At 55.2% G+C, this 81,883-nt stretch carries 81 protein-coding genes and 1 other RNA gene; 42 read left to right on the top strand and 40 right to left on the bottom strand.

Annotated features, from left to right (window positions below; genetic code table 11):
- The first annotated feature begins 378 nt into the window (after positions 1-378).
- Positions 379-1,404 carry an aspartate carbamoyltransferase gene (gene pyrB / locus DU506_RS07960; protein ID WP_114486405.1) on the top strand — a complete coding sequence of 342 codons (1,026 nt, stop codon included), beginning with the start codon at positions 379-381 and terminating at the stop codon, positions 1,402-1,404.
- Here the strand turns inward: pyrB and ruvX are convergent.
- From ruvX to DU506_RS07925, 7 genes are all read right to left on the bottom strand, one after another.
- A complete protein-coding gene (ruvX, locus tag DU506_RS07955) occupies positions 1,401-1,856 on the bottom strand; it encodes a Holliday junction resolvase RuvX (RefSeq protein WP_114486404.1) in 456 nt (151 codons plus the stop codon). The genes pyrB and ruvX overlap by 4 nt on opposite strands.
- A complete protein-coding gene (locus tag DU506_RS07950; RefSeq protein ID WP_114486403.1) occupies positions 1,856-2,413 on the bottom strand; it encodes a YqgE/AlgH family protein in 558 nt (185 codons plus the stop codon). Before DU506_RS07950 ends, ruvX begins: the two co-directional genes overlap by 1 nt.
- A gap of 121 nt (positions 2,414-2,534) precedes the next feature.
- Positions 2,535-3,491 (bottom strand): glutathione synthase, encoded by a 957-nt coding sequence (gene gshB, locus DU506_RS07945; RefSeq protein WP_114486402.1) that lies wholly within the window; start codon positions 3,489-3,491, stop codon positions 2,535-2,537.
- 80 nt (positions 3,492-3,571) lie between these two features.
- Positions 3,572-4,267 carry a CvfB family protein gene (locus DU506_RS07940; RefSeq protein ID WP_114486401.1) on the bottom strand — a complete coding sequence of 232 codons (696 nt, stop codon included), beginning with the start codon at positions 4,265-4,267 and terminating at the stop codon, positions 3,572-3,574.
- A gap of 86 nt (positions 4,268-4,353) precedes the next feature.
- Positions 4,354-5,112, bottom strand: a complete 759-nt coding sequence (locus DU506_RS07935) for a 16S rRNA (uracil(1498)-N(3))-methyltransferase (RefSeq protein WP_235825481.1) — start codon at positions 5,110-5,112, stop codon at positions 4,354-4,356.
- 4 nt (positions 5,113-5,116) lie between these two features.
- Positions 5,117-5,620, bottom strand: a complete 504-nt coding sequence (gene secB / locus DU506_RS07930; RefSeq protein ID WP_114486400.1) for a protein-export chaperone SecB — start codon at positions 5,618-5,620, stop codon at positions 5,117-5,119.
- A 64-nt stretch (positions 5,621-5,684) separates the two neighbouring features.
- Positions 5,685-6,107 carry a rhodanese-like domain-containing protein gene (locus tag DU506_RS07925; RefSeq protein WP_114486399.1) on the bottom strand — a complete coding sequence of 141 codons (423 nt, stop codon included), beginning with the start codon at positions 6,105-6,107 and terminating at the stop codon, positions 5,685-5,687.
- Between the two features lie 219 nt (positions 6,108-6,326).
- On the opposite strand from DU506_RS07925, the gene gpmI reads away from it, so the two are divergent.
- From gpmI to DU506_RS07910, 3 genes are all read left to right on the top strand, one after another.
- Entirely contained in the window at positions 6,327-7,892 is a 1,566-nt protein-coding gene (gene gpmI, locus DU506_RS07920; RefSeq protein ID WP_114486410.1) for a 2,3-bisphosphoglycerate-independent phosphoglycerate mutase, read from the top strand.
- Between the two features lie 5 nt (positions 7,893-7,897).
- Positions 7,898-9,043 (top strand): murein hydrolase activator EnvC family protein, encoded by a 1,146-nt coding sequence (locus DU506_RS07915; protein ID WP_235825480.1) that lies wholly within the window; start codon positions 7,898-7,900, stop codon positions 9,041-9,043.
- Between the two features lie 130 nt (positions 9,044-9,173).
- Positions 9,174-10,469, top strand: a complete 1,296-nt coding sequence (locus DU506_RS07910) for a S41 family peptidase (RefSeq protein WP_114486397.1) — start codon at positions 9,174-9,176, stop codon at positions 10,467-10,469.
- A gap of 22 nt (positions 10,470-10,491) precedes the next feature.
- On the opposite strand, the gene DU506_RS07905 is transcribed toward DU506_RS07910, so the two are convergent.
- The 4 genes from DU506_RS07905 to DU506_RS07890 are packed head-to-tail and all read right to left on the bottom strand — an operon-like array spanning position 10,492 to position 15,025.
- Entirely contained in the window at positions 10,492-11,742 is a 1,251-nt protein-coding gene (locus DU506_RS07905) for a UbiH/UbiF/VisC/COQ6 family ubiquinone biosynthesis hydroxylase (RefSeq protein ID WP_114486396.1), read from the bottom strand.
- Between the two features lie 56 nt (positions 11,743-11,798).
- Entirely contained in the window at positions 11,799-13,019 is a 1,221-nt protein-coding gene (gene ubiH, locus DU506_RS07900) for a 2-octaprenyl-6-methoxyphenyl hydroxylase (protein WP_114486395.1), read from the bottom strand.
- Positions 13,020-13,076: 57 nt separating this feature from the next.
- A complete protein-coding gene (pepP, locus tag DU506_RS07895) occupies positions 13,077-14,426 on the bottom strand; it encodes a Xaa-Pro aminopeptidase (protein WP_114486394.1) in 1,350 nt (449 codons plus the stop codon).
- A gap of 23 nt (positions 14,427-14,449) precedes the next feature.
- The gene (locus DU506_RS07890; protein WP_114486393.1) at positions 14,450-15,025 is read right to left on the bottom strand and encodes a UPF0149 family protein; all 576 of its coding nucleotides are present in this window, start codon (positions 15,023-15,025) and stop codon (positions 14,450-14,452) included.
- A 162-nt stretch (positions 15,026-15,187) separates the two neighbouring features.
- Between DU506_RS07890 and DU506_RS07885 the strand changes: the two genes are divergently transcribed.
- The 3 genes from DU506_RS07885 to DU506_RS07875 all read left to right on the top strand — a co-directional run bounded on the left by DU506_RS07885 (position 15,188) and on the right by DU506_RS07875 (position 16,359).
- On the top strand, positions 15,188-15,487 hold the full coding sequence (locus DU506_RS07885) for a cell division protein ZapA (RefSeq protein ID WP_114486392.1): 300 nt from the start codon (positions 15,188-15,190) through the stop codon (positions 15,485-15,487).
- Positions 15,488-15,529: 42 nt separating this feature from the next.
- Positions 15,530-15,713: non-coding RNA, 6S RNA (gene ssrS / locus DU506_RS07880), on the top strand.
- 1 nt (position 15,714) lies between these two features.
- Positions 15,715-16,359: a 5-formyltetrahydrofolate cyclo-ligase gene (locus DU506_RS07875; protein ID WP_114486391.1), complete on the top strand. Its 645-nt coding sequence runs from the start codon at positions 15,715-15,717 to the stop codon at positions 16,357-16,359.
- A 362-nt stretch (positions 16,360-16,721) separates the two neighbouring features.
- On the opposite strand, the gene ilvA is transcribed toward DU506_RS07875, so the two are convergent.
- Positions 16,722-18,236 carry a threonine ammonia-lyase, biosynthetic gene (ilvA, locus tag DU506_RS07870; RefSeq protein WP_114486390.1) on the bottom strand — a complete coding sequence of 505 codons (1,515 nt, stop codon included), beginning with the start codon at positions 18,234-18,236 and terminating at the stop codon, positions 16,722-16,724.
- 170 nt (positions 18,237-18,406) lie between these two features.
- Between ilvA and rpiA the strand changes: the two genes are divergently transcribed.
- On the top strand, positions 18,407-19,081 hold the full coding sequence (rpiA, locus tag DU506_RS07865; protein ID WP_114486389.1) for a ribose-5-phosphate isomerase RpiA: 675 nt from the start codon (positions 18,407-18,409) through the stop codon (positions 19,079-19,081).
- Here rpiA and waaA read toward each other — a convergent pair.
- The 3 genes from waaA to DU506_RS07850 are packed head-to-tail and all read right to left on the bottom strand — an operon-like array spanning position 19,078 to position 22,929.
- On the bottom strand, positions 19,078-20,397 hold the full coding sequence (gene waaA, locus DU506_RS07860; protein ID WP_114486388.1) for a lipid IV(A) 3-deoxy-D-manno-octulosonic acid transferase: 1,320 nt from the start codon (positions 20,395-20,397) through the stop codon (positions 19,078-19,080). The two genes, rpiA and waaA, sit on opposite strands and share 4 nt — an antisense overlap.
- A complete protein-coding gene (hldE, locus tag DU506_RS07855; RefSeq protein ID WP_114486387.1) occupies positions 20,397-21,827 on the bottom strand; it encodes a bifunctional D-glycero-beta-D-manno-heptose-7-phosphate kinase/D-glycero-beta-D-manno-heptose 1-phosphate adenylyltransferase HldE in 1,431 nt (476 codons plus the stop codon). The genes waaA and hldE overlap by 1 nt, the downstream gene beginning before the upstream one ends.
- A complete protein-coding gene (locus tag DU506_RS07850; protein WP_114486386.1) occupies positions 21,817-22,929 on the bottom strand; it encodes a glycosyltransferase family 9 protein in 1,113 nt (370 codons plus the stop codon). Before DU506_RS07850 ends, hldE begins: the two co-directional genes overlap by 11 nt.
- On the opposite strand from DU506_RS07850, the gene DU506_RS07845 reads away from it, so the two are divergent.
- The gene (locus tag DU506_RS07845; RefSeq protein WP_114486385.1) at positions 22,928-23,644 is read left to right on the top strand and encodes a 3-deoxy-D-manno-octulosonic acid kinase; all 717 of its coding nucleotides are present in this window, start codon (positions 22,928-22,930) and stop codon (positions 23,642-23,644) included. The two genes, DU506_RS07850 and DU506_RS07845, sit on opposite strands and share 2 nt — an antisense overlap.
- Before the next feature lie 205 nt (positions 23,645-23,849).
- On the opposite strand, the gene DU506_RS07840 is transcribed toward DU506_RS07845, so the two are convergent.
- The 4 genes from DU506_RS07840 to DU506_RS07825 form a co-directional block, all read right to left on the bottom strand.
- Positions 23,850-24,440 carry a YrbL family protein gene (locus tag DU506_RS07840; RefSeq protein ID WP_181870714.1) on the bottom strand — a complete coding sequence of 197 codons (591 nt, stop codon included), beginning with the start codon at positions 24,438-24,440 and terminating at the stop codon, positions 23,850-23,852.
- Between the two features lie 167 nt (positions 24,441-24,607).
- Positions 24,608-25,195 carry a YrbL family protein gene (locus DU506_RS07835; protein ID WP_147273740.1) on the bottom strand — a complete coding sequence of 196 codons (588 nt, stop codon included), beginning with the start codon at positions 25,193-25,195 and terminating at the stop codon, positions 24,608-24,610.
- 72 nt (positions 25,196-25,267) lie between these two features.
- Positions 25,268-26,299, bottom strand: coding sequence for a glycosyltransferase family 4 protein (locus DU506_RS07830; protein ID WP_114486382.1), 1,032 nt, complete (start codon positions 26,297-26,299; stop codon positions 25,268-25,270).
- Between the two features lie 19 nt (positions 26,300-26,318).
- On the bottom strand, positions 26,319-27,101 hold the full coding sequence (locus DU506_RS07825; RefSeq protein ID WP_114486381.1) for a glycosyltransferase family 2 protein: 783 nt from the start codon (positions 27,099-27,101) through the stop codon (positions 26,319-26,321).
- 122 nt (positions 27,102-27,223) lie between these two features.
- Here DU506_RS07825 and DU506_RS07820 point away from each other — a divergent pair, with 122 nt between their 5' ends.
- Positions 27,224-28,888 carry a sulfatase-like hydrolase/transferase gene (locus tag DU506_RS07820; RefSeq protein WP_114486380.1) on the top strand — a complete coding sequence of 555 codons (1,665 nt, stop codon included), beginning with the start codon at positions 27,224-27,226 and terminating at the stop codon, positions 28,886-28,888.
- 9 nt (positions 28,889-28,897) lie between these two features.
- Here the strand turns inward: DU506_RS07820 and waaF are convergent, their stop codons facing one another.
- Both waaF and rfaD read right to left on the bottom strand, forming a co-directional pair.
- Positions 28,898-29,950, bottom strand: coding sequence for a lipopolysaccharide heptosyltransferase II (gene waaF, locus DU506_RS07815; protein ID WP_114486379.1), 1,053 nt, complete (start codon positions 29,948-29,950; stop codon positions 28,898-28,900).
- Positions 29,940-30,899, bottom strand: coding sequence for an ADP-glyceromanno-heptose 6-epimerase (gene rfaD / locus DU506_RS07810; protein ID WP_114486378.1), 960 nt, complete (start codon positions 30,897-30,899; stop codon positions 29,940-29,942). Before rfaD ends, waaF begins: the two co-directional genes overlap by 11 nt.
- Before the next feature lie 109 nt (positions 30,900-31,008).
- Here rfaD and glyQ point away from each other — a divergent pair, with 109 nt between their 5' ends.
- The 3 genes from glyQ (at position 31,009) to gmhB (ending at position 34,711) form a co-directional block, all read left to right on the top strand.
- On the top strand, positions 31,009-31,980 hold the full coding sequence (glyQ, locus tag DU506_RS07805; protein WP_114486377.1) for a glycine--tRNA ligase subunit alpha: 972 nt from the start codon (positions 31,009-31,011) through the stop codon (positions 31,978-31,980).
- On the top strand, positions 31,981-34,047 hold the full coding sequence (gene glyS / locus DU506_RS07800; protein ID WP_114486376.1) for a glycine--tRNA ligase subunit beta: 2,067 nt from the start codon (positions 31,981-31,983) through the stop codon (positions 34,045-34,047).
- Between the two features lie 112 nt (positions 34,048-34,159).
- Positions 34,160-34,711 (top strand): D-glycero-beta-D-manno-heptose 1,7-bisphosphate 7-phosphatase, encoded by a 552-nt coding sequence (gene gmhB, locus DU506_RS07795; protein WP_114486375.1) that lies wholly within the window; start codon positions 34,160-34,162, stop codon positions 34,709-34,711.
- Positions 34,712-34,786: 75 nt separating this feature from the next.
- Here the strand turns inward: gmhB and gyrB are convergent, their stop codons facing one another.
- The 4 genes from gyrB to dnaA form a co-directional block, all read right to left on the bottom strand.
- Positions 34,787-37,207 carry a DNA topoisomerase (ATP-hydrolyzing) subunit B gene (gyrB, locus tag DU506_RS07790; protein WP_114486374.1) on the bottom strand — a complete coding sequence of 807 codons (2,421 nt, stop codon included), beginning with the start codon at positions 37,205-37,207 and terminating at the stop codon, positions 34,787-34,789.
- 38 nt (positions 37,208-37,245) lie between these two features.
- The gene (recF, locus tag DU506_RS07785) at positions 37,246-38,349 is read right to left on the bottom strand and encodes a DNA replication/repair protein RecF (RefSeq protein ID WP_114486373.1); all 1,104 of its coding nucleotides are present in this window, start codon (positions 38,347-38,349) and stop codon (positions 37,246-37,248) included.
- 144 nt (positions 38,350-38,493) lie between these two features.
- Entirely contained in the window at positions 38,494-39,597 is a 1,104-nt protein-coding gene (dnaN, locus tag DU506_RS07780; RefSeq protein ID WP_114486372.1) for a DNA polymerase III subunit beta, read from the bottom strand.
- Between the two features lie 70 nt (positions 39,598-39,667).
- Positions 39,668-41,140, bottom strand: a complete 1,473-nt coding sequence (dnaA, locus tag DU506_RS07775; protein ID WP_114486371.1) for a chromosomal replication initiator protein DnaA — start codon at positions 41,138-41,140, stop codon at positions 39,668-39,670.
- 543 nt (positions 41,141-41,683) lie between these two features.
- Here dnaA and rpmH point away from each other — a divergent pair.
- The 4 genes from rpmH (at position 41,684) to mnmE (ending at position 45,529) form a co-directional block, all read left to right on the top strand.
- Positions 41,684-41,818 carry a 50S ribosomal protein L34 gene (rpmH, locus tag DU506_RS07770; RefSeq protein WP_088698236.1) on the top strand — a complete coding sequence of 45 codons (135 nt, stop codon included), beginning with the start codon at positions 41,684-41,686 and terminating at the stop codon, positions 41,816-41,818.
- Positions 41,819-41,825: 7 nt separating this feature from the next.
- On the top strand, positions 41,826-42,230 hold the full coding sequence (rnpA, locus tag DU506_RS07765; protein WP_114486370.1) for a ribonuclease P protein component: 405 nt from the start codon (positions 41,826-41,828) through the stop codon (positions 42,228-42,230).
- 118 nt (positions 42,231-42,348) lie between these two features.
- Positions 42,349-44,043, top strand: a complete 1,695-nt coding sequence (gene yidC / locus DU506_RS07760; RefSeq protein WP_114486369.1) for a membrane protein insertase YidC — start codon at positions 42,349-42,351, stop codon at positions 44,041-44,043.
- 115 nt (positions 44,044-44,158) lie between these two features.
- Positions 44,159-45,529, top strand: coding sequence for a tRNA uridine-5-carboxymethylaminomethyl(34) synthesis GTPase MnmE (gene mnmE / locus DU506_RS07755; protein ID WP_114486368.1), 1,371 nt, complete (start codon positions 44,159-44,161; stop codon positions 45,527-45,529).
- 16 nt (positions 45,530-45,545) lie between these two features.
- On the opposite strand, the gene DU506_RS07750 is transcribed toward mnmE, so the two are convergent.
- From DU506_RS07750 to rdgB, 4 genes are all read right to left on the bottom strand, one after another.
- Entirely contained in the window at positions 45,546-46,397 is an 852-nt protein-coding gene (locus DU506_RS07750; protein WP_114486367.1) for a 23S rRNA (adenine(2030)-N(6))-methyltransferase RlmJ, read from the bottom strand.
- Positions 46,398-46,548: 151 nt separating this feature from the next.
- Positions 46,549-47,223: a YiaD family glycine zipper/OmpA-like lipoprotein gene (locus tag DU506_RS07745; protein WP_114486366.1), complete on the bottom strand. Its 675-nt coding sequence runs from the start codon at positions 47,221-47,223 to the stop codon at positions 46,549-46,551.
- Between the two features lie 30 nt (positions 47,224-47,253).
- Positions 47,254-48,423, bottom strand: a complete 1,170-nt coding sequence (gene hemW, locus DU506_RS07740; RefSeq protein WP_114486365.1) for a radical SAM family heme chaperone HemW — start codon at positions 48,421-48,423, stop codon at positions 47,254-47,256.
- A complete protein-coding gene (rdgB, locus tag DU506_RS07735; protein ID WP_114486364.1) occupies positions 48,416-49,024 on the bottom strand; it encodes an RdgB/HAM1 family non-canonical purine NTP pyrophosphatase in 609 nt (202 codons plus the stop codon). The genes hemW and rdgB overlap by 8 nt, the downstream gene beginning before the upstream one ends.
- A 420-nt stretch (positions 49,025-49,444) precedes the next feature.
- Between rdgB and DU506_RS07730 the strand changes: the two genes are divergently transcribed.
- The 6 genes from DU506_RS07730 (at position 49,445) to DU506_RS07705 (ending at position 53,658) form a co-directional block, all read left to right on the top strand.
- On the top strand, positions 49,445-49,987 hold the full coding sequence (locus DU506_RS07730; RefSeq protein WP_479715038.1) for a response regulator transcription factor: 543 nt from the start codon (positions 49,445-49,447) through the stop codon (positions 49,985-49,987).
- Positions 49,988-50,010: 23 nt separating this feature from the next.
- Entirely contained in the window at positions 50,011-50,550 is a 540-nt protein-coding gene (locus DU506_RS07725; RefSeq protein WP_114486362.1) for a CsgE family curli-type amyloid fiber assembly protein, read from the top strand.
- Positions 50,550-50,987 (top strand): curli assembly protein CsgF, encoded by a 438-nt coding sequence (locus DU506_RS07720; RefSeq protein WP_235825479.1) that lies wholly within the window; start codon positions 50,550-50,552, stop codon positions 50,985-50,987. The genes DU506_RS07725 and DU506_RS07720 overlap by 1 nt, the downstream gene beginning before the upstream one ends.
- Before the next feature lie 59 nt (positions 50,988-51,046).
- Positions 51,047-51,877 (top strand): CsgG/HfaB family protein, encoded by an 831-nt coding sequence (locus DU506_RS07715; RefSeq protein WP_114486361.1) that lies wholly within the window; start codon positions 51,047-51,049, stop codon positions 51,875-51,877.
- Between the two features lie 182 nt (positions 51,878-52,059).
- Positions 52,060-52,800: a hypothetical protein gene (locus DU506_RS07710; protein WP_114486360.1), complete on the top strand. Its 741-nt coding sequence runs from the start codon at positions 52,060-52,062 to the stop codon at positions 52,798-52,800.
- Positions 52,801-52,878: 78 nt separating this feature from the next.
- Entirely contained in the window at positions 52,879-53,658 is a 780-nt protein-coding gene (locus DU506_RS07705; protein WP_114486359.1) for a curlin subunit CsgB, read from the top strand.
- A 112-nt stretch (positions 53,659-53,770) separates the two neighbouring features.
- On the opposite strand, the gene DU506_RS07700 is transcribed toward DU506_RS07705, so the two are convergent.
- The 5 genes from DU506_RS07700 to DU506_RS07680 form a co-directional block, all read right to left on the bottom strand.
- Positions 53,771-54,145 (bottom strand): hypothetical protein, encoded by a 375-nt coding sequence (locus DU506_RS07700; RefSeq protein ID WP_235825478.1) that lies wholly within the window; start codon positions 54,143-54,145, stop codon positions 53,771-53,773.
- Positions 54,146-54,286: 141 nt separating this feature from the next.
- Positions 54,287-55,567 carry a glutamate-1-semialdehyde 2,1-aminomutase gene (hemL, locus tag DU506_RS07695; protein WP_114486358.1) on the bottom strand — a complete coding sequence of 427 codons (1,281 nt, stop codon included), beginning with the start codon at positions 55,565-55,567 and terminating at the stop codon, positions 54,287-54,289.
- A gap of 27 nt (positions 55,568-55,594) precedes the next feature.
- The gene (thiD, locus tag DU506_RS07690; RefSeq protein WP_114486357.1) at positions 55,595-56,401 is read right to left on the bottom strand and encodes a bifunctional hydroxymethylpyrimidine kinase/phosphomethylpyrimidine kinase; all 807 of its coding nucleotides are present in this window, start codon (positions 56,399-56,401) and stop codon (positions 55,595-55,597) included.
- Complete coding sequence (gene hemJ / locus DU506_RS07685; protein ID WP_114486356.1) at positions 56,401-56,832, bottom strand: protoporphyrinogen oxidase HemJ; 432 nt, start codon at positions 56,830-56,832, stop codon at positions 56,401-56,403. Before hemJ ends, thiD begins: the two co-directional genes overlap by 1 nt.
- A 19-nt stretch (positions 56,833-56,851) precedes the next feature.
- Complete coding sequence (locus tag DU506_RS07680; protein ID WP_114486355.1) at positions 56,852-58,636, bottom strand: chloride channel protein; 1,785 nt, start codon at positions 58,634-58,636, stop codon at positions 56,852-56,854.
- A gap of 209 nt (positions 58,637-58,845) precedes the next feature.
- Between DU506_RS07680 and argC the strand changes: the two genes are divergently transcribed.
- The 19 genes from argC to mgtE all read left to right on the top strand — a co-directional run bounded on the left by argC (position 58,846) and on the right by mgtE (position 76,663).
- Positions 58,846-59,880 carry an N-acetyl-gamma-glutamyl-phosphate reductase gene (argC, locus tag DU506_RS07675; RefSeq protein WP_114486354.1) on the top strand — a complete coding sequence of 345 codons (1,035 nt, stop codon included), beginning with the start codon at positions 58,846-58,848 and terminating at the stop codon, positions 59,878-59,880.
- Positions 59,881-59,996: 116 nt separating this feature from the next.
- The gene (gene erpA / locus DU506_RS07670) at positions 59,997-60,350 is read left to right on the top strand and encodes an iron-sulfur cluster insertion protein ErpA (RefSeq protein ID WP_114486353.1); all 354 of its coding nucleotides are present in this window, start codon (positions 59,997-59,999) and stop codon (positions 60,348-60,350) included.
- A gap of 217 nt (positions 60,351-60,567) precedes the next feature.
- Positions 60,568-61,341, top strand: a complete 774-nt coding sequence (locus tag DU506_RS07665; RefSeq protein WP_114486407.1) for a transporter substrate-binding domain-containing protein — start codon at positions 60,568-60,570, stop codon at positions 61,339-61,341.
- A 143-nt stretch (positions 61,342-61,484) separates the two neighbouring features.
- The gene (locus DU506_RS07660; RefSeq protein ID WP_114486352.1) at positions 61,485-62,156 is read left to right on the top strand and encodes an amino acid ABC transporter permease; all 672 of its coding nucleotides are present in this window, start codon (positions 61,485-61,487) and stop codon (positions 62,154-62,156) included.
- Between the two features lie 11 nt (positions 62,157-62,167).
- Positions 62,168-62,929, top strand: coding sequence for an amino acid ABC transporter ATP-binding protein (locus DU506_RS07655; protein ID WP_114486351.1), 762 nt, complete (start codon positions 62,168-62,170; stop codon positions 62,927-62,929).
- 566 nt (positions 62,930-63,495) lie between these two features.
- Positions 63,496-65,394: a tRNA uridine-5-carboxymethylaminomethyl(34) synthesis enzyme MnmG gene (gene mnmG, locus DU506_RS07650; RefSeq protein ID WP_114486350.1), complete on the top strand. Its 1,899-nt coding sequence runs from the start codon at positions 63,496-63,498 to the stop codon at positions 65,392-65,394.
- A complete protein-coding gene (rsmG, locus tag DU506_RS07645; protein ID WP_114486349.1) occupies positions 65,391-66,074 on the top strand; it encodes a 16S rRNA (guanine(527)-N(7))-methyltransferase RsmG in 684 nt (227 codons plus the stop codon). Before mnmG ends, rsmG begins: the two co-directional genes overlap by 4 nt.
- Positions 66,075-66,842, top strand: coding sequence for a ParA family protein (locus DU506_RS07640; RefSeq protein ID WP_114486348.1), 768 nt, complete (start codon positions 66,075-66,077; stop codon positions 66,840-66,842). It begins immediately after the preceding gene.
- Between the two features lie 78 nt (positions 66,843-66,920).
- Positions 66,921-67,886: a ParB/RepB/Spo0J family partition protein gene (locus DU506_RS07635; RefSeq protein ID WP_114486347.1), complete on the top strand. Its 966-nt coding sequence runs from the start codon at positions 66,921-66,923 to the stop codon at positions 67,884-67,886.
- 201 nt (positions 67,887-68,087) lie between these two features.
- On the top strand, positions 68,088-68,495 hold the full coding sequence (locus tag DU506_RS07630; protein WP_114486346.1) for an ATP synthase subunit I: 408 nt from the start codon (positions 68,088-68,090) through the stop codon (positions 68,493-68,495).
- A gap of 7 nt (positions 68,496-68,502) precedes the next feature.
- Complete coding sequence (gene atpB / locus DU506_RS07625) at positions 68,503-69,330, top strand: F0F1 ATP synthase subunit A (protein WP_114486345.1); 828 nt, start codon at positions 68,503-68,505, stop codon at positions 69,328-69,330.
- A gap of 82 nt (positions 69,331-69,412) precedes the next feature.
- A complete protein-coding gene (gene atpE, locus DU506_RS07620; RefSeq protein ID WP_018918432.1) occupies positions 69,413-69,640 on the top strand; it encodes a F0F1 ATP synthase subunit C in 228 nt (75 codons plus the stop codon).
- 75 nt (positions 69,641-69,715) lie between these two features.
- The gene (locus DU506_RS07615) at positions 69,716-70,186 is read left to right on the top strand and encodes a F0F1 ATP synthase subunit B (protein ID WP_114486344.1); all 471 of its coding nucleotides are present in this window, start codon (positions 69,716-69,718) and stop codon (positions 70,184-70,186) included.
- 11 nt (positions 70,187-70,197) lie between these two features.
- On the top strand, positions 70,198-70,734 hold the full coding sequence (locus DU506_RS07610; protein WP_114486343.1) for a F0F1 ATP synthase subunit delta: 537 nt from the start codon (positions 70,198-70,200) through the stop codon (positions 70,732-70,734).
- Between the two features lie 16 nt (positions 70,735-70,750).
- Positions 70,751-72,295: a F0F1 ATP synthase subunit alpha gene (gene atpA, locus DU506_RS07605; RefSeq protein ID WP_114486342.1), complete on the top strand. Its 1,545-nt coding sequence runs from the start codon at positions 70,751-70,753 to the stop codon at positions 72,293-72,295.
- Positions 72,296-72,366: 71 nt separating this feature from the next.
- The gene (gene atpG, locus DU506_RS07600; RefSeq protein WP_114486341.1) at positions 72,367-73,257 is read left to right on the top strand and encodes a F0F1 ATP synthase subunit gamma; all 891 of its coding nucleotides are present in this window, start codon (positions 72,367-72,369) and stop codon (positions 73,255-73,257) included.
- Between the two features lie 65 nt (positions 73,258-73,322).
- Positions 73,323-74,702, top strand: a complete 1,380-nt coding sequence (gene atpD / locus DU506_RS07595; protein WP_114486340.1) for a F0F1 ATP synthase subunit beta — start codon at positions 73,323-73,325, stop codon at positions 74,700-74,702.
- Positions 74,703-74,726: 24 nt separating this feature from the next.
- Positions 74,727-75,155, top strand: a complete 429-nt coding sequence (locus DU506_RS07590) for a F0F1 ATP synthase subunit epsilon (RefSeq protein WP_114486339.1) — start codon at positions 74,727-74,729, stop codon at positions 75,153-75,155.
- Between the two features lie 134 nt (positions 75,156-75,289).
- Positions 75,290-76,663, top strand: a complete 1,374-nt coding sequence (mgtE, locus tag DU506_RS07585; RefSeq protein WP_114486338.1) for a magnesium transporter — start codon at positions 75,290-75,292, stop codon at positions 76,661-76,663.
- A gap of 43 nt (positions 76,664-76,706) precedes the next feature.
- Here mgtE and DU506_RS07580 read toward each other — a convergent pair whose 3' ends face one another.
- The 6 genes from DU506_RS07580 to DU506_RS07555 all read right to left on the bottom strand — a co-directional run bounded on the left by DU506_RS07580 (position 76,707) and on the right by DU506_RS07555 (position 81,756).
- On the bottom strand, positions 76,707-79,550 hold the full coding sequence (locus DU506_RS07580) for a proton-conducting transporter transmembrane domain-containing protein (protein ID WP_114486337.1): 2,844 nt from the start codon (positions 79,548-79,550) through the stop codon (positions 76,707-76,709).
- The gene (locus DU506_RS07575) at positions 79,544-79,849 is read right to left on the bottom strand and encodes an NADH-quinone oxidoreductase subunit K (RefSeq protein ID WP_114486336.1); all 306 of its coding nucleotides are present in this window, start codon (positions 79,847-79,849) and stop codon (positions 79,544-79,546) included. The genes DU506_RS07580 and DU506_RS07575 overlap by 7 nt, the downstream gene beginning before the upstream one ends.
- Positions 79,846-80,769, bottom strand: a complete 924-nt coding sequence (locus tag DU506_RS07570; protein ID WP_114486335.1) for an MnhB domain-containing protein — start codon at positions 80,767-80,769, stop codon at positions 79,846-79,848. The genes DU506_RS07575 and DU506_RS07570 overlap by 4 nt, the downstream gene beginning before the upstream one ends.
- Positions 80,756-81,076 carry a cation:proton antiporter gene (locus DU506_RS07565; protein WP_114486334.1) on the bottom strand — a complete coding sequence of 107 codons (321 nt, stop codon included), beginning with the start codon at positions 81,074-81,076 and terminating at the stop codon, positions 80,756-80,758. The genes DU506_RS07570 and DU506_RS07565 overlap by 14 nt, the downstream gene beginning before the upstream one ends.
- Positions 81,069-81,254: a monovalent cation/H+ antiporter complex subunit F gene (locus tag DU506_RS07560; protein ID WP_235825482.1), complete on the bottom strand. Its 186-nt coding sequence runs from the start codon at positions 81,252-81,254 to the stop codon at positions 81,069-81,071. The genes DU506_RS07565 and DU506_RS07560 overlap by 8 nt, the downstream gene beginning before the upstream one ends.
- Before the next feature lie 103 nt (positions 81,255-81,357).
- A complete protein-coding gene (locus DU506_RS07555) occupies positions 81,358-81,756 on the bottom strand; it encodes a Na+/H+ antiporter subunit E (protein WP_235825477.1) in 399 nt (132 codons plus the stop codon).
- Positions 81,757-81,883 lie beyond the last annotated feature (127 nt).

Raw genomic sequence — 81,883 nt, 5'->3', positions numbered from 1 at the left:
CCTCATCGGCAAGCGCCCACATGAATTACCTGATCAATTGTTAAAGAGCTGTCGCGAGACCGTAACCGTTTGGCCTCAGCGAGGAAGCGTATTCTACGCCTTCCTGGGTGGTTGTCAATGGGTGATTTTCGATGCCGTCTGGCCTGACCTCGAAACTGCTAACTCTCTGACAAACCGAGGTTTTTCAACCTCATTCACCGCTGGAAACGCCTGGCGTTCCCGGCAGCGGATGCGTACTCTACCGCCTGACCGGGAGACTGGCAAGCCCCCGGTGTAAAAAAACTCCAAACAAGCCGTAAACCCTCTGTAAAAGCCCTTCGGTGTAGCCAGGCCACACGGTTACACTAGAGGCTACTTCCCTAATCGCCGAGGTTCGAGATGAGTTCCCACCTGCTTTCCGTCGACTCCCTGGAACGCGAAAACGTTGATCATCTATTGCGCGTTGCCGCACGCATGGAACCGATCGCTCAACGCCGACAGATTACCCGTGTGCTTGAAGGTGCGGTTCTGGGCAATTTATTTTTTGAAGCCAGCACCCGAACCCGCGTGAGTTTCAATGCCGCCTTCTGCCGCCTAGGGGGCAGCGTATGCGACACCACCGGGTTCACGTTTTCCTCAATGGCGAAAGGGGAATCGCTTTATGACACCAGTCGCGTCATGAGCGGATACTGCGATGCTATCGTGATGCGTCATCCAGACCAGGGGTCGGTAGCAGAATTTGCCGCTGCAACGAATGTGCCGGTCATCAATGGGGGAGACGGCCCCGGCGAACACCCAAGCCAGGCATTGCTGGACCTTTATACCATCGACAAGGAATTTGCTCGGCTAGGCAAAAAACTGGCTGGAGCTCACATTCTGCTTACTGGTGACCTGAAGTATGGCCGAACAGTGCATTCATTGATCAAACTGTTGTCGCTCTACGATCCCTTGCGCATCACCCTGGTTTCCCCACCGGGACTGGAAATGCCTGGGCATCTGATCGATCTCGTGGCATCCCGCGGGCATCAGATTGAACAGCGCGAAACCTTGTCGTGCGATTTTTCTGATTTGGATGTGGTGTATACCACCCGCATCCAGAAAGAGCGTTTCACCACGGAAATGAATGAAAGTTTTAGTGGTGTCTCGCAGGACTTCATCGTCGACCGTGCCTTTCTTGACCAGCACTGCTCGCCTACCACTATCGTGATGCATCCGTTGCCACGCGACAGCCGGCCCGGCGCTAACGATCTCAACGTGAATTTGAACGGCGACCCACGCCTGGCTATCTTTCGCCAGACTGATAACGGCATCCCCATGCGTATGGCGATTTTCGCTACCTTGTTGCAGGTGGAGAACTTGATTGAAGAGAATATGCGACCGGTACGCTGGTTCGTACCCAAGCAGATCGGCGTCCTGGATCGCTAGAGCGCGCTTCGCCCACCCGGCAACCCTTCCCGGTGGGCGAACCAGCCTTCGAGTATCAACACCGCAGCGATACCGTCCACACTTTGCTCGCGATAGTTGCCACGATGCCCGCTTTCGCGAGCAATCGACTTGGCTTCACGAGTGGAGCCGCGCTCGTCGATCATTTCGCAAGGCTTACCGTAACGGCCGTGAAGTCGGTTGCCGAATTTACGCGCGCGCGTACTCATCGCAGATTCACTGCCATCCATATTGATCGGCAGACCCACCACGAAAACATCCGGCTGCCATTCATCGATAAGCCGGGTGACGACATTCCAATCGGGGATGCCGTCGCGGGCCGGCAGCGCAGAAAGCTCCCGTGCGCTATGCAGCATTTCATTACCGACGGCTACGCCGATGCGTCGCGTACCGTAATCGAATGCCAACACCAGGCGCTGTCCTACCTCGGCCATCAGGCGTGCCCCGCGTCTCGCGTCATCAGGTTGAGGTCAATGCCCAACACCCCTGCCGCTGCCGACAGGCGCTCGGCGGGAGGCACGTTGAACAAGATATTGCTCGGCCCTTCCACCGTCAGCCAGGCGTTATCCTTGAGTTCCTCTTCCATTTGCCCGGCGTCCCAGCCCGCACAGCCAAGGCACACCAGAAAATGCTCGGGACCTCGGCCAACTGCCAGGGCCTGCAGGATATCCATGGAAGTGGTCAGCGCAATTCCGTCTTCGACTTGAATGCTGGAGTCCCAATCGTCACTGTCACCGCGATGCAGGATAAAGCCACGATCCTTGTGCATCGGTCCTCCGAAATATACCGGCGTCTCACGATGCGGACTTTCCTCGCCTCCCAGTTCCAGCTGATCGAAGAGAGCATCCAGCGTAACGTCCAAAGGATGGTTGACGATCACTCCCATGCTGCCGTTTTCATCATGATCACAGAGATAGATCAGGCTACCGGAAAAGTTGGGGTCTTCCTGATGCGGCATGGCAAGAAGGAAATGATGTTTCAAGCTTTGCATGAGGCTCCCGGGCGTTCAGGCAAGTGCCGACGCTCCATCTGATCGGTGTCTGGCCGGAACGTAAAGCACAGCGCCACAGGCACCTTGTTCCGGCTGGCTAAACAATAAAAAAGCGGACGCATCACGCTAGACGACGCTCGATGGCATCCAGCAGCAGGCCGGCAATATCGGTGCCCCGCTGGTCGTCGATTTCACGCACACAAGTAGGGCTGGTGACGTTGATTTCAGTAATGTAATCACCTATCACATCCAGCCCCACGAACATCAGGTTCTTTTCACGAATCATGGGCTGTATCTGTTGAATCAGCCAGTGATCTCGTGCGGTCAATTCGCGGGAGACGCCCCGACCGCCTGCCGCGAGGTTACCGCGCGTCTCACCGGCTGAAGGTATGCGTGCCAAGCCATAGGGGACGGGCTCACCATCAACCAGCAGAATTCGGGTATCCCCGTCCTTGATTGCCGGCAAATAGCGCTGCGCCATGATCTGCCGGCGACCTTGCAGGGTGAGTTGTTCGAGCACTGCACCCAGATTGCGGCCATCAGGGGTAATGTGGAAGATGCCCGTGCCGCCCATGCCATCCAGCGGCTTGAAGATCACATCCCCATGCTCGGCATGAAAGGCGCGCAGCACATCGACATTGCTGGCCACCAGCGACGGCGGGCAACACTGGGGAAATTGCTGGGCAAATAGCTTTTCATTACATTCAAGCAACGCCCGGGTGGGGTTGACCACCAATACACCCTCACGTTCAGCAAAACCCAAGAGGTGAATGGCGTTGGTGAACTCGAGATCCACCGGCGGGTCCTTGCGCATGAGGATCGCATCCAGCTCGGCCAGCGGCCGTGCATCTGCTTCACCCAATGTGAACCAGCGGACCGGGTCACGATGTACCGTCAAGGGGCGGATGCGGGCATAAGCCTGGCCTGCATTCAGAAACAGATCCTGCTGTTCCATATAATGCAATGAGTAACCGCGATCCTGTGCGGCCCATAACATGGCCAAGGTCGAATCTTTCTTGTAGGCGAGATCGGCAATGGTATCCATTACCACACCGAGCTTGAGGCTATTTTGGCTCATCTAGGCAATATTCCGGCAAGAACAATAAGCTGGCAGTATGCCGCACGGCTGGCTCACGTCCAACCATCCTTGAAATGCACTCATTCTTCCAAAGCTCCCGGAAGCAGGCGAATGGCATTCGGTTCAAGAGAGATCAGGCGCTGTTTGTAAAGCCGTCCGATAGCCTGCTTATAGGCACTTTTGCTGACACCGAGGCGCGCCTTGATTTCATTGGCGGCGCTCTTGTCGCCCAACGCTAGATAGCCCCCGCTCAAACGCAGAGCTTCGAGAATTTTGTCACCCACCACATCCAGACGAGCGGCGCCCGGCGGCAACAACGAAATATCCAGCCGTCCGTCGTCACGGCGCTGTTTGACATAGCCAGTGAGTGCTTGGCCGCGCCGCAACGGCTGGGTAATGTCATCCTGAAAGATCAACCCCCAGTAGCGGTGATTGACCACCACTTTCATCCCCAGGTCCGTGGCATCCGCAACGACCAAGTTCACCGCTTCGCCTTCTTCCAGAACCCAGGCGTCGTCGGTCAGGAAGCGATCCAGACGCATCGTGGCAACCGGTCTGCCGCGCTCGTCCTCATATACCTTCACCAGCACGCGCTTGCCCGGGTCAGGACGAAAGCGCTGTTCGCTGTAGGGTAGCAACAAATCCTTGGGCTGGCCCCAGTCGAGAAAAGCCCCGGTATCGTTCACCGTAACTACCTTCAGATAGACCACATCCCCGGGTTGAGCCTTACCTGAAACGATCAGCCCGGCAGCAGGCACTTGGGGTTCATGAGCCATTGGTGTCTTCCTGGAAAAGAATGCCGAAGAAAAAATAGTGGTGCAGACAGAAACTGATGCAAAAAAATAGCTGGGGAAAAATAAACTCAAAGATCCCCAAAGCGATCCTGCAGGAGAGACAGGGCCACCACCGGCGCGGTTTCGGTGCGCAGGATACGCGGCCCCAACGTCAGCGAAGAAAAACCGACGGCCAGTGCTGCCTCGACCTCCTGGGAGGAGAGCCCCCCTTCAGGGCCGATCAGCAGCGCCACCTTCTCGGGGGAAACCACCTTTTCAAGCGCTCCCTGAGTGGCAGGATGCAGAACCAGACATAAGCTTTCATCACGCCGGGCAAGCCAGTCGGCCAATGCGAGGGGTGGATGCACCGGCGGCACCGTGGCGCGGCCACATTGCTCACAAGCGCTCACTGCCACCGCCTGCCAATGTGCGAGCTTTTTCGCTTCTCGCTCGCCTTTCAAGCGCACATCACCGTGCTCGGTATAAAGGGGGGTAATGGCGGCAACGCCCAGCTCCACTGCTTTCTGGATAGCGTAGTCCATGCGATCCCCCTTGGAAATCGCCTGGCCTAGATGCACGGCAAGCGGGGATTCCGCCTGTCCCGGCCAGCAAGCCTCTATCTCAACCACGGCTTGCTTGCGATTCACCTCGCTCAACCGAGCACCAGCTTCACGCCCCTGGCCATCGAAGATTACCAACGGTGCGCCCACGCCCATGCGCAGCACTCGCGTCAGGTGGCGTGCCGGACCTTCCGGCAACACCACCTGAGCCCCCGGCGTAAACGCCACGGGCACGTACAGACGCGGCATCTTGCCGTGTTGGGCATACCACTCAGAAGAAGTCAGCATTTAGTTACTGGGTCTGCTCAGCCTGCTGGGCTTCACGCTGTTTCTTCTGGGCGTACATCGCTTCGAAATTGACCGGCGCCAGCATCAACGGCGGGAACCCCCCGCGGTTTACCAGGTTGTCCACACATTCACGCGCATACGGGAACAGAAGGTTGGGACAGAACGCACCCAGGGTTTGATCCAGCTGCGCGCCTTCAATGCCGGAAATGCGGAACAGGCCGGCCTGTTCGATCTCCGCCAGAAAGGAGGTCATTTCAGTTTCGTTATCCTTGACCTGAGCGGTGACCTTGACCACCACTTCATAGAGGTTGTCGTCCACTTTCTGGCTACTGGTATTCAAGTCAAGGCTGACCTTGGGTTTGAAAGCCTGCTGAAACACCGCCGGCGAATTGGGCGATTCAAAGGAAATGTCCTTGACGTAAATGCGCTGCAACGAGAATTTCAGCTGCGGTTTTTCGCCTTCGGCGGCTGCCTGCGCGCCGGCACTCTGATTGTTGTCTTCCGCCATGGGAAACTCCTTGTCATGTAACAGTAAAAAGTAAAGTAGTAAGCGTCAGCCTGGTCAACCGAGCTTACTTTCTAACCACCGGCAGGCCATCGGCTTGCCATTGCGCCATGCCACCCTTGAGCTTATGAACATGCTCAAAACCCGCCTTGGTGAGCTTAGCCTGCGCGGCACCGGCGCTCTGGCCATGCTTGCAAACCAGAATGATCGGCTGGCTCTTGAGCTTCTCCAGCTCTGACATCCGGCTTTCCAGCTTACTCTGCGGGAGATGGCGTGCACCGGCGATATGGCCGGCCTTGAAGTCCTTTTCCTCGCGGATATCCACCACTACCGCGTCTTCGCGGTTGATAAGCTGGGTCGCTTGAGCCGACGTCACTGCATTGGTCGCAGCGCTACGTGCCTCGTAGACAAGCCAGGTGATCAATACCAGCAGGAAAGCCCCGACAAGCAGGGGATGGTTTTGCACGAATTCGAACAGCTGATCGATCATCGCGTACACAATCTCTTGGTCTATGCGGAAAAAAACGGCCGAGCCGAGGATGAAACGCGACAAGTATACACGCCACACCCTTTAGTGCGCAGGCATCTGCCATGACGCCCAAGGGCTGCCTGCGTTATGATGCCCCAAGCCGACGCCCGTCGCGACCTTGATCCGCTCAATAGCTCGTATCGCTTGCCAACCCCGACGTGCCAGAACAACGAGGTTTTCATGGACATTTCAGCAACTCCGCGCCCGGTGGCGTTGATTATTCTCGATGGCTACGGCCACAACCCGGACTCCGCTCATAATGCCGTGGCGGCGGCCCATACCCCGACCATGGATCAGCTGTGGGCGCAACGCCCCCATGCGCTGGTGCATACCGACGGGCGCCATGTCGGCCTGCCGGATGGCCAGATGGGCAATTCCGAGGTGGGCCACATGAACCTGGGGGCCGGGCGTATCGTCTACCAGGACTTCACCCGGATCACTAAGGCGGTTGAAGATGGCGAGCTGGATGCAAATACCACCCTGACCGCGCCCATAGACGCGGCAGTGGCCCAAGGGCGCGCCGTTCATCTTCTGGGCCTGCTTTCGCCCGGCGGCGTTCACAGCCACGAAGACCACTTTCTTGCCATGGCCGAGCTTGCCGCGCGCCGTGGGGCACAACGCATTTATTTCCAGGCCTTTCTCGATGGCCGTGATATGCCTCCGCAGAGCGCCCTGCCCTCGCTTGAGCGTGCCGATCGGCGCCTGGCCGAACTGGTCGGTGCGGAAAACGGCTTCGTCGCCTCCATCATCGGACGTTTTTACGCCCTGGATCGTGACAATCGCTGGGAACGGGTGGAGCAGGCCTACCGCTTGCTGACCGAAGGTGAAAGCGAGTATCAGGCAAGCAGCGCCGAAAGCGCCCTGGATGCCGCCTATGCCCGCAACGAAACCGATGAATTCGTTCACGCCACCAGCATTCGCCCCGATGGCCAGGCCGTTGTTATCGAAGACGGCGATGCGGCGATTTTCATGAACTTCCGGGCCGACCGTGCCCGAGAATTGACGCGCGCCTTTGTCGATCCTGACTTCAACGGCTTTGCGCGGCGTGTCCACCCCGCCCTGGCTGCCGACGGCCTGGTGATGCTGACCCAATACGCTGCCGATATCCCTGCGCCGGCCGCCTTTCCTCCTGCGGATCTGGCCGATACGCTGGGCGAAGTCATGGAAAATCGCGGCCTGACCCAGCTGCGCATCGCCGAAACCGAGAAATACGCCCATGTGACGTTTTTCTTCTCCGGGGGTCGTGAGACGGAGTTTGATGGAGAAACGCGCATCCTGGTGCCTTCCCCCCAGGACGTTAAAACCTACGACGAAAAACCCGAAATGAGCGCCGTCGAGGTCACCGACAAGCTGGTCGAAGCGATTGATAGCCAAGCCTTCGACCTGATCGTGTGCAACTACGCCAACGGCGACATGGTGGGTCACAGCGGCGACTTCGATGCAGCGGTCAAAGCGATTGAAACGGTGGATCAATGTGTTGCCCGTGTGGTGGAAGCCATTGAACGTGTCGGTGGCGCCTGCCTGATCACTGCCGATCACGGCAATGCCGAACAAATGGTCAACCCGGAAACCGGCGTTACTCAAACGTCTCACACCACCTTTGAAGTGCCGCTCATTTATGTTGGCAAGCGTTCGGCACACCTCGAAGACGGACGCCTATGCGACCTTGCTCCCACCTTGCTGACCCTGATGAACCAGCCTGTTCCCGCTGCCATGACGGGGAAACCGTTGATTCGCCTCGAGTGAGTTCCATGCGCAAACGCCACCTCGGGCACTTGGCGGTGTTGCTTCTGGCGCTGGGAATAGTCACCGGCGGGCATGCCAGCGTGGATGAAGAGGCGGCCCGCCAACAGCTCGATGCGGTCGGTGAACAGATCCAGGCGCTCTCCCGGCGCCTGGGCGACACCCGCGAAGCCCGCGACAAGGCCGGAAGCGAATTGCGTGACGTGGAAACCCAGCTGGCCGACACCCACCAACGCCTGGACCATCTTCAGGCGCAGCGTCGCCAGTTGAATGCCGAAACCGAGCAACTCAACGCCCACCGTGAAACTCTGGAAAACGAGCGTGACACCCAACAGCAGGCACTGGGCGCGCAGCTTGACGCTCTTTATCGTCTTGGCGCCACCCCTCAGCTGAAACTATTGCTCAACCAGGACGACCCGGCGGAGCTGGACCGCATGCAAGCCTATCTCAACCATCTGACCGAGGCTCGCGCACAGCGCTTGACCACTATCGCCCGACTCGACGCAGCCCTATTGGACACTCAACGCGAACTGGCCACCCGCAGCGAACGCCTGCACAAGCTCTCGGAGCAGCTGGAGACCCAAGGTGCCCAGCTAGCCCGGCAAACGGCTGAACGACGCCAGTTGCTTAGTGGCCTGGACGCCCGCTACGCCACGGAAGAAGCCCGCCTGGAAAGCCTCAACCAGGATCGCGACCAGGCTGAACGCACCCTGCGCGAAATACAGGCGGAGCTTGCACGCCTGGCACAACCAACGCCCAGCACCCAGATGGCGCGCACCCAAGGCGACTTGCCCTGGCCGGTGCAAGGCACGATCACCTCGCGCTTTCAAAATAGTGAGGGCGTGCATCATAACGGTATCGTGATACAAGCCAATGCCGGCACAGCGGTGACCGCCGTGCACACCGGCCGTGTGGTATTTGCCGACTGGATGCGTGGCTTCGGTAATTTACTGATCGTTGATCACGGCGACCAGATCATGACCCTGCATGCCCATCTGCAACATTTCAGTGTTCGTCCGGGTCAGAAGATTGCACGTGGTGATGAACTGGGCCGCGTGGGTGACAGCGGTGGCAGGTCCGAGGCGGCGCTGTATTTTGAAGTTCGCCAAGGGGGGGAGCCGATCAATCCCCAACGCTGGATCGCTAACCGTTAAGCGTGAAGCTACGCTTTCCTCTCACGCCACGGAAGGGATAAGCTGACAGCCATCCTGACTATCAAACCTTGACCACAAAAATCCTGACCATATAAAGCGCAGTGTACTGCCCCTGCCTTGCGGAGTTTGCATGACGCTAACTGTTAATCACCTTCCGGTTCCCGCCAAGCGCTTTTTGCTGAGCTTGCTTCCGGTTGTGCTGCTGGCGGCCCCGCTGCCCGGTATCGCCCAGCAAAGCCCCGCTATCGATGAGCTTCCGCTGGAAGACATTCAAACCTTTGCCGAAGTGTTCGAACGTATCAAGCGTGCCTACGTGGAAGAAGTCGATGACCGCACCTTATTGCGCAACGCCATGCGCGGCATGCTTAGCGAGCTCGATCCGCATTCCGCCTATCTCGATAGCGAGGAATATCAAAGCCTGCGTGAGTCAACGCAAGGGGAGTTTGGCGGCATCGGTATTGAAGTGGGCATGGAGAACGGTCAATTGACCGTGGTCACACCGATTGATGACACCCCGGCGTCACGTGCGGGGCTCCAACCACGCGACCTTATCATCAGTATCGAAGGTACCCCGACCGAAGGCATGTCACTGCAGGAGGCCGTCAACCTGATGCGCGGCGAGCCCGGCACCGATATAAAGCTGATGCTGTTACGCAGCGGTGACGACGCACCTCGTGAAGTGACCCTGACCCGTGAAATCGTGCGCACCGAAAGTGTCAAACACGACCTGCTCGAGCCGGGCTATGGTTACTTGCGCATCAGCCAGTTTCAGGCGCGCACCGCGCAACAGACCCAGGAAGCACTGGAAAGAATGTCACGCGACCACCCCCTCGAAGGACTGGTGCTGGATCTGCGCAACAACCCCGGCGGTGTGCTTCAGGCCGCGGTGGATGTGGCTGACATCTTTCTTGATGAAGGCTTGATCGTCTACACCGAAGGGCGGCTCTCCGATAGCCAGATGGAATTTTCCGCCACTCCCTCCACCCCTGCCGCCGATGTGCCACTGGTGATATTGATCAACAGCGGTAGCGCCTCGGCAGCGGAAATCGTCGCCGGCGCCTTGCAGGATCAGCGTCGTGGCGTGGTGATGGGTACCGACAGCTTCGGCAAGGGCTCGGTGCAACAAGTCATGCCCTTGGGTAACGGGGAAGGCCTGAAACTGACCACCGCGCTGTATTTCACGCCCAACGGGCGTTCGATTCAGGCCCAGGGCATCGAGCCCGATGTGGAAGTGGTGCGTGGCCGCCTGGAAGTCGCCGAATCTCGCCGTGAGATCCGCGAAACTGACCTGGAAGGCCACTTGCGTTCTCTCGAGGCGCCGCGCGATCGCCAAGAGGTCGCTCAGCGGCTACGCGACGATTACCAGCTGGGAGAAGCATTGAACCTGCTCAAGGCGCTTAATGTCGTCGACCGACGCCGACGTTAAGGCCTTATACCGGTGAGCCGGTTCAGCGACAGCTGGCCGGCAACTGCCCGCGTTCGCCGGTTGCCTGGCGCATTAACAACCGTTTGATCAGAGAAACCCGATTAACACTGTTCAAGCCCAGATTTCGCATTAGGGTAACCGCCGGATGGCGCGCACCGAATAACTGCTTGAACCCCATCATCAGCGCCAACATGCTGGTGTTATCCCAGCGCCGCCGACGCTCGTAACGCGCGAGAATACGGGAATCTCCCCAGGGGGCGCCCCGCCGCCAGGCAGTGACCACTTCTTCCGCCAATACGGCAGCGTCCATAAACCCCAGGTTCACCCCTTGTCCGGCCAGTGGATGGATACTGTGGGCGGCATCGCCGACCAGGGCCAGGCCGTCCAGGACGTAATGGTGGGCATGCCGCTGTATCAGTGGAAAACAGCGGGCGTCATCACAGACCTGAACCTCACCTGAGTGCTCACCAAATGCCGCGCTCAAGGCATCACCGAGCTCTGCGCGCGACATCGCACATAATGCTTCGGCATGCTCGGCTGAGGTCGACCATACGATGGAGCAATAATGCTCGTCACCGTCGACCGTCAAGGGCAAGAAAGCCAGCGGCGAACCGGCCAGGAATGCCTGGCGTGCGTTACCCCCATGCGGCTCGGCACAGCGTACGGTGGTCACCACGGCCTGCTGGCCGGTATCTTCTTGACTCACACTGATGCCTGCCATGTGGCGCAAAGAGGAATGCGCGCCATCCGCCGCCACTATCAAGGGTGCCTCCAGCTCACGACCATCGTCCAGCACCAGCCGGCGCGCCCCGGCGGGAGAAGAATGTAATGCGCTCACTTTGGCGGCGTAATACAGGCGGGCCTGGGAGTGCTGCGCAAGCCGGGTTTCCAGTGACGCCTGGGTGACATCGTTCTCGACAATATGCCCTAGCACCGTGACTCCGGCTTGCTCGGCAGAAAATTTCACTTCCCCGCTACCCTCCGCATCCCATACCTGCATATAGCGATAGGGTGTCACGCGCTTGGCCTGCATCAATGGCCATGCACCTAGATGGGTCAACAATCGCTGCGATACCGGCGTCAAGGCACTTACCCGCGGAGTAGGCAACCCCGTGCCCACATTTTCAAGCTTCAAAGGGGCCTGCCTGGCTTCCACCATGGCCACCTGCATGCCGGCCTCCGCTAGCAGAGCGGTCAGGGCTGCGCCCACCATGCCTCCACCCACCACGATGACATCAAAGTACGCGGCCTCGGCATTAGCTTCTTCGGTCATAACCACTCCCTTGTTTGATGGCGTTCATCTCAAAACCGAACTGGGTATTCATGCACTTAACGCTCCAGCCCCATAGCGCGCCGTGCCAGGCTTTTGCGCAAGGGACCGAGCAGATTCAGCCCGACCAGCCCGGCGGCCCGGGCGTGAGACAGCAAGGGATGATTGACACCGAACAGGCGCACCAACCCATCACTGAAACGTATCACGTTGTGGCGATCGTGGGCGCGGCGCTGCTCGAAATCCAGCAGTGTTTCCATCGACCCAAGCCGATGGCCGTGCTGCTTTCCTGCCTCCAGCGCCTCGACCAGATCCATGACCCCGCGCAAGGCCAGATTGAAGCCTTGCCCTGCCACTGGATGCAGCGCATGGGCGGCATTGCCCAATACGGCCAACCCCGGACGTACCGTTTCCTGGGCCGTTACCAACGAGAGGGGGTAGGCATGGCGGCTGCCCACACGGGTAAAACGCCCGGCACGATCACCGAAAGCCTGCTGCAACTGCTCCAGGAAAGCACCGTCGGAAAGCGCCATACGGCTTTTTTCTCTCCCATGTTGATGGGTCCACACCAGCTCCATAGCCTGCCCCGGGAGCGGCAACAAGGCAATCGGCCCGTCCTGAGTGAAACGCTCGTAGGCTATTCCTTGATGGGGCTTGCTTACCGCCACATTGGTTATCAGCGCCGTCTGGTCATAGGGCACCTTCTCGCTACTGATTCCCAATTGCTCTTTCAGCCCGGAGCGCCCGCCATCAGCCAGTACGGTCAAGGCAGGGGTTAACTCGCTGCCATCAGACAGACGTAACCGATGCCCTCCCGCCTCGGAGGTAATCGTTTCCACGCGAGCCGGACAATGCCATTCCAGAGGTAGTTCCGCCAACCGCCGATGCAATACCTGTCCCATCCAGGCATTGGGAATCACGTGCCCCAGCGCTTTTACGCCCAGCTCATCGGCGCTCAATCGCGTAGCCCCCATGCGGCCACGCTCACTGATATGTATGCGGGCAATCGTGGCCGCCTGCTCGGCCATCGCAGGCCACAACCCCAGTTGGCGAAAGCGCTGTGCCGACCCCTCGGCAATCGCACTGGCGCGCGCATCGAAACTCGGCTGCCAGCTTATCTCGGAAACTTTCGGCAAGGCGGTGGCTTCGATGACCGCCACACGCCAATTATAGCGTTCGACCAATGGTGCCAGCGCACAGCCCAGGCTGGCACCCACCAGACCGCCGCCAATAATCGCAATATCCACAGGGGATGAAGACGCCTTTACAGGGTTATTCATGGCTACCGGGCACCTCATTTCGTAACGTACATTACATAATGATGAAAAAGACCATTATTAAACTGGTTGTTTTTTAGCCATTAGTGCTTCGATATCAGCAAGCTGCTTGGGCACGCCAGCGGTCAATACCTCATGGCTTTCGGCCGTTACCAGCACATCGTCTTCGATACGGATACCAATGCCACGCAACTCCAGCGGAATGTCCTCGTCAGCCGGTATATAAAGCCCTGGCTCGACAGTCAGTACCATGCCGGGAGCCAAGGGGCGGGGCGTTTCAGGGTCCAGGCGAGTCATTCCCACGTCATGCACATCCAGTCCCAGCCAATGCGAGGTCGAATGCAGGTAAAAACGCCGATAATGTTGCTCATCGATACATGCCTGGATATCGCCTTGCAAAAGCCCCAGGGCGACCAACCCTTCCGTCAGGTCACGCACCACCCCCGCATGAATATCCACCAGGGTGGCACCGGGGCGTACCGCCGCTACAGCATTTTCCTGTGCCTTGAGCACCACCTGATACAGCGCACGCTGCGCATCACTGAAACGGCCGTTGACTGGAAAGGTACGGGTAATATCACCAGCATATAGATCGAATTCCGCACCGGCATCGATCAGCACCAGATCGCCGTCATTGAGGGGCGCGCTATTTTCAATGTAGTGAAGCACGCAAGCATTGGCGCCACCGCCCACAATCGTGCTGTAAGCCGGGCCGCTGCCGCCTTGCCAGACAAACTCATGCTCCAACTCCGCCTGAAGGTGGTATTCGAAAAGCCCTGGCCGTGCCCCTTGCATGACCCGTTGATGGGCCCGCGCGGAAATGGCGGCGGCATGACGCATCAGGGCAAGCTCGGCGTCGCTCTTGATCAGACGCTGCTCATGGATAAAAGGCGCTACATCGATAAAGCCTTGTACGCCCAAGCCTCCCCGCCGCTGGCGGGCTAGCGCTTGCTGGAAGGTCTCCTCGGCCAATTCCAGTGCAGAGGTATCGTCCAGAGGCAAGTAAAGCAATTCCCGCCCCTCGAAAAGCCCCGGCAAGCAGTCGTCACGCTCGGCATTCTCGAAGGCTTGATCGACCCCATGGGTTGCCACTGCGCCTTCCGCGCCCAGGCGAAGGCCATTCCAGGCCTCCATCGTCGGATCACGGTCCTGGCAGAACACTACGCTTTCGCCTTCAGTGCGTCCTGGCAACAACACCAACAACGCCTCCGGCTCTACGCAACCGGTCAAGTAATAAAAATCACTGTTCTGACGAAACGGATAATCACTATCGCGAGAGCGTGTCGCCAAGCAGGCGCCAGGCACCAACACGGCTGCCTTGGGAGGCAAGCGTGCCATCAGTGTTTCGCGGCGGCTGCGATATTCCGCGGAGGAAATGGGGGCCGGGCGTGGCAAAATCTCGGGAAGCATGGGTACTCCTGGGAAAGGGGGAATCAATGGACGGGAGCATCGACCTGTTCGACCTGCGGCTTGCCGGGATGCTGTTCGGTATAAAGCAACATCGCGGCCATGCGCGCATGTTCCGTCAAGGCAAAAAGGTCGTTTTCATTTTCTGGGCTGTCATCGATATCGGTTTCGATCTGCTCCAGGCCATGCAGGTCGGCCAACACCTCTTTAAGGGTATCCGACCACTGCTTGCGCTGAGCTTCGTCGGCCTCCTCCACCAGTTCCAGAAAGCCCTGCGCCCACTCCTTGAGCCCGGTGGCTTGCTCAGCCAGTGAATACAGTTCATCCGGCAGGATCGGTTCGTAATTCATCTCACTGGCGGCCAACGCCTCCAACGTTTGCCGCCGCCAACCCAGCAGTCGCTCGGCGCTGGCCGGATCACGCGGTTGCTCGATACCCAGCCCCAGGCAGACTTCTTCCAACCAGGCTTGGGGGGTGACCTCATGCAGCGCCAGCAGCGCGCACAGGCGTCCGTCAAGGAATGCCGGCGATTGCATGCTGCCATGCAACAAGAAGACATCGGCGATGTCAGAAAAATCCTGACGCTCGTTGAGCAGGGACATAACAAAACTCCGTTGAATTAGCTGGTCGAACCGACGTATCGCGTTGACCGCCCGCAAGCGGCTCTCTTATAGTGAGCGTGGATACATCCATCACTTGAACATCCATCACTTGATGTGATGTTAACGCATCGGGCCACTCACTGGCCCGCGCTGGAGCCTTTCATGAGCGACGCCAAGCGGCCGACAACCGAAATCACCCTACTCGGGCGCCATTACAAGATTGCCTGCGACCCCGGCGAGGAAGCCAAGCTCGAACGTGCCGCTCGCTATCTTGACCGCGCCATGCACGGCATTCATGGCCAAGGCAATGTTCTCGGCAACGAGCGCATTGCGGTGATGGCCGCCCTCAATATTACCCATGAATTACTTGAAACCCTGGATGAGCGGCGTGCCGGGGAAGTCACCATCACTCGCTTGAACGAGCGTCTCGAGAAAGCATTGCCCGATTCAAAAGGTAATTGATACGGGTCTTTGGCATTACGCCAGCCTCTGTTAGGATGAAGAGGTTCCCTGGGGTGTTTGCCAGTCGTTTATCGTCCTTGAGCCTATGCGCAATACCCAGGGGGCCAATTGCTAGCCAAGCCCGTGTGCATGTCCGTGCTACGGAAAGCCTGACGGCTTGGCTGCGGCCACCCACCTTGAACCAATGGGTTCAGGGCCAGAATGACAGCGGCACTCTGGGGAACACCATGCCACCTTCCGCCGACATCGCTCTTTCCACCCCCTTGCCCATCTCCTCCCCGATCGATAAACCTTCGCTACGCCGTGAATTACGCCGACGCAGGCGCACGCTCTCGCGTCGTCAACAACGTGATGCCTCACGACGACTCTGCCAACGACTAAAGAAATTGCCGGAAGTACGCCGTGCCCGACGCATCAGCCTGTATTTGCCGGTCGGAGGAGAAATTGATCCTACACCACTTATCGGTTGGCTACGCCGACGCAACGTAAGCGTCTACCTGCCGGTTTTACGTCCGTTTGCCGATAATCATTTGTGGCTAGTCGAATACCGACCCGATACGCCGATGATAAAAAATCGCTTCGGCATTCTTGAGCCTGCGCCCCGTTACAGCGCCCAGCGCCACAACCGCCTGCCTGCCTGGGGGCTGGATGTAATGATCGTTCCGCTAGTCGGGTTTGACGCCCAAGGTAATCGCATGGGGATGGGGGGCGGATTCTATGATCGCACCCTGGCCTTCACGCGAAGGCGTGGGCCGCGTCCTTGGTTGGTCGGCGTAGCACACAGCTGTCAGGAGGTGACACATTTGCCGCCCGAGCCTTGGGATATTTCTCTGCAGGCCATTGTCAGTGACCGGCGAATCATACGGTCTTGAGGATAATTCGAATAAAAAATGCGGGTCAGCCACCCGATAACGCCTGGGCGTATCCAGTGACCAACACACCCAAGGCGAATACCATCATCAAAGCCATTACCAGGTCAGGCTTTCTACGCCGCATGTTTCTTCTCCAATGGTTTGCGATGATAACGGCACCGGCTTCCGGCGCCGTCAAAATAGAGGTTTACTTAAAGTAAAAGCATTAGCGTGGCTTTGCCGATAGTCGCTCGACTATAGGGCCACAAGTGGCCCTATGACAACTGTTGTCAGCGTTATTTTACTACCCTGCGCCGCGATTGAATCATTCAGGGAACCCTTTCAGTGCCTACTCCCAAGAGCGAGTGATTACTTACTTTTTTTCACGCCATGAACAGTCGGTAGGCTGGGTTATCACTTTCCTTCCAGTAACGATAACCAATGGTATCCAGATAGTCTTCTACATGCACCCGGTCACCGTTGGGCACCTGCATTCCCACCAGGACGCGGCCGTAGGCCGCTCCATGGTTACGATAATGGAACAGGGAGATATTCCAGTTATGGGGAAGCCGAGTCAGGAAATTCATCAAGGCACCTGGGCGCTCGGGAAACTCGAAGCGATAAAGCTCTTCGGTAAATTCCTCGCAAGGACGCCCGCCGGCAAGATGACGGATATGCAGCTTGGCCAGTTCATTGTCGGTCAGGTCCTCGACGTCGTAGCCGGCTTCTCGCAGCTTGGACAACACCGCCTGGCGATCCTCACCGCCAGGCTTTACCTGGATACCCACAAAAATATGCGCTTCGTCAGTGTCTGCATATCGGTAGCTGAATTCAGTCACCATACGTTTGCCTAGAGTACGGCAGAATTTCTTGAAACTGCCCGGCTTTTCGGCAATGGTCACTGCCAGAATGGCTTCGCGCTGTTCGCCAAGCTCGGTACGTTCAGCAATATGCTGCAAACGATCGAAATTGGTATTGGCACCCGAGTTAATGCATACCAGCGTTTGCCCTTTTACCCCGGTTTGCTGAACGTATTTCTTGAGGCCCGCCAAGGACAAGGCACCCGAGGTTTCCGAAACCGCCCGGGTGTCCTCGAAGATATCCTTGACCGCCGCACAGATTTCATCAGTAGTGACGGTGATCACGCCATCAATCAGGTCACGCATGATCGAAAATGGAATTTCCCCGATCTGTGCCACCGCGACGCCTTCAGCGAAGACGCCGACCTGGTCCAGCACCACCCGTTCACCGGCGTCCATTGCCGCCTTGAGACAAGCGCTGTCCTCGGCTTCCACACCGATCACCTTGATGTCCGGGCGCAGGTATTTCACGTACGCCGCCACACCGGCAATGAGACCACCACCGCCCACCGGGACGAAGATCGCATCCAAGGGGCCACTATGCTGACGCAAGATTTCCATGGCCACGGTGCCTTGGCCGGCGATTACATCGATATCGTCAAAGGGGGGAATGTAGGTGTACCCATGTTCCTTGATAAGCTCCTGAGCATGCTCTGCCGCTTCGGCAAAAGCATCGCCCTTGAGAATCACTTTCGCTCCCCGGGCACGTACCGCAGCCACCTTGATATCCGGGGTGATCCGCGGCATCACAATGACTGCTTTTACCCCCATCAACTTGGCCGCCATGGCCAGACCTTGGGCATGATTTCCGGCGGATGCCGCGATCACACCCTTGGCCTTTTGCTCCTCGCTGAGCTGCGCCATCTTGTTGTAGGCGCCGCGAATCTTGAACGAGTACACTGGTTGCAGATCTTCGCGTTTAATCAGAATCTGGTTATCGAAGCGACGCGACAAAAAGGGGGCTGGTGACATCGGGGTTTCCCAAGCGGCTTCATACACCCGTGACTGGAGAATTTTCTTGACGGTAGCTTCGAGCATTCTGTTATCCCAAAAACTTGGCAAAGCGCCATGTCGGCGCGAATAAAGCCCTTATTCGTAGCAGATCGCTAGCCGTGGCGTCCAGCACTCATCCTCGGCAGGCTCACATTTGAGCGATATAATGGTCAGCGTTACCACTATCTTTCCCGACCTTGCAAAGGCAGTCCCTCATGACCCAAGACGAACTCAAATCCGCCGTCGCCGACGCCGCTCTCCGTGAAATCGAACCCTGGCTGGATAAAGACACGGTGTTAGGGATCGGTACGGGCTCCACGGCCAACCTGTTTATCGACCGACTGGCAAAGCACAAAGGCGACTTCAAGGGTGCCGTGGCCAGCTCCAAAGCCAGTGCCGAACGCCTGGAACGCCATGGCATCGAAGTGTTTCCGCTCAATAGTGTGGGCACCGTGCCTTTTTACATCGACGGTGCCGACGAAGTAACCGCTCGCTTGCATATGATCAAGGGTGGCGGTGCCGCCCTCACTCAGGAAAAGGTTGTAGCCGCCTGCGCCGAACGCTTCATCTGCATCGCCGACGGCTCCAAGTACGTCGCTCAACTGGGCGCATTTCCGCTGCCGATTGAAGTGATTCCCATGGCGCGCTCCTATGTGGCCCGCGAATTGGTCAAGCTGGGCGCGGATCCGGTTTATCGCGAAGGCGTGATCACCGATAACGGTAACCAGATCATCGATTGTTTTGATTTCATGATCGAAGACCCTCTCGCCATGGAAGTCCAGCTCAACAATATCGTGGGAGTGGTAACCAACGGCTTGTTTGCCGCTCGGGGCGCCGATGTGCTGCTGCTGGGCAAGGAGGACGGCGTGGAGCGTACAGCGCTGCGCTAAGTCGGCTCACTTGAGCCAAGAGGCGAAACCGTCGCTGGCAACAACCTCTCAAGCCCATCGAGCGTGCGCTGCAGCGCCCCTTGATGGGCTTTCACCACGTTTTGTGCAGCGTCACCCTGCTGTTGACGTAGCGCTGGCTGACAAGCCAACTGATAAAGTGCCTCGCTGAGCGACTGGCTGTTCTCGACGCGGGTCAAGGCGCCAGCCTGATGCAACAGCGGGGCGACATCCTCGAAATTCTCCCATGAGGGCCCGCTAATCACCGGTAGGCCCAAGGCTGCCGGTTCTAGCACATTATGCCCGCCCAACGGCACCAAGCTACCGCCGACAAACGCCATGTCGCCCGCCGCGTAAAGCATGGCAAGCTCGCCCAACGTATCGCCGAGATACACCGCCGTATACGGCTGCACGGCTTGATTTCGTCTGCGTCTCACCGTGGCCAGCCCAAAGCTCTCACATAATCTGGCGACGTCCTCGAAGCGTTGGGGATGGCGCGGCACGAGGATCAGCAATGCCTCGGGCAGCTTTTGGCGTAATTGCCGATGGGCTTCCAGCAGCAATTTTTCTTCGCCATCACGGGTTGACCCGGCCACCCACACAGGCCGTTTTCCGAAACTGTGACGTAAGTGCTCACCTTCTTTTAGCGCCTTATCCTGAGAGGGCATATCGAATTTCAGCGACCCTATCACCGCGGTTTTATCCCGGGTCATGCCCAGTGCTTGAAAGCGCTCGGCATCCGCCTCGGACTTGGCCGCCAACCAGGTGACTTGCTGCAAAGCGGCGTTCAATAACGGCCGAATGCGCTGATAGCGGCTAAAAGCACCGGGCGATAACCGCCCATTCACGACGGCTAGCGGTACCTTGCGGCGATGACAGGCGTCAAGAAGGTTAGGCCAAAGTTCCGTTTCGAACATCAGCGCCAGCACCGGGCGAACGCGGCGTACAAATCGTCGGGCGACACCGGGAAAGTCCAGGGGCAAGAACCCGTGGACAAGGCGCGAACTCCCTTTTTCAGCCATGAGCGCCTGGGCCTGCTGGGCACCGGTCGCCGTCATGGTGGTGAGTAGCACCGTGTGGACGGGATAGCGCGCCAGGAGCGCCTCAAGCAACGGCCTGGCCGCACGAACTTCACCTACCGAGGCACAATGCAGCCAGATCACAGGTGCATCGGCGGGTAAGTCAGGAGAGAAACCCAATCGTTCCCAGCGTGAGTTAGTGGGTACTTGCTCTCGATGTATTCGCCACCAGATAAGGGGGGAAAGCGCATAGAGCGCGGCACTGTAAAGATAGCGTGGAAGCTTTTTCGAGAATCCCATCAGCGCTCACGATCAACGATCGTCGCGATCATGGCCGTGGTGGAAACGCCGTCTTCGAACCCCAGCACCTTGACCTCGCCGCCATTGGCCCGCACGGCGGTACCGCCGGCGATGTCATCGGGATGATAGTCCCCGCCCTTCACCAGGACGTCAGGCAATACCACCTCAATCAGCGCTTGCGGTGTGTCCTCGGCAAACGGCACCACCCAGTCGACGGCGCCCAAGCCTGCCAATACCTGCATGCGCCTAGCCAGCGGATTGATTGGCCGCTGAGGCCCTTTCAGGCGTGCGATCGAGGCATCGTCATTGACCGCCACGATCAGTCGCTCGCCTAACCGCTTGGCCTGCTCGAGATAGGCCACGTGTCCGGCGTGCAGAATATCGAAGCAGCCATTGGTCATCACCACGCGCTCACCACGAGCCTGGGCGGCGCGTACCGCTTCCACCAGCAGCGTTGGGTCTATCACGCCGAATTCGGCCAGTTTGTCACCGTGCAAGGCGGTATACAGCTCGGCAACCGAGAGCGTGGCGGTGCCCGGCTTGGCCACGACCAAGCCCGCTGCCAGATTGGCCAGCATCATCGCTTCAGGCAGGCCATGCCCCGCCGCCAATGCCAGCCCCAGCACCCCGATTACCGTATCGCCGGCACCGGTGACATCGAACACTTCCTGGGCACGGGTGGGCAAGTGCAAGGGGGCGTGCCCTTCACGAATCAAGGTCATGCCCTTTTCACTGCGAGTGATCAGCAACGCTTCCAGTGCGAGTTCCGCACGCAGGGCTTCACCCCGCTGGGCAAGCTCTGCATCCGTACGGCAAGGCCCGGCAATGGCTTCGAATTCTGCCAGATTGGGCGTTATCACACTGGCGCCACGGTAACGTGAAAAATCCCGGCCTTTGGGGTCGACCAAGACACGCTTGCCATGGGCACGTGCCAAGTCGATCAAACGCTCGATCTGATCAAGGGTTCCCTTGCCATAATCGGAAAGTACCACCACGTCACAGGCGGGCAGGGCTCGTTCCACCGATACCAGCAACTCATCGGTATTCACCGCTTCAAGGGGGTCTTCGAAATCCAGGCGCAGTAACTGCTGGTTGCGACTCATCACCCGCAGCTTGGTAATGGTCGGCACCTCGCTGCTGTGCTGAAAGTAAGTATTTACTTCGGCGGATACTAGCCGTTCTTGCAATAGCCGAGCATTTTCATCGCAGCCGACCACACCGGCCAAAGCAGCATGCCCACCCAATGCCGCTACGTTCAATGCCACGTTGGCGGCGCCACCGGGGCGGTCCTCAGCGTTTTCCACTCGCACCACCGGTACCGGCGCCTCGGGAGAAATACGCGAAGTGCCACCATGCCAATAGCGATCCAGCATGACGTCACCGACGATCAGTACCCGAGCTTGCTCGAAGGCGGTGAGATCAACTTTCATGGGCGCTTCCTGTCTCGGATGAATGATCGGGTGGTTGCGGCACGCTATCGGCCAAAAGACTATCCAGCTTGGCGATCACATGCTCGGCACTAATGAGCTCCATGGCATCGGGATGACGTACACGTTGTCCCCAACTCACTTCTTCAACCCTTTTGTGCAAGTAGGCACGCACCGCATCCGGGTAGGCATTGACGACAAAGTCACGCCATAAATAGGGGCCGGTGCGGTTCGGGTCATTTGAAGCGTATAACCCTAGGGTGGGAGTCCTCATGGCATTCGCCATATGCACGGGGCCTGTATCAGGTGCAATGACGGCGCGCGCTTGGTCAATAAGTGCTAATACACCTTTAAGCGACGTGCCGCCGATCGCATTAATCACACTACCTGGCTGACACAGGGCTTCAATTTGATCGCCCATCTCACGCTCTCGAGGGTTTCCACCTCCGGTTAACACACTTTTGAGGCCGTGATGTATCCAGGCGTGTTCCACCACGCTAGCGTACCCTTCCACAGACCAATTACGTTTATTGCCAATTCGCGCACTGCTGCAGGGATTGATCACAAGATAAGGAGCTTCGCCACTCAGTGACAAGGCCTCTTCATAGGCAATGCCGGGCACCGGCATGTTCCACTCCAGGGTGTCATCTTCCACTCCCAGCAGCCGAGCGAAATCCATGAACGACTCCAGCACATGGGCACGGGGATGCGGAGCCAGCTGGTACTGAGTGAACCAATGCTGGGCATCCTTGGCACGCGCCTTGTCGTAACCGATACGCACCTCGGCTTTCAGGCCCAGCGACAGGATGCTTGCGCGAATGGCTTGCTGCATATGCAGCAACACATCGAAACGCGTCGCGGAAAGCTCCCGCCACAGCGCCCGCATGCCGGCAAGCCCTGTCGCCTTGTCGTAAACGATGAACTCGACCCCGGAAAGCCCGGCCAGTAAACTGTATTCTCCCTTGCCGATGATCCAGGTGATGCGTGCATTCGGCCATTGGCGCTGCAAGGCACGCACCGTCGGCACCAGATTGCACACATCGCCCAGCGCGGAAAGGCGAAGAATGGCGATATGTTCGGGATTAACAGGCAAAGGGGACTTCATGCGCTTGGCGACACTCCTGCAGGGAAAGAGTCTCATTTTACATGAGGTGGACAGTTTATGTGACGCCGGCCTTTCCCACCAAATCGGTAGCGCCTGGTTCGAGCCTGATCACTGGCGTCGCCAAGGCAAGGTGGTAGGAGAAGCACCGGGCCGAGGTTCGAGTCTTTTTCTGGATGCAGGCAATGCTCAGTGGGTACTTAGGCCCTACCGCCGTGGCGGCTTGATCGCCAGGCTCAGCGCTTCTCGCTACCTCTGGACAGGCCTTGAAAAAACGCGCGCCTTTCGCGAACTGCGTCTTACCGCTGAGCTTTTCGAGCGAGGCCTGCCAGTACCCAGGCCGGTTGCCGCAAGTGTGACGCGCCATGGTCTCACCTATGAAGCCGCGCTGATCACCGTGCGCATCCCCGGCGCCCGCGCCCTGGCGGACCGTTTGCTGGAGGGCAGCGCCGATAGCGCCTTACTCAGGCAGGTGGGAGAAACAGTCCGACGTTTTCACGAGGCGGGCCTGGACCATGTCGACCTTAATGCCCGCAACCTGCTCGTGGATGACCAAGATCAGGTATGGTTGATTGACCTGGATCGCTGTCGGTTGCGCCGACCGGGTAAATGGCAGGAGTCTAACCTGGGCAGGCTTGAGAGATCTGTGAAGAAATTTACCGCCCCCTCGCTCATGCAGATGATTCATCAGGGATATTACAATAATGGGGGTAACTGACCCGATTTTTCAAAATATTTACGCATAACCAGTAGCCCTATCAGCCTCTCACGCTTCTCATCCATGAATTGCGCTACATAAGCGTTGGCGTGGCCAATGATTCGCTTGGCTTCTTCGGGGTGGTCTCGATAATAAGTAATCTTTGCATGGCAATAGACTTAAATGGCTTACAATACGGCCATTATCGAAAAACACAAGGAATTAATCAGCTCTTCTTTAGCCTTTCTAAACGTATCACAAACCTTTTCCAGTGACGTTTTATTTTTTTTCTGCCTATTATTTTAAAATCTGACGATAACTTCAAAAACCCCCTATCTCCTATTCCATCGACAATCCAAAGAAATACTTCATCATTACCCCCACATTGGTACAAAACATTTTTTTCTTTAAGATCACAAACAATAATATTATTTTTTATCAAGTAATTTTTAAGCGTTGACAGTCCACTTTCTAAGCTCTCATCAACGCCTTTATCTAAAACATAATCTTCTAAATTTTTAGCTGGATTACCATTTGAATCCATAACAAAATCAAAAACCAAACCTGTACCTTTGTTAGTCTCGACCCACCCATAGCATTTAGGCATATGAAAAAAACTCTTTCTATTTCGAGCCAAATAATCATAGTAGTCTGCCTCTTTCTCATTTTGCTTTTTATTTCTATCTCTTCCATGCGAAATTTTTACACAAAAAGATTTACCTTTAAACTTATATAAATAGCAATCCCTTTCCGAGCCTGACGAAAACAAAGAATCTTCGTTCAACTCCAATTTATTGTTAAGATAAAAATCATTCATCTCTATATCGAACATCCAATAATTATTAAAAATACCCGCTCTTTACTATAAAATACTTCTAAGTAGCCGCTATTATTTACAATAACTCAACCGACTTTAATTAATTAAAATTAAATACCATTAAACATAAAAAATATTTAATTTTACTATATTCTTTATTCATTAAATTAGCCTCTATCAAACCATATCTTTATTTTTTTTTCAAATCGGAAAAATTGTTTCTTAGTTTTTCTACGTGCGTAGAAAGAAAAAATAATATATAAAATATTTTTTATGCTTACCCCTTCTCTCCCCCCAATCCCATCAATAAGAACAAATTTGCAACCTGATGCTTCTTTTCTTACCATAATATTATTCTCATTCGGCTCAGTTACTGCAATACTATATCCTAAACAGTGCTTCTTGAGCTCTTCGGCCATTTCCAATACAGTTTCGCAAGACAACTTTTCATACTCTTCTTTTATAAATTTTTTTAAAGTCAAAGAATCTGAGCCATCTTCGTCTACCACCTTATCAAAGACAACGCCATAGCCAATATTTGTTGAAACCCATCCATAACATTTAACCAAACAAGGCACTTCATATTTTTTGAAACTCAATGATCTTAAATAAAACCACTCAATCAAATTTTCTTCCCAGCCATCTCTCCTCTTTTTAACCTTTATACATTTCCTAAAATCATTAGGATGCTGAAAACAAAACCTTTTATTACCTTCCGCGAGCAGCATCTCTTTTTCAAGATAAAAATATTCCACAAGCTAAAACCTCATAAAATAAAATTTATTTTGAATGCCGCACACTCAAAATATTACACCTTGATTATAATTTTAAACTAAAACCGACAAGTAAACATCATAATATTTTTTAGCGGCAACTTCAGCACTGTAATGCTTTAAAATTACCCTAGCTTCTTTCTTTAATTTATTTCGCATAGATAAGGAAAAATATAATTTTTCCAACTCATTAATTAGAGAGCTAACATTTTCTTTATCAAAGAGAAGTCCTGTTTCCCCATGTTTCACTATGTCTGGAATTCCGCCTACATTCGATGCAATGATGGGGACTCCTGCATCCATAACATCGAGCAAAACAGACCCCAGTCCTTCATTACGCGAAGGAAAGGCAAACACATCCAGTCCAGCCAAATAATCACCGATATTTTCTTTGAAACCCATCCATGTAACATTTTTTTGATCAACTGACTCCTTTTGAAGAATAGCGGCATCTTTTCCTTCACCAAAAAAAACAAAATGAATGTCCGGATACTCTGTTTCTACTAACCGAGCTGCTTCCAATAAAATTCGCTGGCCTTTTGTTCTATCTACCAACGCTCCGGCATGACCAACCAAGAATTTACCAGAAAATTCATTTCTAAAAGACTGACTAATTTTTTTTGAAAAACTGAAACCTGAATAAGCATCAGCAATTAAATCTACCTCCCCCCACTTCCGAGCACTAAGCCCCTTCTTAATGGAATAGGAAATAGCAACTCGTCGTGCAGCGTGACAATAACACCATTGATTGCTTGCTTTTTTGCGCACCGGTGAGTTCACCCTCCGGGTTATTATATAGGGTGTTCTCTTGGTAAAATAATGCCAACAAGCCCAATGCACACCTTTTGCATCATGCGCATGTACAATATCAGCATCTTTTATCAAGGAGTGGCCTGACAATTGATGATTCGCCTTAATAAACTCTAGTCCAATCACCTCTGCTAGAAGCTTACGCAAAGGAGAATCTTTTCGACATACCAATATCTGTTGTAATTCATTATAATTGGAAAGTGCCTTAATCAATAAGGCAGTCTGCCGTTCGCCACCTCCAAAACCTTTTGCCAAATTCACATGGACTAGTTTCAAATTTTTCTCCTTTCAAAAACTACCATATTTTATTAAAATCTTCTTTTTCACGCACAAAAGAGTCGCGATAATACTCAAGAAGTTTGGCATATTTTAAATAACTACTAATTGCAGCACTTATTGAAACCGTCATCCCATCTACTCCCTCCAGAAAGCCACGTTGTAAAAAGTATTTTTTTAAAAAAGCGCTACTTCCATGAAGAAACGGAGAAAAAGCATTTACCTTCTTTCCTTTTTTATACAAAATTTTTGCTGCTCGCCCACTAAAATTCCTTCCAGGCTTGGCAAATAATTCACCTATATTTGAGAATGAATAATGGATCAAGTCGGCATCAAGAAATTTTACTTTATCCGTCTCAATGCTAGAGTGCTGCTCTACTTTCTTAAACTGGCATTTATCTTTGTTATAAAGACGCACACAAAAATCTGGATACCACCCACATTGACGAATCCATCTGGAACCAATCATGTTTCGGCGACGAAAAGCATAAGCATTGAAAGAAGCATTTTCAAAATCTATTTCGTTTACGCTTTTTACCGCCTCCGGCGTTAACCTTTCATCGGCATCAATGCTTAAGATCCATTTATTTTTTACATATTCATTAGCAATATTCTTTTGAAAACCATCGCCTAAATATTTTTGAAAAACTACCTTTGCACCCTTTGATTCAGCTATCTCCACGGTTTTATCAACACTCCCCGAGTCCACCACGATAACTTCATCACATACCTGAAGTACAGAATCTATACATGGGCCAATGTTTGATTCTTCATTCAATGTTATAATATTGGCACTAATCATTTTAAAAACCTAGCTTTATCAGTTTTGTACTTAAATATCTGTAAAAATAATTTCACTCTACGACTCATCCGTTAGTATAATTTACGATCCCATTAAATTCGAATCTAACAGAAAATTTTATCATGTTGAGAAGATTTTTTCGCACGTCATCCTTCAAGACACACCAATGGGCTCTACTCATCATCGGCCTATGCCTTGGCTACACCGTTGCTGTATTGACCCGTTTACCCCTCTGGACGCTACTGCCCATTGCAGCGTTGTGGGTAGCGGCCGGTCTCAAGTGGAAATGGGCCGACCCTGCCGCTCTGCTACGTTACCGCAAGGTATGGCCTTGGTCGTTGGTACCCCTCGTGCTGGGTGGGCTCTACGTCTACCTGGCCGCCAGTTTCGGTAACGTTGATTTGGGCGCTGTGTTCTTTCATCTTCAGGCGGGGATGAGCGAGCATGGTGGCTCGGGTCGAACTGTGGCAGCTGTGCTCTATACACTCAGCATGGTGGCCTTGTTATTTTCGGTCACCTGGCTGGTACGCCGCGACCAGCGCTGGCGACGGGCGGAAAGGTTTCTCGCTCTGGTGCTGCTGGCCGCCAACCCCCTGCTTTATGGTCTCGGCCAACGCAGTGCATCCATCGTTACCGATGACGGTGCCTGGCTGGAACGCCGTTACACGCCCCCCGTACTCTCGGAGCAGGAAAACCCACCCAACCTGTTGCTGATGTATCTGGAGAGCATCGAGCGTACCTATGCTGATGAGCGATTCGGTGAGGCCTATACCAGCCTCGATAAATTGGGCGAAACAGGCGTGGTATTCGAGAGAGTACGCCAGATGGACAATACCGGCTGGACCATGGCGGGCATGATTGCCAGTCAATGCGGTGTTCCGCTGATGCCTGCAGGACTTTTACATGACCGTCAATTTGAACCGCTTTCCAAGGTGGTGCCGGGTGTGGATTGTCTCGGGGATATCCTGGCCGAACGGGGTTATCAATTAAGTTATCTGGGGGGAGCCAGTGCGCAATTTGCTGGTAAGGGGCTGTTCTATCGTGGTCACGGCTTCGATCGGGTACAGGGCCGGGAAGAGCTCGAACCCCAACTCGATGACCCGGATTACACCAACAGCTGGGGCATCTATGACGATTCCCTGTATGACATCACCGTGGAAGAAATTCGGCGGTTGGCGGCAGAAGATGGCCCTTGGGGGCTAGTCAACCTGAGCATCACCGGCCACGCACCAAGCGGTTATCCAACACGCGCCTGTCGTGAACGTCAGGGGGAATTCGATGGGCAGGATATTCTTTATTCCGTGGAATGCTCCACTTGGCTGGCGCGCAATCTCATCGAACGGCTCCAAGCGGAGGGATTACTCGATAACACCCTGGTAGTGCTTATGAGTGACCATCTCACCATGCGGGTATCCGTATGGGATGAATTGATCACGATGGATCGCGACAATACCCTTATCATGCTCAGTGATGACCTTGAACCGGCGCGCATCCAGCGTGAATCCTCCATGCTGGATGTCTTTCCTACGTTACTCGATGCCCTGGGTTTCACTCCCGAGGAAGGACGTGCCGGATTAGGCGTTTCTCTCCTGCGTGACTCCCCCGCCACCCTGGTGGAGAAGCATGGGTTGGAAGTGATCAACGAACATCTGCAAGAAGAAACGGCCCTGCAACAACGCTTATGGGAAGGCCTGGCACCCAAAAGCCGTTCTTCTGAGGAATTCCCTTTCGATCAGATGCTGGAAACACCGGCTGACCAAGCCGATGAAATCATTATCTCGCATTGATTGCTCTTCTCACTCCTGTCTGGTGTGTATCAGGTTGGATGGTGCCTTTGTGTCACGGGTAATCGCCTGATACAGCCGCTGCACTTCCAACTGCTTCAAACAATTGGTATGACCCAGCGGGCAAGTGCGCTTGAAGCAAGGCGAGCAGGAAAGCTCAAGACTGTGGATGACGGCATTATCGCTCAACGGCGGCGTGTAGAGAGGCGATGACGAGCCATAAATGGCTTGCACCCGGGTGCCCACGGCCGCTGCCACATGCATCAGGCCTGAATCATTGGTGACCACTTGCTGGCAATCCGCCAGCAAATCAACCGCATCGGCAAGCTGCGTCTTGCCACACAGGTTATGCGCATGCGCCAACCCCGCGACAATGCTATCGCCAGCAACGGCATCCTTGGGGCCGCCTAGCACACGAATCTCGAAACCATCCTCGACCAGCTGTTCGGCTAGGGCGTGAAAATGTGCCAATGGCCACTGCTTGGCCGGGCCGTATTCCGCCCCCGGCATCATGCCGATCGCCGGACGTGAGGAGAGCCCATGCGCCAGGCGCAGATTGACCAGATTATCGCAGTCAATGTCTAGGCGCGGCGCAGGCACAGCGAACGTTCCCGAGATGGCTTGATCCTGCGAAAGGCCGAGCGAGACAAAGCGCTTGACGGTTTGGTTCAGCACGCTTTTATCCAGCTTGCGTCGTTCATTGAGCAGGCCGTAACGCTGCTCACCCAAGAATCCGATACGCCGGGGAATGCGCGCCATAAACGGCACCAAGGCCGCCTTCCAGGAACGCGGCAGCACGATCGCCTGGTCAAAGCACCCTTCCAGGCGTTTGGCCAATTCACGGCGTGCCGAAAAGCCGAATTCGCCATGTCCCACCGTCAGAGGTATCACCTCGTCGACTTCGGGCATACGACCAAGAATCGGCTGTGACCAGGCCGGAGCGACCACCCCGAGGTGGCTTCCCGGATAGCGTCTTTTCAAGATGATAAAAAGGCTCTGGGTCATGACCATGTCGCCGACCCAGGAAGGACCCACCACCAGAATGCGAGGTGCGTTATCCACCATTCAGGCGCTCCATATAGGCTTGCACACCTTGAGCGACGGTCTTGAATTCAATATCGCAACCCGCCTCACGCAAGCGACTGATATCCGCCCGGGTATAACTCTGATAACGCCCCTTGAGCTCTTCGGGAAAGGGAATAAAGTCGATTTTCCCTTGGCGATAATAGTCGATCACCGCTTCCCCAATGGCCTTGAACGGTTCCGCTCGACCGGTACCCAGGTTGAAAATGCCGGACTTTTGCGGATGGTCGAGAAACCACAAGTTCACATCCACCACATCGCCGACATAGATGAAATCGCGACTTTGCATGCCGGCCTCATAACCATCCCAGGCACCGAATAACTTGAGGGTTTCCCCGTTGCGTACCTGTATATGGTGATGATAGGCCACGCTTGCCATCTTGCCCTTGTGCTGTTCACGGGGTCCATACACATTGAAATAACGAAACCCCACCACTTGGGTGGTCAGCTCGCTCCAGCGTGAGCGCACGTATTGATCGAACAACAACTTGGAGTAGCCGTAGACATTCAGCGGCTTCTCGCATTCCGGTGTTTCTTGAAATACCTCACTGCCCCCATAGGTGGCGGCTGAAGAAGCGTACAAAAAGGGAATACCGCGCTGCTGGCAGAAATTCAACAATACCTTGGAGTATTCAAAGTTGTTCTCCAGCATGAAATGCCCATCCCATTCGGTAGTATCCGAACAGGCGCCCTCATGGAAGATGGCTTCGATTTCAGGCAGGTCACTTTTTTCACCGTGCAAAGCCGACTTTATGCGTGCCAGGAAATCATCCTTATCCAGATAGTCGCCCAGCGTTGCATCCGCTAGATTGACGAACTTGGTACCGTCGCGCAGATCATCCACCACCAGGATATCGCTGCGCCCACGGTCGTTGAGTGCCTTGACCAGATTCGAGCCGATAAACCCGGCGCCGCCTGTGACTACTATCATGCTGCTTTCTCCCTCATGTTAAGAGTCTTGGCCTGCGTGCCTATAACCCCTGTCTCTGGGATTGTATACTTGACCTCTTCTGAATTCATGGCCAACGGTGCTTTCCGCGATGACTGTCTCGACAAACAGCTCGACAACCGGGCCGACACCAGACGTGTCGACCTTTCAAGGTTTGATTCTCGCCTTGCAACAATATTGGGCGGAAAAAGGCTGTGTGATCCTCCAGCCCCTAGACATGGAAGTGGGTGCAGGTACCTTTCATCCCGCAACCTTTCTTCGCGCCATCGGCCCTGAAACTTGGAATGCGGCCTATGTACAGCCTTCGCGCCGCCCGACCGATGGCCGTTACGGGGAAAACCCCAACCGCCTGCAACATTACTATCAGTTTCAGGTGGTGATGAAGCCTTCACCCAGCGAGATCCAGGAGCTTTATCTGGGATCACTCAAATACCTGGGCCTCGACCCCTTGGTTCATGATATTCGCTTTGTCGAAGATAACTGGGAGTCACCCACCCTGGGTGCCTGGGGTCTGGGCTGGGAAATCTGGCTCAACGGCATGGAAGTGACCCAATTCACTTATTTCCAGCAAGCCGGGGGCATCGAATGCTACCCGGTGACCGGTGAGCTGACCTACGGTCTGGAACGCATTGCCATGTACCTTCAGGACGTGGACAGTGTCTACGATCTGGTATGGGCAATCGCCCCGGATGGTAGCCGCGTTACCTATGGCGACGTCTATCTACAGAATGAGCGTGAGCAATCGGCGTACAACTTCGAACATGCGGATGTGGAACAGTTGTTCGCCTCCTTCGACCATCAGGAACGCGAGTGCGGAAAACTGCTTGTAGCCGGGCTGCCATTACCCGCTTATGAGCAAGTGCTCAAGGCCTCGCACACGTTTAACCTTCTGGATGCCCGCCACGCGATTTCCGTAACCGAACGCCAGCGCTTTATCCTGCGTGTTCGCACCTTGGCACGCGATGTGGCTCACGCCTATCTGGAATCACGCAAGGCCGCCGGCTTCCCCATGGCACCGGAAGCATTGCGCCGTGAACTACTCGCCGAACAGGGAGATGCATAAATGGCTGCGACCACCTTATTGCTGGAACTAGGCACCGAAGAACTGCCACCTACAGCCCTCGACACTCTCTCCGATGCACTGGCCGCAGGCATCCATGACGGTCTCAAGCAAGCCGAGGTCGGTTTTTCTTCAATAACCGCCTATGCTACCCCAAGGCGGCTGGCCGTTCAGGTCAAGGAACTGGCCGACAAGCAGCCTGACCGCAATGTAGAACGCCGTGGCCCTGCCTTAGCGGCGGCGTTCAAGGAAGGCGTGCCCACCAAGGCAGCGCAAGGTTTCGCCCGCTCCTGTGGCGTCAGTGTGGATGAACTGATTCATCTGGAAACCGACAAGGGCACCTGGCTGGGCTATCGCGAGCAGCAACAAGGCGAGACCATTCAGACCCTGCTCCCTGAGATCATTCGCAAGTCGATCGCCGCCCTGCCGGTTCCCAAGAATATGCGTTGGGGCGCCTCTCGAGTGGAATTTTCCCGCCCCGTTCACTGGCTGGTGGTACTTTACGGCAACGAGGTGGTGCCGACCCAAGCGCTGGGGTTGGACGCTGGACGTACCACGCGCGGGCATCGCTTTCATGCCCCCGACGCTATCGAGCTTTCCCACGCCGAAAATTACGTTAGCGTGTTGGAAGATGCCTATGTGCTGGTGGACCGTCAGCGGCGACGCGAACGCATCCGTGAGCAGGTGCTTTCCGAAGCGGAAGTCCAGCACGCTGAAGCGGTGATTGACGAAGCGTTGCTCACAGAAGTCAGCGGCTTGGTGGAATGGCCTGTCGCCTTGACGGGAAGTTTCGATGAACGTTTTCTGGAAGTGCCGGCGGAATGCCTGATTTCTTCGATGAAGGCCAATCAGAAATACTTCCATCTTCTCGATGCCGACGGCAAACTCAAACCGCTCTTCATCACGATTTCCAATATCGACAGTCACGACCCCCAGCAGGTGATTGCCGGTAATGAGAAAGTCATTCGCCCGCGCCTGGCCGATGCTGCTTTCTTTTATGAAACGGATCGCAAGCACCCCCTGGCCGCTCGCCTGTCTAACTTGGAAAATGTGGTATTCCAGCAGCAACTGGGCACCCTGGCCGACAAAGCACGACGCATCGGCGTGGTGGCTGGCGCTATTGCCGAGCGTACTCATGCAAACGTGAGCTACGCAGAACGCGCCGCCGAGCTTGCCAAGTGTGACCTGGTTACCGAAATGGTGCTGGAATTTCCCGAGCTCCAGGGCATCATGGGGCACTACTACGCGGCCCAGGATGGGGAGCCCAAGGAAGTCGCCGAGGCCATTGAAGAGCAATACCTGCCACGCTTCGCTACTGATATTATTCCGCATACCTCCACCGGCAAGGCCTTGGCATTGGCGGATCGCCTGGATACCCTAGTCGGTATCTTCGGTATCGGACAGCGCCCCACCGGCGCGAAAGACCCCTTCGCGCTACGCCGTGCGGCTATCGGTGTGCTCAACATCCTGGTCAAGGGTGAGCTAGATCTCGACTTGCGTGAGCTTCTCGAACTGGCCGTGGCACAGCACAGCAACCTGCCCAAGACGGAAGGATTGGTAGAGGAAGTTCTCACCTATCTGCTGGATCGCTTCCGTGCCTGGGGTCAGGAAGAAGGGATTTCCGCCGAAGTGTACCTGGCGGTACGTTCGCGTCCGGTGTCCAAGCCGCTCGACTTTGCTCGCAGGCTTCGTGCGGTCAAGAACTTCACTCACCGTGAAGAAGCCGCCGCCCTGGCAGCAGCCAACAAGCGCGTTTCCAATATCTTGAGCAAACAAGGCCATGACGGCAGCACTCAAGTACAGGGCGAGCTTCTCCAGGAACCTGCTGAACAGGCACTGTTCAAGGCCTTATCAACACGTCGCGATAGCGTCATGCCTCTTTTTGCCGCGGCGCATTATATGGAAGCGCTCGATGCGTTAGCCACATTGCGTGAACCGGTCGACGCTTTTTTTGACCAGGTAATGGTGATGGCCGAAGACGATGCCATCCGGCGTAACCGAATGGCGCTACTCGCCAGCCTGCAAGCTCTATTTCTGGAAGTGGCGGATATCGCGCAATTGCAGCAATAACCTTGCCAGCAGTATTTAATATCTGTTGTTTCCCTAACCCGGCGGCTCACGTCGGGTTTTTTTGTTTCACGTGAAACATTAAAAGTCCCCATAGCTCCCTAGGCCTCCATTTATGCTCTCTGCACAGAAGCTGGTTATTCTTGACCGAGATGGCGTGATCAATCAGGACTCCGACGCTTATGTAAAATCATTGGATGAATGGGTTGCTTATCCCTCCTCCATACATGCCATTGCTCGACTTTCGAAAGCAGGCTTTACGGTGGCCGTAGCCACCAACCAATCAGGAATCAGCCGTGGCTACTATGATATTGCCACCCTGGAAGCCATGCACAGTCGCCTACATCAGTTGGTCGGTCAGGCGGGAGGACAGATTGCGTATATCGCAGTCTGTCCTCATGGGCCTGATGATAACTGTGAATGCCGTAAACCCAAGCCAGGCCTTCTAGATGAAATTCGTCACGCATTACAGCTAGAGACTCTTGAAGGTAGCTGGATCGTGGGCGACAGCCTGCGCGACTTGGAGGCAGGCGAATCTCGAGGATGCCAGCCTGTTCTAGTAAGAACCGGCAAAGGAACGTGGACTGAGGCTCAGGGCAAGGGACTGGGAAATACTCGAGTTTTTGAGAATCTCGAAGTGTTTACTGATTGGCTGCTCTCGAAGTGACATCACCTCATTTGCCATGTATAAAAAAACGCCGCATTGAGCGGCGTTTTTATGTTTCACGTGAAACATCTATACTCAAACATCCAGGTTAGCAGCCAGCGCATTGGTTTCAATGAAGTCACGGCGTGGCTCAACTTCGTCTCCCATCAATGTATTGAACATCATGTCTGCAGCGACAGCATCTTCAATCGTCACACGCAGCATGCGGCGACTATCAGGGTCCATGGTGGTGTCCCATAGCTGGTCCGGGTTCATCTCGCCCAGCCCCTTATAGCGCTGCACGGAAAGGCCACGTTGCCCCTCGTGCATCAGCCACTCCAGAACCTCATTAAAGGTATGGATAGGCTTCTGCCGTTCACCACGCGCAATGTAAGCGCCCTCTTCCAGCAAACCATCCAGCGTTTCACCCAGGCTTGCCATCGCACGGTAGTCAGTGCTTTCGAAGAAATCGAGTTCCCATTGGTAGTCCGTCGTCACCCCATGCGCTACCAACGAAACTGCGGGCAAAAACAGGCCGCGCTCAGTGTCTTCTTCGAGGCGGAAGTAATAACGCGGCCCGCCCTCGTAAGCCACCATCGCGTCCATTTGCTGTTGCAGATAATCAATCCAGTACTGCATGGTAATGCGATCTTTCAGGCTCTGCTCACCATTCAAACGCGCCGCATGCACCACTTTCCGCAGAGCTTCCTTGGGATAGACCCGCGACAGACGATCAATCCGCTTCATCACGTCACGATACTGGACAACCAGTGCTTCAAGCTGTGAGCCCGAGATACCCGGTGCATCTGCATTGACATACAGGCGCGCACCGTCCAAAGCGGTGGTGGTAAGGTAATCCACCATGGCTTGCTCGTCTTTCAGATAGAGCTCTTGCTTGCCACGCTTGATCTTATATAGCGGAGGCTGGGCAATAAATACATGGCCTCGTTCTATCAGTTCCGCCATCTGGCGAAAGAAGAAGGTCAATAAAAGCGTACGGATGTGCGAGCCGTCAACGTCGGCATCGGTCATGATAATGATTGAATGGTAACGTAGCTTATCCGGGTTGAATTCTTCACGGCCAATACCGCACCCCAAGGCGGTAATCAAGGTACCCACTTCAGCAGAAGAAAGCATCTTGTCAAAACGTGCCTTCTCGACGTTCAGTATCTTGCCCTTGAGAGGCAGAATAGCCTGGGTACGCCGGTCACGCCCCTGCTTGGCGCTGCCCCCGGCTGAATCACCCTCGACCAGGTAGAGCTCCGACCGACTAGGATCTTTTTCCTGACAGTCAGCAAGCTTACCCGGCAGACCCGCGATATCCAGAGCGCCCTTGCGTCGAGTCATATCGCGTGCCTTGCGCGCCGCTTCCCGAGCCCGAGCGGCATCTAGCATCTTATTGACGATGGCTTTGGCTTCTGAGGGCTTTTCAATAAGATACTCGGAAAACAACCGGCCCATCTCCTGCTCAACGGCGGTTTTTACCTCACTTGAAACCAATTTGTCCTTGGTCTGCGAGGAAAATTTCGGATCCGGAACCTTGACCGAAATAATCGCCGTTAGCCCTTCACGTGCATCGTCACCCGTGGTGCTGACCTTGGATTTTTTCAGCAGCCCTTCAGCTTCAATATAATGATTCAGGGTGCGTGTCAAAGAGGCACGAAAACCCGCGAGGTGAGCCCCACCATCGCGCTGGGGAATATTATTGGTGTAGCAGAAGATATTTTCTGTAAAGGTGTCATTCCATTGCATGGCCACTTCCACCTCAACCCCATCCTCACGCACGGCATTGAAATGGAATACCGGGTTCAACACGGTCTTGTTGGTGTTCAAGTGGTTGACGAAGGCTTTCAACCCGCCTTCATAATGGAAGCGTTCTTCCTTGCCACTACGTTCATCCGTCAAGCGGATGGCTACGCCGGAATTAAGAAAGGAGAGCTCACGCAAACGCTTGGCGAGAATATCGAAATGAAATTCAATATTGGCGAAGGTATCTGTAGAGGGACGGAAATGCACGCGGGTGCCGCTTTTTTCCGTCTTGCCCACCACTGCTAGAGGCGCCTGAGGCACCCCATGATGGTAAATCTGCTCAAATACTTCGCCTTGACGCCAGATGGTTAGCCGAAGCTCTTCAGACAGCGCATTGACCACGGAAACGCCGACGCCGTGCAACCCACCGGAAACCTTGTAGGAGTTGTCGTCAAACTTCCCCCCGGCATGCAACACGGTCATGATGACCTCTGCAGCGGAAACGCCTTCGCCCTCGTGCAGTTCCGTGGGAACACCACGTCCGTTATCACTTACCGTGACACATTCATCTGGATGGATGATGACGCGGATCTCACTGCAATGACCAGCCAACGCTTCATCAATGGAATTATCCACCAGCTCAAACACCATATGGTGCAAGCCCGTCCCGTCGTCCGTGTCACCGATATACATACCGGGACGCTTGCGTACCGCATCCAGGCCCTTGAGAACCTTAATGCTTGATGAGTCGTAAGCTTGTTCGCTCATTGACCACTCCGTCGTGAAGTCTGTCGTTCCAACATCGCCTATTCTTCCATGAGCAGCCGGCTTTCGCCGTTACTCTCATGTTTCACGTGAAACATGCGTACCGGAGTGGCAGCATGCCATACGTCGTTCAAGGCGCTCGGTTCAACACTGGTGATAAATGCCTGGCACTGCATTTGCTCGAGCAGCTGACAGAAACGTTGCCGATGCTGGACATCAAGCTCTGCCGGCAAATCATCGATAAGGTACACACAATGCCTTGCTGTGATGCTTTCCAGAAGCCGGCCCTGAGCTAGCTTCAGTGCACTGACTACCAACTTTTGCTGGCCTCTGGAAAGCACCTCGACAGCGGGCTGTTTGTTGAGGCGTATTTTGAGATCGGCACGCTGAGGCCCCTGTTGCGTGAATCCCATCTGTTCATCGCTTTTTCTGGCCTGAATCAACACGTCGGCCAAGGAGCGGGATTTATCCCAGCCACGCGAATAGCGCAACGTTAATCCAGAAAGTGGTAACAATGCCTGGAGAGTATCTTCGAACACCGGAAGAAACTCTTGGAACCAGGCTTGGCGTAACCTATCTATCTGGTCACCCCAAACGGCCAATTCGTGCTCCCAGGCCGACAACAGATCAGGCTCTATTCTACCATGCCTGAGTAACGCATTCCGATGTTTCAACGCCCTCCTGACTCGCTTCCAGATAGACAAAAATTCATGTTTCACGTGAAACACTCCCCAATCGAGAAACTCACGCCGCCCACTTGGAGAACCTTCCAATAACCGAAAAGCATCGGGATTTATCAGTTGAATAGGCAATGCCTCTACCAACTGAGAGAGACGCGATACCTTTTGCCCCTTGAGCCGCATTTCCAGCTCACTGGATGCCCGTGTGCGGCGTACCCCTAGGGTGACTGGGGGGTCAGCCACCATACTCCCATAAAGAGTGAATGAAGAAGCCGTATGGGCAATGACGTGCTTGAGGTGACGGGTGCGAAAGGAACGGCCCATGCCCAGGATATGAATACCTTCCAACAGGCTGGTCTTACCACTGCCGTTATCGCCGTGGATCACATTGATACGTTCAGACGGGGCCATCTTCAGAGACTGAAGGCTTCGCAGGCCTTGAAATACCAATTGATCCAGGCTCATTACGATTCTCGATAGGAAAGGCAGGGACAAAACAGCAGAATAAGAACGGCCGGAACAGTCACTGAAATGCACGGGTATGTAAGCGCAAAACGGCGCTACTGAATCATCAGCCGCGCCGTCCGGTCATTTATCCGCCTAGCGGTCTTACAGACGCATCGGCATCACCACGTACAAGGCATCACCACCGCCTGGCTCTTCAAGCAAGGCACTGCTATTGGGGTCTGCCAACGTCATCTGGACACGGTCCTCATTGATTGCCGCCAGTACATCCACCAGGTAACCGACATTGAAGCCCATCTCCATGGCCGGACCACTGTATTCCACACTGACGTTTTCTTCCGCTTCTTCCTGCTCGGGATTGTTGGCCATCACCTTGAGATTGCCTTCTTCCAGGTGCAGGCGAACGCCACGATATTTTTCGTTGGATAGAATGGCGGTACGTGAGAGCACCTGGCGCAGCTGGGCACGCTCGGCAATCAGTACCTTGTCGCCGCCTCGCGGTACAACACGCTCATAATCGGGAAATTTACCGTCGATCAATTTCGAGGTGAACGTGAAGTCACCCGTATGCGCTCGCACATGGGCCGCGCCCAAGGTCAGGCTTACTGGCTCGTCACTGTCATCCAGCAACCGGGATAATTCCAGGATGCCCTTGCGGGGCACGATGATCTTGTAAGATTGTTCAAGCGCCACATCGATCGGACGAGAACACATCGCCAGACGATGGCCGTCAGTGGCCACGGTACGTACAAGGTTACTTTTAATCTCCAGCAACATGCCATTCAGGTAGTAGCGAACATCCTGCTGTGCCATGGCAAAGGAAGTGGCTTCAATCAAATGCTTCAAGGTGCCGCGTGGCAGGCTCAGTTCCTGGCTGCCCTCTGTGTCTTCAATATTGGGAAATTCCGCCACAGGCAGGGTGGAAAGTGTAAAGCGAGAGCGTCCGCTGCGCAGTACGGCGCGGCCGTCTTCCAGACCCAACTGGATCTCGGCTTGGTCCGGCAATGACTTGCAGATATCCATCAGTTTACGCGCTGGAACCGTGGCACTGCCGGTCGCTTCCACATGGCTTGCCACGGTACGCCCAATCAGCTCGACTTCCAGGTCGGTACCGGTCAACGCGACCTGATCGCCTTCTACCTGTATCAGCACGTTGGATAACACGGGCAGCGTCTGGCGTCGTTCCACCACGCCGGCCACCAGCGTCAGCGGGCGCAGCAACGCCTCACGGGAAATAGTAAATTTCATCAACACTCCGGGCTTATTCTGGAAACTTGGCCAGACAATTTGGCAGACAACTTGCGGCCGACTCAGTGTATCAGCTGGTCAGAAGACGCAGTAGGTTCTTGTAATCCTCACGGATATCCGCATTTTCTTCCTGTAGCGCCTTCACCTTGCGACAGGCATGCAACACCGTAGTGTGATCCCGCCCGCCAAAGGCATCGCCAATCTCCGGCAAGCTGTGGTTGGTCAATTCCTTAGCCAACGCCATGGCTACCTGCCGAGGCCTGGCTACCGAGCGTGAACGCCGCTTGGAAAGCAAATCCGCCAATTTGATCTTGTAATATTCAGCCACCGTGCGCTGGATATTGTCCACACCCACCTGCTTGTCCTGCAAAGCCAGCAGATCTTTCAAGGATTCGCGGATAAAATCCTGAGTGATCGTCTTGCCCATGAAGTGGGAGTCTGCGATCACCTTCTTCAAGGCACCTTCCAGTTCTCGCACGTTGGAACGAATTTTCTGGGCAATAAAGAAGGCGGCATCATGCGGCAAATCGACCTTGGCCTGATCGGCCTTCTTCATCAGAATCGCCACTCGGGTTTCAAGCTCAGGCGGTTCGATTGCAACGGTCAAGCCCCAGCCAAACCGCGACTTCAAGCGCTCCTCCACCCCACTGATTTCCTTGGGATAACGGTCGGAGGTCAGAATCATTTGCTGACCGCCTTCCAAGAGGGCGTTGAAAGTATGAAAGAATTCTTCCTGGGAGCGCTCTTTGCCGGCAAAAAACTGAATATCATCAATTAGAAGCGCATCGACACTGCGATAGAAACGCTTGAAATCGTTGATCGCATTAAGCTGTAGCGCTTTTACCATATCCGCGACAAAGCGTTCGGAATGCAGATACACCACACGAGCGTTTTCCCGCCGCGTGGCTAACGCATTGCCCACGGCATGCATTAAATGGGTTTTACCCAAACCTACCCCACCATAGAGAAACAAAGGGTTGTAAGCCCCACCGGGGTTTTCCGATACCTGACGTGATGCCGCACGCGCCAACTGGTTGGACTTACCTTCCACAAAGGTATCAAAGGTAAAATTCGGATTCAGTCCACTACCATGCTTGAGACTACCTTCCACCTGAACCTGGCGGGCGTTACCTCGCCGACGATGAGCGGCATTTTCCTCACGCAATTGATCGATTTCACGCTCATCGCCAATATCACCTCGACGCTGCGTATGCGGCGTGGGTGCCACTGATCTGTGGGGGGCGGCAGAGACAGGATGGCCGAGCTCTCGTGGTTGCGGAGCCGGCGTAGCGGGACGACGACTGCCTACCGTCAGGCTCACCTTAGGAGGTTTAGCCGGGGCCAGTTCGCGCATCAGCTCACTGATACGCTTGGCGTACTTGTCACTCACCCAATCGCGCACAAAGCGATTGGGTGCCAGCAAACACAGTTCATTGGACTCCCCTTCCTCCGCCTGCAATGGGCGAATCCAGGTATTGAACTGCTGGGAATTCAGTTCGTCCTGCAGGTAATCCAGACACTGCTGCCAGAGCGCGAGCGACACACATCTCACCATCGGTTGGAAACGGCCGCACATTGTAGCGCCCCAAGCTCAGGTTATCCACACGTCCTTTGGCTGTCTTTTCGACTGTGGATAACTTAAAAGGAGGGCTTTGGAAAAATACCCAATAATCGGGGGATAGCTTGTCAGCCAGTATCAACACCCAGTTTCATTCACAGCTTTCTAACACTCTCTCAACCTTTTTACCCAAGCTTATGCACAGATTTTTTATAACTATATAGCATTGAAATACATTTAAATTTTAATCTTATCCACAATTACTATCCCCACTATTAATAACAGCATTAAAAACTCTATTAAGTTAGTAATTATAGCGAGGTAGTTTTTTACATTCAGCCTGCACCAGTCCATTCATGACCGTTTGTGCACGTCACCTGAAGGCTTTTGTGCACGGAAGAATTGCACCGGGCTCACGAAGCCTCTACAATTTCCGGTCTTGAATTGAATCTCCCCCGGTCAGAGCCTCTCTATCCGGGGCTCCCTGGAATTCATCTTCCGTTCTAAACCACGTGGGAATAACGAGTTATGAAACGCACTTTTCAACCCAGCGTTCTCAAGCGCAAGCGCGCGCATGGATTCCGTGCTCGCATGGCTACCAAAAACGGCCGTGCCATTCTGGCGCGTCGTCGTGCCAAGGGCCGTAAGCGTCTGAGCGCCTGATCTCAGATTGCGTGCATCCGCTCAAGACTTTCCCCGACGCTTACGCTTGCTTAACGCCGGGGATTACAGTCACGTTTTCGAGCATGCAGATATCAAGGTTCATGGCAAAGGCATGATGGCGCTTGTGCGTTTCAATGCCCTGGGATATCCCCGCCTTGGCTTGATAGTCAGCAAGAAAAATGTGAGGCACGCCGTTGCCCGTAATCGCTTCAAGCGGCTTGCTCGTGATTCCTTTCGTCTCAGGCAACACCACCTTCCCGCTGTGGATATCGTGGTACTCGCCAGACGCGGCGTTCATGAGCTGGACAACGACACTCTGCATCGCCAGCTTCACGGGATGTGGAAACGGCTCTTACGTGAAGCACAAGCTGACAAGCATACGGTTTCGTCCCGTCAGACCAGTGGTTCTTGACCGGCATACCTTTCGCCGCTCGACCTCGGCCTGCCACATGGCAGGCTTTCGTGTGTCAAGGGTCGAGCAAATGACATTGCGCCATTAGCATGTTCACCACCCATCGGGCAGAACCCTTATGGACGTAAAACGACTTATTCTGCTGATTCCTTTAGCTATTCTGGCTTACCTTCTGGTAATCCAGTGGAATCAGGATTACGGGCAGCCAGTTACTGAACCTGTTGCCCAGGCACCGGGGATTTCTCAGCCCGCCAATGGCGTTAGTGAAGAATCCCCTGACGGTAACGGGCTTGCCGTTCCCACCGCACCCGAGCGTCAAGCTGGGGAGGAGGGCATGCCAGCGGTGGAGGAAGACACCTCGACCAGCAGCCGTGACTTCATCGCCGTCACCACCGATGTGCTGGATGTACGCATCGATCCGCACGGGGGTGATATCGTCTATGCCGCCTTGCCACAGCATAAACAGACGCTGGCCTCGGAAAGAAACTACATACTGCTGTCTGATAGTCAAAACCGCAGCTATGTGGCACGTTCCGGTCTTCAGTTGGAAGGGGAAGCGAGTCGCATCGCCTTCACACCGGAAGGTACCGAGTACCGGCTGACCGCGAACGAAGATAATGTCGTGGTTGACCTGAACGCTGAAATCAATGGGGTCGATGTACTCAAGCGCCTCACATTCACGCGCGGCAGCTATGCCGTGGATGTCAGCTATTACGTACAAAACAATACCGAGTCGCCGGTCAGCGCACGCTTTATCGGGCAACTGGCGCGGGATAACTCGCCGGACCCCTCAAGCGGTGTTTCGATGGGAATGAGCTCGTACCTGGGGGCCGCCTTCTCGACACCGGAAGATCGTTATCTGAAAATTGATTTCGAGGATATCCAGAAGGGTGCGTTTGAAAACCGTGATGCTCAGGGCGGCTGGGTAGCGATAATTCAGCATTACTTCGTGTCTGCCTGGGCGCCTCCTCAGGATCAGCAGAACCTGTATTACACCACCACTGATTCCCGGGGGCGCAATGTCGCCGCCGTCGCCGGCCCGACCAATACCATCGCCGCTAACGAAGAAGCCACGCTAGGCGCAACGCTTTACATGGGTCCCAAGGTTCAGGATCACCTGGAGCAAGTGGCCCCTAACCTACGCCTGACCGTCGACTTCGGCTGGCTATGGTTCATCGCCAACCCGTTGTTCTGGCTGCTTGATCATATCCATGACGTGGTAGGCAATTGGGGGTGGTCGATTGTTCTGTTGACCGTCCTGGTCAAGGTGGTGCTGTTCCCCCTGTCCGCCAAGGCCTACAAGTCCATGGCACGGATGCGCAAGCTTGGCCCGGAAATGACGCGTCTCAAGGAGCTCTATGGCGATGACCGCCAGAAGATGTCTCAAGAGATGATGAAGTTCTATAAGAAGGAAAAGATCAATCCGTTAGGGGGTTGTCTGCCCATTCTGATACAGATGCCGGTATTCATCGCGCTTTACTGGATGCTGCTGGAATCGGTTGAATTGCGTCATGCACCGTTCATGTTCTGGATTCAGGATCTGTCGGTGAAGGATCCTTACTTCGTTCTGCCGATCCTGATGGGCGCCTCGATGTTCGTGCAACAAATGCTCAACCCGACGCCTCCCGATCCGATGCAGGCCAAGATCATGAAGATGCTGCCTATCATCTTCACGTTCTTCTTCCTGTGGTTCCCGGCCGGGCTGGTCATCTACTGGGTGGTCAACAACATCATCTCGGTAGCTCAGCAGTATCTCATTACACGCAAGATCGAAAACGATCCGAGTATCGGCAAGGGCATGAGAACCAAGTAAGTTCTTTCCGAGCCTGACCCTCACCAGACCCCCGCCGCTGTCTTCAGTTGCGGGGGTCTGGCGTTTTACGCCATACAACCCGACAATACCGCCTCTTCTCAGGAGGATATAGCACATGGCTGACCGCCTTTATATCGAAGATAGCATTACCGCCTTGGCGACTCCTCCAGGGCGCGGTGGTGTGGGCATCATTCGCGTCTCCGGGCCTGCCTGCCGGCCGATCGCTGAAAGCATGCTTGGACAGTGCCCCGCCCCGCGTCGCGCCCATTACGGCCGGTTTCGGGGCCATGCCGGGCTGATCGATGAAGGCATTGCGCTGTTCTTCGAAGGGCCTCACTCCTTCACCGGCGAAGATGTGCTTGAGCTCCAGGGCCACGGTGGGCCGGTGATCATGGACCTTCTGCTGGAGCGCTGTGTCGAGCTGGGGGCGCGCCTTGCGAGGCCCGGCGAATTTTCCGAACGTGCCTTTCTCAATGACAAGCTGGACCTTGCGCAAGCCGAAGCCATTGCCGACCTGATCGATGCCAGCTCGAAATCAGCTGCGGAAAACGCCCTGCGCTCGCTGCAAGGCGAGTTCTCCCGACGTATCGAAGCATTGGTGCAACGCCTTGTCGAATTGCGTATCTACGTCGAGGCGGCTATCGATTTTCCTGAAGAGGAAATCGATTTCCTCGCCGACGGTAAAGTATCGGCGATGCTTGGCCAGATCCAACAGGAACTGGCCACCATTCGTGCCACCGCCGGGCAAGGCGCCTTGATGCGTGAAGGCATGAGTGTTGTGATCGCCGGGCGCCCCAACGCGGGAAAATCCAGCCTACTCAATGCCCTGACCCAACAGGACACGGCTATCGTTACCGCCATTGCCGGCACCACACGAGACGTGCTGCGCGAACATATCCACCTGGATGGCATGCCGCTGCACATCATTGACACCGCCGGCTTGCGTGATACGCCTGATGCGGTGGAAAAGATCGGGGTAGCCCGCGCCTGGGCGGAAATCGAGCGAGCCGATCGGGTACTGTTACTGGTGGATGCCGGTACTACCACCTCCACCGACCCTCTAGCCATCTGGCCTGAATTCATCGAGAAACTTCCCGATAAAACCCGCCTGACGCTGGTGCGCAACAAGATCGATACCAGCGAAGAAACGCCCGGAATGGATTTATCCACAGGCCACCCCATTGTGCGTCTTTCCGCTAAAACAGGAGCGGGTGTGGATAACTTGAAAACCCACCTCAAGGACGTCATGGGTTTCTCGGCGACTACCGAAGGACGATTTTCCGCCAGACGCAGGCACCTGGATGCCTTGGATCGCGCCGCCACCGCCCTGGAAAATGGTGCTGGCCAGCTTGAAGGCTTTGGTGCCGGTGAACTGCTGGCGGAAGACTTGCGTGATGCTCAACAGGCACTGGGAGAAATCACCGGCGAATTCAGTGCCGACGATCTCTTGGGTGAGATTTTTGGTAGTTTCTGCATCGGGAAATAAACAGGGAAATCTAGAGCTACTCTTCCACCCACCAGTCTGCGGCATGGCGACATTGTTCGCCCAGCAACGGCGCCAGTTCCGCCATGGCGCCTTCAAGGCGCTCTTGCATCCCCCAGGGCGGGTTGATGACCAGCATGCCACTGCCGTACATGCCGTGGGTTTCCTGTGAAGGGTCACGCAGACGTAGTTCGCTGCGCCATATCTTGCGTACCTGGCTGGCGCGCAGAGCCTCCAACAACCCCTGAAAATGCCCTGCAGGCAGCAATGGATACCATACCAGCACGACGGCATGGCGTGCTTTGTGCATGAGTTGCGTGACCGCCTGAGCTACCTCCTGATATTCCGACTTGCGCTCGTAGCTGGGGTCGAGCAGCACGCATAACCGTGGTGTCACCACCGGGAGTAGGCGGGCCAGCCCAGCCAGACCATCCGCGTAATGACGCCGTGTATTGGCGGGAAGGGGCTGCGCTGACAGATGCTCATGTTCACCTGGATGCAGCTCGAATAGATGCAGTTGATCCTGCTCACGCAAGCGTTGCCCCAACCACCAGGGCGAACCGGGATACAGGCTCAAGGCTGCCTTGGCATTGGATGCTTGAAGCCCCTCCAGAGCCGACAGCCACGACGTCAACAAAGGGTCGCAAAACTGCTTGCGCGCTTGCCACAACGGCTCAATGCCACCCAGGTGCTCCTGTAGCCGAGTGCTTTCTTTTGCAGCTAATTGATAAAGACCTCGTCCAGCATGAGTATCTATATATGTAATGGCTGATTTTTTACGTAATAGATGTTCGATGACGGCAAAAACCGTCAAATGCTTGTGAACATCGGCAAAATTCCCGGCATGATAGGCATGTTGATAGGAGAGCATGGTGGCCCTTTGAGTTAGCCAAGCGATATCAATCGCATGATGACAAAATAACGTTTGTATGAAAAAGGCCCGCTTTTGTCAGCGGGCCTTTTGTTTTTCAGCTAACACTGACGAAAGTCAGTACCCGCTGGAGATCGGCTATCCCTACCCGTTATTGCTGACCTTCGCCCGTCGGTGTCAGGGTAATTTCCACGCGACGATTCTGGGTGCGACCTTGTTCGGTCTCGTTGCTTGCCACTGGCTGAGCTTCTCCATAGCCACGCGTGTTGATACGGGTTGAGGGAACCCCAGTCTGGTTCAGGTAACTGCCCACTGCCTGAGCGCGTTGCTCGGAAAGGCGCTGGTTGTAGGCGGCATCGCCGGTACTGTCGGTATGCCCGGCAATATTTACTCGAGTATCGCCGTATTCACGTACTACCTGAGAGACTTCACTGAGTGCATCTCTCGCCTGTGGCGTCAGTTGTGCGGAGTCGAAACCAAAGGTCACGCTGCTGGGCATGTTGAGTACGATATCATCACCGCGGCGATCGATTTCGATACGTGAGCCTTGCAGGTTCTCACGCAGCTGCTCTTCCTGGCGGTCCATATACACGCCGACACCCGCACCGGCAGCGGCACCTACGGCGGCGCCGATCAAGGCGCGATCACGACGACTGGTACTGCCATCACCGGAAAGCGCACCCGCTGCCGCCCCTATTGCGGCACCGATACCGGCGCTCGTGCCGGTGGTGGAACGCTGGGTCTGACCGCTATAGGGATCCGTGGCACAGCCTGCCACTAGAATCACGGCGGCCAGAGGCGTCAACAGTTTATAAAAAGTGCGCATATAAAGTTCCTTACGTTCAGAGGTGGTTCATTATTCGTCACTGATCAGGGCCAGTAACTCATTCAAGAATAGTAGACCTTGGGGCGACGTTTGTAATCGAAAAGGGATTTCCTTCAAAAGTCCTTTTTCTTCCGCGTCCGATAAACGTCCAAGCAAGGTGTCGAGCGGTTGTCCCGTGTGCGCCGTCCAAGTCTCTACAGCCACACCTTCGGTCAGGCGTAGCGCATTCATGGCAAACTCAAGCACCAATGCATTTTCAGGTATCTCCTGCTTGCCGGCGATAAAGCCACGCGGATCGTTCACACGGCGCAAGTAGGCCTCGGGCTGGCGAGTCTTCCAGCGACGCTCGATACGCCATTGGCCATGTTTATCGATATAGCTGAGTTTTCCATGGGCGCCCGCCCCTATACCCAAATAATCGCCGAACTGCCAATAATTGAGATTGTGGCGGCTTTCACGGCCCGGCCTGGCATAGGCGGAAATCTCATAGCGCTGCAACCCGGCGCGTTCAAGCAGTTCGTGTCCCGCATCCTGAATATCCCAGAGGGTTTCCTCTTCGGGTAATACCGGAGGGTGGGAATGAAAAGCGGTATTGGGTTCAAGCGTCAACTGGTACCAGGAGATATGTTCAGGCTCAAGTGCCAATGCCTGTTCCAGGTCAGCGAGCGCTAACTCCTGAGTTTGCCCAGGCAGGCCGTGCATCAAGTCCAGGTTGAAGTTATCGAACCCGGCTTCACGCGCCTGAGCCACCGCCATCAAGGCATCCTGGCCGGTGTGAATTCTACCCAATGCCGTCAACTGCGCATCATGAAAGCTTTGCACGCCCAAGGAGAGCCGATTGATGCCAGCCGCGCGATAACCCGCAAAGCGCCCTTGCTCCAAGGTGCCGGGATTGGCTTCCAAGGTGATTTCGATGTCATCAGCAAATAGGAGCCGCTCGCGAATGGCCTCGAAAAGCTTGGCATAGAAGTCAGCGGACAGCAGACTCGGTGTGCCCCCACCGATAAAGATACTCTGCAGCTTACGTGGCGGTAACGACGCCAGGTCATGATCGAGATCAGCCAACAGTGCTGCTAAATAAGCTTGTTCCGGCAATGCTTCACGCCCCGATTCATGGGAATTGAAGTCGCAATAAGGGCATTTGCGCACGCACCACGGGGTATGAATATACAACGACAAGGGAGGTAGGCAATCAACCATGCACCACCTGCAACATATCAACCAATCCCTGCAATGCCCGGCCACGGTGGCTCAAGCGATTCTTTTCTTCCGCGGGTAGCTCGGCGGCACTCATTGCCTGCTCCGGCACCCAGAACAAGGCGTCATAACCAAAACCGCCTTCGCCGCGTGGATGCGCCAGAATTTCTCCCTCCCAGCTACGTTGCACTATGACCGGCACCGGGTCTTCGGCATGGCGTAGATACACCAGCACACACCAGTATCGGCCGCTGCGTTGTCCTTCCGGGCACTCACTCAATGCCTGTAACAATTTCTGATTGTTACGCGCGTCGCTTTTAGGTTCACCGGCAAAACGGGCGGAATAGATTCCCGGGGCGCCCTTCAGCGCATCCACTTCAAGGCCGGAATCATCCGCTAAAGCAGGCAGTCCACTTATTCGGCTAGCCTCGCGTGCCTTGAGAAGCGCATTTTCTACAAACGTCAATCCAGTTTCTTCCACTTCACTAACACTAAAGTCTGACTGAGGGCGAACATCAAACCCCAGCGGGGAAAGCAACGCATTGAATTCTTTCAATTTACCAGCGTTTCCGCTGGCTAGCACCAGGGTGGCCACAGTCTGCATAGCAACGTTCTCCTTCAGGGCTTTCATTAGGTTACATTTCAGAGTGATTACATCAAACTCATTGGCTTGTCAGTTCACCATATAAAAAACTTAATATCCAAAAAATTAAATAAATACAATAACTTAGAATTTATATTCTTTTTTAGTATATAAATATATAAAAATAGAATAAATTATATTAATAACAAAACTTTACGAAACGAACTCTTTGGACAACACTTCATGAGCTGCTTCCTAATGATTTTTATCCATGAGGGTCACCCAATGGCTTTGGCGACATCATCCGATCAGGTTTATGTAATAACCGAAAAAAGTCCGCAAACTCAATTATTTGTTGACTACTTGATTCAGCACACTGGTTGTAACGCAACGGTATATGCACCCTCTTCCGTGCTTTCGGTCAAACCACCCGAAAAGGCATTGTTACTGATTGATATGGATCACATCAGCCTGGAAACCTTGCCGGAATGGCAGGCAAAACTTCCGGAAGCACTGAAAAAGGTACCCATCGCCGCCTTCAATATCAGGAACATGGATCACGCTCTGGAGGCTTTGGCTTGCGCCCAACTCAAAGGGGTTTTTTACCGTAACGAAAGCCTCGATGTGATCTGTAAAGGCATCAAAAGCTTGATGGAAGGTGAGCTTTGGATGTCACGCGATCTAATGGCGCAGCTGATTCTGTTTTATCGCAAGTATCAGAGCAATGTGTTTCGCCCGGCATGCGGCCTGACCAACCGCGAGATGGAAATCATTTCCTTACTCAGTTCCGGCGCTTCCAACCAACAGATCGCCGACAAGCTGTTTGTCAGTGAACACACCGTCAAATCTCACCTTTACAACATTTTCCGCAAGATCAATGTCCACAACCGTATCCAGGCCTTGAATTGGATTCATCAGAATATCGGGCCGATTCTGCCCAATATCGACAATGGCCGAAACGGAAAAAGTCAAAGTCATCGTTAACGCCAAGGCGTGAGGATTTTCCGATGAAATTCACAAAACAATTGTGCCACCAGTGCCGAGTAGCCGGTAACGCTCTTCTGTTCACAATTATATGCAGCGCTTCTCTGTGGGCCGCTTCCCCTGAAGCACCCGAAGTGCCCAGCGAGGCGTCAACCGAAGCGCAACAACAAGAAGCCATCAACCAGATTGAAAGCCTCGACGGCCCCGCGTTACAGCGCCAACCCAACCGCAGCAGTGAGTTAACCGGGGTGCTGGTGGACCGCACCATCACCATGGCCGGCAAGACCTTTTACCGGGCTTTCAGTCAAAGAGCCATGGACAGCCTGTTTATCAGCCAGGCCACGCTCACCATTGAAGAGCGTCCGGATGCACGCTGGGGAAGCCAGGTATGGGTGATGGAAGGTCCCCGCATGTATTTTCGCACGCAACTTTCTCCCCGAATCAACGAAGCCGACCGGATGGCGGGGGAAGCAGTGCAGACGGTCGAGGAAGCCTTACTGCAACGCCAGCTCGCTTCGGCCATGTCATCTAATCCAGACCTAGGAAGTGAGGAGTTGAACTGATGAAAACCACCCGTATACCCCATGCCATGAAGATGCTGACCACCGCCACCTTGTTCAGCGCACTATCGCTTCCGGCGTTTGCCGGAGAACTGGTTTACCAGCCCATCAACCCATCCTTCGGCGGGGATCCTTTCGTGGGCAGTTATTTGCTGGGCAAGGCACAGTCCCAGGATACCAACACCGATCCTGATGCTCGACGCTCCGAACCACTGTCACCCACCGCACGTTTGATCCAAAGCCTGGAAAGCCGGCTGATTTCCGAACTCATCAACGATGTAGGAAACAAGGACAACGGTATCGATGAAGGCAGTTTCGATAGTGGCGATTTCAGTGTCGTGGTCAGTGACGACGGTGGCCAGCTTTCTGTTCAGGTGTTGGACAAGCTCACTGGCGACTTTACCACCATCAGTGTCGGCGGTTTGGACTTCAATCCTTGACGTGTATCGATCCGCTCACGCCAAAAAAAATTCAGACGCAACAAGACAAGGGGACATTTATGAGAATCATCATTGTTGGGATGCTGGCACTCTGGCTGAGTGGCTGTGCCGGCGTCGTCGCCACCTCGGAAGACCTGGAAGGGGCACCCGCGACACTCACGCCCAGAGGCGCGGCCTATCAAGACCTGATCTCGCTGCCACCGCCTGCCGGGCGCATCTTTGTCTCGGTGTATGATTTCCGCGACCAGACAGGCCAATACCGCCCGGCGCCGGCCAGTACCTTTTCCACCGCAGTGACCCAAGGCGCGTCCGCCATGCTGACCGGCGCCCTTGCTGACTCGGGGTGGTTCATTCCCCTCGAACGGGTAGGGTTACAGAACTTGCTTACCGAACGGCGTATTATCCGGGCGGAATTCGAGCGCTTCGGCCAACCCGATACCTTACCCTCCCTAAGGGCGGCATCAGTGATGCTGGAAGGCGGCATTATCGCCTATGAATCCAATGTGCGTACCGGCGGTGCCGGCGTTGAGTATTTCGGTATCGGTGCTTCCGGGGAATACCAGGTGGATCAGGTCACCGTCAATCTCAGGGCAGTGGAGATTTCCACCGGTGAAGTGCTGGCCAACGTGACCACCACCAAGACCATCTATTCCAAGGAGTTACGGGCCGGTGTCTACCGCTTCATCGATTTCAGCCGGCTGCTCGAAGCGGAAGCCGGCCTTACCACCAACGAGCCGGTACAAATGGCGGTAATGGCCGCTATCGAATCGTCGGTGATCCATTTGATCGCCCAGGGGGTGGAAAACCGTTTGTGGAACCTGCCCAACGATACCGATTTCAATCAGACCATCTTGGCCGACTACCTGAACGCGCCCATTCCGCAGCTGTAAACCAGGCAAAACCGCCCCGGCGAAGGCGGTCTCAAACTCCAGGGCCATGCTTATGCATGGCCTTTTTTATTTAATCTTATAGCTAAATAAGTTGCCCTAACTAGAACATAAAACCGTTGAAATAGAAAAACGTTGCTGTACTGCTATTTAAATTATTTTCTCCGATATGACTAATAACCTATGTGCTGCGTATTAAAAATAACATTATTCCAATTTTTAAAACCATGATCTTTTTAAACTTACATTTCAGTTCAAATGCTCATGGAAACGCTATCGATCCGATCCATACTGAACCCAACAAAAAGTTACACGAAATTTACAAAATGAACGAGAGAGTAACCATGCATACCAGACAGCATTGCCCAGGCGCTTCAAAGCGCGCCAACGCTTCCAAGGTTACCCAAGCCATTTCACTTTGTACCCTGGGATGGGTGGCCATGGCTTTTTCTCTTTCTGTTTCGGCGGAGGAACAGTCGCTTATTTATCCCGGGGTCGACGATAAGACAGCCCAGACGTTCATCACTGAAACTGAAGTAACGCTGCCCAATGAAATCCGGTTTTCCGATCGCCGTGCCAATGTTGCGCTAATCAAGCAGATAGGTGACGGCAATACCAACGTGATCACTCAGAACCGAAATACAGTGGGTCGAGCGAACATGGCTTCCATTTACCAGAATGGTAACTTCAATGAAGCCACGATCACTCAAGAAGGCTCCAACAATATTGGCCTGGTTAACCAGCAAGGTAACCGCCTGGAGGCCAATATTACCCAGAATGGCAACCAATTCGAATCTCAAGTCAATCAGTACGGACTTGAAGGGAAAGTAAACGTTTCACAATCGGGTAGTGGCTACCGAACCCTTACCGTGGAGCAACTCAGTTCTTCCGGTGCGGGTACAACAGCCACAATCGTAACCAACTGATACGTCCTTTTCGCCGTAAAAAGACCTCTGTCAGAAATCAAAATTTTAGCAAGACCTCAATAAACAAGGGGAATAACCATGAAAATTCAATTGACTAGCATCGCAGCCGCCGTCGCTTTCGCCGTATCCGCTTCAGCAGCAATGGCGCAAACCGCACCTGACTCTGTCTTCAACGGTTCCAGGGCAACTATTGATGGCATGGCCGGTTCAAGTTATGACGGCAGTGCCGTGGGTAGTGATTCTTTCATCGACCAAGATGGGAATAACAACGTCAATGTTGTCACTCAGTGGGGAACGCAGGTTTCCCGCATCAAGCAAGACGGTAACAACAATAGCACCAATGTGACTCAGGACGATGTCGTGGGTAGCGCAGCAGCGGGTAATAACTACTCAAAGATCGATCAGAAACATAACAACAATACTGCGACCGTCAATCAATTAGGCGTGGAAAATGATTCTGTCATTGCGCAAGATGGCAATAAAAATTACGCTTCTGTAGACCAGGATGGCTACAGAAATGATTCCTGGGTCGAACAGCAGGGCAATAACAACTGGGCCGATGTAAATCAATACGGTGACCTGAATGATAGCTATATCAAATTCAAGGGTAATTCCAATGATGCGAGCGTAAATCAAGTCGGCGACGAATTGGATAGCGATATTATCACTTACGGCGATCATAACTATTACAGTGTTAACCAAAGCGGCTACGGTCACGACTCCTTTATTCGTACCGTCGGTTCTAACAACTCTAACATCGTCAGCCAAAGTGGTGATTTCGGCACTTCAGGTCAGCACTTCTCTCAAATCAAGACTCACGGAAACAACAACTATAATGAAGTTAGCCAAGGTTATTAATCCAAGCGGATTATTAGGTAAGCTATATAAAACAGTAGGATAAAACTACCGAAGCGCCCTGTCATCAGCAGGGCGTTTTTTTCATAACTGTAAAATTTTTATAGTTTTAAAATCAATTACCCGAGACATTAATCTGTAACGTTCCCCCTTTTCCTTGGGTGGCCGAGCGCGAGCGGTTACCGCCTTTGGCGATGTCGATTTCCAGGCGTCCTTCGCTTAGCATCGAGACCGTACCTTCTAGGGCTTCACCTTCATAGGTGTAATCGGCGGGCACCGTGCCATTGTCTTCCTGGTATTCTTGAATCTCACCGTTCTGGGTCACCCGCCAACGCGCCGAATAGCGCGTTTCAGGCGAGCCGGTGATACTGATGTGGATTCGATTTGCGTCACTCACGGGGTTCTCCTTCTGTTCTGCATGGGCACTCATGGATAATAGTCCGCTACCCAAGCCGATAACCAGCAGGGCGCTGCGGTATACATTCATCATGTTGAATTTCCTCGTATTCCTTGCTGCCAACTCAGGGCGCTATGGCCCGCTGTGATCATGTCAGCTGCCTATACGACAAAGGCCACACCCAGACGGGTGCGGCCTTTTCAGTATAGCGTTTAACGCGGAAACAACATTAAGTTACATTAGAGAAAATGCCTTTTCAGCGGCGTCCAGCGTCAATTGAATATCTTCGGCGGTGTGAGCACTGGACATGAAGCCGGCCTCAAATGCCGAAGGCGCGAGGTAAACGCCTTGATCGAGCATAGCGCCGAAGAAACGCCGGAAAGCTTCCGGGTCGCAGGCTGTCGCTTGAGCAAAGTTATCCACACGACGTTGCGCGGTGAAAAACACCCCGAACATACCTCCGGCATGCTGGGTCAGCATGGGAATTTCAGCGGCATCTGCGCGCTCTTGAAGACCATGGCAAAGAGTTTCCACACGCTGGGTCAGAGAGGCATGAAAACCGGGCACCTGCAATTTGGTGAGTAGCGTGATACCCGCAGCCATCGCCAGGGGGTTACCCGATAAGGTACCCGCATGATAGACCGGGCCCAGTGGGGAGATTTGCTCCATGATCTCGCGCTTGCCACCGAAGGCGCCCACCGGCATTCCGCCCCCCACGATCTTGCCCAGACAGGTCAAATCCGGCGTAACCCCGTAATGCGCTTGAGCACCGCCCATGGCCACCCGAAAGCCGGTCATCACTTCATCGAAAATCAGCACACTGCCGTGCTCGTTACACACACGACGCAGGGTTTCCAGAAAGTCCGGCTGGGGGGGAATGCAATTCATATTGCCGGCCACCGGCTCGACGATGATGCCGGCAATCTCATCGCCAAGCTCGCTGAAGCACTGCTCGACGCCTTCCGGGTCGTTGAACGAGAGCGTGATGGTATGTTCGGCAAGTGAGGCGGGTACCCCTGGGGAATTGGGCACCCCATGAGTCAAGGCGCCTGAACCGGCCTTGACCAGCAGTGAATCCGAATGACCGTGGTAGTTGCCTTCGAATTTGACGATCTTGTCCCGCCCGGTAAATCCGCGTGCCAGGCGAATTGCCGACATCGTGGCTTCAGTACCTGAGCTGGTCATGCGGACCATCTCGATGCTGGGGATCATTTCGCAGATCAAGTCGGCCATGGTGGTTTCAATGGCCGTCGGAGTACCGAAGGAAAGGCCGTTATCCAACCGAGCGCGCACTGCGGCCAGTACATCCGGGTCGGCATGACCGGTGATCATCGGGCCCCAGGAACCCACGTAATCCACGTAGCGGTTGCCTTCTACATCAAACAGATAAGCGCCCTGGGCGCGCTCCATGAATACCGGGGGACGATGCAAGCCCTTGAAGGCGCGCACGGGTGAATTGACACCGCCGGGAATGTGGCGGCTGGCGAGTTCGAATAATTCGGCGGATGTTGTCATCGTGCCCTCATTGATCAGAATAAAAAATCACCCATCGCGACGTAAACGACAGGGCAGGGATTGCCCTTGGGACGGTCGATAGCTCTGGGATAAGGCCTGCCAGGTAAAGCGCTGCGCTTGCTCACAGGCCATAGGTAAACGCTCACCTACCGCCAGGCGCGCGGCCAAAGCGGCGGCCAAGGTACAGCCGGAGCCATGAAAGCTGCCTTCCAGGCGCGGCCATTGCCACTGGCGTGTGGTTTCCGGCGCATGCAACGTATGGGTTACCACGTTGCCTTCACTGCCCGGAATAGGGTCATCGGTTCCGGTCACCAGCACCGCCTGGCAGCCTTGTCTTATCAGCGCAACGGCACGGGCCGTATCGTCATTGATATTTTGGATCTCGGGGGTCAAACGCGCCAGCTCAAGTCGGTTGGGCGTCAAGATATCCACAAGGGGTAGCAGGCGCTGACAAAAGCTATCGAGCAAACCCTCTGTGGATAACTCAGCGCCTCCGCCGGCTTTAAGCACCGGGTCGACCACCACAGGTATCCCGGGAAAACTTCGGATCACTGTTTCGACAACCTGCAAGGTAGCCTCATCAGCAATCAGACCCACTTTGATGGCGGCGATTTCCATGTCCTTCAGCGCCTTGACCATGGCATGGATAAGCGCCGGGGCCACCGGCATTACCTGAGACACATTCCGACAGTTCTGTACGGTCAAGGCCGTTGGAATGGTGAATGCCCAGCCACCACAGGCAGCAATCGCTTCACTGTCGGCAACTATACCGGCGCCACCGGTGGGGTCATGACCACCTAACACCAACACAACCGGCGGTAACGGAGTCCCCATCAATAGGGTTTCACAATCGCCAGCACGATAATGATGATCAGCGCGATCACCGGCATTTCATTGAACCAGCGAAAGAATATATTGCTTCGCGTGCAGCGGTCCTCAGCGAACTGCTTGAGGTAAATGAGACACACATGATGGTAGGCAATCAATATCACTACCAGCAATAATTTGGTATGCAGCCAGCCTTGCGTGAACCAGCCGGGTACCAGGTATAAAAGCCAGCCACCAAACAGGACCACCGCGATCATGGAAGGCGTCATGATGCCGCGATACAGCTTGCGCTCCATGGTCTTGAAATACTCCATGGCTTGATGGTCACCTTTGTCGCGAGCCATGGCGTGATACACATATAAGCGCGGCAAATAGAAAAGGGCGGCGAACCAGGTCACCATGGCAATCAGGTGTAACGCTTTTATCCAGTCGTACATGCAAACTCCTTTGGGTTGTTTATCCAGTCGGCCCGGTGTCGGTGTACCGATAATACCGCTCTATGGCGTCGCGGGTGATGATACCGGAAATTCGTTTCTGCTTGGGCCGGTGTCCGTGCACCACGTAAAGGGCACCAAGCGCATCGTTTTGCAAGGCAATAAAGGCTTCAGACAGGGTCGCCTGCAAGCCGATGGGCGCCATTTCCAGGCGTTCTCCGGGAATCTCCAACAGATCGATCAAGCCGTCCGCATTCAAGCCTTCGTAGTGATCCGGGGCATCTTCATGATCGATCATCCAGCGCGCCAGTTCCGCCGCCTTCAGCGCCAGCACCGGTTTATCTTCGGTGGAGCGCTCGATCACCAGCCAAACCGGATTGCTTTCCAATAGCCGTCGGGCCTCCTCCGGGGAAAGCATTCGCGTGGTACGTTCGACACTGCGCTCCATCACCGCTGGTACGGACACCCGGGAAAGTGCCTGCATCAAGGGTTGTTGCAAGGGATGGCGACCGTAACGCGTCGAGCTGATGAAAAACCCTTCACACCCGGCAAGCTGGCGCGAGGTGAGACAAGCCACCACCACCGCCAACATGCCCGGCAACATGATGGTGGGGTTATGGGTCAGCTCGAGGAGTGCCATCAATGCGGCTAACGGTGCCTGGAGAACCGCCGCCATCATCGCGGCCATTCCCAGCATCGCGTATACGCCCACCTCGGAAGCTATTTCCGGCCAGACCAGCCCTCCGAGCAAACCGCTCAGGGCACCACTCGCCGCCCCGACCACCAACACCGGGCCGATGATCCCGATAGGAATGCCACTGGCAACGGTCAAGGCGGTGAGCAGCAACTTGGCGATGATCAAGGCCAACAGGACATCCACACTCAGTTGGCCGTTAAGTGCCGCGGCCAGGCTGTCATAACCGATCCCTTGCACCTGGGGGTACCACAAGGCGACACCCCCGGTAACGACCCCCACGAGGGCCAAGCGCAGCCACAGGGGTAACCGAGTGATACGGGGGGTACGCGACACATGGATGAAGGCACCTGCCAACAGGCCAATCATCAACCCCATCAACACCACCCAGGGTAGATTGATCAAGGAGCCCAGAGAAACATCCGGAACCGGAAAAGCCGCTTCACTGCCATACACCAGCTGGGCCACGAGCGCCCCCATGGTAGAGGCCAGCATCACCGGCATGAAGCTCATCAGGGTATATTCCATCATGACCACTTCCATGGCGAAGATGACCCCGGCGAGCGGTGTATTGAACGAAGCGGAGATACCGGCGGCGGTACCGCAGGCCACCAGCACCCGCAGACTGTTATGCGGCAAGCGCAGCTGTTGCCCGAGCCCACTGGCGGCCGCCGCCCCCAGATGAATGGCCGGGCCTTCACGCCCCGCGGAAAGCCCGCCGAGTACCGACACCACCCCCACCCACCATTGGTTGAGCCAGTTACGCAACGGGAAGCGGCCTTGATGGTAAGTCAGCCGTTCAATGACATGGCTGACGCCCAGCTTGCGTGCGGTGGGTTTCTGGCGCCATAGCAAGACACCGATAAGGATCACCGTGACGATTGGCAGCAGCGCACGAAACCAGGGGGCCAAGCCTTCGAAGGCTTCCGGGTTGCCTTCGGGCATATAGACATTGGCGCCCCAATCGAGCAACAAGCGAAATCCCACCATCAAGGCGCCGGTGATGACCCCGGAAACCATGCCCAGCACACATAACTGGGGCAACGCATCGACGTTGGCCAGTTGGCGACGAAAACTCTCCAGCGTGAAATCCGAACGTGAAAAACGCGACACGAGCACCTTTCCTTGATTGCAAAGTTCTTAAGACCGATTCTGTGATAGAAACCCCGAGGCAGTACTCTCGAAATAAAGACATCCAAGGGGCTGATGCCGCAATGCCGCTATTAGCTTGTCCTCTTGTGTATCATAGCGAGTAACCCTTCGACAGCCCGGCGGATGAGTTTGGCCGGTTGTCTCAATGTGAAAACGCCAAGGAGTTCATCGTGATCAAGGTCGGAATCGTCGGCGGCACAGGCTATACCGGTGTCGAACTGCTACGCTTGCTGGCGCATCACCGCGACGTCAGTGTCGAGGCCATCACCTCGCGTTCGGAAGCCGGGATGAAGGTCTGTGACATGTATCCCAATCTGCGCGGTCATTACGACAACCTGACATTCAGCGAGCCTGAGGCAAAACGCCTGGGCGCCATGGATGCGGTGTTCTTCGCCACCCCTCATGGGGTCGCTCACGCCCTGGCCGGTGAACTACTCGCCCAAGGCACCCGAGTGATCGATCTTTCCGCTGATTTTCGTCTGCGCGACGTCGACGAATGGGCGCACTGGTACGACCAGCCCCACGGTGCTCCGGAGCTGCTGCAGGAAGCGGTTTACGGCCTGCCCGAAATGCACCGCGAGCGTATCAAGTCGGCACGCCTGATTGCGGTGCCCGGCTGTTATCCCACCGCGGTACAGTTGGGCTACCTGCCGCTGCTCGAGGCCGGCTTGATCGACCCGACCCAATTGATCGCCGATTGCAAATCCGGGGTCACCGGGGCCGGGCGCGGTGCCAAGGTACCTTCGCTGCTGGCCGAAGCCAGCGAATCGATGAAAGCGTATGGGGCGTCGGGCCATCGCCACTTGCCGGAAATCCGTCAAGGGTTGAAAGATATTGCCGGTAGCGACACCGGCCTGACTTTCGTGCCACACTTGACGCCGATGATACGCGGTATTCACGCCACGCTTTACAGCCAGCTGACAGCCGAACCGGAAGATCTCCAGGCCCTGTTCGAAGCCCGCTACGCCAACGAGCCGTTCGTCGATGTGTTACCCGCAGGCAGCCATCCGGAAACACGTAGCGTCAAAGGCACCAATACCTGCCGTCTGGCGGTGCATCGTCCGGGCAACGGCAATACCGTGGTGGTGCTGTCCGTCATCGACAACCTGGTCAAGGGTGCCTCCGGACAGGCAATTCAAACCCTCAATCTGATGTTCGGTCTGGATGAGCGCAGGGGTCTGGACGCGCCTGCCGTCATGCCCTGATTCGTTTCTCGCGAACTTCCCACGCCCCAGTAAAAGTTGACCCTTTTACTGGGTATTACCGATAATCCCTTTATCAGCTAGTCACGTTTTTTCCTTAAAGCTCGCGGGAGGTACCCATGAGCGGTGCAGAATCTTTTGTTCCCACACCCCTGTTGCTGTCTGACAGTGCCCGAAAACGTCTTCAGGCGTTGATCGCCGAAGAAAATAACCCTGAACTCAAATTACGGGTGTACGTCACCGGTGGTGGCTGTTCCGGTTTCCAATACGGTTTCGACTTCGCCGAAGACGTAACCGAAGACGATACTCTGATTCCATTCGGTGAAGTCTCGCTGGTGGTCGACCCGCTTTCCTATCAATACCTGGTCGGTTCCACCGTCGATTTCGAAGAAGGCCTGGCCGGTGCTCGTTTTCGCATACAGAACCCCAATGCCACCACCACGTGCGGCTGCGGCGCCTCCTTCATGGTGTAACCTCACAAGAAACCAGCCAAAAGCTTGATTGCTTACCAAGACTGACCAAGGCGTCAATACAGCGTTGGCGTAACGCAATGTCGCTAACTTGACGCCTTGGGGGTTTCTCGCCACTGTTAAGCAGGCACAAGATTAAAATCGATTGTTAAGCACGCCTGGCGTCGCTGAGACAATCGGCCGTTAACAGATCACGGGGACACCTATGAAACCTTCTCGCATGGCTTACCTGGCCCTACCTAAAACCGCATTGGTCGCCGCTGTCGCACTCGGCCTGGGCAGTGCTTCCGCCGTCATGGCGCAAACGCCCACCGTCAATGTGGTCACCGATCCAAGTTTCGTGCCGTTTGAAATGATGGATGCCGATACCGGTGAGATGATCGGTTTCGACATGGATATCATCAACGAAGTCGCCGAACGCGCCGGCTTCGATGTCAATCTGACCACCATGGAATTCAACGGCATCATTCCTGCGGTACAGACTGGCAATCAGGAAATCGCCATCGCCGGGGTCACCATCACCGAAGAACGTGCTGAAATCGTCGACTTTTCCGACCCCTACTACGACAGCGGTCTGCGCATCATCGTGCGCGCCGACAACGACAGCGTAGAAACGATCGATGACCTCGCCGGCATGAACATCGCCACCAAGATCGGCTCGACAAGCTACGACTATTTAACCGAAAAATTCGGTGACGATGCCGAAATCACCCCTTACCCCGGCACCTCCGACATGTACATGGCCCTGCTGGGACGCAATGTCGATGCAGCGTTCTATGACGCCCCCAATGTCGCCTATTTCTCCCAGACGCGTGGGGAAGGCCGCACCAAGGTAGTCGGCCCCCTTTATGAAGGCCAACAGTACGGCATCGTTTTCCACAAGGGCAGTGACTGGGTGGAACCCACCAACGAGGCACTGGAAGCCATGCGCGACGACGGTACCTATGCCGAGATTTATGAAAAATGGTTCGGCGAAGCGCCCAACGAGGAATAATCCTTTCCTGATCTGACGCTTTTGCTGGCCACCCCAGGGCCGGGCGGTAATCCCCCCGGCCCTGTCTCGTGGGTGGCTGGCTTTTCGCCTATGCCGGTAACCCCGGCAGTCACCGATGACTGACCTCTCGGGAGGTAACGTTTGTGGAAATCACTTTTCAATTTGATTGGGCAGCGGCATTCGGTTCGATTCCGCACCTCCTCCCCGGCGTCCCCTGGACCCTACTGATTTCCTTTGGTGGCCTCGCCATCGGCTTTTTCATCGGCATCCTGTTCGGTCTGTTACGTATCAGCCCCTTGCGCTGGCTACGCTGGCCGGCAATCGTGTATGTCGAAGTGTTCCGTGGCACGCCTATCCTGGTTCAGGTGCTGTTTATCTTCTATGGCTTGCCCCAACTGCTGGGTAGTCCGATCAATGCGCTCACCGCCGGCATAGCCGCCATTGCGGTCAATTCCGGGGCCTATATTTCGGAAATCGTGCGGGGTGGCGTGCAGTCCATCGAACGCGGGCAACGTGAAGCGTCGCTTTCCCTGGGGCTTTCTCGCTCCCAGGCCTTTCGCTATGTCATCTGGCCCCAGGCTTTCCGACGCATGATTCCGCCCTTGGGCAACCAAGGCATCATCAGTATCAAGGATACCTCGCTGTTCTCGGTGATCGGCGTCGGCGAGTTGGTACGTCAGGGGCAGATCTACATCGCCACGACGTTTACCGCTCTGGAGGTCTATTTCATGGTGGCCCTAATGTACCTGGTCATCACCTGGACGCTTTCAATCCTGCTGCGCCAACTCGAGCGTAGAGGCCTGGCCGGACAATAAGGACCCCTGCGATGAATGATGATGCAACCCAACCCATCGTGCGCATGCAGGCGCTGAACAAGCATTTTGGCAACCTGCACGTATTGAAGGATATCGATCTGGAGATCGTTCCCGGTGAAGTGGTGGTGGTGATCGGGGCCAGTGGCTCGGGCAAATCCACCTTGATTCGCTGTATCAACGGCCTCGAGGAATACCAGCTGGGCAAGCTGGAAGTCGATGGCAGCCAGCTTCTACCCTTTGGCAAGAGCAACCGCGCCTTGCAGCGTATTCGTACCGAAGTCGGAATGGTGTTTCAGCAGTTCAATCTGTTTCCGCACCTCAGCGTGGTCGACAACATAACGCTCGCCCCGATGAAAGTACGCGGCTGGAGCCGCGCTGATGCCCTGGAAACCGCCAACCGCCTGCTCGAGCGCGTGGGAATTACCGATCAGGCTCACAAATATCCCGCACAGCTTTCCGGTGGCCAACAGCAACGCGTCGCCTTGGCGCGTGCCTTGGCCATGGAACCCCGCCTGATGCTGTTCGATGAGCCCACCTCGGCCCTGGACCCGGAAATGATCGGGGAGGTATTGGACGCCATGCGTGAGCTCGCCAAGGAAGGCATGACCATGGTGATCGTGACGCACGAAATGGGCTTTGCCCGTGAAGTGGCCGACCGGGTCATCTTTATCCATCAAGGTGAAATCACCGAACAGGGAGAGCCCGAAAGCCTGTTCGATAACCCTCAACACGAACGTACCCAGTCGTTTCTTTCACGGGTTTTGACTCACTAAAACCTACGTTTCGGCATGCAATGCACCCTAAATTACCGGCCTATCTTCGTGATAGGCCTTTTTTTTGCCTGTGGACAACTTTATTTTTGGCCAGTGGAGAAACCTTTGCCCAGGCAGAGCATGGCAGGCATGAGCGAAACAATAAGGACGCTTGCAAAATTGTTCACAGGTGCGGTAACAACTAGGGTATGGAGCGGTGGACAAACCGTGAATTACTGGCCCTGTGGATAAAGCGCCTTTTCATCCACAGGAGGTTCACCGTTAACCAGCAGGTAGTACGCTGCTTTCAACCGCGATCATCAACAACGTAATAATATGATTTTTATAGGATTAAATGGCTTAATAACAGATTTTGCCCACACTAGTAATTACAACAACAACAGAACTTCTTTATTTATATTTATATTGTTATTTAATACTTGAGTCGCTGGCTGACAGGGTGTGGAAAAACCTGACGGTTACCCACAGGAGGTTTATACTGCCCAGCTTCATTTTGAATACCGCCAAGGCAGCGTCCTTGCCGGCTGATCACATCGCGCCGTCATCGGTGCAAGACGAGGTGTCTTTTGAATTACCCCGACCGCTTTGACGTCATCGTCATCGGCGGAGGCCATGCGGGAACTGAAGCCGCACTGGCCTCCGCTCGCATGGGCAGTCAGACCCTGCTGCTGACCCACAACATCGAAACCCTGGGGCAAATGTCCTGTAATCCAGCGATTGGCGGGATCGGCAAGAGCCATCTGGTCAAGGAAATCGATGCCTTGGGGGGAGCCATGGGGCTTGCAACCGACCTCGGTGGTATCCAGTTTCGTGTGCTCAATGCTCGCAAAGGCCCGGCAGTTCGAGCGACAAGAGCCCAGGCCGATCGCATCCGCTACAAATCCGCTATCCGGGGAATGCTGGAAAACCAGCCCAACCTGACGTTGTTTCAGCAAGCGGCAGGCGATCTGATTGTGGATAACGACAGCGTTTGCGGTGTGGTGACCGAAACCGGCATTCGCTTTCTTTCCAAGACGGTTGTGTTGTCCACAGGGACTTTTCTGGGCGGTGTTATCCACATCGGTCTGGACCAGAGTCGCGGCGGCCGGGCCGGCGATCCTCCCTCCAATGCGCTTGCCGAACGTCTGCGCGCACTGCCATTTCGTGTCGACCGCCTAAAAACCGGAACACCGCCACGCCTGGATGCCAAGAGTGTGGATTTCTCGGGGCTCGAAACTCAGCCAGGAGATACACCCACTCCCGTGATGTCGTACATGGGCAAGCAGGAAATGCACCCGGCGCAGGTCAATTGTCATATCGCGCATACCAACGAGCAGACCCACGACATCATCCTCGCCAACCTGGAACGCTCACCGATGTATTCCGGGGTGATCGAGGGCGTGGGGCCGCGTTACTGCCCTTCGATCGAAGACAAGGTGCATCGTTTCGCCGACAAGAATAGCCATCAGGTGTTTATCGAGCCTGAAGGGCTGGATACCCACGAGCTTTATCCCAACGGGATTTCGACCTCGTTGCCGTTCGATATTCAGCTCAAGGTAGTCCGCTCGATCAAGGGGCTGGAAAACGTCCATATCACCCGGCCGGGCTATGCCATCGAATACGATTTCTTTGACCCACGCGATCTCAAACATTCATTGGAAACACGTTTTATCCACAACCTGTATTTTGCCGGACAAATCAACGGCACCACCGGCTACGAAGAAGCCGGGGCCCAGGGCCTGCTGGCCGGGCTGAATGCCGCACGTCGGGCCCAGGGTCTGGACGCCTGGTGGCCTCGCCGTGACGAGGCTTATCTCGGCGTTCTGGTTGATGATCTGATCACCCTGGGCACCAAGGAGCCCTACCGCATGTTCACTTCTCGGGCGGAATATCGGTTATTGCTGCGCGAAGACAACGCCGATTTGCGTCTGACCGAGATCGGTCGCGGACTTGGGCTGGTCGATGATCAGCGTTGGCAAGCCTTCAGCACCAAGCGCGAGGCAATCGAAAGGGAAAACCAGCGGTTGTCTTCGCTTTGGGTGCATCCCGGGAGTGCCGGTGCCGCTGAATTGGAAACCAAACTCGGCAAGCCCTTGAGTCGCGAATACCGGGTAAGTGATCTGCTCAGGCGCCCGGAATTGAGTTACCAGGACCTTGCCCTGCTCGATGGCGGCACGGCAGTCGATGATCCCCAGGTGGCAGAACAGGTCCAGATCCAGGCCAAATACCAAGGCTATATCGAGCGTCAGCAGAACGAGATCGACAAGCTCAAGCGCCATGAAGCCACAGCGTTACCAGAAGCGCTGGATTACCAGCGGGTGGAAGGGCTGTCTCATGAAATTCGCCAGAAGCTTGAAGAGGCGCGTCCTGCCACCTTGGCGCATGCCGCGCGCATTTCTGGGGTCACCCCGGCTGCGGTGTCGATACTATTGATTCACTTGAAAAAACGCCGTTTGCTGGATGAGACTAAGGTGGCCAACGGATGACACCGCTTGCCCTGTTGCGCTCACAACTGCCTGACTCCGCCGTTGTGCGGCTGAGTCAAGGCCTGGCCGAACTACAGCTTGAGGTCACCCCAGAACAGCAAGAACGGCTACTGGGATTGCTGGCGCTGTTGCACAAGTGGAACCGGGCTTATAACCTCACCGCAGTACGCGACGTCGACACCATGGTGTCGCGTCACCTGCTCGACAGCGCTGCCGTGCTGCCTTTCGTCAAGGGGCCGCGTCTGCTGGACGTGGGTGCCGGGCCTGGATTTCCGGGTCTGGTGCTGGCGATTCTTGCGCCCTCACTTGAGGTCACCCTGCTGGACAGCAACGGCAAGAAAGTACGTTTTCAGCGCCAAGCAGTGATGGAACTGGGGCTGAGCAACGTCTCTCCGGTGCAGGCACGGGTGGAAAGTTTCGCCCAGGGACAGTTCGATCAGGTCATTTCACGTGCCTTTGCCAGCCTGGCCGATTTCATCGCCATGACCCGCAAGCTTCCGGTTACGGATGGCCAATGGCTGGCGATGAAAGGCCCCGGTGCGGATGAAGAGTTACGCCAATTTACCGACCATCATCAAATGCCCGAGGGTATTCGATTGCACAGCCGGCATAAATTGAACGTGCCCTTTGAAAGCGCCGAGCGGCAGCTGTTGATTCTCACCCAGCAAGGAGTGGAGTAAGTGAGCCAGATCATAGCCCTGACCAACCAGAAAGGCGGTGTCGGCAAGACCACCTCGGCGGTCAACCTGGCCGCCGGCCTGGCATCGCTCAAACATCGGGTGCTGCTGGTGGATCTTGATCCACAAGGCCATGCCAGCATGGGCAGCGGTATCGACAAGCATGGCCTCGATACCAGTGTGCTGGATGTCCTGCTGGGTGATGTCGCGGCGGAAGCGGTGATCAAGCGCAAGACGCCGGCGGGATTCGATGTGCTGCCGAGCAATGGCGACTTGACCGCCGCCGAGGTGGAGCTTCTTTCGCATGAACCGCGTGAAGCCTGCTTAAAAAATGCCTTGCTTGGCGTGGCCTCGACCTATGATGTGGTGCTGATCGACTGCCCGCCATCGCTCAACATGTTGACGGTGAATGCGCTAACCGCTGCCGATAGCGTGCTGATCCCCTTGCAGTGCGAATTTTATGCCTTGGAAGGTCTGTCGGCGCTGCTCGATACCATCGAGCAGATCAAGCAGAGTGTAAATCCCTCGCTCAAGGTTGCCGGTATCCTGCGTACCATGTACGACAAACGCATGAGCCTGACGCGGGAAGTGGACAAACAGTTGCGTGACTTTTTTGGCGATGCCCTGTTGAAAACCACGATTCCACGTAACATCAAGGTCGCGGAAGCCCCCAGCTACGGCCTTCCGGTGACACAGTACGCGCGTTTTTCCCGGGGCAGCCAGGCATACCGCGTGCTGGCCAAGGAAATGATTCGCCGTTTGTCGCTGTAACGAGTCGTTGTTTTTTCAGGTACCTTTTTCAGGTGCAGTGATACGCCGCAGTAGGGTTATAAACGTGAGGAATGAGCGATGACGCGTAAACGCGCTCTGGGACGTGGCCTGGATGCCCTGATCGGCGCCGGTGCCCGTCGTCGAGAAAGTCTGGAATTTTCCGGTAAGGAACTGGCCGGCGCCGACCTGTTCGGCGCGCCGCTCGCCGCTGAGGAAGATCTGGGTACGTCTGAATCTGATATTGAAGCCCCCGAAGCAGCCAAGGACCGCCTCGACTATTTGCCTCTGAGTCAGCTGTCTCGGGGCAAATATCAGCCTCGCCGTGATATTCAGCCTGAAGCACTGGAAGAACTTGCCGATTCCATTCGCGCCCAGGGCGTGATGCAACCCATTGTGGTGCGTCCGACCGGAACCGACCGCTATGAAATTATTGCCGGGGAGCGCCGCTGGCGCGCTGCCCAGCTTGCTGAACTCGACGTCATCCCGGCGGTGATCCGCGAAGTCACCGATGAAGTCGCCCTGGCATTGGCGCTGATCGAGAACATTCAGCGGGAAAATCTCAACGCCATCGAAGAAGCCCTGGCCCTCAAGCGGCTGGGAGAGGAGTTTTCCCTTACCCAACAGCAGGTAGCCGATGCGGTGGGTAAATCCCGCACTCAGGTAGCCAACCTCTTGCGCCTGTTGGCGCTGGACCCGGAAGTGCAGACGCTGCTTGAACGTGGTGATCTGGACATGGGGCATGCCCGGGCACTGCTGAGTCTTCCCGGAGTCAAGCAGCGCCAGATAGCGCATGAAGTCGTCAATAAGGATCTGACCGTAAGGGCCACCGAAGCGCTGGTAAAAAAATATCAGCTGCAGGGAGAACCGGCCCGTGCGGAAAGTAGTCGTCCGCAGCTTCCGGACGTGGCTCGGCTGGAAACTCAGCTGGGCGAGCTGCTAGGCGCGCCGGTCGCCATTCAGCATGGCAACCGTGGCAAAGGCAAGCTGACCATTCGCTATACCAGCCTGGAAGAACTCGACGGAATTCTGGAACACATTCGCTGAACCTGATCAGAAAATCGTGAGCAAACTAAAGAATGTTGACAATAATTCCCCCTTTGGTCGCAAGTTAGTCGCTCAAAGGGCAAAAACGCCATAGCTTTGGTTGAAGGTGTGATAGGGCTTCCCTATAATCCGGCGGGGTTTGCCTGATTGTGGCGGGAGTCAGCCTGTAGACGTAATACCTGCCCTGCGGAATGTCGACACATGCATAAAACGAATTCAGTACAGCGTCGACGCATGGATTTCAGGCGACTTTTTCTAGCCCAGGGGCTCGCGATACTGGTGACAATGGGCATCGCAGCTTGGTGGGATAGTCTGGAAGGGTTGATATCGGCGTTGCTGGGTGGCCTGGTGGGCCTGTTGCCTTCGGTATATTTCGTGTGGTGCGGCTCGCGTCGGCGAGGAGGTAAGACCCCGCGTGCCAAGGCGCTCAATTTTTATCAGGCAGCGATGGGCAAGTTTGGTTTGACGGTGGCATTGTTCGTTGTGGTGTTCATTGCAGCGCCCCCCTCAAACCCCGCTTTCTTTTTTAGCGCTTATGTGGCGGTAGTACTAATGCATTGGCTAGCACCTTGGCTAATGTCTGGAAACCGTCCAATTGACTTGAGGTGAAATTTCCATGGCAGCAGGAAACGACGTCACACCAACGGCTTATATTCAGCACCATTTGCAGAATTTGACCTTCGGCAATCACCCGGAAAACGGCTGGTCACTGGCGCATTCCGCACTGGAAGCGCGTGAAATGGGCTTCTGGGCGATCCACCTGGACACCATGGGCTGGTCAATTGCCATGGGTGTGCTGTTTATCTGGGTCTTTCGCAAGGCGGGAAAAATCGCCACCACAGGCGTGCCCGGAAAATTGCAGAATGCTGTCGAAATGGTCATCGAATTCATTGAAAACCTGGTGCAAGGGGCGTTCCATGGACGTAATCCGCTGATTGCTCCCCTGGCCTTGACCTTGTTCGTCTGGATTCTGTTGATGAACACCCTTAAGCTCATACCGGTCGATTATTTCCCGGAATTGTTCATGCGTCTCGGCGTGGATTACATGAAGATCGTGCCCACCACCGATCCTAATGCCACCTTGGGTATCGCCTTAGGTGCCTTCTTCCTGATTCTTTTCTACAGCATCAAGGTCAAGGGCGTAGGTGGTTTCGCCAAGGAGCTGTCCTTGACTCCGTTCAACCATTGGGCGCTGATTCCCTTCAATCTGTTGCTGGAAATCATCGCCCTGCTGGTCAAGCCCTTCAGTCTGGCCATGCGTCTGTTCGGTAACATGTTCGCCGGTGAAGTCATCTTCATCCTGATTGCGCTGTTGCCGTTCTGGGCCATCTGGTTGTTGGACGTGCCATGGGCAATCTTCCACATTCTGGTGGTCACTTTGCAGGCCTTCATCTTCACGACCCTTTCGGTCGTGTACCTGAGCGCCGCACACGAACACCACTGAAACGAGCAATGCTTGCAATACGTTAACCCTTAACCTCAACCCTTAACTTCAAATCTCAACTTGAGAAACTAGGAGCATCAACATGGAAATGGTTTACCTCTCTGCTGCTATCATTATCGGTCTGGGTGCATTGGCCACAGGCATTGGCTTTGCCATCCTGGGTGGCAAACTGCTTGAATCCACCGCGCGTCAGCCGGAGCTGGGCGACCAGCTGCAAACCAAGACATTCATCATGGCAGGTCTGCTGGATGCCGTGCCGATGATCGGTGTGGGTATTGCGATGTACCTGATCTTCGTTGTTGCCGGTTAATGAGCCTACCGGGCGGATTACCCGCTCGGTTTTGTTTCACTCCGGTCGCCACGAACCTGTCAGAGGTACATCCCTGTGAATATCAACATGACGCTTATCGGGCAGACGATCGCCTTCGCGATCTTTGTCTGGTTTTGCACCAAGTACGTGTGGCCACCACTCAGCAATGCGCTCAACGAGCGACGGAAAAAAATCGCTGACGGCCTGGATGCGGCTAGCCGGGCATCGCGTGATCTTGAGCAAGCTCAAGAACAAGCGGCTCAGACGTTGCGAGACAGCAAGGAACAGGCTTCACAAATTCTCGAGCAAGCCAATAAGCGCTCCGCGCAGATTGTCGAGGAAGCACGCGATCAGGCGCGCGCAGAAGGCGAGCGTATTATCGCCGGCACGCGTGCCGAGATAGAGCAAGAAATCAATCGTGCCAAGGAAGAGCTTCGTGCCCAGGTATCGCACCTTGCGATCATCGGTGCCGAGCGTGTTCTGGAAGCTTCCATCGACGAGAAAGCGCACCGCAAGTTGCTTGATGAGCTTGCTGCCGAACTGTAAGGAGGTGAATTATGGCGGAACTATCTACCGTCGCTCGTCCTTACGCCAAGGCGGCGTTCGAGTCTGCCCGTGACCAGGAGTCATTTGACCAGTGGTCACAAGCACTCAATTTGCTGAGTCATGTCATCGCCGATACGGACGTTCGTCGCCTGCTGGGAAGTCCCAAGCTCGACAATGAACAAAAAGTGTCGCTGTTGGCGGACATGTCGCCAAATGACACCAATGATGCGATTCGTCGTTTTCTTGAAACCTTGGCACAGCATCATCGCTTGATGGCTCTGGGTGAAATTGCCGAGCAGTTCGAGCAGCTTCGCGCCGAGCACGAAAAGCGTATCGACGTCACCGTGGTCTCAGCTTACGAGTTGAACAGCAAGCAAAAAACCAAGCTGGCAGGCGCGCTCAAGAAACGTCTGAATCGCGAAATCTCCATTACCACTCAGGTAGACCCGGCGCTGCTGGGCGGTGTGATCCTGCGTGCCGGCGATACCGTCATTGACGGCTCGGTACGTGGTCGATTGAACCGCCTTTCTGAAGCGCTTTCCGCCTGAGTCTGAGGGACATGGCATGCAGCAACTGAATCCTTCCGAGATCAGCGACATCATCAAGCAGCGTATCGAAAAGCTTGACGTCGCATCTGAAGCCCGCAATCAGGGCACCATCGTCAGCGTTTCCGACGGTATCGTGAAAATTCACGGCCTCGAAGACGCTATGTTCGGTGAAATGATTGAATTCCCCAATGGCGTCTACGGCATGGTACTCAACCTGGAGCGCGACTCCGTGGGTGCCGTTGTCCTGGGTGATTACCTTCTGCTTCAAGAAGGCATGACTGCCAAATGTACCGGTCGTATCCTTGAAGTGCCGGTGGGACCTGAACTGATCGGCCGTGTGGTCGACGCTCTGGGTAACCCCATCGATGGCAAGGGCGAGATCAACGCCAAGCTGACCGATGCGGTAGAAAAAGTCGCTCCGGGCGTCATCACTCGTCAATCCGTTGACGAGCCGATCCAGACCGGTCTGAAATCGATCGACGCCATGGTGCCGATCGGCCGCGGTCAGCGTGAGCTGATCATCGGTGACCGTCAGATCGGCAAGTCGGCGATTGCCATCGACGCGATCATCAACCAGAAAGGCACGGGCGTGACCTGCGTCTACGTGGCGATCGGTCAGAAGCAATCGACTATCGCCAACGTGGTGCGCAAGCTCGAACAGCACGGCGCCATGGAACACACCATTGTTGTAGCGGCCGGCGCTGCCGACCCTGCACCGATGCAGTTCTTAGCACCTTACTCTGGCTGCACCATGGGCGAATACTTCCGCGATCGCGGTGAGAATGCCCTGATCGTCTATGATGACTTGTCCAAACAGGCCGTGGCTTATCGCCAGGTTTCCCTGCTCCTGCGTCGTCCGCCGGGTCGTGAAGCCTATCCGGGTGACGTCTTCTATCTCCACTCGCGTCTGCTGGAACGTGCAGCACGGGTCAACGTCGATTACGTCGAGAAATTCACCAACGGTGAAGTGAAAGGCAAGACCGGTTCCTTGACCGCACTGCCGATCATCGAAACCCAGGGTGGCGACGTTTCGGCCTTCGTTCCGACCAACGTGATCTCGATCACCGACGGTCAGATCTTCCTCGAGACCAACCTGTTCAACTCAGGCATCCGTCCGGCCATCAACGCCGGTCTCTCGGTGTCGCGTGTAGGTGGCTCGGCGCAGACCAAGATCATCAAGAAACTCGGCGGTAGCGTGCGTCTGGCACTGGCTCAGTACCGTGAGCTGGCGGCATTCTCGCAGTTCGCCTCGGATCTTGACGAAGCGACCCGCAAGCAGCTCGAGCACGGTCAGCGTGTCACCGAGCTGATGAAGCAGAACCAGTATTCGCCGCTCTCCGTGGCTGAAATGGCGCTGTCGCTGTATGCCGCCAACGAAGGTCATCTAGATGACGTCGAGGTTAGCAAGGTACTGGACTTCGAACGTGCGCTGCACGACTTCATGAAGTCCGAGTATTCCGAGCTGCTCGACAAGATCAATCAGACCGGCGACTACAACGACGAGATCAAGGATGGCTTGAAGTCGGGTCTCGAGAAGTTCAAGGCGACTCAGAGCTGGTAATGCTAAGGGCTCGCCTGCTAGCGGGTGGGCCGGCATGCTTTCTGATAGCCACGAACGAAAGGTAGATCGCTATGGCAGCTGCAAAAGAGATACGCACCCAGATCGGGAGCATCAAGAATACGCAGAAGATTACCAGCGCCATGGAAATGGTAGCTGCATCGAAAATGCGTAAAGCACAAGACCTGATGAGGGCCAGCCAGCCTTACGCCAGGCAGATCCGCAACGTTGTGGGCCACGTTGCCGATACCAACCCCGAGTACAAGCACGACTACATGGTCGAGCGCGATGAGGTGACGCGGGTCGGTTATATCGTGGTGTCCACCGATCGCGGCCTGTGCGGCGGCTTGAACCACAACCTTTTCAAAGCCTTGCTGAAAGATGTCGTAGGCTGGAGAAAGGAAGGCGCCGAGCTGGATTTTTGTGCCCTGGGCACCAAGGCCAGCACCTTTTTCCGCAGCTATGGCGGTAATCTGGTGGCAGCCAAGAGCGGGCTGGGGGAATCCCCCACGGTTGAAGCCTTGATCGGTAGTGTCACGGTCATGCTCGAAGCGTATGACGAGGGGAAGATTGACCGCCTGTACGTGGTGTACAACGAATTCGTCAACACCATGACGCAAGCACCGGTGGTACGTCAGCTTCTTCCTCTGTCAACCGATATTGGCTCGGACGAAACGACGCAAGACGCTGAAAACGCCCGTCCCGGAAGCTGGGACTACCTGTATGAGCCGGATGCCAAGGCGTTGCTGGATAGCCTGATGATTCGTTTCATTGAATCCCAGGTATATCAGGCGGTGGTGGAAAATGGGGCCTGCGAACAGGCGGCCCGCATGATCGCCATGAAGAGTGCCACCGACAATGCCGGTGGTCTGATCGACGATCTCGAGATGGTGTACAACAAAGCCCGCCAGGCGGCCATCACCCAGGAAATCTCCGAGATCGTAGGCGGCGCCGCTGCCGTATAGCGTCAGGGAAGGATCGACCTTCCCGGCAACCAGGTTTCATTTGCAGGTTTTTGAGAGGAACCAAGATGAGCGGACGTATCGTACAAATCATCGGCGCGGTGATTGACGTAGAGTTTCCGCGGGACAATGTTCCCAAGGTCTACGACGCGCTGAAGGTCTCGGAAGTCGAGACCGTGCTTGAAGTCCAGCAGCAGCTGGGCGACGGTGTGGTGCGTACCATTGCCATGGGCTCCACCGAGGGGCTCAAGCGTGGTATGGAAACGAATAACACAGGGGCTGCGATTTCCGTGCCGGTAGGCAAGGAAACCTTGGGTCGGATCATGAACGTGCTCGGCGAGCCGATCGACGAAGCAGGTCCGATCGGTGAGCAGGAACGCATGCCGATCCATCGCAAGGCTCCCGGCTATGCGGACCAGGCAGCTTCCAACGAGCTGCTGGAAACTGGCATCAAGGTCATCGACCTGGTCTGCCCGTTCGCCAAGGGTGGTAAGGTCGGCTTGTTCGGCGGCGCGGGTGTGGGCAAGACCGTCAACATGATGGAATTGATCCGCAACATCGCCACCGAGCACAGCGGTTATTCAGTGTTCGCCGGGGTGGGTGAGCGTACTCGCGAGGGTAACGACTTTTACCACGAAATGACCGAATCCAACGTTATCGACAAGGTATCGCTGGTGTACGGTCAGATGAACGAGCCGCCCGGCAACCGTCTGCGTGTAGCGTTGACCGGCCTGACCATCGCTGAAAAATTCCGTGATGAAGGCCGCGACGTACTGTTGTTCGTCGACAATATCTACCGTTACACCCTGGCGGGTACCGAAGTATCCGCCTTGCTGGGTCGTATGCCGTCCGCGGTAGGCTACCAGCCGACCCTGGCGGAAGAGATGGGCGTTCTTCAGGAACGTATCACCTCGACCAAGACTGGCTCGATCACCTCCGTACAGGCCGTTTACGTACCCGCGGATGACTTGACCGACCCGTCGCCGGCGACCACCTTCTCGCACCTGGACGCCACCGTGGTATTGGCGCGTTCGATTGCCGAATTGGGTATCTATCCGGCCATCGATCCGCTGGACTCCACCTCGCGTCAGCTGGATCCGCTGGTGGTGGGTGAAGAGCACTACAACACCGCGCGCGGTGTACAGAACGTGCTGCAGCGTTACAAGGAACTCAAGGATATCATCGCGATTCTGGGCATGGACGAGCTGTCTGACGAAGACAAGCAAGCCGTGGGCCGTGCGCGTCGTTTCCAGCGTTTCCTGTCGCAGCCGTTCTTCGTCGCCGAGGTGTTCACCGGGTCGCCGGGTAAATACGTGTCACTGAAAGACACCATTCGTGGTTTCCAGGGCATTCTCAGCGGTGAGTACGACGAACTTCCGGAGCAGGCCTTCTACATGGTCGGTTCGATCGACGAAGCCGTCGAGAAAGCCAACCAGATGAAGAAGTAATCCCGTCCATCAGGGGGATTCGCTATGGCGAACAGCTTCACATGCAATATCGTCAGCGCTGAAGCGGCAATTTTCTCGGGTACTGTCGAGCAGGTCGTCGCTTCCGGGATCATGGGTGATCTGGGCATCTTGCCGGGTCATGCCCCGTTGCTGACTGAGCTTCAGCCGGGTCCGGTGCGGGTGTTTCACGACGATGGCAAGGAAGAGCATTTCTTTGTCTCCGGCGGTTTCATGGAAGTGCAGCCGAGTGGTGTGACCATTCTGGCTGATTCCGCTTCGCGTGCCACTGACCTCAATGAGGCCGCTGCCGAAGAGGCTCGTCAGCAGGCGCTGAGAGCTCTCAACGAGAAATCAGCAGAACTCGACTACGGTCGTGCTGCTGCGGATCTCGCGGAAGCCATGGCTCAGCTGCGTACCATCCAGCAGTTGCGCAAAAAGGCCGGCAAAGGCTAATTTGCCGCGCCGGCATAAAACGCTCCTTGTTCCCCGTTGTCATGACAGGGTTCGAGGGGCGTTTTTTTTGTCTGGTATGATGGTTCCTCACGGCGAAATGTCGTCAATGGCCGTAAGCGCTAAGGGGATGAGCAATGTCATTGAGTGATGAAAGCTTGCAAGAAACCAAAGTGGAGCTTCTCGAGGCGCTGACCCAGGAAGCACCCAACAAGGAGGTCTTGGCGGAGCGCTTATCGGAACTTCGTTCGGCGGATATTGCCGAGATTCTCGAAGATATCGTCGAGGACGACGAAGACCTGCCAACGGTCCTCACGCTGCTGGACATTCTATCGCTGGAGCGAGCGGCTAACGTCTTGGGTTACCTGCCTGGCGAAGTCCAGGTGGAAATCGTCGAGAAGCTGAGCGACACCACCTTTCTGGCCTTGCTGGAAGAAATGGGCTCGGATGAACGCGCAGACTTGTTCAACCTTTTGGATGAGGATCGCCGCGAAGCATTGCTGCGGCAAATGGCGCACCAGGAGCGGGAAGACCTGAAACGCCTGGCCAGCTATGAAGAAGGTACCGCTGGCGCCATCATGACCTCTGACTATGTCGCCATAGCCAGTGGCATGACGGTGTCGCAGTCGATGATGCGGGTGCGCCAGACCGCACCGGATGCCGAAACCGTCTACCAGATTTATATTGTGGATAGCGACGGCAAGTTGACCGGTACGATGTCATTGCGCCAGCTGATGGTGGCACGTCCGGGCGCCGTGGTGGATGACATCATGATCAAGGATGTGATCAGCATTGGGGTGGACGAAGCCCAGGAAGAAGCCGCCCGCGTGGTGGCGCGCTATGACTTGCTTGCCTTGCCGGTCATCGATGCGGATAACCGTATGGTCGGTATCGTCACCCACGATGATGCCATGGACGTTGCAGAATCCGAGGCCACGGAAGATTTCCACAAAGGGATGTCCATCGGTCAACTGGAAGACGGTGTCAGCCGTGTGCCGATCTGGAGTCTGTACCGTAAACGGGTCTTCTGGCTGGTATTGCTGGTATTCGCCAACCTGTTTTCCGGTGCCGGGATTGCTTACTTTGAAGAAACCATTGCCGCTCAGGTGGCACTGGTATTTTTCCTGCCGCTGTTGATCGGCAGCGGAGGCAACGCCGGGGCTCAGGCCGCCACCTTGATGGTGCGTGGTATGGCCACGGGGGATGTCGGCGTCAAGGACTGGGGAAAATTACTGGGGCGTGAGCTTCTGGTCGCGGGATCGCTGGGTATCACGATGGCGATTGCCGTCACTCCCATCGGCATCATGCGCGGCGGTGAGGCGTTGGCAATGGTGGTCGCCTTCAGCATGGTCACTATCGTGTTGTTCGGTAGTCTGCTGGGGATGTGCCTTCCATTCGTGCTGGAGCGCTTCAAGGTCGACCCTGCGACGGCGTCGGCACCTCTGGTCACTACCTTGATCGATGCCTCCGGAGTGGTGATCTACTTTAGTATCGCCACCGCCATATTATAGGACTTGGCAATGTAGCTAAGCGTTTAAGATGAAAGCAGCCGTGTTACAGATACATGAGTAAAAATAGGCCTGAGACGATCGCCAGCGATAGGCCTATCACTGACCAGTGTCGCAACCGGCGCTCTATTACCCAGGCGAGCCGTATACGGCTTGCCTGGTGCCACGGTGGATGAGGTAGCGTTAGTAAGGTAAGCGGCTGAATATTGAAAGTCTTGTGAAAATAGATAATGACCACTGTGAAGCAACCACTGGCGGTTACTACCCCTAGCGCTTTCAAGTTCGACAATACCCAACTCCCTGGATAGGGCAACCACCATAGCCATAAGAGCGGCACCAGCCATGCACTGGCACATAGAACGAACCAACTCCCCCAGAGCCACCGGTTTCCAGAAGGCTCAGTGCCAAGCTTTTCAGCGCTAGGTTGTCTTAGGAGCAACCAGCCAAACCGCAGCATTGCACCTGCGGTGGCGAGACTCGCCAGGGTCAGCAGGTCGCCTGCAACGCCTTGTGTATTCATTGCAAGGGTCAACCAACCCTTGATATACAGCCCACCACTAAGCGGTACCCCGATCAGCGTCAGCGATGCGACTAGCATGCCACCGCCAATGAATTGTCGTTGCCTGCTAGATAGCCACCGCCACTGTCCCGCTCCTATAAATAGGGCCGCTTTTGCTAAACCGTGACTGAGAACCAGCAACATAAGAATTGTACGCAGAACACTATTTTCAGGACTATTCTCAGGCGCCAATAACAGGACTCCCATCCCTGCAGTAAGTAGCCCCATTTGACCTACACTGGACCATGCCAGCACGGTTTTAGCTGTGTGAGCGAGCGCGCCTCGCATACCGCCGTAAACTGCCCCGAGAACACCCCAGTAAAACAGCATCTGACCAGCGGCTATCCCGGAAGCACTTTCAGGGTTGAGTCGCAGTACACCAAGGATACCCAGCTTGATCATCACACCCGAAAGTAACGCACTGGCCAGAGCAGGCGCCGCTGGGTGGGCGACCGGCAGCCAGCCGTGGACACCTAACACGCCTGCCTTAATGGCCAAACCGCTGCCGATTAGCAACGCGGTGCCTGTTGAAAGTGTGGCAAAGGTGGCGTTAGCAAACGCCAATGTTCCTTGAAGCGCCATGCTGGCGGTGGCGGCAAACAGGAGTACTTCGGCAACCAGCATCATCGCTAAATACGTGCGTCCTGCCTGAGCGGCTGAATGGCTTGCGCCCTGCAGAATCAGTAGCCATCCCAATATACCCAGCCACGCCAGTGCGGTATAAAACGTCAGCCACTCTTGGGAGGTGAGTGCAACGGCATGCAGCAGTGCTGTCAGCCAAAGTAGCGCGGTGAAAAAACGCGAGGGCGGTGACGGGCGCCAGTATTGCCAAGTGAGTACCAATGACCAGATCATCAGTGCAGGAAAGGCAAAAAAGCCTGTGGTGCGATCAATGCCAGGAAACGAAAGATAGCCATGGTGAACGACCAAAACAACACCGACGCCCCAGGCTAAACCGCCCAGTAGTATTGAAATTGACGTTGTCGCGAAGCGTGCGGCTACTTTCGTTTGGTCGCTGGAAACTGGACGCAAAGCAATGGCAATCACCCGAATCAAGTAAGCGGCGGCAAGCAGTGTCCCAACCAGAAAGGCCGTTGCACTTAGCCAGCGCTGCTGCTCCCACAACCCCATGAAAAGCCACCATTTACCTACAAAACCGCCGCTGGGCGGCAGCCCGACTAAACTTGCCGCTGAAAGGGCAAACCCTGCCCATAGCCAGGGGAGCTGATAGGCACTGCCGGTTAATCGCTGAAGCTGGTCGCCTTGATGATAGGTAACCAAGTAGCCTGCTGTTAGAAACAGTCCAGCTTTAGCCAGGCCGTGGGCAACCAGAAGCGTTGTGGCCCCTTGCTGTGCCAACGGGTAAGCGGTGAGTACAGGTGAAAGGCTTAATACCAGCAGTGCGTAACCCATCTGTGAAATAGTCGAGTAGGCAATCAAACGTTTTAGCTGCGTCTGTTGTAGTGCGTTAATGCCACCCCACAAAATCGAAAGGCTGCCTAAAAGGGCAAAGACCGGCTGCAAGGAAAGTGCTTGGAACGGCCCCTGCCATAGTTGCCACAGCCAATAAAGCGCCACAGCAACGACCACTGACGACAGCATTGCACTGACCGGAGGGGACGCTCGAGAATGGGTTTGGGGTAGCCAGCTGTGTAAAGGTACCAGCGCAGCCTTCATCATGAGCCCAAGCGTGATGCACAGGGCGGCGATAGCATGCAATGTATCGGGGGTGGCCCGTTCGCTGAGCAAGTCGATATCCAGCGTGGCATGGGTGCCATACATGAGACCCACCCCAAGTAGATAAAGTAACGATGCAATGAGCGCCACCAGCACATAGCGAAGCGCGGAAAATCCGTAGGGGTCTTTGGGTGACAGCGCCACTAAACCGGCGGCGCTCAGAGTTAACAGTTCAAGTGCCACATAGACATTAAACAGGTCTCGAGAAAGCCATAGGGTGTTAAGTGCCGCCCACATTAACCACCATAGCGTCCAATATTCGTGGCGGTTTATGCGATCACCGTAGGCAGCCAGACTAGCGGCGCTGGCCACCACCGTGGTCAAGGTTAGCAGTGCCAGTGTAGTGGGCTCCAGCGCCCAGCGTATGCCCACCGGCAATGTCCAGCCGCCTAGCAGCCACTCGGGGCCAAGACCTATATGCCAAGCCCCAAGGGCGTTGCCTAACGCAATCAGCGGTAACCCAATCAATAGCTGTTGGTTGACGCGTAGAAGCCGAGTAAACGCTGCCACGCAAAGCAATAGAGGGACGATCACCAAAAAAGCAGGCATACCGCCAACGCCCATGGTCAAACCGAAAGGGGGCAGCGTCAGCATGGAGGTTCCCGGCGGTAGCGCCGCAAATAGAGCGCCAACACGACGGCGGTGGTACTAACAGAGACGACAATGCCGGTCAGTACCAGCGCATGGGGTACCGGGTCTATGCCATCGGCTGTACGTGCCGTTAATACCAGGAGCAAAAATACCGCGCTGGAAAGTATATTGAGGGCAAGCAGGCGACGAATGAGGTGCCGAGCGGTAAAAATGCTTACCAGCGACAGCGCTATAAGGAAGGCCGCAAGCAGTGCGAAAAGAACGTCTGTTGTTACGGCTAGATGGGACAGTGCGTGCTTCATGGCCAGTTTCCTGGTCGCCCAAATAAGTAAAATGTCATCAGCATGAGAGCGATAGAGAGTGCAGTCGCCACTTCGATGGCAATAATGAAGTAGCCGGCTAGTGGCGGTGGTAGGCCGTAGAGCGTGCCTGTCATAAGAAAACCGCTTAGCGCGGTGGCAAGAAAGAGCAGTAATCCTGCGGATAATAGCCAACGCAGAAGTGGGTTATAGGCGCGTTGGTGCATCCACTCAATGTTGCTCGTGAGGAGCAATAACACCCCCCCGGCGCCAAGCACGGCCCCCGCAGGAAAAGCCCCGCCCGGTGCGTGCGTTCCTTGCCAGAGAAAGTAGCAAAATGTCAGTAGAAACAAGGGGTGTAGCCAGCGTGCCAGCGTCGTCAGTCCAGGGTAGTTGACTCCCGCCAGTACCGGGGGAGGTATCGCCTGCTGGAGTGACCAAATCGCGGCAACAGCGCATAGCATGACGGCAATTTCCAGCAAGGTATCAACGCCGCGCAGGTTAAGTAGAATTGCAGTCACCGCGTGTTCAGCACCGCTATAGGGGAGTGTGGCTGCTATTTCTTTAACTAAACCTAATTTGGGTAGCGAGAGCATTGCAGCCCATACCAAGCTTCCAATGAACAGCACAATAATAGTGATGGGAATAAATAGATGTGGAAAACGATAATTCACATGTTGAAGCTGTCGTTGAGAGGCTGGCAGTTGTCCTAGGGCGGTCAACAGCAGTGCGCCAGTAATACCTGCGCCAATGGCGGCTTCCGCGAGAGCAACATCAGGGGCATCGAGCCGCACCCAAATCAGTGCCATTACCAAGCCAAAGGCCATTAAGTTGGTGACTGCGCGAAATAACCCGGGGAGTAATAAACACTGCCCAGCGGTGGCCAGCGCTGCCAAGGTGAGCAGGAGGTCAACGGCCAGCATCGGGGTCCCTGTCATCAAGGCGCAGCGGCGAGGGACCATGTTGTAACGCTGAAGTGGAAATCAGTGTGGCACCAGTGCTGGAGGCTAGAAGTATTAGCCCCCATATCAAGAGTATTTTAAGTGCAACGGCTAAACTACTGGCCTGCAATGCGAGACCTAAACAAATCAGCCCTAAACCGACGTTGTCCGCTTTGGTAAGAGCATGTAGCCGGGCATAAACATCGTGAAAACGCAGCAGGCCCAATGTGCTGGCAATGAAGAAGGGTAGACCGAGTAGAATGAGTCCGGCAGCGAGTAGCTCACGCATCGTCGTTTGACTCCTCTCGCTTGGACGGATAGTACCGAACAACAAAATTAGCGGTACCAAGCGCGGCTAATAGGGCAAACAGCAGCGCAATATCTACTAGGGCAGGCAGGGTAAAATAGGCGCTGAACAGCAGTATAATTGCCAGGGAAGAGGTAGTGAAAAAACTTACGGCGAGCATACGATCAGCGTTAGTGGGACCACGGTAGAGTCGCCAAAGCGACACAATGGCATTAGCAAGTAGCACGGTGCTGGCAAGTAGGTAAACGATTGGCAATCACTCTTCAAGGTTCATGTTCCCAAGACTCATGTTTCAAACCATAGAGCCCCGCGATGCGGCTTTCAAGCACCTTAAGTTGAGCCTCGACTCGAGGATGATGGTGAAGGATGTGAATATAGAGTGCGTCGCAGCTAATGCGTAATGTCAATGTGCCAGGCGTTAGGTTTACCAGATTGGCCATCAATAATTGTTGAGGTTGCTGCGTTAGACAGCGAAAACGATAAGTGTGTGTAAGAGTATTGGCATCGCAGCGCTGGCTCATTGCCAACCTGGCGACTTCCAGCGCACCGTTTACGCTAAGTTTCAGCATAAGGATGATGAAAGAGGGAAGTTTCCACCAGCGTAACCGCCTTGGCCATGTCGCTACCTTGAGCGGAGCACAGAGTGCTATGGCTAGCGCCAATGCAATACGAGTTATTGTCAAATCTGGTGTACGACGGTCAGGCGGCGTTCCTGTCTGACTGATCGATTACTTGCTCTCCGTCCTGGAACTTGACGTTGTTGATGACCAGTTCCAGTTTCTGGAAATG

Source organism: Vreelandella rituensis, assembly GCF_003336665.1.
In the GTDB taxonomy this organism is placed as follows: domain Bacteria; phylum Pseudomonadota; class Gammaproteobacteria; order Pseudomonadales; family Halomonadaceae; genus Vreelandella; species Vreelandella rituensis.
The sequence above is the reverse complement of the archived record's forward strand: the minus strand, read 5'-3'. Positions and strand labels throughout refer to the sequence as shown.

What these genes read in the sequence shown, in the direction of transcription:
- DU506_RS07565 (WP_114486334.1), bottom strand. Translation starts at nt 81,076, where the DNA reads ATGCGTGAGCTACTCGCTGCCGGACTCATTCTACTCGGTCTACCCTTC.
- DU506_RS07915 (WP_235825480.1), top strand. Translation starts at nt 7,898, where the DNA reads ATGCGCAAACGCCACCTCGGGCACTTGGCGGTGTTGCTTCTGGCGCTG.
- glyQ (WP_114486377.1), top strand. Translation starts at nt 31,009, where the DNA reads ATGACTGTCTCGACAAACAGCTCGACAACCGGGCCGACACCAGACGTG.
- DU506_RS07610 (WP_114486343.1), top strand. Translation starts at nt 70,198, where the DNA reads ATGGCGGAACTATCTACCGTCGCTCGTCCTTACGCCAAGGCGGCGTTC.
- DU506_RS07705 (WP_114486359.1), top strand. Translation starts at nt 52,879, where the DNA reads ATGAAAATTCAATTGACTAGCATCGCAGCCGCCGTCGCTTTCGCCGTA.
- DU506_RS07745 (WP_114486366.1), bottom strand. Translation starts at nt 47,223, where the DNA reads ATGCGCACTTTTTATAAACTGTTGACGCCTCTGGCCGCCGTGATTCTA.
- DU506_RS07575 (WP_114486336.1), bottom strand. Translation starts at nt 79,849, where the DNA reads ATGAAGCACGCACTGTCCCATCTAGCCGTAACAACAGACGTTCTTTTC.
- pyrB (WP_114486405.1), top strand. Translation starts at nt 379, where the DNA reads ATGAGTTCCCACCTGCTTTCCGTCGACTCCCTGGAACGCGAAAACGTT.
- yidC (WP_114486369.1), top strand. Translation starts at nt 42,349, where the DNA reads ATGGACGTAAAACGACTTATTCTGCTGATTCCTTTAGCTATTCTGGCT.
- DU506_RS07700 (WP_235825478.1), bottom strand. Translation starts at nt 54,145, where the DNA reads ATGATGAATGTATACCGCAGCGCCCTGCTGGTTATCGGCTTGGGTAGC.
- rpiA (WP_114486389.1), top strand. Translation starts at nt 18,407, where the DNA reads ATGACCCAAGACGAACTCAAATCCGCCGTCGCCGACGCCGCTCTCCGT.
- hemW (WP_114486365.1), bottom strand. Translation starts at nt 48,423, where the DNA reads ATGGTTGATTGCCTACCTCCCTTGTCGTTGTATATTCATACCCCGTGG.
- glyS (WP_114486376.1), top strand. Translation starts at nt 31,981, where the DNA reads ATGGCTGCGACCACCTTATTGCTGGAACTAGGCACCGAAGAACTGCCA.
- ruvX (WP_114486404.1), bottom strand. Translation starts at nt 1,856, where the DNA reads ATGGCCGAGGTAGGACAGCGCCTGGTGTTGGCATTCGATTACGGTACG.
- DU506_RS07905 (WP_114486396.1), bottom strand. Translation starts at nt 11,742, where the DNA reads ATGACCGAAGAAGCTAATGCCGAGGCCGCGTACTTTGATGTCATCGTG.
- DU506_RS07885 (WP_114486392.1), top strand. Translation starts at nt 15,188, where the DNA reads ATGAGCGACGCCAAGCGGCCGACAACCGAAATCACCCTACTCGGGCGC.
- rsmG (WP_114486349.1), top strand. Translation starts at nt 65,391, where the DNA reads ATGACACCGCTTGCCCTGTTGCGCTCACAACTGCCTGACTCCGCCGTT.
- DU506_RS07570 (WP_114486335.1), bottom strand. Translation starts at nt 80,769, where the DNA reads ATGCTGGCCGTTGACCTCCTGCTCACCTTGGCAGCGCTGGCCACCGCT.
- atpE (WP_018918432.1), top strand. Translation starts at nt 69,413, where the DNA reads ATGGAAATGGTTTACCTCTCTGCTGCTATCATTATCGGTCTGGGTGCA.
- DU506_RS07655 (WP_114486351.1), top strand. Translation starts at nt 62,168, where the DNA reads ATGAATGATGATGCAACCCAACCCATCGTGCGCATGCAGGCGCTGAAC.
- erpA (WP_114486353.1), top strand. Translation starts at nt 59,997, where the DNA reads ATGAGCGGTGCAGAATCTTTTGTTCCCACACCCCTGTTGCTGTCTGAC.
- atpA (WP_114486342.1), top strand. Translation starts at nt 70,751, where the DNA reads ATGCAGCAACTGAATCCTTCCGAGATCAGCGACATCATCAAGCAGCGT.
- DU506_RS07890 (WP_114486393.1), bottom strand. Translation starts at nt 15,025, where the DNA reads ATGTCCCTGCTCAACGAGCGTCAGGATTTTTCTGACATCGCCGATGTC.
- gshB (WP_114486402.1), bottom strand. Translation starts at nt 3,491, where the DNA reads ATGAGCCAAAATAGCCTCAAGCTCGGTGTGGTAATGGATACCATTGCC.
- DU506_RS07825 (WP_114486381.1), bottom strand. Translation starts at nt 27,101, where the DNA reads ATGATTAGTGCCAATATTATAACATTGAATGAAGAATCAAACATTGGC.
- rfaD (WP_114486378.1), bottom strand. Translation starts at nt 30,899, where the DNA reads ATGATAGTAGTCACAGGCGGCGCCGGGTTTATCGGCTCGAATCTGGTC.
- hemL (WP_114486358.1), bottom strand. Translation starts at nt 55,567, where the DNA reads ATGACAACATCCGCCGAATTATTCGAACTCGCCAGCCGCCACATTCCC.
- hldE (WP_114486387.1), bottom strand. Translation starts at nt 21,827, where the DNA reads ATGAAAGTTGATCTCACCGCCTTCGAGCAAGCTCGGGTACTGATCGTC.
- DU506_RS07715 (WP_114486361.1), top strand. Translation starts at nt 51,047, where the DNA reads ATGAGAATCATCATTGTTGGGATGCTGGCACTCTGGCTGAGTGGCTGT.
- DU506_RS07665 (WP_114486407.1), top strand. Translation starts at nt 60,568, where the DNA reads ATGGCTTACCTGGCCCTACCTAAAACCGCATTGGTCGCCGCTGTCGCA.
- ilvA (WP_114486390.1), bottom strand. Translation starts at nt 18,236, where the DNA reads ATGCTCGAAGCTACCGTCAAGAAAATTCTCCAGTCACGGGTGTATGAA.
- DU506_RS07630 (WP_114486346.1), top strand. Translation starts at nt 68,088, where the DNA reads ATGCATAAAACGAATTCAGTACAGCGTCGACGCATGGATTTCAGGCGA.
- DU506_RS07940 (WP_114486401.1), bottom strand. Translation starts at nt 4,267, where the DNA reads ATGGCTCATGAACCCCAAGTGCCTGCTGCCGGGCTGATCGTTTCAGGT.
- mnmE (WP_114486368.1), top strand. Translation starts at nt 44,159, where the DNA reads ATGGCTGACCGCCTTTATATCGAAGATAGCATTACCGCCTTGGCGACT.
- pepP (WP_114486394.1), bottom strand. Translation starts at nt 14,426, where the DNA reads ATGCTTCCCGAGATTTTGCCACGCCCGGCCCCCATTTCCTCCGCGGAA.
- atpD (WP_114486340.1), top strand. Translation starts at nt 73,323, where the DNA reads ATGAGCGGACGTATCGTACAAATCATCGGCGCGGTGATTGACGTAGAG.
- DU506_RS07635 (WP_114486347.1), top strand. Translation starts at nt 66,921, where the DNA reads ATGACGCGTAAACGCGCTCTGGGACGTGGCCTGGATGCCCTGATCGGC.
- recF (WP_114486373.1), bottom strand. Translation starts at nt 38,349, where the DNA reads ATGAGCCTGGATCAATTGGTATTTCAAGGCCTGCGAAGCCTTCAGTCT.
- ubiH (WP_114486395.1), bottom strand. Translation starts at nt 13,019, where the DNA reads ATGAATAACCCTGTAAAGGCGTCTTCATCCCCTGTGGATATTGCGATT.
- DU506_RS07750 (WP_114486367.1), bottom strand. Translation starts at nt 46,397, where the DNA reads ATGCTCTCCTATCAACATGCCTATCATGCCGGGAATTTTGCCGATGTT.
- rpmH (WP_088698236.1), top strand. Translation starts at nt 41,684, where the DNA reads ATGAAACGCACTTTTCAACCCAGCGTTCTCAAGCGCAAGCGCGCGCAT.
- DU506_RS07950 (WP_114486403.1), bottom strand. Translation starts at nt 2,413, where the DNA reads ATGCAAAGCTTGAAACATCATTTCCTTCTTGCCATGCCGCATCAGGAA.
- mgtE (WP_114486338.1), top strand. Translation starts at nt 75,290, where the DNA reads ATGTCATTGAGTGATGAAAGCTTGCAAGAAACCAAAGTGGAGCTTCTC.
- DU506_RS07590 (WP_114486339.1), top strand. Translation starts at nt 74,727, where the DNA reads ATGGCGAACAGCTTCACATGCAATATCGTCAGCGCTGAAGCGGCAATT.
- rdgB (WP_114486364.1), bottom strand. Translation starts at nt 49,024, where the DNA reads ATGCAGACTGTGGCCACCCTGGTGCTAGCCAGCGGAAACGCTGGTAAA.
- DU506_RS07820 (WP_114486380.1), top strand. Translation starts at nt 27,224, where the DNA reads ATGTTGAGAAGATTTTTTCGCACGTCATCCTTCAAGACACACCAATGG.
- waaA (WP_114486388.1), bottom strand. Translation starts at nt 20,397, where the DNA reads ATGGGATTCTCGAAAAAGCTTCCACGCTATCTTTACAGTGCCGCGCTC.
- atpG (WP_114486341.1), top strand. Translation starts at nt 72,367, where the DNA reads ATGGCAGCTGCAAAAGAGATACGCACCCAGATCGGGAGCATCAAGAAT.
- DU506_RS07910 (WP_114486397.1), top strand. Translation starts at nt 9,174, where the DNA reads ATGACGCTAACTGTTAATCACCTTCCGGTTCCCGCCAAGCGCTTTTTG.
- DU506_RS07850 (WP_114486386.1), bottom strand. Translation starts at nt 22,929, where the DNA reads ATGAAGTCCCCTTTGCCTGTTAATCCCGAACATATCGCCATTCTTCGC.
- DU506_RS07580 (WP_114486337.1), bottom strand. Translation starts at nt 79,550, where the DNA reads ATGCTGACGCTGCCCCCTTTCGGTTTGACCATGGGCGTTGGCGGTATG.
- atpB (WP_114486345.1), top strand. Translation starts at nt 68,503, where the DNA reads ATGGCAGCAGGAAACGACGTCACACCAACGGCTTATATTCAGCACCAT.
- hemJ (WP_114486356.1), bottom strand. Translation starts at nt 56,832, where the DNA reads ATGTACGACTGGATAAAAGCGTTACACCTGATTGCCATGGTGACCTGG.
- DU506_RS07875 (WP_114486391.1), top strand. Translation starts at nt 15,715, where the DNA reads ATGCCACCTTCCGCCGACATCGCTCTTTCCACCCCCTTGCCCATCTCC.
- gpmI (WP_114486410.1), top strand. Translation starts at nt 6,327, where the DNA reads ATGGACATTTCAGCAACTCCGCGCCCGGTGGCGTTGATTATTCTCGAT.
- thiD (WP_114486357.1), bottom strand. Translation starts at nt 56,401, where the DNA reads ATGGGGACTCCGTTACCGCCGGTTGTGTTGGTGTTAGGTGGTCATGAC.
- DU506_RS07935 (WP_235825481.1), bottom strand. Translation starts at nt 5,112, where the DNA reads ATGCTGACTTCTTCTGAGTGGTATGCCCAACACGGCAAGATGCCGCGT.
- DU506_RS07725 (WP_114486362.1), top strand. Translation starts at nt 50,011, where the DNA reads ATGAAATTCACAAAACAATTGTGCCACCAGTGCCGAGTAGCCGGTAAC.
- DU506_RS07720 (WP_235825479.1), top strand. Translation starts at nt 50,550, where the DNA reads ATGAAAACCACCCGTATACCCCATGCCATGAAGATGCTGACCACCGCC.
- gmhB (WP_114486375.1), top strand. Translation starts at nt 34,160, where the DNA reads ATGCTCTCTGCACAGAAGCTGGTTATTCTTGACCGAGATGGCGTGATC.
- DU506_RS07925 (WP_114486399.1), bottom strand. Translation starts at nt 6,107, where the DNA reads ATGATCGATCAGCTGTTCGAATTCGTGCAAAACCATCCCCTGCTTGTC.
- DU506_RS07845 (WP_114486385.1), top strand. Translation starts at nt 22,928, where the DNA reads ATGCGCTTGGCGACACTCCTGCAGGGAAAGAGTCTCATTTTACATGAG.
- secB (WP_114486400.1), bottom strand. Translation starts at nt 5,620, where the DNA reads ATGGCGGAAGACAACAATCAGAGTGCCGGCGCGCAGGCAGCCGCCGAA.
- dnaN (WP_114486372.1), bottom strand. Translation starts at nt 39,597, where the DNA reads ATGAAATTTACTATTTCCCGTGAGGCGTTGCTGCGCCCGCTGACGCTG.
- gyrB (WP_114486374.1), bottom strand. Translation starts at nt 37,207, where the DNA reads ATGAGCGAACAAGCTTACGACTCATCAAGCATTAAGGTTCTCAAGGGC.
- waaF (WP_114486379.1), bottom strand. Translation starts at nt 29,950, where the DNA reads ATGGTGGATAACGCACCTCGCATTCTGGTGGTGGGTCCTTCCTGGGTC.
- DU506_RS07840 (WP_181870714.1), bottom strand. Translation starts at nt 24,440, where the DNA reads ATGAATGATTTTTATCTTAACAATAAATTGGAGTTGAACGAAGATTCT.
- DU506_RS07560 (WP_235825482.1), bottom strand. Translation starts at nt 81,254, where the DNA reads ATGCTCGCCGTAAGTTTTTTCACTACCTCTTCCCTGGCAATTATACTG.